The organism is Telmatospirillum siberiense (genome assembly GCF_002845745.1).
Taxonomy (GTDB): domain Bacteria; phylum Pseudomonadota; class Alphaproteobacteria; order Rhodospirillales; family Magnetospirillaceae; genus Telmatospirillum; species Telmatospirillum siberiense.
The window spans coordinates 1-115,343 of the sequence record NZ_PIUM01000016.1 but is presented as its reverse complement, the minus strand read 5'-3'; the positions used below and the strand labels follow the sequence as shown (position 1 = coordinate 115,343).

Sequence of the window (115,343 nt, the reverse complement as noted above, 5' to 3'; positions counted from 1 at the left end):
TAAGCGCCCAGGCTGTGGCCCAGCACCACGGCCGGACGGATCCCGAAGCCGCGCCACAGGGCGGCGAGCGCCAATTCAACCGCGCAGAGGGCCGGCTGCAGGAAGGCCAGGCTGTCGAGTTTCTCAGGATCGGTGAGGATTTCGCGCAAGCCCGGCGCTTTCGGGGCTGCCTCCGCGATGGTCGCCGCGCAGGATTCCAGGGCCGCCCGGAACAGAGGGAAGCGGTCGGCGAGGTCCAGGCCCATGCCGACGAATTGGGCTCCCTGGCCGCTGAACAGGAAGGCGACCTTGGGAACGCCGGAGATCGTCGCGGCGGCGGGCAGGCGGGACAATGCCCCGTCCAGTTCCGCCAGAGAGGACGCCGTGATCGCGGCGCGGCGGGGGAAGTGGCTGCGCCGGGCGCCCAGGGTATGGGCGACGGCGCGAAGCGCCGGTCGTTCGGTCGCCAGATGGCGGCGCAACTCGGCGGCAAGATCCGCCAGGGCTTCCGGATCGCGGGCCGACAGGGGAATGAGGTACGGTGCGCCGTCATTGTATGGTTCCGGTGCCGGGTCTCCCTGCTCGACCACCATGTGGGCAAGCGCGCCGCCGAAGCCAAACGAACTCAGCGCCGCCACTCTGGGCTTGCCATCTCCGCTCGGCCAGGGTTGTGCCTCCGTGGGGATGTCCAGGCGGGTCCCCTTGACCACCACCAGGGGATTGCATTCCTTGAAATGGATCTGCGGCGGTATCACGCCCCGGTTGAGCACCCCCACCACCCTGATCAGGCTGGCGATTCCGGCGGCGGCTTCCAGGTGGCCGGTGTTGGCCTTTACCGAAACCACGGAGCAATGGCCACCGGCGACCCGGCCATAGACCTGGGCGATGACTCCGAACTCCGCCGGATCGCCGGCTATGGTTCCAGTGCCGTGGGCTTCGATCAGGCCGACCTCGTGGGGCCGGGTGCCGGCATTCGCCAGGGCCGCTTCCAGCAATGCCTTCTGGGCTTCGGGGTTGGGGGCGGTGATGCCCGCGGAACGGCCGTCCTGGGCCAGCGCTCCGCCGCGGATCACCGCCCAGACCCGGTCGCCGTCGCGGCGGGCGTCCGACAGCTTCTTGAGCACCACGAAGCCGCATCCTTCCGAGCGTACGTAGCCGTCCGCGGCCAGGTCGAATACCTTGCACCGCCCGTCGCCGGACATCATGTGGAACTGGGACAGCGCGATGGTGGTGCCCGGCGACAGGATCAGGCTCACCCCTCCGGCCAAGGCGTGATCGCAGGCGCCCCGCCGCAGACTGTCCACCGCCAGTTGGACGGTGGTGAGGGAGGACGAGCAGGCCGTGTCCACGGCCATGCTGGGGCCGCGCAAGTCCAGGAGATACGAGATCCGGTTGGCGGCGATGCTGCCGGCGCTGCCGAGCCCCGACCAGGCATTGTATTGTTCGAGTCCGCCCCGCTGGCGGATCTGGAGGTGCATGTAGTCCTGGGTCGACAAACCGACGAAAACTCCGGTGGCCGAGCCGGCGAGGGTGTCGCGGCCCAGTCCCGCCTGCTCGAAGGCGCGCCAGCCGGTCTCCAGGGCCAAGCGCTGCTGCGGGTCCATCTCGGCCGCTTCCGGGGCGGAAATTCCGAAGAACCCGGCATCGAACAGGTCGATCCCATCAATGAAGCCGCCCCAGCGGGTGTTCATCTTGCCCGGCATGGCGGGCCGTGGGTCGTAGTAGGCGTCCACGTCCCAACGATCCGGCGGCACCTCGCGGATCAGGTCGCGGCCTTGCTCCAAGGCCTGCCAGAAACTTTCCGGATCGTCGGCACCCGGAAAGCGGCAGGCCATGCCGATCACCGCCACCGGTTCCGAACCGGTGACGGTGGCGACCGGCGACCTTCGCGGCGGACCGGCCGCCGTCTCAAGGCGTCCCTCGCGCAGCTCCTTCGCGGCCATGTGGCGGACCAGCTTGCCGCTGGTGGTTCGGGGAAGGGTCCCGGGGGTAAGGAACAGGACCCGGGTGTGGATACCGTCGCCGGCCGCCGAGACCGCCCGGGCCGCCGCCTGAGCCAGCGCGTCACGCTCCGCCGAGGAGCCCGCGCCTTGGTGCGGACGCCGTTCGATGAGCAGGGCCACGCCCTCCCCATCGGGGCCGGCAGCCGGCACCGCCGCCATGGTGGCGGCGGCGAGCCGCGGATCGGCGGCCCGGGCGGCGGCCTCCAGGTCCGTCGCATGCAGATTGGCGCCCCGGTGGATGATCACGTCCTTCAGGCGGCCGTGCGGGATCAGGCCGTCGGGGGTCAGGACGCCCTGGTCCCCGGTTCGCAGCCAGCGCCGTCCGTCGCGGTGGACGAAGGTCGCGGCGCTGGCCTCCGGATCGTCCAGGTATCCGCTGGCCAGGCTTTCTCCGGCCAGCCAGATTTCGCCCTCCCGGCCGGGGGGAAGTTCCGCGCCCCCGACCGGCTCGGCGACCCGCGCTTCGATGCCCGAGGGCAGGGGGTAGCGCAATGGTCCGCCGTTCCATTTGGAACCGGCGGCAAACAGGGAGATCTCGGCGAGGCCGTAGCAGGGCAGCGGAACGCCGGGGGCCAATCCCAGGGGAGCGCAAAGCCGGGTGAAGCGGCGCAGCAGATCCTCGCCCACGGGTTCGGCGCCCATGTAGAGGACCCGCAGGCGGGACAGGTCGGCCACGTCCGCGCGGGCGTCGGGGGAAAGGGTCTCCAGGGCGCGGGCGGCGCGGGCGAAGGCAAACGGCGGGGCGCCGCTGACACCGATCTTCCAGTGGTCCATGGCGCGCAGCCAGTCCAAAGGGTCGCCGGCGAACACCCCCGGATCGGCGAGCAGGCTCTGGCCGCCCAGATAGACGGGCTGCAACAGGTGGCCGACCAGCCCCATGTCGTGGTGCAAGGGGAGCCAGGACAGGGTGCGCAGGGGCCGCTCGGGATCGAATACCTTGGCGATGACTTCCAGATTGGCCAGCAGGGCACGGTGGCTGAGCATGACCCCGCGCGGAGCGGCGGTGCTGCCCGATGTGAATTGGACATAGGCCAAGTCGTCCGGGGCGGCGGGAGGGGAGGCAAAAGCCGTGCCGCCCGCCAGAAAAGTGCCGGCTTCGTGAGCGGCGGCGATGGCTTCGGCGAGAGCCGGACGGTCCGAGGCGGACTCCGAAAGGGCCTGGCGTCCTCCATCGGGCACCACCAGATGGCAGCGCCGGTCGAGGGACGTCAGCACCCCTTCCAGTCGGTCAAGGGCTCGCCGGTCCCGGCGGTGGCGCGGCAGCGGCAGCAGTGTCGCCGGTCGGCCCGCCAGGATGCTTCCAAAAACGCCGCAGACGGCCTCCGGTCCGGTGGGCAGCAGCAGGATCACAAGATCGTCCGCGCCGGTGGTGGCGGTCATCCAGGCCGCCGCCGCGCCAGACCGTCGTACCAGTTCGGCATAGCTGAGCCGGGTGGGAGCGGGATCGAAGGGGCTCGACAGGAAACAGAAGGCCGGGGCGTCCTCCAACTCGGCCCCTCGGGCCAAAAGCAGGTCGGACAGGGTGGATGGCCGAGGGTCGGATACCAGGCCTGCGTCGATGTAAGCGTTAGGCATCGGTGTCAGTCCTCTGCACCGCCTTTTGTGTCGGTCATCACCAGGGTGCTGCTCAGGATGCCGCCCTCGGAACGCGTACCGGTCAGGATAAAGGCGGTTGGCCCCGGATCCACCGCCATGGACCCTTCGTCCTTCTTGTCATCGGGGATCTTGTAGCCGCCCGGATCGATGGTCAGGTTGGTCAGATTGCGGGTGATCCAGTTCAGGGCCACCTTGCCGTCCTTGGGGGCGTCGGCGGCGAAATAGCGGATCTGCGGCTTGGATGTCTCGCCGCTGTTCAGGTAATAGGCGGTCTCCGCTCCACCCGGCTGGAAGAGATGGAGGGTGTTCATCTCTACGGTGTAGGAGGCTTGGATACCGCCCCAGCCGTGGGGATCGGTGTCGAAGGCCGGATCCGACAGGGTGCCGTCCTTGGCCTTGGTCAGATATTTGAAATAGAGCAGCCCGACCGGCCCGAGCTGGAAGATGCGGCGCGCGCTGGCCGGCGGCTCGAAGCCCTGGCCCTGCAGTTCATAGACCGTCTGGGCGGGAATCGCCGACAAGTTGCCTTGGGCGGCGGCAACGGCATCGGCACCCGGCGTGATGGTCCTGGGCTCGAGCGGCTCGGTGGGCACCGGGCGTGGCTGGCCCTGCGGCCCGGTCAGGTAGGCGTTGGCCGCGTAGAGCATGGACCAGACAAGGTCCACGGATTTGTTCACGGGTAATGGCGAAGGCTGCTGTTCCGTGGTTTTGAAGTAGCTGATGTAGGGTGCGCCCGGCGACAGGGTGACCGCTGTCTGCTCGTGCCTGCCGTCGTTGGTCTCGACGACCAGGGTGAAGGTGTTCTGGGCATTTTTCAGCAGACTGACCGCGTACTTGCCGGGGTAGGGCGGATCGCCGCTGACCTTGAACTCCTTGTAGCCGATGCCCGGCAATCCGTAGAGCGTCACTTTGGTGCCGCCGAAGGACTGCCAGCGCAGGAGGCTGTATTGGCCGAGGCCGACCGTATAGTCGGTCAGCCAGCCGATGACCTTCAGTTCCTGGGGGACCTTGCTGACACCGAGGCTGGTGCGGCCAGCGCCGCTGCCGATGTACTCGTCGATGCCCACCGTCGTCGCGCCGACGGTCGCGTTGATGGCGAGCTGGGAAAAGACCACGGTGATGGCGTGACCCGGCTGCAGGGTCACCTGCTGATCGGCGGGGCGGATGACATAGACGTTGCTGCCCGTGGTCTGCGGGCCCACCAGCAGCAGTCCCTCCGGGTTCTCGGCCGAGAACCCGGCGCTGTCGATCAGGGCGTTCGCCGGAGGTGATCCGGGTGGCATGGGGAAGGTGACCAGGATCTCGTCGGCCCGCATGCCCGGCTGCAGAGTCACGGGTGTCGTCTGCGACGGATTGGTGATGGTCAGCGTCAGGTCGGTCTGCAAGGCCACAAAGACGTTGGATGGCTGCAGGCTATAGGTGAGTTTCGTGTCGGACATGGGGCGGGCTCCGTTTCTGGACCGGATTTAAGTCGTGGACTTGAGTGCGTTCCTGAGCACCAGCCAGCCCTCGGACAACAGACGCGCCGAAGGCTCGAGGTTTGCCTTGGCGTCCTGGGCGGTGACGGAGGCCTCTGGCGCCCATCCGGTGATGTCGCTCCGCGCGGCGAAGGACCAGGCGCCCTGCACCTCCGCCGGCAGGGGCATCTGGACCTGCTGCGGATCGACCAGCAGTGGACCGACGCGGAAGGCGGCGACCATCTGGGACAGGGCTGTCGAGATCGGTCCCGCCGGCAGACCCTGGGTGCCCAACGGCTGCCAGCCGGAAACCACCGGCATGGCACCCCGCGGATCGACCAGCAGGGTCAGCAGGGCCTTGGTGCCGTCCGGCGGCAGGGTGAACTGGTGGTCGGTCACCACATAGCTGCCGCCCGGATCCAGCTTGAGCAGCGCCACCTCGGCCGGCGCGGCCGGCACCATGCCACGGAGGGATCCCCGGCGGCGGACGCCGGAGGCCAGTGCGCGGCGCAGCAGGCCGGTCTGCGGCCCGGCACCGTAGACGGCGTGGAAGCGATCGTAGGCGTCGTTGAGGAAATAGCCCATGATGCCGTTCGATATCAGGCCCGTGTCGCCGACGCGGACCGGCAAGGGGACCGACATCACCGGTGTCGGCCTTGGGTCGTAGCGGTCGCCCGGCCCGACGAAATAGGCACCGGTGTCGATCCAGGACTGGTTGTAGGCCGGATATCCGTCCAGGGTCGCGGTGATCCGGGCGCGCACGACCGCCAGCGTCGGGCCCAGGAGAGCCGCGTTGCCTTGGCCGCTGGGGCCCAGGTGGCCCAGGGGCCAAAGGGCGCTGTCGATATGGTCGAGCAGCGCATCCAGCACCCCGCCGCCCTTTACCATGCTCTGGGCCAGCAGCTCGATAATGAAGCTTTGCAGGTGCGCGTTGGCCAGGTGTGGTGGCGCGCCCAGCGGGGCATCCGAGCCCGGGGGCGCGTCCCAGCGCAGGCCGCTGTTGCCCGGCTTATGTTCCGAAGGGTCCAGATAGACCTTGATCACCGAGCCCTGAATGGCGCCCGCCGCGTCGTAAACCATCAGCGACGTGTCCAGGTGATTGGGGATCACGTAGCCGCAGATGGGGCTGGTCCTGTCGGACGAATTGCTGAAGACGCTGTCTGAGGCGGCGTCGAGGGTGTCGAAGTTCAGTCGCGCGGTCTGGGACAGGCGCGGGACGAGTTGCACATAGCTCTCGTTGCCGCCGCCCTTGGTAACCACCGTCTGGGCGCGGACCAGGTCGGGGATCGGAGCCATGGCGCCGAGCGCGGGGTCCTTGCCGCGCAGGATCTGGCCATAGACGTCGACGACCCACAGATCGATCACCTGCAAATGTCCGGCGCGCAACGGAAAAAAGGGTTCCGAATTGGTGTAGGTGGTGCCCGCCAGGGGACGGTAGTCGGTCGGTGCGTCGCCCAGGTACTTTTCCGTCTCGGGGCTGGCGTTGTTTTGGTTGGGGGCGATCATCCGCGTCAGAAGCTGCTGCGTCAGCCCGGCCATGGACTGGGTGAAGATATCGGCGCGTGCCAGCAGGCCCGACATTTCCTCCAGGGCCTTGCGGATGTTCTTGTCCAGCTTGTCGTAATCGGGGCTGTCCTGGAAATGGGCCAGACGCGCCGCGATGTCCTGGGCGGTGCGCGGGTTGAAGACCGCGCGGCCCTCGTGAATCAGCGGGGTGGCGGGCTTCGGGATGCCGGTGCCGGTCCATTCGAAATCGGTGGGGCCGAGCACCCAGTCGGTCAGTTCTCCTGACGGTTCCATGGAACTCGGATACCAGACCACGCGCCAGTCCATGAAGACCGGCGTCCACGGCTGGCCGGTGCGGTAGGAGACCGCCACCTTGGACGGCAATACTCCCACCAGGCCGCCAGCCTCGCCCGCCGCCTGGACGGCCATCCCGAAGACCCGAAGGCCGTCCCAGGGGGCCATCTGCTGCTGCCGGACGATTTCGGTCAGGGCGTCCATCTGTGCCTGTGAGGGGGCGATGCCGCGCCGGGCAAAATAGATCCTGGCCAGGTATGGGGCGGCTCCGGTATCCAGGAACATCAGTTCCATCCAAAGATCCTGCGCCTCCTTGGGAATCGGCTGGCCAACCGGCAGCGTCAGGGTTCCCGGGCCGTCACCGCCGGCCAAGAGGTCTTTCGCCGTGAGGGTGATCGGGTCGTCGTTGCCGCCGACGTCATAGCGGATGGTGATGCCGCTGACCGTCTGGCCGGTTCCGCGGCAATAGAGAAAATCGTCGTCGTCGTAAGCGCCGGGAGCGGCAAACTTGGTGTCGCCCTGGGCGCGGGCCACCATCAGGACCGGGTCGTTGGGACTGTAGGAGGCCGGTAGGCTGACCTGCTTGACCACATAGGCGTCGCCCAGCATCTGCCGGAGGGTCTCGAGCGCCGCGTCGACCGCCGACATCGCGCTGGCCTTCCGTTGCCGGCTGGCGGTGATGGCGGATTCGATGGCGGTGATGGCGGAGGCGATCTTGTTGGCGATGGACTGGGGCGCCGAGCGGGGCAGATGCATCTGCTTGTAGATCAGGCCAAACATCTCGGCCTGTTGGGAGACCAGATTCTCCTGCGTCTGTTCCAACTCGTCCTGGGCGGCGTTCAAGACGATCAGGGCCTGCGTCTGCACCGGATCGAGGGGGACGGTCATCTGGCCGGCGTTGTCGTTGTTGGCCTCGGTGACCTCGGGCAACACCACGATCCAATCCCGCTTGTTGCCGACGGCGGCGAACTCCGCGGCATGCAGTTTTGCCTCGGTGCCGGCGGGATCGGTGGCGAGATCCAGCAGGATGCCCTTCTGGAAGGCCTCGATGGCCTGTTCGATCACCGGGATGGTGGACGGGTCCCCGTGGTCGTATTCCACGGTCTTCTTGGCCAGCCAGGCCGCTATGGCTTCGGTCGCCGTATTGCCGGCGGCTACGTCGGGATAGCCGCTGCCGCCCCCCGGCGCGCCGGTGCCGTAGCTCTCGTCCGCTCCCTTCCAATCCACCTGGGCGACGAAACCCTGGCAGACCATCTGCCGGGGCAGGCCGGGCGGATCGATGGCAATTCCGTGGGCCTGCCACCAGGCGCCGTAGGCCTTGATGGCGTTGGCAAGCTGCGGGGGCAGGTTGACCTTGGCGGGATCGAAGTTGGAGCCGTCGAAGCCGTGACAGGCGGCCCAGTCCCTCCAGGTCTGCTGGAGTGCCGCGATGGCCTGGGCGTCCTCGCCCACCGACCAGCCGAAGAGTTTCGACAGGGCGGAGCGCCAGTCATCCGGGGTTTCCGTCGGCAGTTTCTGCGTCGGGTCGGTGGTGGGATCGGCATACCAGCCGAGCACCAGGAAGCTGTAGGTTCCCGCCGCGCCCTCCATGGGATCGTGGACGGAGAAGACGTTGCGCACGTTGTCGTAGCTCGCCGACCAGGTGAGGCAGCCCGGCGCGTTGGCGGACAGGAAGGGCTGCGCCGGGCCGGCGGAGCCTGTCCAGTCCGCCAACGCGGTGGCGCCGCCGATGCGCCGGGTCGTGGTGGACCGCGCCGGGTCCGGGTACTGGCTGACGGTGATTGGGATCACGCCGCCGGCATCGGTCAACAGATCGGACTGCAGCACCGTGCCGGAGAGGCTTGGCGTGCCGCCCGCGGCGTCGTAGAAGGCCCGCAGGACCAGCCAGCGGTTGGGCACCAGGGGAAACGTCACCCCGTTGCCGTCGCTGATGCCGTGACGCAGGGCATAGGGCAGGGTCCACAGCAGGTGGGCGCCGGTGGCCGGGGCGTCGGCGGCGGATTTCACGGTGAAAGGCGTCGGTTCGTCGTTGGGCAGGCCGGAGGCCAGGTTCTGGTAGTTGAAGGCCATTTGTGCCCAGGTGCTTCCGACGCGATCTGGTTTGCCCACCAGCAGGCAGTCGATGATCACCGGGACCAGGAGCCTTGGGCCAGGCCAGACAGGCGCCAAATCCACAGTATCCTGTTGGTTGGCCGGGGAGTCGGTCATCGTTCGTTCCCTTCGTCGCTGGGGCACGTCTTATCGGTGGAGACGCTGTAATCCTGGCGGCCCGCGGTGCGCAGGTACTGGAGGGCGAAGCCGCCGGAGGTGATCTTGCCACCATCGCCCAGCGCGCCGGACGGCATCGCGGCCTCGATGGAGGCAACCCCGGCAGCCACGTCGATCACTCCCGCCGGCTGGCCCTCTCCGGTTCGCAGTGGCACGGCGGCGGTCAGGAACTCGGAGCCTTGTTTGATCTGGACGCCGGCCGCGTATCCGCCGAAACCGAGACCGCGCAGGGACACCACGTACCGTCCTTGGTGCTTCGGGTCGTCGAGCAGGCCGAAATGCAGGCCCTCGCTGGGCTCGATCACCGCCACCGCATCCGGGACCTCGGCGAATATGGCGATCATCACGTCCTTGGAGAGGCGGTCCATCCGCAGGATGGTCACCGGGTTCCCGGCCTTGGTCGGCATCAACTCCAGGCCCGGCCAGGCCGCGACAACGACGGAACGGAACAACAACCCGGCCAGGGGGGTACCCAGCGTGCCGTTCTCGGGGAGCGGCTTGTCGCGCAGATTGGGACGCAAGGACAGTTGGGCCGCTTCCACTTCCTCGTAGATCCTTTGGAACATGGCCTCGGTGAAAATGGCGTCCGCGGTTGTCAGCATGCCGACGCTGAGCGCTCCGTCCACCAGACGGTCGGTCCAGTTGCGGTCGATATAGAAGAACCGCAGGGACTCCTTGGGCAACATGGACGGTTCCGGCACCAGATAATCGAAGGGCACGCCGTAGAGCAGGGTCAGTTGCGCCAACCATTGCAGCATGGCCTGCGATACCTGCGGATCGGGCGCGTCGGCCGCCTTGAGCCCGGCGCTGACCATGCCGGTGGCGTCGCGGGAACGCCAGGACCGGCCGGCCGCCGGGTCGAACGGGGAGGGGGCGGAGTCGGTCATGTCAGGGGGCTCCCTTGATGCGCCGGTGCAGGGCGGTCAGCGGATCGACGGACCCGTCGTCGGCATTATCGGGCTTCGCGCCGGGCAGGCCGCCGCGCGCCGGTTCCATGCCGCGTGGGGTCATCACCGGCAGAATTGAGGGATTGAGCCGTTGGCCGAAATAAGCGCGCATGGCCGCTTCCAGGGGCGGGGCGGCGTCGAGTTTTCCCCAGCTGTCGGCGGCGGAAGCCGCCAGCGCCCGGGTGATGGACCCGGTGACGGTCTGCCGGGCTTGGGTTGCCTGAAGGCCCGAGGCGAACTGGCGCCGCCATTGCTGGACATCCCGGGTGAAGGTGCCGCTGGACAGGGCAAGCAGGCGCCCGACCTGCCATCCGGCCGCGTAGGCGTGGTTGAAGAATCCATAGTCGGGGTCGTAGAGGACCGCATGGTCCGAAACCAGGTAGGGGCCGTAGTCCCTGTCTTCCTCCGTCGGCTGAGGCACCAATGGGCCCCGGTAGAGGGAGGTGGTCACCTCGCCATCGCGCAGATCGTTCTGCAAGGCCACGTAGCCGATGGCCAGCGCCTCCTTGACCATGGGGTCGACCGGTGCCTCGCGGTCGGCGGGCGGGGCGGCCGGATCCACCGTATCGATGGCCTTCAGCAGGCGCACGCCACCACGGCCCAGGCTGCAAAGCTGTTCCATCAGAGACAGGAAGCTGCCTGGCATCTGGTTGGCCAGGAACTGCCAGCGGCCCAGGACCGCCAGCCGGATCTTGGTGTAGCCGGAGACATCGCCACCCCCGGGCAGATGGTTCTGGTGTCCCTCGAGGGACACCAGCAGGACCGTGTTGGTGCCCCCTTCGCCGGGCATGCGGTTGCCGGTCACCAGCGAGAAGCAGCCGTCGAGATCCATGCCCAGCAGCGTCTTGCCGTCGGTGTTTACGCCGCGGGCGTGAGCCAGGTACGGAAGATCGGCCAGGGTCGGAGCGATTTGACGGAAAAAGGCCAGATTCATGTCGCAGGCCAGTACCTGCTGCGGATCGTCGGCGGCGATGCCGGGCAGTGCCGGCGGCAGCACGGATGTGTTCTCCGGATGGGTGAGCTTGCCGGCGGTGATGGTTGCCGGGAATGTCAGTTTAGGGTCCGCGCCGGAAGGTGCCGACATGCCCGGAGTGGGCGCCATTTCCGCCTCGTGCAGGGTCAGCAGCGCCATCCATGGCGGGCCGTCGGGATTCTCGCCGCCGTTCGGATCGATGCTGCGCATCCAGGGAAGGGCGAAGTTCTTGAACACGATGGACGGCACCACGTCATGATAGGCGCCGGCCTGGTTCGCGGGCGGGTAGACCATCTGGATGAGGGCAGGGTCGACCTGGAAGCGGGGCGCATCCACCCGGAATGCCTGGGTGACGTCGTAGGGGGCCACCGGGCCGTGGTTGAGACCCGTCACGTTCTGCCGGGCGGTCAGGGTATAGGACCCGGCGCTCAAGGGCGGCGTGATGCGGTCGTAGAACGCGATCTCGCCGGGGGCGATGCTGCCTGGGGTGGAGGTGATCTTTGCGCTCATCAGACGGCTCCGCTGCGGGTTCTGGAAACGCCGGCGGTCCGTATTAGCGCCGTGGCGTCGGGATGGCCGGCCGCAGCCACCGGGGTCAACCGGGCCGGGCTGTCGCCAGCCGCCGGCGCGCCGGCGGGGGCCTTGGGATCCGTGGCCGCTGGAGCCAGGCCCACAGCCGTCTCGTTCAGCCCGATGCCGGTTTCCCGTCCCGCATGCACGGCCAGCAGGCGCACGCCGTCGCCGGAGGGCTGGACCACCGTGGTCAGGTAGGCGCCGTCGTTCTTGTCGGCCAAGTCGTAGACCAACACCCAAAGCGCGCCGTCCCGGCGTATATGGTCGGGGACGAGGCGGTCGGCTCCCGGCACCGCGGGGATGTCGTCATAACGGGCGGTGACCCGCACGCCCGCTTCCGCCGCGGTTTCGTCGTCGGGGCCGGACAGGCGTACCTCCAGGCGGTCGCAGTCGCCTGGAAAGACCGTCTGTACCCAGCCCGGAGCCAGTCCGCCGTCGGGGCGGCGGACCTGATTGCCGGTCAGCATGGCCTGGCCGTCCAGCAATTGGCGGGACTGCACCCGGCCGTGGCGGCGTTTGCAGGTCAGGTGGGCGGGACGCACGACGCAGCCTTCGCCGACCAGAGCGTGGGTCGAGACCTGCAGCAGCGGACTGTCGATCTGCCAGCCGAGCCGCGTCCCATAGTCGTTGCCTTCCAGTCCCTGGGCGAGGACCAGACGGGTCCCTTCCGGCAGCTTGTAGACATCGGCTACGGCGGCGACGTCGGCCAGCGGCACTTGACGGTCGTCGAAGCAGACCAGACGCACCGGCCGGTCGCCGTCCAAATGCAGCACATGGCCGTCATCCACCGCCCACAGGACATGGGTACCCGGATGCAGGGCCGGTGAATCTCCGCCGCCCAGCAGGCGGTGGCTGGCCGTCGACGAGGCGGCGAGGCGGCCGCCGTCGACCAGCCGGTCGGTGGTGGCGTACCGAGCCGGCGACAGGCCCTCGACCAGGGTCAGAGGAGCCCCGGCGGCGCGGTACCGGTGCAGTACCGCCAGCAGCCTCGGCGCGGTGGCGGCGCGCGGTGCGGTGGGTGCCGCCTTGGCCGGAGTGGAAAGAGTCACCACCTTGGTCGAGCCGGCGGTGGACAGCGGAGCCTGGAACACGCCCGGCCGGGCCAGCAGCGGCGGGGCCACCAGCACCTGATCGGCGCTGGTGGCCATCACCGAGAGGGATGGATTGGCCGGTGCGGCGATGCCGAAGGCGCGCAGGGTGGTCAGGGCCGCATTGCGTGCCCCAATGGCCTCGGGGGCCATGATGGTGCTCATCAGGACGCGCATCGCCCTGTCCTGCATGTCCTGCGGATAACGTGCCGCCGGCCCGTAGACGGCCTTGATGGCGAATGGGAGCTGGCGTGGGGTGCCCAGTTCATATTTCAGGTTCTCGATGGGGAACGGCGGAACCGTGTCGGTCAGGATGTACTGGTTCGCATCCAGGGTGACCGCCGCCAGCGCCCCGTCGATGGTCATCCCGGTGCCCGGTGGCGCATAGTTGGTATCGAGCGGTTTTTGCGACCAGATTGCCGCCGGTGCGCCCTTGACGCCCTTGTTCAGTGCGATCCGCCTGCTCGCCAGATCGACGATCTTGCCCGTCGCGTCGACGATGCTCACGGTGACCGGGGTGTCGGCGTTGGGTTCGGACATCGGCCGAATGCCCAGCTTCGGCCCGTCGATGTCGGGAGGCGCCGGCCTGCCCTCGGGTGCAGGGAAGGTGAAGCTGGTCGCCGGCAGGGCGGTGTTGACGCGGAGCGAGAACGGCACCGCCTGAAGGATCCATTCCTTGTCCTGTCCGCCTTCGTTGGATCCGCCCAGACGACCGCGTTCCACGGCCACGTTCAGGGGCTGGTAGATGGTCTCGCCGTTTCCGGCGCCGGCTCGGGGGAGCATTCCACCCTGCTCGGATTTCGACGCCGTGGGCACGAAGCTTTGTTCGAAGGCGCTCCAGTCCAAAGGTTCGTCGGTGGTGGCCGTTTTGGCGGTGCCGATGGGGATGGTGAACGAGACGATCGTCCAGTCGATCTTCACGTGGCCGTGGGTCGGCGGCCCCTCCAGGAGCAGGCTGGCGCCCAGTTCGGCGGACAGGGTGATGGAGATGCCGGCGACGGTGGTTTTGAAGGCGACGCCGACCGTCACCCCGATGTCCACCTGGAACCAGAAGGGCTGCCATTGAATGATGAAGTTGGCCGCGGCGTCGAGCCAGGCGTGGATCGGGCCGGCCTGGAAGGAGACGTTCAGATAGCCGCCAGCCATCACCGCGCTCGGCACCAGGGCGAAGTAGGCGCCGCCGGTGATGCCCACCTTGCCCACCGAGACGTCGATCTGCCATTGCAGGCCGAGGCGCGGCACCTGCGGGTAGTAGGTCGGCGGCGCGAAGGCCGGGTTGTAGCCGCCAAGCGTGACGACGAAGTCGCCCGCGGGGATCGTCGAACCGTCCTTTTGCGGCAGGTTCTTGAGCCAGAGATAGAAGGCGAAGCCGCCGGTCAGCTTGACGTCCTTGTAGAGGACGAAGGAATTGGGGGTGAGCTGTGCCTCAACCGAGATGATGCCGGTTTCCGGTGCGATCACCGCCTTGATTCCCAGCTCCACATAGGCCAGCGCCGCTTCCGGGCCGACGGTGGTCGGCAGGCCGGCGGCGGCCGTTCCCAGCAGATCGATTTCGAAGGTACGGCCGAACTGCACCACCGCCAGGGCCAGCCCCTCGAACAGCTGGTAGGTGTTGAACTTGAAGCCGGCGGCAAGCCAATACTGGCCCACCGACGGCGCGACGATGCTGGCCAGCTTGCGCAACGCCTCCGACGGGGTCTCGTCGGCGGGGAAGCCGCCACTCTTCATGATCGAGATCAGCGGATAGGAGGCGACCTCGCCGACGGATGGCAGGGTCAGGGAGCGGTTGTAGGCGAAGCCACCGGCCAGTCCGGTGATGAAGAATGCCGGGTCGGGACCAAGGGGCGCGTTCAGGGAGGCGAAGATGAACAGGCTGGGCGCCGAGGGGCCTTTGGGATCCTCGGTGGTCGCCATCATGGCGTAGGAGCCGAGCGCCGACAGCCCGAACTTGGCCGCCACCACCGAGGCGATGCCCGTATAGGCGAGGCTTGGGTCGGTGGTCTTGTCGAAGCCGCCGGAAATGGTCACCGCGGCGGAGGAAAACTGGATTCCCAGACCTTGCAGATCCAATCGGTACTGGTCCAGGTCGGTCAGGGTCTTGACCGGGATGCCCACGGTCAGGCTCTCCACCGAGGCGTTGAACCCGGCCAGCGACAAGCCGCCGGAGACCATCAGGTCCAGCAGATAGTCCGACTGTTCCCAGCCGATGCCGATGTTTTGCAACCGGATGGGGCCGAAGTTGCGCTGCACCGGGATGATGATCGGGTTGGCCGAGCCGTCGTCGTTGGAGAGTTGCACGAACAGGTTCTCGGAGTAGGCCGCCAGCGCCGTGAAGGTGGGATTGGTGGCCGACGAGGTCTTATCCGTTTGCTCCTCGGAATCCTTCGACGTGCCGCCGGTGCCCAGCAGGTTCGCCGCCACCGGATTGCCGCCCTTGGGCAGGCCAGTGGGCGACAGGGACAGGCCGAGGCCGGTGGCCCTGGCCGCGACGCCGAAACCGATGTCGGGGGCGTTCGATCCGTTCAGGGTCAGGGACATGAACCCGCGCGGGCCGATGCCTCCCATGGTGAAGCGGGTGAAGTCGACCAAAGGCTTGCGGTCGCGGCCCACGAAATCGAGCCCCACATTGAGAACCGCCAGCCGCAGGTTGCCGAAATCGGGTACCAGGCCGCCGCCTGCCTCGTCCTTCAGCGGCACGTAGGCGGCGATGCCGGGCGAAAGGTCGCCGACCTTGCCACCGGACCCCTTGATCCAGGCGTCGTCTTCGTCCCCCAGACGCAGGACCACGTTGGGCAGGCCTGGAACCGGCATGCTGGGAATCACCACCCGGGCGCCGAATGCGGTCTTGTCGTTGGGATCGGGCTCCACCCAGATGGCGCCGCTGCCGTTTGGGCCAAAGCTCAAGACCTTCAGCTTGGTCTTGAGCAGTTCGCGCAGGAATTTGGCGACGAAGTCCTCGGGCGACATGGTGAGCAGGGTCTGGAACGGCACCAGGGCATAGGAGTCCTGCTCGGTGCGTCGCAGAACCGAACTCCCCACCAGGATATTGCCCGGGGTCGGTCCCCCCGACCCGCCGAACAGGGCCGCATCCAGCCATTGGGTGACGTTCTCCTGATTGAGAACGACTGCCGCCGCGTAACGCGGCACCACCTGGGTGACGACGTCGATCAGCCATTCCTGGAACCGTACCGCGGGCCCTTCGCTGCTGTCCGTGACAGGAAAAAAGCTTGGCAAAAGTTGGCGCTGCAGCTCCGAGCCGCTTCCGGTGACGGCCGAGCCGACCGGGTCGATGTCGACCACCAGACTTGGCCGGCCGGCGGTGTCGAGGACGAAGTTCATGCCCAGTGTCGGGCCGGTATCGTCTTCGAAGGCCAGGGTTATGCCGGCGCCGAAGGTGAAGGTCGGCGACGGATCGCCCGTCAGGGCCACGCCCAGGCCGGTGCGCCGCACCCGCGGACGCACCCGGCCCACGTCGGGAAGCTGGAGCTCGGCCCACACGCCCAGAATGGGCGGGCCGGCGACGTCGTCCATGCCCGTCAGCAGGGTCAGGGGCAACTTGTCCGAGGGGGTGTAGGTGACGAGCCCCCCCCTGCTGCCGATGGTGCCGGGAATGAACCCGTCGAGCAATGCCACCACCGCCTCGGCGGTGGCCGGCGCGTTGGTCTGGTTGAGCCGGTCGCGCAGCCAAGTCAGGGCCTTGGCCTCGACGTTGGCCAGGGTGAGCGGGTCGAGGGTGGAAAGTTGGGTGATCAGGCCTGCCACGTCGAGCTTCTTGCCGGCCGTGCGCATCCTGGCGACGAAATCCCCGGCTCCCGCCTTGTCCAGCCCGTCAAGCAGGGCCGGAACCACTTGATTGATCACCACGGCCGGTAGTTGCCGCGCCAATTGTTCGAGCAGCGAGCCCAGTCCCCGATAGGGCAGGAGGTCCAGGGAAATGGCCGCCGTGCCGCCACTTTGCTGGCCGATGCTGAGCGAAAATCCTCTGTTGTACCCCGCCTTGACGAAGAACGGATCGGACGATCCCACCGCCTTCGACAGATGCGCCGTGCCGACGAAGCCGGGCGCCGCCAGTGGGCCGAGTTGCACGCCAAGGGAAAGCGTGTCGAGCATGGCGGCGCCGCTGGAGATCTTCTGGTTCTCGGTTTTCAGGGCGATCACCGCCAGGTCGTCCCCGCCGGTCAGCGAGAAGCCGATGCCGTAGGGCATGCCGCTGACCGTCACCCCATCGGCGACCGGCACCACCTTGAGCCCGTAGGGGCCGTCGATCTGCGGCAAGCCGGACAGCCAGCGGGCGAAGCCGGCGACGTCGAATTGTCCATTCTTGCCCAGAACCCCCTCCGACATCAGCCAGCCGAGCGGATCCTTGAGCAGTCCCGGCAGGGCCGGCATGCGCCACTGGCCGTCGATCTCTCTGGCCAGGCCGAGGCCGGCGAAGACCTGCCGCACCAGGGGGTAACGGTTGAGCAGTTCCCCTTCGACGACGATGTTGGTCAGTACCGAAAGTGCGTAGACCGGCACGGTCGTCGAAAGCTGGTCCACGAGCTGGGTGGACTCGAAGGGATAGAGCTCGACCGGCGCCGGCGCCGGGACCTGGCCGTCGCCAAAGGCCACCGCGAGGCGGGGCCTCGGTTCCAGCAGGTTTGCCGCGCCGAAGGTCAGGCTCGCCAGTGGGCCCAGGCCCAGCATGGGAATGTAGCCGCGCAGCTCGGCCGTCAGGGACGGTGTGTCGAGGTCCAGCCTCACCGCGCCCATCACCCGCATGACACCGGCCAGGATCGGGGCGTTCTCCGGCTTGATCTCCAGGGTCAGGGTGCTGCCGTTGACGGCGGTGAAGGTGAAAGCGCCGAAGTCCGGCGGCGCCAGCGTTCCCTTGAGCTGGGTCTTCAGGGCGGCCAGCCTGTCCGCATCGGCGAGCAGCGCGCGCACCTTGTCCGTCAGCGTGGCGAACGGCGCCTGCACATAGGCCAGCATTCCGGCGGGCCGCAGCGGATAGCCCTGATCCGCCGGACCCAGAATGTCGAGGGCGGCCAGCAGGTCGAGCACCGGTTGGGGAATCTTCGGCAGAGAGATGCCCAATCGCGCCTGCAGAAAATCGAACAGAGCCCGGCGCTTCGGCGGATCGATCAGCAACAGCGAAAACTGGGTGGTCGAGAAGCGCGACGGGTCCGACACCAGGCCGAGCCAGCCGCCCGGATTGACGCCGAAGGTCCCGGCGCCCTTGTCGAAGTCGTAGGGCAGGGCGATGCCCAGGTCGGCCAGCAGGGTATAGGACTGCTGGAAGGTCCGGTCGGCGACCGCAGACCGGCAAAGGGAAGCGATGCCCGCGTTGACCAGGGCCAGGGCGGCGCTCAGAAGCCGGTCGCCGAAGGCTGGCGCCAGCATTTGCGCCAGGGTCAGTTCGTCGGAAGGCCGCTCGCCCGGCAGGGTCACGTCGTAAAGGGTCAGCACCGGCGCCACGTCCACTTGGCCATCGGAGCGGATCAGTACGGTCAGGCCCATCTGGACGCTGCCCAGTTCGGCCTCGGCCGTGGTCGGAACCAGAGGGCCGGCGGCGCGCGAAACGGTGGTCAGCACCCCGGTTTTGGGCGCCTGTTCACCCCAAATCGGCTTGCCGGTGTTCAGGTCGAACTCCAGCGCATCGAGACGGAAGTCGGTGACCGTGTCGATGGGCCCCAGGGACCCCGCCGCATCGAAGCGGGCGGTCAGGCGGCGGCACAGGCCGATGCCGGCGATGGTGCTGTTCTCCCGGGTCCAGACTTGCAGATCGAAGGGGCAGTGCTTCATCGCCAGCCGGTAGGGATCGTCCGGCGTACCGGCGCCCGGCACCATCGGAGCCTCGGTCAAGGAATCGTCGAGAGTCCAGCCCAGAAGGGACAGTACCGCGCCCGCCGTCTCGGGCGTGGCGAGGTCGCGGGCGATCTGCCGGCGGATCGCCGGCCAGGGGTTGGAGAAGGTGTCCAACTGCAGGACATCGATGTCCGGCCATTTGAGGTTCGAGGGGAATCCTTCGGCGCTCGCGATGTCCTTGAGCAGCCCGAAGATGCCCGCCACCGCGATGCCGGCCCGGTTGTCCATGCGCAGCAAGGCCACGCCGAGAAGACCGCTGATCATGTCGAGGAAGGCGGCGACCTCGTTGCGCACCAGGTCCTGAAGTGCCGTCGGATCGGCGAAGTCGAGGCTCTGTCCGAGGGCGATGCGCTGGCCGTCCACCTCAAGCACGGGGTCGCTTACCAGCAGCGAGACGGCCCAGCCGTCGGTACGGCTCCAGCGGCCCGACAGCTTGCTCGGGCCCACGGAGAACACGGCGCCGCCAATCCGCGAACTGGTGAACCCGTCCGGCAGGCTGAGCACGGACGCCAGCAGCGGCGCCCACAGTCCGGCCAGGGGCGCCTTGCTGCCCGGCGCCGGCAGGTCGATGCTGATCAGGTCGAACAGCAGCGACGGGTTGATCCTGGTGCCGTTGAATTCCAGCTGCGGCTCCAGGGCCAGGCCGATGACAAGTTCGCTGACCTCGCCTCCCGGCCGCGTGCCCGGACGGGTGTAGCCGGTCAGCTGTGCCGGCAGCTTGGTGCCGGCGACGGTCAGCGAGGCCCCCCAGGGATCGTCCGGGGTGCCGTTGCCGGTTACCGCGATGGTCGCGCCGCCCGCGTCGGCCAATGCGATCAGGCCGGCCAGTTCCTCCACCAGCCAGACGAAGGCCTGGCGTCCGGCCACCTGTTTCTTGGTGGTCAGAACATTGTAATAGTAGGTGCCCAGCGCCGATAAGGGGTCGGCGATGGTGGTCATGATCCGGGGTGCCGAGAACGGCGGCGGCAGGTCGTCGGACGGCCAGGTGCCGCCTGCGGGCAACACCGGCGGCACGACGCCGATCAGGGCGGCCACGTTGCTGGCATAGGGCACCGGCGTCCCGCCATAGGTGATACCGAGCAGCTTTTCGAGCTGCTGCTGCACCATGGCCGGCAACAACTGCTCTGCCGCTGCCGCCAGTTCGCCCGGATTGAGCAGATCGATCGTGGCGTAAGGCCCCGTGGGTGTCACCACATTGTCCAGGGTTAACCTGGGCACCGGCACCGGGTCGCCCACCGACAGACCGATGCCGGCAGACAGGGAGTCCGCGCTGAAGCCGTTGTATTCCGCGAGTTTCTTGCCGGAGTCCCGGTCGGTCAGCGAAATGCCCATGGTGAAGCTCAACGCCGTCGGCGTGCCAAAGCCGGCGCTGCCGCTGATCACCTTGAACTGGGCCAGATCCAGCGCCGCCTCGGCACGGATCACCGCGGACGAGGAACCGAGCGCCCGGGGAACGGCGTCGAAACCCAGGCCCGGATAGATCAGCCGGATGCCGTCGTCGGTGACCGTGGACCCCATGGTGAAGGCCAGGGTGCCTACCGCCGGGGTCGATTGGCTGAGGTCCAGCAGCACCACGGCGAAGGGATCTGCGCGGGTGCCGCCGCCGCGCACCGTGGTCGAGGATCCGACGGCACCGCCGATGGCGGCCATCCAGGCCGCGAGCTGCGGGGGATTCGAAGTCAGCGTGCCGAACCAGTTCTTGAACGGCAGGCTGAGATCGCCGCCCTTGATGGCCAGGGACAGGAACTGGTCCCAGCGCATCTGCGGCACCGGGATGTCGACGCCCGGAACCTGGCTCTTGATACCCAGCACAGGCAGCAGGTAGCGGGCCTCGTTCGCCGCAGTCTCCGAAATCTGCGACAAGGCGCCGATGAACAGGCCGGCGATGGTATCCTGGATCTGGGTTCCGCTCAGCGCCAACAGTTCGGTCAGGGAGCGGTCGGAGGCTTCCTTGTCGCCGGGCAGCTTCAGGCGCAGGGCGACCACCGAGACATCGACCGAGGGCTTTGCCAGGTCGAGGCTCGCCGTCACCTTGACGCCGTCGAAGGAGATCCCCTCCATGTCGAACAGGGGCTTGCCGGCCACCCCCTCGACCGCCATGCCCACGGTGAGCGGGTAGCCGCTCTCGGAGACGACGGGTTGCACGGTGCCCTTGCCGACCCGCAGCATTGGCACGGTGCCCCAGACGTCGATGGACAGCAGCGGCTGGGAACTCGGCACATCCCACCGGCCGAGCACGCCGAGGCCGAAGATCTGATGCTCGTCTTTCGTCTGGCTGACCAAATAGAAGCCGTGGGCTTTGCCCGCCACCGGCTGTACCAGTGGATACCAGGTGCCGAGCAGGGCCGCGTCCTTGATGGGCACGCCCAGCGCCTGGCCGGTGGCCGCGCCCAGCAGTTGGGACATCAGGGCCGCCAGTTGGTCACTGTTTTCGTTGAACGATGTTTGCAGATTGGCCAGCGGAGTCTGGAACCACTCGGGCACCAGGACGTAGACCGGGGCTTGGGGATCGACGCCGTTCGCTCCGGCATCGGAAGTCTTGTCCTCGCGCAGCAGGCCGATCAGCAGGCCGAGGGTGCCGAGCGCCGGTTCGATGCCCTGGAACTTGATCTCCCCATTGTCGGCGGAGGCCACGACCGGGGTCGGCATGGAGCGTCCGGACGGCAGCAGCAGGGGACGGTGCAGCGCCTCCTTGCCTCGGCCCGCTTGCCGGGCGCGGCGGCGGGCCATGATGGTGCGGTTGTCTCGCTGGGCATCGAACGGCGCCATGGCGCTTCACCTTATTCTTGGGTGGGAGAACCGGTGCCTTGACTGCGGGAGGCCAGCACCATGGCCGGCGCCATGTAATTGGCCGACGACCAGGGGCTGAGCAGCTCCATGTAGCCGGTCAAGGCATGGTTCGTCGGTTCGTCGTTCTTCGGAACCCCGGTCAGGCTGAGAGCAGGGGCGATAGGGCTGTAGCCCTGGAACAGGGTCGCCGTGGGCATGAAGTCGCCGGGTCGGGCGATGGGGTAGTAGCCCTTGTCGAGCTTGGCTTGCGCCTCGGTGACGAAGTCCGAGTTGCCGGTCATCAGCCCGCCATAGATATAGAAGGCCGGAGCCTTGATCAGATTGCCCGCGTCGAGCTGGTCCATGGCGGCGATGGTGGCCACCGCGGCGCCCAATCCGTGGGCGGCGAAAAAGAGATTGGGATGATCCTGGCGCAACTTCGGCAGCAGGGTCGCCATCTGCGTCTTGACGGAGGCGTCGCCGCCGTCCTGATACATGGTCAGGGCGCCTGAATGGATCAGCCCCGTCGAGGGGGACGGGAAGGGTGGCGGCACCAGATTGCTGTCGAGGGTGTACTGGCCCCATTCGTACCAGTCGACACTGCCCCGGAAACAGATGACGGCCCTGTCGTCCCACACCATGACCGTGGCCAGCGTCTTGTCGGCGTACTTGATCTGCGAGTGGTAGCTGTAGGGCGAGAAATCGGTGGGGCTTTTCAGTCCCGGATGCTGGCGCATCAGATAGGGCAGCGACAGCAACTGGGCGAAGGCCGCGGCGTTATTGGCGCTGAATCCCTGGGGAATGGGCGACAGATTGCCAGGCTGCTCCGGCGGTCCCGGCGGCGGGACCTGGCCCAGGCTGGTGATATAGGCGCTCGCGCTCCGCTCCATCCATGGGTCGTCGATGGGGTCCGAAATCGCCGCAGGCAATACCATCTGGAGACCGGCATCGATGTTCTCGGCCGGGATGGAGACGGGAAAGAAGTCGATCATCTCGCCGAGATGCCGGCGCGACAGGGTCCAGGCCTGCGACACCAGGGAGGCGACATCGACAGCCACGTCGGCGTCCCCCGGACCGGGGGAGGAGAATGAGACGCAGGAGGCCACCCGGACCGGTGATTTTGTACCGTCCGGCCCCGTATTGTCGGGTCTCAGATCGACCGCGGCGATCTGCGCCGCCGGTCCGCCCAGATAGAGGCCGGTGATGTGAAGAGGGCGGTTCCCCGCGCTTTTGACCGCGTTCCAGAGCTTGCCACGCAGGGCCATGTAGGCGGTGGCGATGCCGGTTACCACCACCCCGTTCCGCGGCAGGATGTTGGCCAGGGGCAGCTTGATCAAACTGGTCTGCGGGGCGAGCGCGGTGCCCAGCGCGGTGCCCCAAGGCACCCCCAAGGCCAGCACGGCGACGGGGGTGGAGGGGTCGCCGGGCAGGCTGCCCAGGGCCAGCAGACCCTGGCCGGCGCCGTCCCAGGGGTCGGCGATGAAGCTTCGGGCAAGGGACCAGCCCGTCGGCAGGACGGGGCCGTCATCGAAATTACTCATCGCCGCGGCGGCGAGTTGCGCCAGTATCGCCGCGTCACGGGGATCGAGAGGGTCGGAGGTATCGGACATGACCTGAACCTTTCCTGGCGGAGAAGGGGATTTCCGTCACGGCGCCGGATCCCTCCGGGTGGATCCGGCGCCGTGACGCTCCGGCTCTGTCTTGCGCGTCAGGGGGTGATGCGGGTGATACTCACATGGCCGGGGGCGCCGACCTCGCCGCCGCCGGCATCCCCACCGTCGGCGCCGTTGGTCCCCGGATCGCCCCGGGTGTCGTCCATATTGAGGCCCGACTGGCCACCCAGCCCGCCGCGGCCGCCGGCCCCCGCGAGGCCGGCGTCGCCCCCGGGGACCTGGACCTGGATGGCCGGTGGCGAGCTGTTGCCGTAGGTGATGGTGACCGTGGCGCCGACACTTCCGTCCCCTCCCTTGCCGCCATTGCCGGCGTCGTCCCCGTTGCCGCCCCGCCCGCCGAAGGTGAAGGAACAGCAGCCTTTTTCCTTGCAGGAGGAGGTGTTTTTTCCCGCGTTGCCGCCTTTGTCGCCGTTGCCGCCGTCGCCACCGTTGCCGCCCTTGCCGCCGTTGCCGCCCTTGCCCAAGATGTAGAGCACGCCACGAAAGTCATAACTGCGCAAAAGGAACGGCAAGGCCGCGACGCCCGGCTTGCCCGGATCGCCGTTGGCGCCGGCCGTGACCGCGTTGGCCCCGTTGTTGCCGCTGGTGGCGCAGACGCATTTTTTGCAGCCGCTCCAGGAGCTGTAGCTGCCCGATCCGTCCTTGCCGTTGTCTCCGATGGGGGGAACATTGACGCCGTTGACGCCATGCTTGCCGTCGGTGCCAGCCGGTCCGTCGGTGCCGAGAATGACGATGTGCGGGGTTCCGTGGTCCCCAGTGACGGTCACAGTCATGATGATCTCCCGAAATCTCTCGATGGGGCGCCTAGAACTGGTACAGGTTGACCTGTCCCGCCTTGCCGTTGATGCCGTCGGCGCCGATCTCACCGCCGCCCAGGTTGCCGCCGCCGCCGACACCGGTTCCCGGAGTTCCGGGATCGCCGCCGGCGCCGCCCTTGCCCGCGAACCCGTAGGCATGCTGAGGATTGAGGGAGGCGCCAGATTGGATCTCGTGATAGTAGATGTTCACCGTGCCACTATTGCCGCCGTTGCCGCCGGCGCCACCCTTGCCGCCCCTGCCACCGGCGCCCGCCGCGCCCTGGGAGGCCGCCGTGCAGCACCCCGATGGGCTGCCGGAGGTTGGCGTCTTATCCGTGCAATTGTTGACCGCGACGATGCTGCCGGCATTGCCGCCATTGCCGCCGTTGCCGCCCTGTCCGCCCTTGGTGCCGTTGCCACCGTTGCCGCCGCCGATCAGAATGTCGAGCCTGCCCGTGACGGTGGTGATTTTCAGAGTGGTCGGGGGGCTATCGAGACCGTTGCCGCCGTTCTGGCCCACATTTCCTTGGCCGCCGCTATCGCCCGTCAAGCCGTTGCCCGGATTGGTACAGCAGTGCCAATTGCCGTTCTTGTCCGCGTAGGCGGTGCCGTTTGTGCCTGCGGACGCCTGCCCGCGGTCGGCTCCCTTGCTGCCCGGGTATTTGCCGTCGGTGCCGTTCGCGCCGGTGATAGTGATCGGGGGCGTATCGCTGTTGCTCATGGTCCCTATACCCTTTTCCGGCTGACGCCTATTGAGCGTTGAAGATCTGCGACGTGACGTCGGCCTTCGCCAGAACCTGGATCTGGCCGCCGCTTTCCACCGTGATGGTCTGGTAGTTGAGCACTACCGGATCCAGCGGGTGGGCGGGATCGGGGACGATTTTGAAAACGTCGCCGGATTTCACCACCAGGTTTTCGCCGCTGAACACGGCCATCCTGCCCGGCATGAAGGCGGCGTTGAGCAGGGGCTCCCACTCCTTGACCTTCGCCGAGTGGCCCATCAGGTAGGCCTGGGCCACGTCTTGGAGTGTTTTGTATTCCGCCGGCTCCAGGTGGTAGTCGAGGTCACAGATGTTTTTGGTGTTGTTCAGAAAGGCCATCCGGCTTGCGGTGAAGGGCTTGGGATATTTGACGAAGGCGTCGCTCATCCGGCCCGACGCGAAGGCTTCGTCCGGGATGCCGCGCATGGCCTTCAGCTCGGCGAAGTCGGCGTAAGAAACGATGATCGGCGGGACGGTGGATAGCTTCGAATTGGGGCTCAGCACGACGACGCCGCCGTGGTCGCTGGTGCTCAGTGTCCCCTTGTGACAGAGTTGATCGTGGCCCAGGCCCATGCGCGCCTGCTCGGCCTTGAACCGTTCTATGTGGTCATCCGTCAGCTGTACTGCGCTCGCCATGTCGCATCCTCACAATTTATACGCGTGTAATTAAGTTTTATTCAATTATCACGATAAAAATATCCGAACATACATATCTTTGGTTGTCAATTATGGCACCCGTCAAATTTTCGTGACTAAGAGAGTTGTCATATGGCGCAAGGAATACGCTTAATTCTTTTCAGGGGCGGGTGGTGACGAAGGCCTAGATCAGCCTGCCGTCATGATGATTGGCATGAGTCCTGGTTGGCCGATGCCAGATCAATTCAGGCGGCAGTTTTCTTGGTCGTGTCTGTCCGACCGCACGGATGATCGCTGCAGGTTGCCGGCTTGACCGCAAGACTAAAGCATGTCGTCCGTTACCGTTTTTTCGGTATTTTTATTTCGCGATTCAACCAAAAGACGTGATTACCGGATCAAGTCCGGCAATGACGGGTTTGGGTTGTGATCACCCCTCGAATACGGGCGACGCACAAACTGTGTCGGACAGCCACCGACCGATGGTGAACGCGCTCGTCCGACCGGCCCCAGGGTTGCGGTTCCGGGATGCGGATGCTAACGTCCGGCCTTTACTGGGAAACACCGCTAAAATGGCAGCCGGCGGCGCGCCGGCCAGCCGATGACGCGGGCCGATATCTGGTTGGAGTTCATCATCCTATGTCCTTGGACAAAGACACCGTCAGGAAAATCGCCAATCTGGCGCGCCTGGAAGTTCGCGACGACGAACTGAACCATTTGGCCGGCGAGCTCTCGAACATTCTGCAATTCGTCGAGCAATTGGCCGAGGTGAATACCGACGGCGTCGCCCCGATGACCAGCGTCGCCCATATGGAACTGCCGCGCCGCGCCGACGAAGTCACCGACGGGGGCTATCCGGACAAGGTGCTGGCCAACGCGCCCGAGCGCAACGACGGCTTTTTCCTGGTTCCCAAGGTGGTGGAATGACGGCCATGAGCGATTTGACCAAACTGACCCTGGCCGCCGCCCGCGACGGCCTCAAAGCGAAGAGCTTCAGCGCCGTCGAACTGACCCGTGCGCATATCGATGCCATGGACAGGAACCGCGCGCTCAACGCTTTCGTCACCGAGACCCCTGATCTGGCCCTGGAGCGGGCGGCTCTGTCCGACGCCAAACTGGGCAAGGGCGAGGCCGGCGCCATGGAAGGTCTGCCGATCGGCATGAAGGACCTGTTCTGCACCGAGGGCGTGCGGACCACCGCCTGTTCGCGCATTCTGGAAAACTTCGTTCCCCCTTACGAATCGACCGTTTCGGCCAATCTCAAGAAGGCCGGCGCGGTGGTTCTCGGCAAGACGGCGCTCGACGAGTTCGCCATGGGATCCTCCAACATGACATCGGCCTTCGGTCCGGTGATCAATCCCTGGAAGCGGAAGTCCGATCCCTCCGCCAGGCTGGTGCCCGGCGGTTCGTCGGGCGGTTCGGCGACGGCGGTGGCGGCGCGCATGGCCCTGGCGGCCACCGGCACCGATACCGGCGGCTCGATCCGTCAGCCGGCGGCCTTCTGCGGGCTGGTCGGCATCAAGCCGACCTACGGCCGTTGTTCCCGCTGGGGGGTCGTCGCCTTCGCCTCGTCCCTGGATCAGGCCGGCCCGATGACCAGGACGGTGCGCGACGCCGCCATCATGCTGGGCTCGATGGTCGGCCACGATCCCAAGGATTCGACCTCGGCCCCGGTCGCCGTGCCCGATTTCGAAGCGGCTTTGAGCGGCGACATCCGTGGGCTCAAGGTGGGTATTCCCAAGGAATACCGGCCGGATGGCCTGTCGGATGAGATCTCCAAACTGTGGGAGGCCGGCGTCGACATGCTGAAGGCCGCCGGGGCCACCCCGGTGGAGATCAGCCTGCCGCACACCAAATACGCTCTGCCCACCTATTACATCGTGGCGCCGGCCGAGTGTTCCTCGAATCTGGCGCGCTACGACGGCGTGCGTTACGGGTTGCGCGTCGAGGGCTCCACGCTGGACGAGATGTATGCCAAGACGCGGGCGGCGGGTTTCGGCGAGGAGGTTCGCCGGCGCATCCTGATCGGCACCTATGTTCTGTCGGCCGGTTATTACGATGCCTATTACATCAAGGCGCAGAAGGTTCGCCGGCTGATCGCCGACGATTTCGCCAAGGCGTTCGAGACGGTCGACGTCATCCTGACGCCGACGGCGCCTTCGGCGGCGTTCGGCCTGGGGGAAACCGACGACAATCCGGTGACCATGTGGCTCAACGACGTCTTCACCATTCCCACCAGCCTGGCGGGTCTGCCCGGCCTGTCGCTGCCGGCCGGTCTGTCGGCCGACGGTTTGCCGCTGGGTCTGCAACTGATCGGCCGTCCCTTCGACGAGGAGACGGTCTTGAGGGTTGCCGATGTGATGGAGCGGTCCGCCGGCTTTTCCGCCATGCCGGCCGGCGTTTGAGGGATTAAAAGACGATGAGCTACGTTATTCAGGGCGAGACCGGCGATTGGGAATTGGTCATCGGACTTGAGGTCCATGCCCAGATCACCAGCAAGTCCAAGCTGTTCTCCGGATCGGCGACCGATTTCGGGGCCGAACCCAATACCCAGGTCTCGCTGGTCGATGCCGCCATGCCGGGCATGTTGCCGGTGATCAACGAGCATTGCATCGAGCAGGCGGTGCGCACCGGCCTGGGGTTGAAGGCGAAGATCAATCTGACCTCGGTGTTCGCCCGGAAGAATTATTTCTACGCCGACCTGCCGCAGGGCTATCAGATCAGCCAGTACGAATATCCGGTGGTCGGCGAAGGCGAGGTGATTCTCGACATGCCCGACGGGTCGACGCGGACCGTCGGCATCGAGCGGCTGCATATGGAGCAGGACGCCGGCAAGAGCCTGCACGACCAGCATCCGAGCAAGTCCTTCATCGATTTGAACCGTTCGGGCGTCGCCTTGATGGAGATCGTCTCCAAGCCCGACATGCGCAGTCCCGAGGAAGCCGCCGCCTATGTGACCAAGCTGCGCTCGATTCTGCGCTACCTGGGAACCTGTGACGGCAACATGGCCGAAGGGTCGATGCGCTGCGACGTCAATGTCTCGGTCCGCAAGGCGGGCGAGCCCTACCGGACGCGGGCCGAGATCAAGAACGTCAATTCGATCCGCTTCGTGAGCCAGGCCATCGACTATGAGGCGCGTCGCCAGATCGACGTTTACGAAGAGGGCGGGGAGGTGGTGCAGGAGACCCGCCTGTTCGATGCCGCCAAGGGCGAGACCCGCTCGATGCGGAGCAAGGAGCATGCCCACGACTACCGCTATTTCCCCGATCCGGATCTTCTGCCACTCAATCTGACGCAGGACTATGTCGAGGCGATCAAGGCCGGCCTGCCGGAACTGCCCGACGAAAAGAAGGCCCGTTTCATCGGCGACTATCAGCTTTCCCCCTATGACGCCGGCCTCCTGGTGGCCGAGCAGGCGACCGCCGACTTCTTCGAAACGGTCGCCAAGGGGCGCGATCCCAAGCTGGCTTGCAATTGGGTGATGGGCGATTTTGCGGCGGCGATGAACCGGCTCGGTCGCACCATCGAGGATCCGCCGGTCAGCGCGGCCAATCTCGGCGGCCTGATCGATCTGATCGCCGACAACACCATTTCCGGCCGTATTGCCAAGGAAGTGTTCGAGCTGATGGTGGAAACCGGCAAGGCGCCGGCCGACATCGTGGCCGAGAAGGGCTTGAAGCAGGTCACCGATACCGGCGCCATCGAGTCCTCGATCGATGCCGTGCTGGCGGCCAATGCCGATAAGGTGGCGGAATATCGCGGCGGCAAGGACAAGCTGTTCGGCTTCTTCGTCGGACAGGTGATGAAGGCCACCGCCGGCAAAGCCAATCCGGCGATGCTGAACGATATTTTGAAGAAAAAGCTGAGCTGACCCGCTCGGCCCTCCCGGTAGAGTTTACGGTTTTTCTCCCCCATTTCCGCTTAAGCGGGGATGGGGGATTTTCTTGTGTGCCGATCATCGATAACGCCGTTCCTGCCCGTTCGCCTGACGGAAAGGCAGGACTTCCGTCAGGCACGGAATAGGACGTCATGATGATTGTGAATCTCGTAAAACAATTCTACTAAAAGCAGTATTTTTGGTGTGTGGCGCCAAGCCGCCGGCGATGGGCGCCGCGCTCCCGCACGAGGAGAGCTGCTTTCATGAAAAAGATCGAAAATCTGGTGTTCAAGGGCGGTGGAGTTCTTGGCGCCGCCTATGTCGGGGCATTTCAGGCGTTGCAGGAGGCCAGGCTGGCCGGAAGCAGTCAGGGCAAGGCGCTGGGCAATGTCAGCCGCGTCGCCGGAACCTCGGCGGGCTCCATCTTCGGCGCCCTGGTCAGTCTCGGCTTCAGCGCCGAGAAAATCGCCTCCATTCTGGCCGAGCTGCAATTTTCTCAATTCGTGCCGCTCTCCACCTTGACGCCGAAAGGCTTCAGCGGAGCACCGTTTCTTGATTGGATGGGCGAGCAGGTGAAGGAAGGGCTTGGTTCACCGACGGCCACCTTTGCCGAACTCCGGGAAAAAGCGGCCAGTGACGATACCTTCAAGGATCTGCACGTGTTTTCCATGCAGGTACCGAAAAGCGGGATTATCGAGTTTTCCGCCGAGACGACTCCCGATGTGCCGATCGCGCAGGCGGTACGGGCATCGATGTCGATTCCTTTCTTCTTCGTTCCCTGGCAGTTCAGTGGCGATCTGGCGATGAAATATCCCGGTCCCTTCATCGACGGCGGCGTCGCATTCAATTATCCGATTCCCACCTTCGACGATCTGGAGCAGGTGGCGAACACCTTGGGATTGTTCCTGGTCGATATGAGCGCCACCCAGCAGGGGATTATTCTGACGATCCTGCACTTGATCGAGAGTGCGCTGGGGCTCAGCCAGACCGTCCGCCTGATCATCGAGCGCCTGTATCAATTGCTGATCGATCTGGAGAGCCAAGGGCAGACCGTTTCCGATTCCCAGCTGGGCGATCTGATCGCCTCCTCCAGGGGTGGCGCGGTTTTGGAGAGTGGACAAGCCGACAAGGCGGCGGCGGTCCTCAGGGCCAGGCTGGTCGGTTATCGCGCCGACGGCAAGGGATCCGCGGCCGATATCGTGAAGGCCATCAGGGATGGCGAACCGGCGTTGCAAGGCATCATTGACGATCTCGAAGGGATCATCGAGCTGCTTCTCAGCTACGCCGACATTATCGGAGCGACGGTCAATCCGCCGGCGAACATGGTCTTCCGAAGGGACGCCAGCCGCACCATCATGGTGAATTCACTGGGTTTTTCCTTCGTGGACATGTGGATGCCCGACTGTAACAAGACCAGTCTGACGCAAGCCGGCTACAACTGCGCCCAGCAGTATCTGAAGCTGATCATGTATACCTGAGACGGAGTATGGGCCCGGAATGGATCACGCCGTCGGGGGAGGCAACGGCGTGATCGTCATCCGCAGGCTTTGAGCATTCGGGCGGCGGCTCGCGGTCCGTCCGAGAAGCATCCAGGGAGAAGCCTGGCTCAGTAACCGAGGGGGCCGGTGCTCTTCCTGGGGCCGCAGGGGTCGACTTGCGTCGTGACGCCGGGCAACGCCTTGGCTTGCGTGGAGATGAGGGTCGACAGGTTGGCACTTTCGCTGCCGTAGGCCGAGGCCAGCGAGCTGGCGACGAGGATGGCGGCCGTTCCGATCAGGGTGCGGATGGATTTTGTTGCGTTGGTCATCGGTGTTCTCCTGGTGCTGGTGAGGCGTATTCGATGAGCCAACATACGCAGGTTGATTGATCGAGTAAAATTGGTAATTATCGTATTAAAAATCGATTTAATCGATTAACGAGATGGCCATGCGGGGCAATCGGTCGAGGCGATTGCCCCGCATGGCCACAGTAATTTTATTGACTTTTTCCGGCCTCTGCTCCACCGTTTCACATGCTGGATTGTATATCCACGACCGTTTCGTGAAGAGCAAAATGAGATAGCACGGACGGGTGACTGAGTACCGCAAGTGAGAAGAGTGTCTTGGCTCCGTAAGGGAGGCCCAGACGTGATTCCGGTCGGTTTTCGGCGGTCGCCCTGATCATTTGGCTCAAAGACGAAGTTTCATCATCAAGGCATCTTCGCAGACCATCGGAAACAACTCCTGACGTCCCGGATGTTCCGGGACAAAAGGGGCGTCCCTCCCGGGCCGCCCGGAAAATTTCTCGCCCGCGGCAAGGCCGGATTCGCCCGGCCGGGCGCGATGATTACCGCCTCTCGTCACCCGCTCCTGCGCGCGCGGGTTCGACTTTTGTCCGGCTGGGATGATCGGGACGGCACGATCCTTAAGCGTGACTGTTCTTGATCCCCCGCAGAGAGGGGCGTCATGGAATCGACACAAGTCATCATCGTCGGCGGAGGGGCGACCGGAGCCGGCATATTGTGGGATCTCTCGCTGCGAGGTATTCCCGCCGTTTTGCTGGAAAAGAAGGATCTGGCCAATGGCGCGACCGGGCGATGCCACGGGCTGCTGCACTCCGGCGGCCGCTATGTGGTGAAGGATCCCGAGGCCGCCAGGGAATGCGCGGTGGAAAGCGCGATCATCAAGAAAATCGCGCCGCATTGCGTTCATGATACCGGCGGGCTTTTCGTTCGATATCCGCAGGACGATCCGACGTTCTTCGATCGGTGGGAAAGCGCCTGCCGGGGAGCCGGGATCGCCAGCGAGGAGGTGTCGGCCGACGACGCTTTGGGGTTGGAGCCCAATCTTCCGAAAAATATCCTCGGCGCCTATACCTGTCCGGACGCCCATGTCGACGTTTTCCAACTGACCAGGTCGAATATCGCCGCCGCCGTGGCGCGTGGCGCCGGGTTCCGTGCCTATTGCGAAGTCACGGCGATCAATATCGAGGATGGCCGGGTGCGTTCGGTCGATTATCGCGACAGCCGTACCGGCGAGGAAGGCCGCATTGCCTGCGAGGTCGTCATCAACGCCGGGGGCGGCTGGGCGCAGAAGGTGGCGGCGATGGCCGGTGTCGATGTGCCGGTGAGGTGCGACAAGGGCTCTCTGCTTGTGCTCAACCACAACCTCGTCACGCGGGTGGTGAATCGTTGCCGCATGCCGGGAGACGCCGATATCCTCGTTCCGGCCGGTCCCGTCTGCATCCTGGGAACCAGCTCGATGACGGTTCCCGGACCCGAGGGGCTGACGGCCGCCGCCGAGGAGGTGCAGCATCTGCTGGATCTCGGCATCGAATTGATTCCGACGATGGCCGAAGCCCGCGTCTTGCGGATCTTCTCCGGCGCCCGTCCGCTCTACACTCCGAAAAACGCCGGCGGAGCCGGGGGGCGCGAGATCAGCCGAGGGTACGCCCTGCTCGATCATGCCGCCCTCGATCAGGTCGAGGGATTCGTTTCGATCGTCGGGGGGAAGATGACCACTTATCGGCTGATGGCCGAGGTCACTTGCGATCTGATCGCTTCCAAGCTGGGTGTCGATCGGTCCTGCGAGACGAGCGAGGAGCCGCTCCGTCTTCCGGTCGATCCGCGGATCGCCGTCAAGGCCCGCCAGATTCTGCCCGCGCAGGCCGCCGCCATCGCCGAGCGCCGGCTCGGGCCGGATCTGGTCCATATCGTCAATGCCATCGACGAGCGCCCCGAATTGGCTGAAATCATCTGCGAATGCGAACAGGTGACCCGGGCCGAGGTCGAGTTCGTCCTGGGGGATCAGGCATCGGTTCCCGTGCATACCATCAGCGACATCGGCCGCCGGACCCGTCTCGGTTTCGGGCCATGTCAGGGGACGTTCTGCGGATACAAGGCGATGCTCTCCGGTTATCGGAGCCGGCGGTGGTCGGCGGCGCAGGCCTCCGATGAGTTCGAGCGTTTTCTGGACGAGCGATGGAAAGGTCAATCCTTCGTCCCGCAGGGAAAGCAGGTCGAACAGCTCTATCTGAGCCACGATCTTTTTGGCGTGACCTACAATTTTCATGATCGGAAGGAGGGCTGACGGCCATGGAAAGCTATCGTTTCGATCTGGTCGTCGTCGGGGCCGGCATCGCCGGCCTGACCGCGGCGGCGGCGGCGGCGGCCCGTGGTTTGCGGGTCGGCGTGGTCAATGCGGGCTTCGGTTTGTTCGTCTTCGGCGCCGGATGCGTCGAAAGCCGTCAACTGCTGCCCAACGAGGCTCCCGAAAAACTGGGCGAGGCCATCGAGTTCTTTTGTGATCTGACGCGGCGGGCGGGATGTCCGTTCCGTGGCGGGCTGGACGAACGGCGTCACCTGCCCACCATCATGGGCAGTTTCCAGACCATAGCGCTGGCTCCCTTTTACCTGTGGAACGGTGACGCCGCCGCCCAAGTGCGGGCGGCGGTGGTCGGCATCAAGGGATTGTCCTCCTTCGACGCGCAGTTCGCCACGGAACGGCTGAACCACAATGCGCGTCGCCAGGATCTCAACACCTCCTATGTCGCCCGCGAGATCGAGCTTTCGTGGATGCCGGGCACCACGGCGACCACCCTGCAATTGGCCAACCGCTTCGACCGCGACGCCGATTTCCGCCGCGAGTTGCAACAGGCGCTTGAGCCCATTACGCGGGATACGGACCTGATCATTCTTCCGGGTATGCTGGGACTTCGTTCCGGATTGAACGAAATCTCCGATTTCGAGCGGGCTCTCGATTGTCCCTTGTGCGAGTTGCCGACCCTTCCACCGTCGGTGCCGGGGGTACGACTGTCCAACGCCATCGAGAGGTATCTGCGGAAAAGCGGAGTCGAGTTTTTCAGTGGATTTCCCGTGAGGAAGATCGATCTGGACGGCGGCCGTTGCCAGGCCGTCCAGATCGATGCTCCCGCCCGTCCGCTGCGGCTTGTCGGGGATGAGGTTATTCTGGCGAGCGGTCAGTTTTCCGCTCCCCTGCTGGGGGCGGAGTTTTTCGGCGTCGACGGATGGTTGCGTCCGATCACCCGGTCAGGCGCCGTGATTGCCGAAAATCTTCACGTCGCCGGGGCCTTGCTGCGAAGCACGGGCGGTCATGGCGGCAACGAGCGGGCGATATTGACCGGCTATCGCGCCGGCATGTCGGTCGCCGGGCAGGGAGGTCGTCATGCGGCGGAATGACATCAGTCTCGACAATTGCCTGAAATGCTCCGATTGCGTCACGGTTTGCCCGGTGGTGACCGCCCATCCCGCTTATCCGGGGCCGAAGCATCTTGGGCCGGAATTGGAGCGCTTGCGCCGCGAGGGCCTGCCTTGCGACACCGAGTGGGTGGAATATTGTCTGGGATGCCATCGTTGCGATTTGGCCTGTCCCAACCAGGTCGATGTGTCGGGCCTGATCGCTGCGGCCAAGGCGCGGCATCAAAAGCCCTTCCTGAGGAAAATGCGTGATTTCTGGTTCGCCCGTCCGGGCCTCCTGGGATCGCTTCTGACCATCGCGCCGCGATTGACCAATCTTCTGCTGGGGCTGAAGCCGGTTCGTCTGCTGATGTCCCGGTTTTTGAAGATTTCGGCGAAGCGCCGCTTTCCGGCCTATGTGGCACCCGATCTGGGCCCGTCCCAGGCCGCCGAGGCGGGAGCCGCCTCCGTGCTGTTCTTCCCCGGATGCGCCATTCGCTATAACCAGCCGGATCTGGGCCGGAAGGTCGTCCAACTGCTGCAAAGAAACGGTGTGCGGACGACCATCGCGACCTCGGGCTGTTGCGGATTGCCGGCATTGGCCAATGGCGATGAGGCCGAGGCCAAATTGCGCGCCAGGGCCGGGATAGAATCGCTGATCGAGGCGGTTTCGTCGGGTACGCGCATCGTCACCGCCTGCACCAGTTGCGGCCATATGCTGAAGACCGGTTTCGCCGACCTGCTGGGAGACGAGGGCGAGCTGGCGGAAAAGTCCCGCAAAATCGCCGAAAGCACCTTCGACCTTGGTGAATTCCTGATGGGGCGGGCGGATCAGGGACTGCTCAACGAGGCTTTTCAGCCGAGCAGTCTGCGTCTCGCCTACCATGCGCCCTGCCATCAGACGTCCCAGGGCATCGGCCGGCCCTGGTTCCATCTGTTGCGGCGAGTTCCCGGCCTGCGGATCGAGGATCTGGACGCCGGCTGCTGCGGCATGTCGGGCACCTTCGGTTTCAAGGAGGAGAAATATCCCGTTTCGATGGCGGTCGGGCAACGCCTGTTCGAGGGGATCCGCGACGCCGATCCGCAAATGGTCGTCACCGAATGCGCGACCTGCCGCATGCAGATCGAGCATGGATCGCGGGTCAAGGCGATCCATCCGGCGGAATTGCTGCTTGCAGCCTATTCGGAGCAAGGTCAGAGTTGACGCCGACAGAACATGCGCCCCGAAAGGGATACAAGTGGCAACGGTGATGAAAAACAAGCAACCGCTCCGTCCTCTGCTTCAGGACGCCGGAATCATTCCGGCCATCCGCAAGCCGGAGCTGTTGGACAGGGCGCTCGCCGCTCATGGAAAACTCATTTATCTACTGTGCGGCGACCCCGAGAACATCGGAGATCTTCTCCGGCGCACCCTTGAGGTCGGCAAGTTGCCGATCGTCAATATCGATCTGGTCAGCGGGTTGTCGCGCGATCAGCATGCCTTGAGCTATGTCGAGAAACGCGGAGCCAAGGGGATCATCTCGACGCACGGCGAGACCTTGCGACAGGCCCAATCGCTGGGTCTTTACATCATTCAGCGGACCTTCCTGCTCGATAGCGGGGCGATGGAGAACATCTGTCATCAGATGAAGAACAGCCCCGCCGACGCGCTGGAGGTGCTGCCGGCGGTCGCCGCGCCGAAACTCGTCCATCGGATCAGTTCGATCGCGTCGGACATCGCGCTCGTCGGCGGCGGTCTGATTTCATCGATGCGGGAGGTCGAGGATCTTCTGGCGCAAGGGTTGACGGCTGTTTCCATAAGCGATCCTCAGCTTTGGATTGCCTGACGGTATTCGAAATGGGAACCGGCCGGGAAACCTAACAAAAGGGGTATTGTATTTCCAAAAGCGTTCTGTTAGCGTTTTGTTTACTAATGCGGCAGAGATCTTAGAGAAGCCGCCTCTTGAATACGGGATTGCTGTATTCAAGAGGCGGCTTTTTTATTGATCTATAAGAAGTCTAAAGAAACCGTCTAAAACGGTTGATAAAAAGATAATGGGAGACGGCGTTCATGTTGATTGGCAACTTTGTGTTGTCAAAGCCTGCCCGAAATCGAGCGGACAGCGTCGCTTTCCAAGACATCGCCTGTTCATTTTTGATCCGGTATTCCCGGATGCATGGTCTGTTTTCGAACCGCGCCCGGTCATCGGCCATCGGGTGACGGCAATAAAACCAATGGGAGAGAAGCATGGCAACTTACATCGGTGCTATCGATCAAGGGACGACGAGTTCACGGTTTATTGTCTTTGATCGTACGGGACGTATCGTCAGCGTTGCCCAGAAGGAACATGAACAGATCTTTCCGAAACCCGGCTGGGTCGAGCACGATCCCGCGGAAATCTGGCGGCGTCTTGAGGAAGTGATCACGGAAGCCATGGCGGCCAAGGGCCTGAAGCCCAGCGATCTGGCGGCTATCGGCATCACCAATCAGCGTGAAACCACCGTGGTCTGGAACAAGAAAACCGGTCAGGCGGTCTACAACGCCATCGTCTGGCAGGATACCCGGGTGGGCGATACCGTCGCCGAGTTCACCGCCAAGGGTGGACAGGACCGCTATCGCGAGAAGACGGGTCTGCCGCTGGCGACCTATTTCAGCGGCCTGAAGATCCGCTGGATTCTCAACAATGTCGAAGGGGCGCGGGCGGCGGCCGAGGCCGGCGACCTGCTGTTCGGCAATATCGATACGTTCGTCATCTGGAATCTGACCGGCGGCGTCAATGGCGGCGTGCATGTCACCGACGTGACCAACGCCAGCCGGACCCAGCTGATGGATCTGAAGACGCTGCAATGGGACGAACAGATACTGGCCGATTTCGGCATCCCCAGGAAGATGCTGCCGCAAATCCGGTCGAGCGCCGAAGTCTACGGAAAGGCCACCTTCGGTCCGGTCAAGGACGTGGCGATCGCCGGCGATCTCGGCGACCAGCAGGCCGCTCTTTTCGGTCAGGCCTGCTTCAAGCCCGGCGAGGCGAAGAACACTTACGGCACCGGCTGCTTCATGCTGATGAACACCGGCGAGAAGATCGTACCCTCCAAATGCGGTCTGCTCACCACGCTCGGCTACAAGATCGACGGCAAGCCGGCCGTCTATGCGCTGGAAGGCTCCATCGCCATCACCGGCGCCCTGGTTCAGTGGTTGCGCGACAATCTGAACATCATCGAGAAAAGCACCGACATCGAGCCGCTGGCCCGCACCGTCAACGATAATGGCGGCGTCTATTTCGTGCCGGCCTTTTCGGGTCTCTATGCGCCTTATTGGAAAGACAGCGCGCGCGGCGTCATCGCCGGGCTGACCCGGTTCGTCAACAAGGGACATATCGCCCGGGCCGTTCTCGAGGCGACGGCCTTCCAGGTGCGTGAGGTGCTGGACGCGATGGAGACGGATTCCGGTATCGAACTGGCCAATTTGCGGACGGACGGCGGCATGGTGGTCAACCATCTGCTCATGCAGTTCCAGTCGAATATCCTGAACAAACCCGTGGTCCGTCCCGTCGTGCAGGAAACCACGGCGCTCGGCGCGGCTTACGCCGCCGGTCTCGCCGTCGGATTCTTCAAGGATACCGATGAATTGGTCGCCAATTGGGCGGAAGACCATCGTTGGAAGCCCTCGATGGAAAAAGAAAAGCGGGATCAGCTCTATCATTTCTGGAAGAAGGCCGTGACAAGGACCTTTGATTGGACCGAGTGAAAATATAACGAACTTAAAAAAGAAGGGGGTGCGGCCATGCACGGACCAATATTTGGTGAATTCCTTGGAACACTGATCTTGATTCTCCTTGGCGATGGAGTCGTCGCCAATGTTCTTCTCAAGAAATCAAAGGGTGAAAACAGCGGCTGGATCGTTATTACCACAGGGTGGGGGTTGGCGGTTCTTTGCGGAATTATCGCCAGCCTCGGGGTGGGCGGCGTCGCCCATCTCAATCCGGCGGTGACCATCGCCCTGGCCGTCGCCAACGGCGCCTATGACACGCTCGTTCCTTATATCGCCGCTCAGATGGTCGGGGCTTTCTGCGCCGGTGTCCTGGTTTGGTTGATCTATCTGCCCCATTGGGCCGAGACACCCGATCAGGGCGCAAAACTGGGTATCTTCTGCACCGGACCGGGCATTCGCAACATCCCGGCGAATGCCCTGTGCGAATTTCTGGTGACCATCGTCCTGGTGCTGGTCGGCTTCGCCATCGGTTCCAAGGGGGTTGCCGCCAACGGTCTTCCCGCCGGCTTCGGCCCCTATCTCTGGGGCATGCTGGTCTGGGCGCTGGGCCTGTCGCTCGGCGGGCCGACCGGTTACGCCATCAATCCGGCGCGAGATCTCGGCCCCCGCATCGCTCACGCGGTGTTGCCGATCGCCGGCAAGGGCGGCTCCGATTGGGGTTATGCCCTGGTTCCGGTGCTCGCCCCGTCGGTTGGCGGAATTGTCGGCGCCGTTCTCTGCAAAATGACCGGTATTTTATAAAGGCGTCGCTTGCGGTGCCCTTCGGGGCACCACAAGCGGTCCGACGAAACTGAAACATTCGGATGAGTCAATGCACTGAACCTGAGCGGCGTTTGAGCCCCGCCGAAGCCGGAGGCGCAGGCGTCATTTTTGCTATTCGGAGGGATGTTCCATGAAAAAGCTGATCAATTCCCCGGAAAACGTCGTTCGTGAGGAACTCGAAGGCATCGCCCTGGCGCATGCCGACCGTCTGCGCGTCTGTTTCGATCCTTTCTACATCGCCCGCAAGGATGCGCCCACCAAAGGCAAGGTCGGACTGATTTCCGGCGGTGGCAGCGGCCATGAACCCTTGCATGGCGGCTTCGTCGGTCTCGGCATGCTCGATGCCGCCTGTCCCGGCCATGTCTTCACCAGTCCGACGCCGGACCAGATGTTCGAGGCCGCGAAGGCGGTGAACGGCGGCGCGGGTATCTTGCAGATCGTCAAGAACTATACCGGCGACGTGATGAACTTCGATCTCGCCGCCGACATGCTGCGCGAGGAAAGCATCGAGGTCGCCACCGTTCTGACCGATGACGACGTGGCGGTGCAGGACAGTCTTTACACGGCGGGGCGCCGCGGTGTCGGCCTGACCGTCCTGATGGAAAAAATTCTCGGGGCCGCCGCCGAAAAGGGGATGAGCCTGGGTCAGATCAAGGACCTGGGCGAAGCCATCCGCGCGTCGGGACGGAGCATGGGCATGGCATTGACCCCCTGCACGGTGCCCCATCTCGGCAAGCCGTCTTTCGAATTGAAGGAAGACGAGATAGAGGTCGGCATCGGCATCCATGGCGAACCGGGGCGACGGCGTGCGGCTCTGGCCTCCGCCGACGAGATCACCGCCATGCTGATGGAACCCATCCTGACCGATTTGCCGTTCAAAAGCGGCGAGAGCATCATTTTGTTCGTCAACGGCATGGGCGGAACCCCGCTCATCGAGCTTTACATCGTTTTCCGAAAAGCGGTGCAGATCGCCGAGAAGCATGGCCTCAAGGTGGTGCGCAATCTGGTCGGAAGCTACATCACCAGTCTCGAAATGGCCGGAACGTCGATCACCGCCCTGCGTGCCGACGACACCGTGGTCGGTCTTTGGGATGCCCCGGTCAATACGCCCGGTCTTCGCTGGGGCGTGTAGGGGGTCACTGGAATCTTTAGAGCGATTTGCGACCACGTTAGGTCACTTACCCTTTCGTCATTGCCGGGCTTGACCCGGCAATCCATGGGCCCCCGGATCAAGTCCGGGGGTGACGGAAAAAACGATGATCCAATACGATCGCAAACCGCTCTAGGGCTGGACGTCTTTTTGATTGAATTGCGAAACAAGGCTAGTGTTCTGGCGCCAACGGAAAGCACCCCCATCCGTCATTCCCGCTTTCGCGGGAATGACGAGGGAAACAAGTGTTGGCGTCAGAACACTACCGTAAGTGCGGTGACCGACGACGGACGCCAAGGCCATGGTCGCACGGCAAACGAAGGAGAGGGCAGGCGATGCAGGAATTAACCCAGGCTGAAATGCGGGTGTGGATTTGGGAGGCCGCCGCCGTCATCGATAAGAACTCGGCCCTTCTTTGCGATCTCGACGCGGCCATCGGCGATGGCGACCATGGCGCCAATATGACGCGGGGATTCGCCGCGGTGTTGAAGAAGCTGGAGGGCGGGGCGGTGGCCGGCGACCTCGGCGCCTTCTTCAAAACCATCGGGATGACCTTGCTGTCGACGGTCGGCGGTGCCGCCGGCCCGCTTTACGGCGGCTTCTTTCTTGAACTCGGCAAGCAGAGCGCCGGCCGGACGTCGCTGGACGGTCCGTCTCTGGCGGTGCTCATCGAAGCCGGCCTCGCCGATATCAAGCGCCGGGGCAAGGCCGAACCGGGAGACAAGACGATGGTCGACGCCCTGGTGCCCGCTGTCGAGGCCATGAAGGCGGCGGGCGGCGATCTTGCCGCCGTGACGCGCGCCGGGGCCGAGGCCGCGCGCCTCGCCGCGACCAACACGGCGCCGCTGCAGGCCCGCAAGGGCCGCGCCAGCTATCTGGGCGAACGCAGTATCGGCCATCAGGACCCGGGTGCCAATTCCGCCGCTCTGCTGCTGGAATCGCTGGCTCGTATTTGTTCCGCTTAAAAAAAACGGAGAGGACACTCATGATCGGCATCGTTCTGGTTTCGCACAGCAGGAAACTGGCCTTGGCGATCCAGGAGATGGTCCTCCAGATGGTCGGGCCGGACTTTCCGATCGCCGTCGCCGCCGGCGTCGGTGACGAGCATGAGGAGCTTGGAACCGACGCGGTGCATATTTCCGAAGTCCTCCTGCCTTTTTGCCAGGGCGACGGCGCGGTCGTGCTGATGGATCTGGGCAGCGCCGTATTGAGTGCCCAGACCGCCCTCGAACTTCTCGATCCCGATCTGGTTCCCGACCCCGCCCTCAAACTGCGTCTCTGTCCGGCCCCCATCGTCGAAGCGTCGGTCGCCGCCGCCGTCGCCGCCAGCGTCGGCGGGGATCTCGATACGGTGGCGGACGAAGCGCGGGTGGCGCTCGCTCCGAAGGAGGCGCAACTGGAGGAGGCCGGTGTTTCCGCCTCGCCGCCGCCGGCGGCCGAACCGGTGCGAAGCGCCGGTGACACCCGCGAGGTGGATGTCGTCGTCGACAATCCGCATGGATTGCATGCGCGGCCGGCGGCGACGCTGGTGCAACTGGTCAACCGCTTTCAGTCCGACGTGCAATTAATCAATCGCAGCGCCAATCGAGGGCCGTCTTCGGCCCGGAGCCTGACCAGCGTGGCCCTGCTGCAAATCCGCAAGGGCGACGAGATCCGCTTTTCCATCAGCGGGGAAGACGCCCGGTCGGCCGCCGACGCCATCAGGGCGCTCGCCGACGATCGTTTCGGCGAATCGGGCGAGGGACCGACGCCGCGGCCGCAGATGCCGGTCCGCGCCGGCAAGGAGGAGGGCGGGGGCATTCCCATTTCGGAAGGCATCGCCATCGGCCGGCCGCTGGCTTTGAACGCGGTTCTGCCCGATTTCGGCGACGATGTGGCCGGCACGCCGGAACGGGAAAAGGAAAAATTGGACGAAGCCCTCCGGCAGGTCGCCGGGGATCTGCGGCGGCCGGACCTTCCCAATGGCGTGGCGACCGAGATATTGGCGGCGCAGGCGCTGGTTCTGGGCGATCCCGTTCTGCTGGCGGCGGTGGGCTCGCGGCTCGCGGCGGGCCAATGTTCCGCCGCCGCGGCATGGCGGGCCGAAACCGAGGCCCTGGCTGCCTCCTACGCCGCGCTGGAGGACGATTATCTGCGGGCCCGCGCGGCCGATCTGCGCGATATCGCCGCCCGCGTTCTGCGGGTCCTCGCCGGTGGCGGCAAGGCTTTGCGCATTCAGCCGGACCCGCCGGCGATTCTGCTGGCCGGCGAACTGCTGCCCAGCGAGGCGATGGCCTGCGACCCGTCGCGCGTTCTGGGCGTCGTGGCCAATGCCGGCAGCCCGAGCGCCCATGCGGCGATCATTATCCGATCCCTGGGAATTCCCATGGTCGTCGACGGTTCCGTGGATTTCGCCGCGTTCGCTCCCGATGTCTTGCTGGCGATCGACGGGGGTTCCGGCGAGGTCTGGGTGGATCCCGACCCCGTCCGGCTGGCGGCCATCGAGGCGCGGCGTCAGGAAATCCTGGCGATGCGGGCCGCCGTCGACAGCGTTAAAACGGCGCCGGCGGTGACTTCCGATGGCCAATCCATCGAAATCCTGGCCAATGTCGGTAGCGCCGACGATGCCGCGCGCGCCCGGGACAATGGCGCGGAAGGCGTGGGGCTTCTGCGGACGGAATTTCTCTATCTCGGCCTGAAGGACATGCCCGACGAGGAGAAACAGGCGCAATCCCTGGCCGCGATCCTGGCCAACCTCGGTGCCGGGCCGGTGGTCATCCGCACCCCGGACATCGGTGCCGACAAGCCGCTGGCCTTCATGCCCACCGCCTTCGAGCACAATCCGTTCCTCGGCGTTCGCGGTTTGCGGCTGTCCTTGCGCCACCCCGACTTCTTCGCCTCCAACCTCAGGGCCATCTTGAGGGCCGGCGTCGAGCGGGACGTCTGGATCATGTTTCCGATGGTCACCGCGCCGGACGAAATGCGCCAGGCGCGCGCCTTCGCCGAGGCCGCGCATCGCGATCTGGAAAAGGCCGGCGTCGACCATCGCTGGCCGGTGAAGCTCGGCATGATGGTCGAGGTTCCGGCGGCGGCGATGATGATCGAACGGTTCGCCGGGCTGGCCGATTTTCTCAGTATCGGCACCAACGACCTGACCCAATACCTCCTTGCCGCCGAACGGGGCAACGGCGATCTCGACGCCTTGCAGGATGCCGCCCATCCGGCCGTGCTGCGGGCCATCCACGAGATCTGCGGGAAGGCCGGGGAGGCGGGGTGCCATGTTTCCGTCTGCGGCGACGGGGCGTCCGATCCGCTGGTCTCCGCCCTGATGATCGGCGCCGGTGTCCGTTCGCTCAGCGTGCGTCCCAATCAGCTCGCTCTCATCAAGGCGCAGGTGCGCGCGGTTTCCATCGAGGCCCTGCGCGCGCTTACGCGGGATGCCATGCGCTGCGACAGCGCGGCCGAGGCCCGCGAGATCGCCAAAAAGGAACTGGGCTCTCTCTCATCCCCCGGATAGAGTGGGGGGAGCCGAAGTATCCGGAAGAAAGCAGAAATGGCCGAAAAATTGCCGGTTGCCGCGACGATTGCCGCGGCTTTCGCCGCCTTCCGGGCGTTGGCGCCCGCCATAGCGCGGGTCGGCTGGCTGATGCTGGTGGTGATGACGGCGCAGTTCCTGCTTCTCGATACCGCCGCCGTCGTCGAGGATGACCCGCCGCGTCCCGGTCCGTTGATCGCGAAACTTCTCATCACCATCGCCCTGGGCGTCGCCAATCTGCCGGTGCTGACCAGCGTTCATCGTCTGGTGTTGCAGGGATCCTCGGCGAGGATGGGATTTTTCCTGCGGCGCGAGGAATGGCTGTTCTTCTGGTCTGGTTTTCGCATGCTGCCGATCCTTGTTCTGGTGGCGCTGCCGGTCAGCCTGGTCCTGGGATTTTTGTCCACCCTGCTGGTCGCCGCCGGACAGGACGGGGATCTGGCGCTGGAGGCCTTGCTGCTCCTGTCGAGGATCCTGGCCGCCATCGCCATCGTGGTTTTCGCCTGTCGGTATCTGTTGATCTTTCCCGCCGCCGCCATCGGATGGAAGCTTCCGCTGCGTGACGCCGCCGCGCTGCTCAAAGGAAATCTGCCGAGGTTCTGCCTGATCCTGTTTCCCATCTGGTTTGCCGGTTGGTTGCCGCAATTCCTGCTGAGCTTCCTAGGCGGACGTCTTCCGCTGACCTCGGCCTTGCTGGGCGCCTGTTGCAGCACTATCTCGACCTTGTTGTTCTCAGTCACCCTCGCCTTGATTTTTCGCCGTCTGGCGGACGAGAGGCGGGCCTCGAGCGGCACCTGAGCCGAAGTGTCCGTGGATGCGGAAATTCAACGCCGTTGCCCCCGAATCCGAGAAAAGAGGGATGGGATGATAGATCTTTATACCTGGGCTACTCCGAACGGCCGCAAGGTCTCCATCATGCTGGAGGAGGTCGGCCTGCCTTACCGCGTGCATGCCGTCGATATCGGCAAGAACGAACAATTCGCCCCCGACTTCCTGGCCATCAGTCCCAATAACAAGATCCCGGCCATCGTCGACCCCCGGGGACCCACGGGCAAACCGTTCCCCTTGTTCGAGTCCGGGGCGATCCTGATCTATCTGGCCGAAAAGACCGGCAAGCTTCTGCCCAAGGATCCGGCGGGACGTTTCGAGGTTCTGGAGTGGCTGATGTGGCAGATGGGCGGTTTCGGTCCGATGCTGGGCCAGGCCCATCATTTCCGCAAATTCGCTCCCGAACAGATCCCTTACGCCGTCAAGCGCTATACCGCCGAGGCCCAACGGCTTTATGGCGTGCTGGACCGCCAGTTGGAGAAGACGGGTTACGTCGCGGGAGATTATTCCATCGCCGACATCGCCATCTATCCCTGGACGCAGCGCTACGAATGGCAGGGGATCGATCTGGACTCCTTCCCCAATGTCATCCGTTGGCGGAAGGTTCTCGGCGAGCGCCCGGCGGTGGTCAAGGGAATGTCGATACCCGCCTGAAGCCGATCTTGAGTGGCATTGGAAGCGGCGGCCGGTCCCCGTCGCCGCTTTGACCTGCGGGCGGACGTCTTCCTCGCCGCACCATGTCGTCGAATATTGTTATATCCGTTCGCCCGCTAGTCGATGGCTGAGCATCTCGATGAACAGCCGGGTTCGTGCGGGCGCTCCCGCGCTCGCCGGCCAGACGGCGCTCACCGCGATCGGCGGCGGCTCGAATTCCGGCAGCAGCAGTTCAAGGCGACCGGCGTCAATGTCGTGCCGAACCTGCCAAAGGGGCGCCAGGCCGATGCCGGCCCCGTGCAGCACCGCGGCGTTGGCTGCCGCCGCATCATTGCATCGCAACGCCCCCTTTACGGGAACCCGGGCTATCTCGGCGCCTTGCGTCAGCGGCCAGATGTCCCCTTCAGGTCCAAAGGTCCGGACGACACACAGATGCGTGGAGAGATCCGATGGCGCCTTCGGATACCCTCGACGCGTCAGGTAGGACGGCGCCGCGACGACGACGCGGCGGAGTTGCGCGATCTTCTTCGATCGCAGGCTGGCGGCACCAAGATCGCCGATCCGGATCGCCACATCGAGGCGATCTTCGATAAGGTCGGCAAGCGCGTCGTTCAAGACCAGCTCGATCTCGACCTCCGGGAAGCGCTGCAGAAAGGCCGTGGCGGTGGGAACGACATGGTTCGGGGCAAATAGGACGGAGGCGCCAATTCTAAGGACACCGCTCACGCGATCCGCGTCCCGCCCGGCCTCCGCCCGCGCGTTCTCGATGTCTTTGAGGGCGGTCCTAAGCTTTTCGAAAAGCATGAAACCGGCGGGCGTCGGATGCAGGCGCCGCGTCGTCCTGCGCACAAGCTCAACACCGAGTTCATCCTCAAGTGCCGCAAGCGCCCGGCTGATCGATTGCAGGGACCGGTTCAGACGCTTGGCGGCCCCGGTCAAGCTGCCGCGCTCGATCGTTTGCACGAAGGCTTCATAGTGCTCAAGACTTGCCATTATCACTTTTACCGGAAGAGTTAGTTAATTTTATCGACGATTATCACGTTATATGCGGGAATATACAATGGGGATCTCGCGTCGCTCGAAGACGCCCAAAGCCGCCCGGAGAACCTCCCCATGCCATTAGCCTTCGAGAAAAAGCCTGTCTCGGCGACCACCGTACCGCCGGATAAACTATCCGCCGGACTTATGGCGCTGTTCGCCTTCTCGGTCGGAGTGACCGTGCTCAGCCTCTACGCTTCGCAGCCGTTAATCGGATTGATCCAAGCCGATTTTGGTCTGACAACGTCGAAAGCCGGTCTTGTAACCACATTCACGCTGCTGGGCTATGCGAGCGGATTGCTTCTGTTGGTGCCGCTGACGGATCTGGTGGAGAACCGGACGCTGATCGTCGCAACGCTCGGTGTCGACGCGGTTGCGCTGGCCAGCGTCGCCTATGCGCCGAACCTGCCGTTGTTCTTTGCCGCCTGTTACCTGTCCGGCGTGACGGCGAGCGCCATCCAAATGCTGGTCCCCGTCGCCGCGCAACTGAGCGCGGACGCGCAGCGCGGTCGTGTCGTCGGTAACGTCATGAGCGGGCTCATGCTGGGCATTCTGCTGTCGCGTCCAATCGCCAGCCTGTTCGCCGAAATCGCCGGCTGGCGGTCGTTCTACATCACGCTCGCGGGCGTCATCGCCGTGCTGGCGGTCCTCCTGGCCCGCGTTCTGCCGCGGCGGCGACCGTACGCGTCGCGTGGATATGGCGTCCTCATCGCCTCAATGCTGACGATCTTGCGCGAAGAGCCTGTTCTCAGACATCGTGCGGCCTATCAGGCGCTTTGCATGGGGGCATTCGGGGTATTCTGGACATCGGTCGCCTTGCGTCTGTCCCAACCCCCGTTTTCCCTCAACCAATCAGGTATTGCGCTTTTTGCGCTCACGGGGGCCGCCGGGGCGTTCATCGCTCCAATCGCCGGTCGCATAGGTGATCGAGGGTGGACTCGTGGAGGGACCTTCGCCGCCCACGCCAGTATCATCATCGCGATGGTTCTTGCCGAGTTGGGCGGCGACGCCGTGTTTCGGGCCATCCCCGGCGTGCCGGCCGGCGCGGCCTTGGTCATATTGAGCGGCGCCGCCGTTTTGCTTGATCTCGGCGTCATTGGCGATCAGACGCTCGGACGGCGCGCCATCAACCTCGTCCGGCCGGAAGCGCGAGGCCGCATGAATGGCTTGTTCACCGGCTTGTTCTTCTTTGGAGCGGCGGCTGGTTCGGGTTTGTCGGGAATCGCCTGGGCGCATGCGGGATGGTTGGGCGTATGCGGTGTCGGAACGGCTTTCGGAATCGCCGCTTTGCTCGCGTCCGGCACCGCTTTCAAGGCCACGGTTGCAACCTGATCCGGCGGTTATCCGGCTGGTGCGGACAGATACTCGAACAGGCTTCTTGTGGGTGATGTCAGTTCCGCCTCGCTTCGGACACAGACGGAAAGCCGGCGCGTGGCCCAGTCGTCCTGAAGCCGGGCGATGGCGATTCGCGCCGACCGCTTCGAGCGCCGCGCGGCTGATTCCGGAACGATGCCGATACCGACGCCTTCGCCGGCCATCCGGCAGATGCCGTCGAAATTGCGAAGCGCCACACGGACCTTGAGCTTTGCGCCAAGGTTCTCCGCCTGCATATCGATGTGGCGCTGCAAGGCGCCGCCCGTCAGGCCAATGAAATGCTGGTCCAACAGATCGGCGAATCGAACCTCGGCCTTTGCCGCCAACGGGTGATTGCGCGACGCCACCATGACCAGCCTGTCGAGCGCAAAAGGGCGCAACGTCAGTCCGGTGGCGACGGCCGCACTGGACAGGATGCCGATCTCGGCGAAACCTGCGGCAATGGCTTTGGCGATCTCGACGCTCTGCCGCTCCTTCAGCTCGACATCGGCCTGAGGGTGCGCAGCCATCCATGGTGCAAGTCGCCTGGGCAGAAACTCGGTGACGGCCGCAGTGTTGGCGAGGATACGGATCATCGTGCGCAGGCCCTTCGCATAATGCCCGAGTTCGCCACGCATTTGCGCCATCTGATGCAGGATCGCGCGCGCGTGATGGGCGAGCGCCTCGCCGGCCTCGGTGGGGACCACGCCACGCCGGCCACGAGTCAGCAGCACGACTTCGCCCGTGGCCTCCATGTCGCGTAACCGTTCACTGGCCGCCGCAAGAGACAGCCCGGCGTCGGCCGCTCCATGGGTGATGCTTCCGGCATCCACGACGGCAAGGAAAAGGCGAAGATCGGTCAGGTCGAAGCGCATGAGGCAAGACTACCCGATCATCAGCCTTCGGGATAGCCGAAGCCAGATATCGGCACATCCTCATTGTTGATGGATCTGAAGCCGATAATCATGAGGCATGTTTGATCTCTCGATAGCTCCGCTCTCCGTCGTCTTCGCAACCTTCTTCGTTGCCGGCCTCGTCAAAGGCGTCACCGGAATGGGCCTTCCCACCGTGGCAATGGGGGTGCTCGGCGCGCTCATCTCGCCACTGGGGGCCGCAAGCCTGCTGATTGTCCCGTCTTTCGTCACCAATATCTGGCAACTTTTGGCCGGCCCGAGCTTCGGTTCGCTTCTGCGAAGGCTGTGGCCGATGATGCTGGCCGTCGCGGCGGGAACCGTGTCGGGATCGGCATGGATCGCCAGCGGGGACATTGGCTTGACGACGACCATGCTCGGCATCGCACTCGTGATTTATTCCGGTTACACGCTTTTCGCCCGCCAGCTCGGCATCCCGCGGCATGTCGAACCTTGGCTGTCGCCTGTCATCGGAGCGATCACGGGCATCGTCACGGGCGGAACCGGCGTATTCGTCATTCCGGCCGTGCCCTACCTTCAGGCGCTCGAACTCTCAAAGGACGATTTGGTGCAGGCACTTGGCCTGTCGTTCACCGTGTCGACGATCGCGCTGGCGGTTGGGCTTGGAACACACGGGTCCTTCCATCCGGAAGGTCTGCTTTTGTCCGCCTTGGCCGTTGCGCCGGCACTTGGGGGCATGTGGGCGGGGCAGCTCGTTCGCAACAGGATCAGCCCGGCTGTTTTCCGTCGCGGATTCCTGATCGGCCTTCTGCTGCTTGGATGCGAGATGGCGCTCAGGCCTCTTCCGTGATCAACCGAACCAAGGTGCGTTCTTCCGAAGAAGAGGCTTCCGGATTACATGTAGCTCTCGTTTCGTAAGCAACTATGCGAACAACGGAGAGCACCCGATGCCGAATCCCGAATACGCCGCCTACCAGCCCGCCGCACCTTATTTCGATCTCGTCCGGGAGGCACTCGGCGATCTCGTCGACGGTGAGCACTTCTTCGACGTCATCACCGGCGAGACTGTCTATGAGGTTCGCTACGATGTGCCAGGCTGGCCGCGCATCATCACCGGGCGTGTCGATCTGATGGCCGCGTTCAGGGGCTATGTCGATGGCATCGCGCTGCGGTCCGCCGACAAGCTGGTCGTTCACAAGACGGACGATGGCACCGTCGTCGTCATCGAATACGAGGTGCACGGGACGATCCTCGCGACCGGCGTGAAATACGATAACCGATTCTGCTCGATCGTCAGGATCGAGAACCGCAAGATCGCGCATTGGCGGGACTATATGGACTCGCTTGCGGCATGGAACGCCCTGACGGCGCAGGCACGGGGGTGAATGCCATGAAGCGGATTCTCATGATCGAAATCAGCCCGAGAAAGCGGGATTGAACGTGGCCGCCGGCCTTTCCGACCGATTGACCGAAGAACGTCCAATCCGACCTGAGCAGCGCTCAAAAGAAGGCCATGGCTCGGATCGTTGAAACCATCATCGCGAGGTATGGGAAATGACCCAACGCAACATCGGTGACGAAATCATCCAAGGTCTTGAAGGCGCCTTGCAGTACCTTGACGGGAACCCCAAAGGGACGGTAGCCCATACCGTGCAGGTGCCGGCCACCGTTGATGTCAAGTCCATTCGCGAGCGTTCCGGACTGTCACAAGACAAATTCGCCGCCCGCTACGGATTCGCGGTCTCCGCATTGCGGGACTGGGAGCAAGGGCGGCGTTCACCCGATCGGACCGCACGGTTTCTGCTGACCGTGATCGCCAAGAATCCCCGGGCAGTGGAAGAGGCATTGGCGGACTGAAATGGCGGGCCGTGTCCGACGAAGATGAGCACTATGTTTACGCTGTACCCCTCTGAGTTCGAACCGGACGCGGTAGCGGTCGCTACAGCATGTTGCTTTTCCCCAAGTTGCACGGCTCACAAAGCGTCTGAAGGTTATCGTCGACCGTTTCACCGCCGAGACTCCACGCGACAATGTGATCAACATGTAGCGTCAGCCCTGGCTTCAATGCCGGGCTCGCTCCACATACTCGACACGAAAAATTGTCCCGCTTCATCACGCGGAACCTGAGTCTGAGAGACGGATCACGGCCAGTTTTGTGACCCTTTGGGATTTCGACAGGATCTGGCGGTCGAGTGTCCTGCGCGTTCGCATAGGCGACGAACTGGGTAAGAGCATCAGTCCATGAATGAAACCGACGTAGGTAGGCCGACTGAGAAATCACGGACGGAGGCTTGGCCAGTTCTGCTCGCCGCGGCTGACGTCCAAAGTGCTGCCACAATAGCATTATGTTTTCGAACAGGCGCTCATCAGTGAAGTTGATCTCGTTGGCAATTTTCAGTCCTGCGGCATCGTCTGGAGAGAGGTGCCTTGCCTGTCTGCAAGCAGGACTGGATTAGGGACTAACCATCGAGGGAGGTCATGCATTGCAGGTAGTACCCTCGACCCGGCAAAGGGCTTGCATTAATTCCCTTTAAGGAATAGTATTCCTTCATGTCGTGGCCGGTCGAATATACGGACGAATTTGGAGGCTGGTGGGACACGCTCACCGAGGCCGAACAGATCAGTATCGATGCGTATGTCCGCAAGCTGGAAAGCCGAGGCCCCAATCTGCCGTTCCCCTATTCGAGCGGCGTCAACGGCTCGCGTCACGCCCATATGCGGGAGTTGCGCGTGCAGAGCGGCGGCAAGCCTTTGAGGGTGTTCTACGCCTTTGATCCGCGCCGCGCGGCAATCCTGCTGATCGGCGGGGACAAGACCGGCGACAAACGTTTCTACGAACGGATGATCCCCATCGCCGATGCCCTTTACGACGAGCATCTGGTCGAACTGGAAAAGGAGAAAGACGATGGCCGGTAGGCGTTCTTTCGCAGAGCTTCGTGCCCGCATGAGCCCGGAGGCGCAGACCCAGGCAACAGTCGAGGCACAACGGCTCGGTGAGGAGATGGACCTTGCCGAGATGCGCCGGGCTTTGAAGTTGTCCCAGGAGGAGATCGGTCAGGCGCTCCAGATCAACCAGGGTTCGGTCGCCAAAATCGAGAGGCGCGCCGACATGTATGTCAGCACGCTTCGCCGTTTTGTCGAGGCGATGGGAGGAGAGTTGGAGATTGTTGCCCGCTTTGCTGATCATTCGGTCAAGATCAGAAACTTCTCAGATCTGTCGGAAAAGGCGCAAGGCTGAGAGGACATGAACGCCGCCTTTCTTACGCGTTGCCCGCCCGTTTTCGCCAATCTGGACGACCCGGCATTGAAGGACCGCATTTGCCGGCCTGAAGGCTATCCGCGACCAAGCCCAGGCGGATGCCGAACGGGCTCAGACCATGTTGGAAGGTTCAGGCCAGCAGGCAGTCACACCGGAGATGGCTCGCAGGTTTGTGGAGACGGCACGCATGCGCGTGGCCGGCGGGCGGCTACCGCCGCGACCATCTGCGGGTCTAGGCCCAGCGCGCCGAGGTTACGGACCACGAAGTCCGCATCATGGGATCTAAAGATGACCTTCTCAGAACCTTAACCGCCACCTCGGGCGTGACATCGGTTACGTCCGGAGTTCGCATTCTATGAAATGGCGGAAGGGGGGGGATTCGAACCCCCGGTAGAACTTGACATTCTACGACGGTTTAGCAAACCGCTGGTTTAAGCCACTCACCCACCCTTCCGCGGGAGGAACGGACGCCCAGGGGCGCACCGTCGTGCTCGGATGGCCGGTTCTACAGAATAGCGTGGGAACCGTCAAGCGCTGGCAGAAAGCGTTTGGCCATATTCCATCACGATGGCCTTTCAAAGGCCATGTTTCGGCCGTGAACATTTCAAATCAGGCGGCGCTTTCTAGTGGGCGGGCGAGGATGGGCGCGGCGGCGGCGCCACGATATGTCTTTTAGGGGATATGAAATTAATCCTGATCGGATTTCCATGATGTCCCTGGGGTTCTGGGGCCGCGTTGATCGTGGGGATCAATCCTTCGGGGCGGACATGGCAATAGGAACGTCTCTGGCAATTTGCGTGGTCGCGCTTTTCGTGCCGGCCATGGGATGGGCTGATTCATCTCCGGGCGGTATTTGAGGATCGATACGAACGAACTCGCCGCCCATGTCGGCGCTCACGTGTAAAAGAGGGAAGGGGAAAGAGTATGCGTTTGATTATTGCTCTGATTCTGCCGTGGCTGACATTCTTTACTATCGGGAGACCTATTGCCGGAGTGATCTGCCTGCTTTTGCAAATCACGCTGATCGGCTGGTTGCCCGCGACAATTTGGGCCGTATATGCCCTGAGCCAGTACAAGACCGATAAGAAGATCGAGAAGGCGCTTGGCCAAAGGGCGTGAGGGAGCGCCGGGCGATCCTGTTCCACCTGACTCGATGCATTGAACAATTCTGTCTTTTCAATGTAGTAAAACGAAATGCTCGCGCATCGCCGCAATAAAAACGCGCAGCTTGGGCGGTGCATCCGGCAGGGCGCGGAGGATATGGATCGGTTCGGCCGCGTCCTTCGGCTCATCGAAGAGATGAATGAGATGTCCGCCGGCGATGTCGTCGCCGACGACCCAGTTCGGCAACATGGCCAGACCGAGACCGGCGCGCGCGGCAAGTCTTTGCGCCTCGAACTCGTCGCAGCGGAAAACCCGGGCCTTGTCCTCCAGTCCGGTGATCGGCAGCCGGCTCCAGCCGAGGCCGGGCAACTCGCGCGCCTTTCCGATGCGCCGGTGGCGGGCGACGTCTTCGAGATGCGCGGGGCGCCCATGCCGGTCGAGATAATCGGGTGACGCGCAGACGATCCAGCGCTGCGCGCCGATGCGCGTGGCGATCAACCCGCTGTCCGGTTGCGCGCCGATCCGGATCGCCGCGTCGCAACGCTCGGTCGCCGGGTCGCTCAACCGTTCGGTGAGGTCGAGTTCAATGGCCAGGCCCGGCCATGTTTCGAGCAGTTGGGCGACCACCGGAAGAACATGAAGGCGTCCGAAGGTCGGCAGGCAACTCAGCCGCAATACTCCGCCGGGCGTCTCGTCGAGCGCGCCGATTTCGGAACGGACGTCGATCAGGCGGTCGATGACATCCCGGGCGCGGACGAGTAGCCGTTCGCCGGCATCGGTCAGCGTCAGGGCGCGCGTCGAGCGGACGAAGAGCCGTGTTTGCAGATCGGCTTCCAGCGCGTCGATCCGCCGGACGATGGAGGAGACGGCAACCCCGCGTCGCCGGGCGGCGGCCGCAAAGCTGCCAAGGCGGGTAACCTCGACGAAGGTTTCCAGATGGGTGGCGTAACGCGCGAAATCCATCTTTGCATAATACGCAAAGATATTAAGCGACAAAGAGCAATTATCATCCGGCGCGTTTCGGCTCAGCCTGCGGCCCGAACCCGAACCCGAACCCAGGACCGCGCCATGACCCTCCTTTCATTTCCAGGGGGGCGGGCGGCCAATCCGCTTTCCCCGGTCACCGTCTGCCTGATGGCGACCGCCTGCGCTTTCGCCGTCTCGACCCTCTATTACAATCAGCCGCTTCTGCCCGAAATGGGCGCAAGTTTCGGTCGCTCCGCAACCGACGCCGGGCTGATCGCGACGCTGACGCAGCTGGGCTATGCGGGCGGACTGTTTCTCTTCGTGCCGCTGGGCGATCGGCTTGACCGCAAGATGCTGATCCTAGCCCTGCTTATGCTTAACATGGCGAGCCTTTTGGCGGTCGCCGTCTCGACCAGTTTTCCAATGCTCGCCGTTGCGAGCATCGCGGTGGGGCTGACGGCGGTGACGGCACAGGTGGTCATTCCCGCCATTTCGGGGCTGGCGCCGCCGGAGACGCGCGGCCGGATCGTCGGCGCTTTGCTCAGCGGATTGTCGGCGGGCCTGCTGTTCGCCCGGACCTTGAGCGGATTCGTCGGCGCTCATGCCGGTTGGCGCACGATGTTCCTCATCGCGGTCGGCATCGACGCGGCGCTGATGGCGATCATCGTCCTGCGTCTGCCCCGGCTTTCGCGCACCGGTTCGGTGTCCGCCTATCCGGCACTCCTGGCTTCGCTCTGGACGCTGGTCCGCGAGCAGCCGGTTCTGCGCGCCGCCTGCATCACCGGCTTCCTGATGTTCGCCGCTTTTTCCGCTCTCTGGGGCACGCTCGCCGCGCTGGTGGCCCGCCCCCCCTATGGTTTCGGCCCGGATGCAGCCGGGGCTTTCGGCTTCGCCGGCATCGCCGGTCTCGTGGCGTCGCCCTTCATCGGCCGGGCGGTGGATCGCTTCGGCCCGCGTCCCATATTGGCGGCGGGTGGTGTCGCCGTGCTCGCGGCCTTCCTCGGCGTTGCCGGGGCCGAGTGGCACATCCTTCCGCTTCTGCTGGCCATGGTGCTGCTCGATATCGGCAATCGCGCAGGGCTGGTTTCCAACCAAAGCCGCATCTACGCCTTGTCGGCGGAGGCGCGCAGCCGGCTCAATACCGTCTTCATGACCTGCTATTTCCTCGGCGGGGCGAGCGGCGCCGGGGTTGCTGCGTGGATGGTCGAACGCTTCGGCTGGCAGGGGCTTGCCGTAACCGGGGCGGGGTTCGCCGTCGCGGCCCTTTTGTCCCATGCCGCCCTTGGGCGACGTGGCCAAGCATGATGGACGCGACACAGCCCAGCCGTTCGGACGGGCGCCGGTCGAGGAGAGGAAATGTGACCGGGATCCGACACCAACGCCGGTAAAGGCTCCCCGGGGCCGGGCTTCAGCCGGTAAGGCGCGACAGCAGGCGATCCATCATGGCGTCGCAGGCCGCCAACTGGGATTCGTCGATATATTCGTCGGGCTTGTGGGCCTGGACGATGGAGCCCGGGCCGCAGACGACGGTGGGGACGCCCAGCCGCCGGGTGTAAAGCCCGCCTTCGGTTCCGAAGGAAATCTTGCCGGTGCTGTTGCCGCCGGTAAGGCTTTTGACGAAGGCGACCACTTCGGCGTCGGCCGGGGTATCCAGGGGCGGATAGCTCGACAGCGGTTTCAGCAGAACATCGGCCTGGGGGAAATTCTTGCGGGCGTCGTCGCGGATTTGTCCGGCGATGGTCCGTACGGCGGCCATCAGGCCGTCGATGTCGTCCTGGGGAAGATGGCGTATCTCGAAATCCAGCCAGCACAGGTTGGGCACGATGTTGAGCGCCGTTCCCCCCTGGATGCGCCCGACATGGACGGTGGTATGCGGCACTTCATAGCCGTCGTCGCGATGGCCGTCGCGCAGGATATCGGCTTGCAGCCGACGCAGGCCGCCGACCATGTCGCAGGCCAGGTGAATGGCGTTCAATCCGTTTCCCGGCAGGCTGGAATGGGCTTCCACCCCCCGGCATTCGATGCGGGCGGCGGTCTTGCCCTTGTGGGCGCTGATCACCTGCAGCGAGGTCGGTTCGCCGACGATGCAGAAGCGGGGCCGGACCGGCATGCTCTCCATCATGTCCAGCAGCCGCCGGACTCCCAGGCAACCCACTTCCTCGTCATAGGATAAGGCGACCACAAGGGGCACCTTCAGGGACTTGTCCCTGGTCTTGCCGGCCAGGGCCAGGACGCAGGCGATGAAGCCTTTCATATCGGCCGTTCCGCGTCCGAACAGCCGTCCGTCCCCGGCCCGCAGGGTGAAGGGATCATGGCTCCAGGTCTGGCCGTCCACCGGCACCACGTCGGTATGACCCGACAGCATGACGCCGGGACGGTCCTCCGGCCCGATCACGGCATGCAGATTGGCCTTGCATCCGTCTTCGGACTGGACGCGAAGGATTTTGGCGCCGCAATCGGCCAGGACTTTCTCGGCATAGGCGATCAGATCCAGATTGCCGTCGCGGCTGACCGTGGGAAAGGCTATCAGATCGCGCAGGATGGCGATGCTGTCGCGGTGCATGGGGGGCTTATCCTCGACTATGGCTTTCGGAGCCGGGAATGTTTTCGGGGTTCAAGGCCGGCGCCGGACAGGATATCGCCTTCGTTCCCGGACTTCAAAGATGCCGATGGCGCCGCTTTCTGATAAGGACAAGGGCCATGACCATTATGAAAGCCTCGTTCCTGTCCGCCGTGCTCGTCCTGCTGGCGATCCTCGCGGCGCCGATGGGGGAAAGTGCCGCGCAGACGGATGGGGCCGGCGAATGCGAGCAGCTGGTCTCCGCGACCGATCTCGCCTATGGCAACGGGGATCTCGCCGGCACTGCCCGGTTCGCCGCGACCTTGTTCTCGCGCTGCCAGATCGCGGACGAGGATTGGGCCAGGCTTTCCTTCCGCTACGCCGCGGCTCTCAGCCATGCCGGCCGCAAGGAGGAGGCGCTGGGCGTTCTGGGCCGCTGTATCACCCGGCAGCCGAAAGCCGCCCTCTGCTATTCGGGGAAGGCCGCCGTTCTCAGCCGGCTGGGACGGCAGGAGGAGGCGGGCCAAGCGCGGATGTTGGCGCAAACCCTCGGCGCCCTTCCGAGGGAAGGCGGCGGGACGCCGTCGGGAAAGGCCGTGCCGCCGCCGTCGGCGCAGCCCGGTCCGGCCGGCATGCCGGCGCCCCGCGCCGAGACTCAGGCCGGCCGGTCCCGGGGAGAGGGGGCGGTCAAGGCGGGGACCGGTTTCTTCATCGATGATCGCGGTCATCTGGTGACCAATGCGCATGTGGTGTCGGGCTGCGGGCGCCTTGAAACCGCAGGCAAGGCGCCGCTCAAGCTCATCGGTGTCGACGGCGGGGTGGATCTGGCCGTTTTACAGATGTCGGCCCCGCCGGCCGCGAACGGCAAGCTGCGTCTCGATCCGCCGCTTCGCGTCGGCGAGGATGTGCTGGCTTTCGGGTTTCCCTTGCCCGGCCTTCTGTCGTCGGAGGGCAATGTCACGGTGGGGATCTTGAGCGCCACCCGCGGCGTCGCCGACGATCCGCATGTGCTGCAGATGACCGCGCCGGTGCAAAGCGGCAATTCCGGCGGCCCGTTGCTCGATGGCGCCGGCAATGTGATCGGCGTCGTCGTCTCCAAGCTCGACGCCGCCAATGTGCTGCGCCAGACCGGGGATCTGCCGCAGAATGTCAATTTCGCCATCAAGGCTTCGGAATTGGCGCTCTTCCTCGACCGGCTGAAGATCCCCTATGGGCGGGCAACGGCGACGGTTCGCCAGAACACGGCCGATCTGGCGGAGGCGGCGACGAAAATGTCCGTGCAGATCATCTGTTCAGGGCGGTGAACAACGATCAGCATGCGGCCTTCAAGGCGAAGGAGCGCGGCCGCATTTCCTCGGCCCGGCGCAGGAAATAGCGGAGCAGGCAGCGATAAAGCTCATCGCCGATCACCGCGTCCTCCATGCCGATGTCGATATTGGGATTGTCGTTGACCTCCATGACGAAGACGCCGTTCGCGGTCTCTTTCAAGTCGACGCCGTAAAGACCGCGTCCGACCAGCCGCGCCGCCCGCAAGGCGACATCAAGGACCTTGGGTGGAACATCGGCGAGGGCGATGGCCTGGGTCGCCCCTTCGGCATGCGTTCCGTCGGCGTCATGTTTCAGGATCTGCCAGTGATGCTTGCACATGAAATAGCGCGCGGCGAACAGGGGCTGGCCATCGAGAACGCCGATGCGCCAATCGAATTCGGTCGCGATGAAATCCTGCAGCAGGATGATTTCCGAATGTTTGAGCATGCGCTCGGCGATGTCGTGCAATTGTCGCCGGTCGCCGGCTTTTTCGACGCCGATGCTGAAGGCCCCGTCGGGAATCTTGACGACGACGGGGAAGGCGCAGGCGTCCTCGATTCCCTCGCGGCTGCGGCGGGTCAGAAACCGCGTGTTGGGCGTGGGCACGCCATGACCGCGCAGCAGCTCTTCAAGATAGACCTTGTTGGTGCAGCGGATGATCGAGGTCGGATCGTCGATCACCGGCATGCCCTCCCGTTCCGCCTTGCGGGCGAAACGGAAGCTATGATGCGGAACGGCGGTGGTTTCGCGAATGAAGAGGGCATCGAACTGCGTCAGCCGCCGATAGTCCTTGCGGTCGATCTCGACGACATTCACATCCATCGCGCGGCCGACCTCGGCCAGCCGCCGCAGCGTCTCCGGTTTCGAGGGCGGCAGGGGATCGTTGGGGTCGCGCAGCACCGCCAGATCGAAATGCGACGTCGAGGTCATTTTCGGACGTTGCCAGCGCCGCTGGACATAGACATCGAGGCAGTGCAGGAAAAAATCATCCTGCTCGGCCGGCACGTCGCGCAGATCGAGCGTATGGACATCGACGACCCGCCAGCCGTCGGTTCGCTCGAGATCGATCCGCAGCAGCGGGCATCGCAACCGCTTGAAGGCCCGTTGCGCCAACTCATGGAAGCGCTGGTCCTCCACCTCGCCGAAATACACATGCAGACTGACGGCGTTTTCCAGGCACGACAGATCCGGCATATGGGCCAGGGGCCGGTCGAACATGTCGTGATCCGTATGGACCTCGCGCCGGTACATGCCCGCCATGGCGGCGATATCGGGAACGGCCCGGTCGCCGCGCGCCTCGGCGAGCAGCGAGACGTAATAGCCGGTGCTCAAATATCCGTAACCCCGGCACAGGTTGATGATCCGGCTGTGCGGGAGCGTTTTCGATTGGGCCAGATAATCATTGGCCGTCACGATGCGTCCACCCGGATCCGGCCAGCGGAAATCCTTGCGTTTATCGACGACGATGAGATGGGAGGGCATGATGGGGCTTTGCTCCGGATCGAGCGGGGAAGGGGAAAATGATGATGGGGCGGCCGGTCACAGCGAGCGTTCGAGCCTGAGGCCGCCCATGCCGTCGGCGTAGTAGCCCGGCAAGCGGGTGATCGCGTGGAAGCCTTCGCTTTCGTAGAGGTGGCGGGCGGGGGCGTTATCGAGTCTGACCTCCAGATGCATCATCCGCCGTCCCCGGTCGAGCGCCGCCGTCTCGGCGGCATGCAAAAGACGGCGTCCCATGCCGCCGCTGCGGACGCTGGGCGCGATGGCCAGGGAATAGAGACGGGCAATGCCGCTGTTTCGGTGAAACAGAAGCACCGCCGCGCCAAGCGGGATGCCATTTTGTTCGGCGATCAGCACGGTTGCGTGCCCTCGCGTCAGCAGCCCGTGATAGCTGCGTCGTGAAAGCCTGTTCGAGGTGAAGCAGGCATTCTCCAGCGCCACCAGCGCATCCAGGTCATGGTCCGAGGCACGGCGGATGACGGGACGGTCGATTCGCGTGAAAGGAAAGGCGTCGCCGACGTCGAACGCCGGCAACGACCTCATCGCCAGGGCACGGCTCATCTGGCCGGCTCGGAACCGGTGGCGGACGATGGACCTTTACCGGGTGTCACGGCAACGACGGGGCTGCGGGGGAATTGATTGCGATCCATTCTTCGAAAGTCGGTGGACGTGGGCCGCCCTTGTCGGGGGAAGGGTGTCGCGACTGCGACGAAGCGTAGGTTCCGGTCACTCTGTGGCAAAATTTTGGTCCCGCTACCGCCCCGGGCCGACGTCATGCCGGCGCGGATTGGAAAGCCCCGCAGTTTAGCGCCATGTCGGAAAGACAGGTCCCACTTATGCGGGAGGCAGCCATGAAGACTTGGCGGGACGGTCCGGAAGTCTGTGGGAAATCGATGGCGGATCATCGCTTGCGCCGGCGGTCACGCCGGGATTGCCGGCTCCAGCGAGCGGATGAGATTGACCCGGCTGTTGGAGAGATGCTCGCCCATGGCCCGGGTGGCGGCGGCCAGATCCTGGTCGGCCAGGGCTTCGAGGATGACGAGATGTTCCCTGATGGCCGCCGTGTTGAAGAACTGCTCGTCGTCGACGTTCCACTTGTAATGGTAATAGAAGACGAAGGAGACGATATCCATGAAGTCCATGGCGAATCTGTTTTGCAGATGAGACAGGATCCAGCCATGGAATTCGCGGTCGAGAAGGCGGAAATCCTTGTAGCGATGCGTCATCTGACCGGCCAGCGTCCGATGCCTGAGCAATAGCGTGTGGGCCGTGCGGTGCCAGGCGTCGTCGGCCGCCGGTCCCAGCCGTTTCATCGCCTCCAATTCCAGCATCTGTCGCATGTCGGCAACCTCGGCGGCAAATTCGATTTCCAGTCCCAGCAGCTTCCAGCCGCCGCGCGGACGTTTCTCGACCAGGTGGAAACGCGAGAAACCGATCAGGAATTCGCGGACCGACGCCGTGCTGACGCCGCTGCTGCGCGCCAGATCGGTTTCGGAGAATTCCCGCCCCGGTCCCCAGTCGCCATGCCGCATGCGTTCCATCAGGACCTGTTCGATCCGTTCCTGCGGGCTGATGATCTGGGTTTCGTTGAAATAATCGTCCGCCTTTGGCGGATGGGCGAGGTGGATCCGCCGCTCGCCGCGGATGATGGCCCCTTGTTTTTCCAAATTTCCGAGAGCGGCGTGGATCGTGGTGCGGCTGACGTCGAGGAGGCGGGCCAGTTCGCTTTCCGAGGCATGACCATGGGACACCGGACCCTTGGAAAACAGATCGAGAAGGGCGTTCATCGTTCGCTTCTGGATGAAACTCGTCTTGGCCATGCGACAATTCCGGGGACCGTTCCGACGTCCGCCAGCTTAGCATGAATGGGCTCTTACCGATAAAAATCACTTACTATTTGACATGACATTCGAGCCGCCTAGTATCGATAAAAAGCGGTTATCGCCTTTCGGTCCTGTGCGTTTTGCAACTCCTGAAGGTCTTTTCAGGAACTGCCGGCAGCGCCGTCAAAAAAATCAAGGAGGAGGAAATGGAAGAGTTCGATGGCGTAAGGTGCCGTGGAGAAGCGGTCGAAAGCTTCGTCAAATCCCTGGTTGCCGGGGCCGGCGCATCCGAAGAGAGCGCCGCCGCCGTGGCCCGCGCGCTGACCGATGCCTCGATGCGGGCTGTCGATACCCACGGCGTGCGGCTGACCCCCCATTATCTGAGGGGGTTGAAGGCCGGGCGGATCAAACCGAACCCGACGGTGCGGATCGAGCGACTGTCCCCGGCGGTCGTTCATGTCGACGCCGACGACGGGCTCGGCCATCTCGCCAGCTATCGCGGCATCGAGGCCGGAATCGAGGTGGCGCGTGAAAACGGCATCGCCGCCGTCGCCATCGGCCGTTCCACCCACCACGGCGCCACCGGAGTTTACACGTTGACCGCCGCCCGCCAGGGATTCGCCGCTCTCGGCATGACCAACGCCGACGCCATCGTCGCTCCTCACGATGGCGTGAAGGCCTTTTTCGGAACCAATCCGATTACCTTCGCCGTTCCGGCCGAGAGCGGCAATCCGCTGCTCCTCGACATGGCGACCAGTAGCATTCCATTGAACCGCGTGCTGCTGAGACGCGATACGGGGACGGATCTGCCGCCGGAAGTGGCGATCGACGGCAAGGGGGAGATGACCGTCGATCCTTTCGCCGCCGCCGCCCTGGTGCCGCTGGGCGGCGCCAATTACGGCTACAAGGGGGCCGGGCTGGCGGTGATGGTCGATATGCTGTGTTCCGCTTTCACCGGCATGTTGCATGGCGCCCGTTTGCCGTCTTTCGCCGGGGACGACGTCACATGGCCGGCCCGCCTTGGGCATTTCTTCATTATCTTCGATACCGGCGCCTTCCAGCCACGGCAGGCCTTCGCCAACCGGGTGGCCGAGTTCCTGGCCGACCTGCGTGGCCAGCCGGCCCGCCCCGGCGAAAGCGTCAAGGCCCCCGGCGATCCGGAATGGGCGGCGCTCGCCGAGCGGACGGCGAACGGCCTGCCGATCGACGCCGCGACGTGGAAAACCCTGGGTGAGTTCGCCCAAAGCTATGGATGCGCCGTTCCCGACGTGATCGCCACCACCTCGGCCCATTGATCTGGATATCGGGGATCGCCCCGGAACTTGCCGCTTGAACGACGCGTCAGGTTCCGGGACTGGTTTCAGTGCATGGCCGCGTTCAGATAGGCCTGCCATTTTCCGCTGGCCAGGGCGTCGGCCATCCAGGCGTCGACGGCCCGCTTGAAAGCCGGATCGCGGCGCAGCAGATAGGCCTTGTCGAAATGGGTGAAGGGTTCGGCCACCGAGGCCGGACAGAGGACGCCCGGATGGCGGACGGCCTGCAGGCCGACTTCGATGCCGTCGGTCACCATGACGTCGGCCTCTCCCTCGGCGATGCGCTCGAAGATCGTCCGGTTGTCCGGCCAGACGGCCAGTCGCGCCTGGGAAAGATGTTCGCGGGCGAAACGTTCGTTGGTGCCGCCGGGATTGACCACCACGCGCACGGTCGGCTGATCGATGGCGCTCAGTGTGGCGAATTTGTCCTTGTCGGCGCAGCGCACGATCGGCCGTTTGCCGTCATGGTCGTGGGATATGGAGAAGTCGCCGGCTTCGGCGCGTTCGGGCGTGACGGTGACGCCGCCGACAAGCACATCGAATTTTCCCGCCTTGAAATCGTCGAGCAGGGTTTTCCAGGTGGTCGGCACGAATTCCGCCCGAACCCCGAGGGCGGCGGCCAGATCCTTCCCCATCTCGACGTCGGCGCCGGACAGCCGTCCCTCGGCATCGCGGAAGCTGTAGGGAAGATAATCGCCGGTGGCGCCGATGCGGATGACACCTTCCTTGCGGATGGCATCGAGCGCACCGTCTTCGGCCCGGAGCGGCGTGGCGACCCAAATGGACAGCAGGGTCATCGTCAGGAAAATCGAGCGGAACGCGTTCATGCTAACTCCCCGGTGGGTCTGCCCGCCGACTCGTTGAATTGCATTCGGGCGGCGGTCGGTCAATCCTTGTCTGTTTCCTCCGTAGCCACAATTCAATCCTTTGTCCGAACGGGTGATTTTCCCCACAATATTGATCGGACCAGACCTCCTGCCGGGAGAGACCATGCCATCCTTCATGCGTCCCTTGCTTCTCGCCTTGTCATTGCTGGTCTCGGCTTGCGTGACGGTGCCATCCGGAGGGCAGGGGGAGGGCGTACCGCCGCCCCGCCGGGCGCCCCTGATCCTGGTTTCCCTGGATGGTTTCCGCGCCGATTACCTCGGCCGGGGCCGGTCCCCCGTTTTGTCGGCCCTGGCCGCATCCGGCGTGACGGCCGATGCCATGCGTCCGGCCTTCCCGTCGGTGACCGAGCCCAATCATTACACCTTGGTCACCGGCCTTTATCCGGATCATCACGGCATCGTCTACAATGTGATGGAAGACCCTAATCTGGCGCCCAACGGCTTCTTCAACCATACCGACCATCGCTCCATCGCCGACGAGCGCTGGTGGAATGCCGCGACGCCGCTTTGGGTCGGCGCCGAACGGCGGGGTCTGCGGACGGCCGCCATGTTCTGGCCGGGAAGCGATGTCGCCATTCATGGTGTCCGCCCGTCGTTATGGAAGCCCTACGACGGGACGGTGGCGCCCGAACGGCGCGTCGACGGCGTGCTGGAATGGCTGGATCTGCCGGAAGGGCAAAGGCCGGATTTCATCACGCTCTATTTCGAGCAGGCCGATGAGGCCGGTCATGCCGGGGGCCCCGACTCCATGGCCGTCGATGAAGCCCTGGGGCGGATCGACGGCGCCTTGGGCCGCCTGTTCGACGGTCTGCGGCGGCGCAATCTGTTCGAAAGGGTCAATCTGCTGATCGTTTCCGATCACGGCATGGCGGCGACCGCCGCGGAGCGCGTGGTGTTCCTGGACGACCTGGCCGATCCCGCCGACGTCCATGTGCTGACCACCGGCGCGGTGACCGAACTTCGTGCCCTGCCTGGACGGGAGGCGGCGGTGGAAAGCCGCCTTCTGATGCCGCGCGAGCATGTCGCCTGCTGGCGCAAGGCCGACATTCCCGTCGCCCTGCATTACGGCGCCAATTCCCGGGTGCCGCCGTTCGTCTGTCTGGCCGAACCGGGATGGCTGGTGACGAGCCGGCGGGCGATGGCCGAGATGCAAGCGAAGGGCCGGGCCTTTGGCGCCGGAGCGCATGGCTATGATCCCGCCGATCCCGCGATGGCCGCCCTGTTCGTCGCCCATGGTCCGGCTTTCCGCAGCGGGGTCCGGCAGCCCGCTTTCGACAATGTCGAGCTTTATTCCCTTTTGTGCCGTTTGCTGAACGTGCCGCCCGAACCGAACGATGGGCAGGCCGATCGGCTTCTGGGAATTCTGCGGACGGATTGACGGTACTTAACGGGAGTGATCTGGCGGCCGACTCAAGCATTGCAGAGGCGCCAGGATCCGCGCCGATTTTGTCAAAGGCTGAGGAGGGAACCGCGAGGTTCCCTCCTCTCGATGGGTGTTCGTCAGAAACGACGATGGCAGCTATCGCATTTGTCGAAGGCGAGTTTGTCGTTGTGACAGGCGAAGCAGCTTTGATCGGTGTCGTGCGTGGGCCGATCGATCAGACTTCGTTTTTGCGTCTGGAACAACTGCTTGCCGGTGCCGGCAAAGTCGGTGTGGCAGTCACGGCAGACATATCCCTTGGACGCGTGCATGCGGTGATCGAACTCCACCGTTCCCCGGCCGCCACCACGATAGGTGAACGCCTCGGGGGCGGCGGCGATGGCTCTGTCCGCCAGGGCGAACAGAAATGCCGCCATGACGAAGGCCAGTCCCGCTACCCTTGCAAATCGGGTCATGACAGGCCTCATCAAGCAAGAACGGTGCGATTGATGCTCCGTACGTTCGCCGCTCCGACCATGACCATGGCGGCCTCGAATTCACTGCGCATGGTGTCCATGAACAGCGCCACGCCCTGCCGTCCGCCACCGAAGGCGGCACGGACGAGATGGCGTCCGACCAGCACGCCGCTGGCACCGAGCGCCATATATTTGAGCACGTCGACGCCGTAATGGACGCAGCCGTCGACCAGGATCGGCACCTTGCCGTTCACCTTGGCGGCGATGGCCGGCAGGACGTCGGCCGTGCCCGGCGTATGATCGAGCACCCGTCCACCGTGGTTGGAGACGACGATTCCGGCGGCGCCCGCTTCGACGGCGGCAAGTGCGTCCTCGGGGGTCATGATTCCTTTGACCAGGAAGGGAATCTTGGTGGCGTGAACCAGTTGACGGAGTTCCGCCACGGTTTTCGGTCCCACCTGCGTGCGCTTGTTGGGCTGGTTGCCGTAGCGTCCGGCCGAATCGATGTCGATGGTGATCAGCGCGGCATTGACCGATTCGGCCAGGCGGATCATCTCGATGAAGTTGGTCTGCGGGCGCGGCTTGATGCCGGCGATCGCCCGGCCGCCGTTGTGTCCGATCACATCGAAGCGGGCTTTCAGCACCTCCTCGGGATCGGCCGGGGAGTCGCCTACCGACCCCAGGGTACCGGCGTCGGCACATCCGCCGATGATCGCCTCGAAATAATCGACATCGGAGATCTTGCCGCCGAAGTTGGCGGCAACGCCGCCGATCGGCGCCGCCATGGCGGGGAAGGAAAGCTTCTGGCCGAGCAGCACGGTCGAAGTGTCGGGCCGCTTCTCGACGTTCAAGACACCGTTCAGGGCCCGCATCTTCAGACGGACATGCTGAAGATCCTTGAAATTGTTCTGGAAGCTGATCCCCGAACCGAGACCGCCGAAGCCCGGATATTCCCCGGCACAGGCGACGCCGTCGCATTGGGGGCAGACCCGGCAGCGGGGATAGAGAACCTCGCGGGCCTTTTGATAAACTTGGCCGACTGCACCTTTGACGCCGGCAGGTCCGAATTGCGTCGTCGGTGCGGCGGCGGAAGCGGCCGGTGCGGGGCTTTTCTCGTCGCTCGGCAATTCCACCGATTTCGGCTGAGCATCCTCGGCATGCGCGGACGAAACCAGTTGGCTGGCGACGATGCCGGCGCCGAACAAGGCACTTCCGCAGAGGAATTCACGTCTGTCGGCTGATCCTGTCAGAGTTTCAGCCGTTTTGTCATCATTCGAGGCGACCATGGCTACTCCAATTCGTTATGTGGGGAATTTCCCATCCCCAGACGGTTTCCAACCCTTTGATGACAAACAGGATGACACGAAATAAATTCCTATAAAAGAAAAGACATAATCTTTTTATGGTTAATTCGGGAAGGATTCCCCGGGGCGTGATTATTCCCGCCAAGGTCAATCATCCCCAGCTATCCTTCTCGCGTGAGAGGGAGTTCTGCTTATCCCGAGCCATTTCGTCTTTCGAGGAATAAATTGTAATTTCTCCCTCATTGATATCCTTTTGGTTGAAATGCGATTTGAGCAACATTGGTCGGACGGACGAACGGAGCGAAGCGGGGAATGACGATTCCGGTTCCTGACGCCTGGTCGTGGCATCGCCGCGTCTTGAAACTGGCGGTACCGATTATCGCCGCCAATCTGACGCAGCCGATGTTGTCGACCGTGGACACGGCGATTGCCGGCCATTTGTCCGGGGCCGCTTCGTTGGGCGGTGCTGCGCTCGGTGGCCTGTTCTTCAATATCGTTTTCTGGGGATTAGGCTTCCTTCGGATGTCCACCACCGGACTGGTGGCGACCGCCTATGGAGCACAGGACCAGACGGCGTTGCGCGATCATCTGCTCCGGGCCCTGATCCTGGCGGTTTGCGCCGGAGCGGTGCTTCTCGCCGTCAAGGGCCCGCTGACCGCGACGGCGGTCCGCCTTTTCGGGGGCGGCGCGGTCGTCAGCGAGGCCGCGTCGGGCTACATCGCCGCGCGCTTATGGTCGGTCCCCTTGACGCTCGCCAATTTCGTCATTCTTGGTTATTTGCTGGGATGCCAGCGAACCGGACTGGCCCTGCTGGTGCAGGGGGTGATCAATGCGGTCAACGTCATCTTGGCGGTCGGCTTGGTCTATGGTCTCAATCTCGATCTTGTCGGCCTGGGAAGTGCTACTGCGTTGGCCGACACGGCCGGATTCGTCGCCGGCGTCGCCATCTTGTGGCGATTGCGTGCGGAAAACCTCCCGACGCTCCGTTGGCGGCGGTTGCTTGCGTTTAGCGCCTTGCGGCGGTTGATGGCGGCGAATGCCGATATTTTTCTGCGCACGTTGTGTCTGATCGTCTGCTTTACTTGGTTCACCCACGCCGGTTCCCGGCAGGGCGATGTCATCCTGGCGGCCAATGCCGTGCTTTTGACGCTGCAGACGGTGATGGCCTATCTTCTGGATGGTTTCGCCCAGGCGGGTGAAGCCCTGGTGGGGGCCGCGATCGGAGCGGGGGAGCGGACCTCCTATCGGCGGGTGATTCGTGTTTCGACGCAATGGGCGGTGTTGACCGCCGGTCTGTTCTCTCTGGTCTATGCGCTGGCTGGATCTCTCATCGTGCGGGGACTGACCGACAACGCGCCCGTTCGTCAGGCCGCCATTGCCTTTCTGCCCTGGGCGGTGGCGTCTCCGCTGGTATCGGTGTGGAGTTTTCAGCTCGACGGCTTTTTTATCGGGGCGACGCGGACACGCGACATGCGCAACGGCATGATGTTCGCCATGCTGTCCTTTTTGCTCGCCGCGAGCAGCCTGCCGGAAATGTTCGGCAATCATGGCCTGTGGGCGTCATTCCTGATTTTCATGGTGGCGCGCGCGGCGGCCTTGTGGCTGTTCCTGCCCCATATCGAACGGGATGGATTCCTGGCGGCCGAATAGAAAAGGCGGTTCTTCCCGATCAGCGGCTTTCCCGGGAAATCAGGGCGTAGCCCATGCCTCGGACGGTGACGATCGGCAACTCGGCCGAGGTGACGCCGCGCATCTTGCGCCGCAGACGGGCGATCAGCGTGTCGACCGTGTGGTCGCTGACATCCCGGGGATCGCGGTTGCTGATGACGTCGAGCAGATAATCGCGGTCGACAGGCTGCGGCCGGGATGCCGCGAGCGCTGCCAGAATATTGAACTCGCCCGATGTCAGAGGCATCAGATTGCCGTCGGGCGTGAAAAACTCGCGACGGATCAGATCGAGAATCCAGCCGTCGAAGGTCAGCACGGTTTCGCGCGTGCGGCGGAGTACGCTGCGAATGCGGGCGTGAAGCGCCGGCAGGCTAAGCGGCTTCGTCACGTAATCGTCGCCGCCGGCGTCCAGCCCGGCAATGATGTCCTCGGAGGTGTCCCGACTGGTGATGAAGATCAGTCCGCATCGCTCGCCCAGACTGAGCCGTTTGGCCTGCAAAATGCCGTCGCCGTCGGGAAGGTTGACGTCGAGCAGGATGACGCCGGGCGTAACGGAACTCAAGCGGCGCTCCATCTCGGCGATGCTGGCGGCGGGCCAGACTTGCAGACCTTCTCCTTGGAGATAGTCCGTAATCATGCACAAAAGTTCCGGGGAATCCTCGACGACAAGAACGCTTGGCATGAGCTGTTTAATGTTGTTTTTGAAGAATTCCAGATTAGGCTGCTTTCCTGCGCGGAGCAATGCTCAGGAGAGGGGGAGGATTAAATTTATGAGTACTATCCTCATTTGCGGCTACTTGTTCGCCAATTTCAATCTGTGATCAATATCATTTATTGATATTTCTATTTCAAGGCGAAGTTTCCCTGCCAACTCGACGATCAGTTGCGGATCTTCGGAAAAACGCATGGCATCCCTGGCGACGCTGCCCAAGGCCGCATAGCCGAAATTGGCCGCGCTGCCTTTCAATCGATGTGCGATATCGGCCAGATGTTCCGGCCGGAAAACGGCGGGGTCGAGCGCGGCGCGTTGCTGGCGCAACGTTTCACCCAGCAGACGCAGAAGATTGTGTCCCGTCATCGTCTCGGGCAGAGCCACACCGACACAAGGGTCGTTCGCCTCGACGTCTGCCGGGGAACTCAGTCCCGCCAGCCATTCGATGATCGCCTCGGTGTCGAGGGCGCGATCGGCTCCCGCGGCCAGCGCCAGTTCCGAACCATGTTCCGAGCTATCGCAAACGACCAACGGTGTCACGGCGGCGGTGGCGCCGATGCCGCCACGCAGCCGGACCACCGCGTCGGTGGTGCCCATGTCGGCAGGCTCGCCGGCCAGAAGGATGACGTCGAAGGCGCGCACGTTAAGCATGGCGACGGCCGCTTCCGTGCGGGAGACGGGGAAAACGCGATAATGCCGCTGGCGCAGCCCGGCGGCCATGTCTTCACAGGCGGTTCCCAGCAGCAAAATGTCGAGAGTGTCCCGGGTTGCCATGGCTTTTCCCGCGAAATGTCGATTCGGACAGCATAGGGGACGAAGACCCTCCATCCCATCAACAACAGTTGATCCTGGGAATTACGCCAATGGAGGGAAAATGAAGGGCTGCGGGTAAGCGGTACCGGCAGGCCAAGCTCGACGAGCGGCGCGAAGGCGAAGCGGTCGTCGCGGATATGGGCGAGCGTGTCTAGATCTCGCATCAGGCCACGAGGGCGCCAATTCGCTCGCCGCACCCGCCATCACCTCACATTCGCGCCTGCCGCTTCATCCACGCCGATGACCAGACCGGCGGCTGGCCTCAGGCGGCACGGACCCCTTGCAAGAAGTCACTCACCGTCGTCTTCAACTGATTGGAGCCCTGCGATAGGGTTTCCGATGATGACAAGACCAATTCGGCTGCCGTTCCGGTTTCCGCCGCCGCATGCTTCACGTTGCCGATGGTCGAAGAGACCTCTTGCGTGCCCGAGGCTGCTTGCTGAACATTGCGGGCGATCTCCGCCGTTGCTGCCGATTGTTCCTCGACGGCTGAGGCAATGGCGGCGGAGATCTGATTGATCTCTTGAATACGTTTGACGATGCCGCCGATGGCCGTCACCGCCTGCTGGGTGGCGCCTTGTACGGCATCGATCTGCGCGCTGATTTCCTCGGTCGCTCGCGCCGTTTGATTGGCCAGGCTTTTGACCTCACCTGCGACGACGGCGAATCCCTTGCCGGCATCGCCGGCGCGCGCCGCTTCGATGGTGGCGTTCAAGGCCAGCAGATTGGTTTGGCTGGCAATATCATTGATCAGTTTCACCACATCACCGATGCGCGTCGAGGTTTCCGCCAGCCCCTTGACCACGTCGTTGGTGTGATCGGCTTCGTCCGACGCGGCCTGAGAAACGCGACTGGACTGCTCGACCTGGCGTGCGATCTCGGCGATCGACGAGGACAGTTCCTCGGCCGCCGAAGCCACCGTCTGCACGCTGGCTGATGCCGCTTCCGACGCCGCCGCAACGCTGGTCGCCTGGTGGGTGGTCTGCAGAGAATTCGCCGACATCGTCTGCGCCGTTCTGTCGAGATCGTTCAAGGCATTTCCCACCGTATCCAGAACGTCTGAGACACTGTGATCGAATTGGCGCGCCAGATCTTCCAGTGTCTTGGCTCGGGCCTCGCGGGCTGCCTGCTCTTTGTCCCTGTCGGCCGCCAAGCGGTCAGCCCTGAGCGAATTGTCACGGAAGACCTGCAAGGCGCTCGCCATGGCGCCTATTTCGTCGCTTCGCGAAAGGCCGGGGATTTCCACATCCAATTCGTGGTCGGCCAACCGCCCCATCACGATGGTCAATCGTGCCAATTGATTAATGACCTGATGCGACAGATAGATGATGCTTCCTCCCGACATCAAACACGCAAGAGCCAAGATGGCGAGAGAAATGGACAGGCGAAACCAGGCGTTGCGGATGGCCAGATCGTTCATGTCTTTGGCGGTTTCGAGGGCCGCATCCCGCAGGACAAACAAGTTGTTCAGCATGGGCGTCGTCCAATTCGGCCAGACGGACTGGTCGACCGGCGAGTCCCGACCATTTCGGGCCGCATCAAGAACCGCCGCGTAGCGCGTCTCCCCCTCGGTCATCACCGAGTTCTGCACATGTGCCATGGCGTTGGCGAGTTTTACGGGGTTCCCAAGATTTTGAACGGCCTTGCCGATGTTCTGCCACAGCAACGCCACTTTGCCGGTCAGCTCTGTGCTGGTCACGATGCGTTCGGGCGAGAACGGCTGCCTGCGTACGAAAATCCCTAGATTGGCCGAGCGGGCACCATCGACATTTCGCATGTCTTGGGCCATCAGGGCCAGCTCAATCGTCTTGCCCAAGTCGGGAGCCCTGGCCAGAATGGCGCGATAAGAAGAGGTGGTCGCCTTTTCCGTCGATGCCACAACCCGTTCAAAACCGTCCACCGAATCCGCCAAGGCATTGGCAGGCCGTTCAGCCTTGGGTCTGACCATTGCTTCTTTGGCTTCGGAGCGGACGCGCGTCAAGATCGCGGCGGCAGCCTCCAAATCCGCAGTTGGCAGACCGGCCTCTTTGGCTGCCATAATGGCTTCACTCAATTTCTTATCGGTGACAGCGACCGCTTTTTCCACAGCGGTCTGGGCCTCCGTCGTGGCTGGCGTCGGCGTAATCAGCGGTGTCGACCACGCATTACGTTCAGTGAGCAAAAGACCGGCCAGATGCAAAGTTGGTTCGAACGCCCGTATGGAATTGGCCGCTGCCGTCTGCCGAGACAGATCGGAAACCGCTGTCCAGGCAATGAAGCCGGAAAGAACGATGCCGAGCGCTCCGGTGGATATGTTGGCGATCATTATTTTCGTGCGCAGTTTCATTGCGTTTTCCATTTTTAGATGGAGTGGCAGCCCAAAATCTAAGGACGCAAATGCATATTCTTGAGCATATAGTTGCTGCGGACGGCTGGGAGTCCCCGTTTGAGGACACTGCGACAAGATTATAGGGGTATGACATCTTGATCAAAGGGCTTCTTCCTCTCCGCTGTTGGTGGGATCAGGCGCCGTTCGGCCCTTCGCCGACATTGCGAAGCAGGACGGCCGTCAGCCGGGCCGGGCTGAACGGTTTCGCCAGGTAATCGTCCATCCCGGCGTTGCGGCAGGCCTCTTCGTCCTCGCGCAGGGCGTTGGCCGTCAGGGCGATGACGGGAACCTTGCCCGTTTCGCCGGGCAGGGCGCGAATCCGCCGGCAGGCTTCCAGGCCGTCAACGACCGGCATGCGCATATCCATGAGCACAAGGTCGAAGGAGCGTTCCCGGATGGCTGCGACCGCCTCGGCTCCATCGGGAACCACCTCGACCGTATGTCCTCCACGATCGAGCAGGACGCTGATCAGCTTGCGGTTGGTCGGGTCATCCTCGGCAACCAGGATTTTCAATGGGCGGATGGAGGCGGTGACGCGGGCCGGCTGGACGAAGGCGCCTTCGCCGGCCGCCATCGGAATTTCGACGATGAAGCGGCTGCCTTTTCCCGCCTCGCTCTCCACCGTGATGGTTCCCTCCATCAGTTCCACAAGCTTCCGGCAGATGGCCAGTCCGAGCCCGGTGCCGCCGAATCGCCGGGAAATGGAGGAATCCGCCTGGGTGAATTCGGTGAAGAGCCTTTGCCGGGCGGTGTCGTCGATGCCGATGCCGGTGTCGGACACCAGGAAACGGATTCGCTTCCGCTCCGGTGTGTCCGACACGACGCCAAGCGTGAGACTGACACCGCCCTCCAGGGTGAATTTGATGGCGTTCCCAATGAGATTGAGCAGAACCTGGCGAATGCGCAGAGGGTCGGTTCTGACCAGGCTCGGCACGTCCGGGTTGATGACCAGTCTCAGATAAAGTCCTTTTTGCCGTGCCCCGGCGGTCATCAGGTCGATGACGCCGGAGACGAGGTGCGCCAGATCGCAGTCCGAAATGTCGAGGTCCAGCCGTTCGGCATCGAGTTTGGAAAAATCAAGAATGCTGTCCAGCACGTCGAGCAGGGTCTCGGAGGATTGGGCGATGGTATCCGCATATTCCCGGGCCTCGTCGTCGAGAGGACAACCCCTGAGCAGGCCAGCCATCCCCAGAATTCCGTTCATCGGCGTGCGGATCTCATGGCTCATCATGGCCAGGAACGACGCCTTGGCCCGGGCTCCGGCCTCGGCGGCCTCCTTCGCTTCCTGCAGGGTCTGGTTGATTTGCCGCTCCCGCTCGATATGCCGGTATTCCTCGTGGCGCATGCGATTGGATTGGGCCCGGGCGATCGCGCCCACCACATATGTGACGAGGGTCAGCGAGACGACGATGGAGATGTCGAGGAGGCTTTCCGAAACCGGCCGCAATGTCTCCCAGCACAGCAGGCTGATGGCCACCGCGTAGCCGGTCAGCAGGGCGACGGCCCGGAACGATCCGGGCAGGCACATCCACAGCGACAGGGCGATCATCGGAAACATCATGCCGCCGTACCGGTTCAATACCGGGTGGGCGAAGACCATGGCGTTGAACAGGAAGAAAACATATTGATGGAGGTGGGTGACGATGGTGACGCCCCGGTCGGTCCGGGCGCGCGACATCGCGATCATCGCCAGCAGGCCCGCCACACCGATAAAAAGCCGATCGATCAGAAAGAACAGGATTTGCCGCTCGCCCTGCAGCATGAGGAAATCGAGGGGAATGAAGCCCAGGCAGGTCACCGTCGTGCCAAGGATGCAAAGGCGCGCGCCCGCCGCCGTCCGCAATCCGGCTTTCGCCTGATACAGGGATTCCGCGGCGGGGTCTTGGAATTCGCCGGTCCAGGAGATATCGGGGCCGCGGGTGCTCATGTCGCTCTCATTATGGTGACGTCGCCGCCGGGATCAAGCGGCGGGACCGGGCCTTAGGGCTTGTCGCGAAATAATCGCGTCCTTCCCTAAGGTTCTATATGACGCTTCCGCTCCGCTTAAGCGGGCTCAAATGCCGCTCAGGCTCAAGGGCCTGTCGATTTGATAATTTATCAACAGGCATTTAAATAGCGTTCGATGTCGACCGTATCGTTTTGTTCGGCGGAAAGGAATTTTTCCGCGTACCGCCGATGGATGCCGCTTTCCAGAAACAGACGGAACAGATCCTGATCGATGTGTTTCCTCTGGGCGAATTGGCTCAGGATTTCCACCGCTTCGGACAATGTCTTGGGTTTCTTGTAAGGGCGGTCGGACGCCGTCAATGCCTCGAAAATATCGGCGATCACCATGACACGGGCCGGGATCGACAATTGTTCGCCGGTCAGTTGCCGCGGATAGCCCGTACCGATCAGCGTTTCATGGTGGGTGCCGGCATATTCGGGAACGCGCTTCAGATGTTTCGGAAATTCCAGGCTGTCCAGCATGATGATGGTGTGGACGATATGTTCGTTGATCTTGAAGCGCTCCTCGGGGGTCAGGGTGCCCCGGCTGATCGACAGATTGTAGATCTCCCCCAGATTGTAGAGATGCTCGGGAACGGCCATCTTGAAGCCGAAGCGGGCATCGAAGGTTCCCTCCGAGCCCATGCGGGCGAAGATGTGTTCGGGCTTGTCGGACAGCAGCGTTTCTCCGGCGGGAACCGGCAGCGGGGGCGTCGAGGCCAGGCGGGACAGCTCGCCATGCGACAGGCCCAACCGGTCGTCGAAATGGCGTATCCAGGGCTGTCGGGCGACAGCTTTCAGCCGTTCGATTTTCTGCGGATCCATGAATTCGCCACCGATGTTGCAGGCGGCGACGAAAGCGAAATCGTCCACCAGCGATTGGCGCCGCTCCTCCAAACGGCGCGCCGTCGCCTCGGCATCGCCTCCGTCCAGCCTTGTCTGCAGTGCGGTGATCTCGGCGTCGCGCCACAGGACTTCGAAGCGCGTGCGGATTTCATGAATACGGTTGTGGATGGTTTCCAGCTTGGTGGCCTTGTCGATCACATATTCAGGCGTGGTGACCTTGCCGCAGTCGTGGAGCCAGGCTCCGATGCGGAATTCGTCCCATTGCTCCTCGGTGTCGAAACGGAAATGGGCGAGGGGTCCGCTTGTCGTTTCGCAGGCTTCCTTGGCCAGCATGAAGGCGAGTTCGGGGACCCGTTCGCAATGGGCCCCGGTGTAGGGGCTTTTCGCGTCGATGGCGCCGGCCAGGATCCTGATCAGGGAATTCACCAGGTTCCGTTGCGAATCGAGCAGGGTACGGTTGTAGAGGGCGGTGGCGGCGAGCGCCGACAAGGCTTGCACGAAACGCTCGATTTCGGGGGAAAATGCCGTGATCTCGCCGGTGGCGGGGTCGATGGCATTGATCAGTTGCAGGGCGCCCAGCGGTTCTCCGCCGCGTGGCATCAGGGGAACGGTGAGCAGGGACATGGTGCGGTAACCGTGGTCCCGATCGAACTGCCGGGTCCCGGAAAACTCCTGATCCGCTGCGTCGTAGGCGTCGGCGATATTGGTCGATTTCCGCAAATGCACCGAGAGGCTGACCACGTTGCGGTGATTTTCCGAGCCGTCCCGGTCGAACAAGGGGACATGGGGGAAGCCGGGAGAGCGGCTATCGGCGCCGTAATCGATGCCGAGGCTGTCGTTCTTCATGATGCGGAACGCCATGCATTCATCATCGTCGCGGATATAGACGGTCCCTCCGTCGGCCCTCGCCAGATCCTTGGCGCCGCTCAGAATCATCTCCATCAACCGGTTGCTATCCTTTTCCGCCGAGAGGGCGATGGCCAGATCGACCAGTTTTTTCAACGATTCCTGGGTTTTCTCAAGCTTGCGCGTCCGTTCGATCAGGCTTTGTTTCATCTGGACGAAAGCCCGGGCCAGCGAATCGATTTCCAAAATGACGGAGCCCGTCGGCGTTATGCCGGAGAAGTCCCAGCCGCGAATCCTTTCCGCGTCGACGGCGAGCAGATCGACCGGATGGGCCAGTCTTCTGGCGGACCAGGAGACGACGGGCAGGACGATCAACAGCAATATGCCGTTGATGATCAGGATGTGCCTGCGCATGACGTCGATATGGCCGGTGAAGTCGCGTTCGGGCGCGAACATGGCGAGGTGGACGGGGGTGGCGGTGTCCGCGCCCCAGCGTGCCCGATAGACGATGAGCGGATGCCCGTCGTCCTCGCGCAGGCTCGTGCCATCCGGGTCGGCCCCCATGACCTGGGCGAACGGATAGCGGCCGGAGAGGGCCGCCAGGTCGGTCATCGGTGCCGGCCGCTCGGCACGTTCCGGTATTTTGCCGGAGAAGGCCATGATCCTCGATTGGTCGTCGAGCAGCATGACGCCGCCATGCGCCGAGACCTCGAACGCATCGAGAAAGGATTGGAGCCCGCTCAATGTCAGGTCGACCCCGACGACGCCGTCGGCGGTGTCCAGGCGGTGGGCGGCGGTTATGCCCGGCGCTTTCAGCGAATCGAAGAGGTAGGGAGGCGAGAGGGTGGCGATCGATCGGGCCATCGCGATGCGGAACCAGATGCGCTCGCGGGGATCGTAGGAAAAAGTTCCGTCATCGGTCTGGCCGAGAATTCGATCGTCTTCGCCCAAATAGCTCCAGCGCTGCCGACGGCCGCCGTCGGCCGTCGGGGTAATGGCGCGAACGATCAGAACCGTGCCAGGCGGCGCTTTGTGGGCATCGAGGATGCGCTCGTCGCCCCGGGTGGCAATCACTTGCAGGAAACTGCCGTCGTCATGGGCGAAATAGGCCGAGTAAAAGACCTGCTTGTTCTTGAGAAGAGCCGACAGCAAGCTGAAGCTCGGGTGGCTCGGTCCATCCTCGATGGGAACGCCGAGCACCGGTTGCCGGGCGAGGATGGCGGTTTCCTCTCTGAGCTCGCCGACCAGGGAGGCCAGACGGTCCTGCACGCGTTCGGAGATCTGGCGGAATTGATGTTCGGCGGTTTTTTTGGCGGTCCGCGCGCTCTCGCCGACCACCGTGAGCAGGGAGAGGCCCGCCGTCGCCAGAACCAGAAGAAGCACCAACGCTGAAATGCTCACATGAAAATGGATGTGGCGAGGCAACAGGCGCATTGCTCTTTCCTTTTCCGGCTGGGCTTCGGTGGGTCGGCGTACAGGAATTTTTGAAAAAACAGCGCTTCTTTGAAAAACTATGCACCACGCCGGAGTCATGCGCATCAAGTAAAGAGGGGGACTTGCCGAGACACCGTCTTCAGCGGATCATGACGGTCGAAGTAATATGGACTGGTTCATATGAGGCATAGCAACGATCGACGACGGCGCATTCTCGATCTGGTTTCGACAGGTGAGGAGGACGTTGACGCCCTGGCCCGGCGTTTCGGCGTTTCGGCATCGACCATTCGCCGCGATTTGGCGGGATTGTCGCGATCCGGCGCGATTACCCGGACTTACGGAGGGGCGGTTCTGGCTCATCGGGCGCCGGAACAGACGCTACCGGATCGCGAACGCATTCAAAGCTCCGCCAAGGAGGCCATCGCCCGTGCGGCGGCCGGCGTCATTCAGGACGGCGATAGCGTCCTGCTCGATTCAGGTTCGACGGTGGGGGCCCTCGGCCATTGCCTGGCCAACGCCACGGTTCGGGTGGTCACCGGCAACCTTCCCCTGGTTCCGGTTCTTGTCCAGCGGGGTTTCCAGGTCACTATTCTGGGTGGCGACGTGCGTTCGATCAGCATGGGGGTCGTCGGGTCCCTGGCGGAACTGGTGCTCCGGCGCCTGACTGTGGACAAAGTGTTCCTCGGCGCCGATGGCGTGATTGCCGGCCGGGGCTTGTGCGAAGCCAGTCCGGAGCAATGCGCTCTCAAGGAACTGATGATGGCTCAGGCGGGCTCGGTCTTCGTTTTGGCCGATTCCAGCAAACTGGGACAGGCCACGCAGCAATGCTGGGCGCCGATTTCAAAGCCGTGGACTTTGATCACCGACGCCAAGGCGAGCGAGGCGCAGTTGCAGCCCTTCCTCTCCCGTCCGGAAATCACCGTTCTAAGGGCCCGTTGATAAATTATCGAATCACGTGTCGTGGAAATGGGTCAGCCGGCAATTTTCTTTGCCGTTGCCGTTCTCGAGTTGAATGGTGGCATGATCTATGCCGAATTTATCTTGCAGCACCTTGCCGACGCGATGCAGAACGTCGTCGTCCACCAGGGCGTTTGGTTTTACCAGGTGAGCCGTCAGGGCGACCGAGGTCGTGCTCAACGGCCAGATATGTAGATCGTGGATGGCGACGACACCTGGCACTTCCATCAGGAAATCCTCCACCGCTTCGCGGTCGATATGGGTGGGGACGGCATCGAGCGCCAGATTGAGCGACTCCCGGAACAGGCCCCAGGTGCCGACGGCAATGACCACGACGATGGCGAGGCTGACGACGGGATCGAGCCATAGCCAGCCGGTCCGGCTCATGATGAAGGCCGCCACGACGACGCCGAGAGACACGGCGGCATCGGCCGCCATATGCAGGAATGCGCCCCGGATGTTGAGGTCACCCTTGCTGCCGGCCATGAACATGGCCGCTGTTCCGGCGTTGACGGCGATTCCCAGGGCCGCCACCCACATCACCGTTTCCCCGGCCACCGGCTGGGGATGGCCCAATCGCAGGACAGCCTCCCAGGCGATGCCGCCGACGCCGATCAGCAGGATGACCGCATTGACCAGCGATGCCATGATGGTGGTCCGTCCCAGACCGTAGGTGCGCCGCTTCGACGCCCGTTTCTTGGTCAGCCATGCCGCCGCCCAGGCGATCAGAAGGCCTGCCACGTCACTGAGGTTGTGCCCGGCATCCGCGAGGAGCGCCAGGGAGTCCACGGCGAAGCCGTAGAACGCCTCCATTCCGACAAAGCCGAGGTTGAGCGCGATGCCGATGGCAAAGGCCCGGTCGTAACTTGCGGGACCGTGGTGGTGGCCATGGCCATGGTCGAGGGAACATCCGCCGTGGCCATGTTCGCCGTGGCTTTCTAGGTGCTGGTGTTCATGGTCGTGAGCCATGTCGGTCGTCCTGATCATCCGTGTGGCAAAAGGCATGGGGCCGTTCATGCGATGCCTGAAGACTGATGACTGCACCGCCGAACGGATGGCAGGATGCACCCTGTAGCGACTATAGGGTCAATGGGCCAGATGCTGGTCGAAGATTGAGTCTCACGCCGATGCTCGTGGCATGGTCAGCAACTGGGCGGTGATGCTGCGGGCGATTTCCCGTTCGCCCATGATCACCTGATCGGCGCCCTGCGAGGTCAAATGCTCGACCTCGGCGTCGGAATGGGCGCGGGCGATGATGTGCAGCCCCGGGTTGGCGTTGCGCGCCTGGGCGATCACTTGCCCGGCTTCGAAGGCGTTGGGGATGGCCACCACCAGATGGCGCGCGGCCGGAAGGTTGGCTCCTTTCAGGACGTCGGGATTGGCGGCGTTGCCGGCGACCGCCTCCAGCCCGGCTTGTCTGATGAGTTTGATGGCCTTGTCCGAGTCCTCAATGACCAGCAGTTGCAAGCCTTCGGCCAGAAGGGCCGTGCCGACCAGGCTTCCGACCCGTCCATAGCCCACCAGGACGACGTGGTCGACCAGCGATGTGACCAGAATGTCGGCGGGGAATTTCTCGGCGGGGGGATGGGCTGCTGTATCGGAGGGAACGACGGTTTTTGCCGATTTGCCGAAGCGGCTTTCGAGGCGGAGCGTCATCCATCCGACCGCGGCGAACATCAGGGGATTGATCAGGATCGAGAGGATCGCGCCGGCCAGAATGAAGGAGCGTCCTTGTTCCGGCAGCAGGCCAAGCTTCACCCCCAATTCCGCGAGGATGAACGAGAACTCGCCGATCTGGGCGAGACTGGCGGAAATGGTGAGCGCCGTGCCGACCGGCAGGCGGAAGGCCAGGACGATCAGGAAGGAGGCCAGTGATTTGCCGAATATGATGATCAGCAGAACCGCCAGGACCGGGATCGGATCCCGCAGCAGGATTCCCGGATCGAACAGCATGCCGACCGAGACGAAGAACAGGACGGAAAAGGCGTCGCGCAGCGGCAGCGAGTCCTGGGCCGCCTGATGGCTGAGTTCCGACTCGCTCATGACCATTCCGGCGAAGAATCCGCCCAGAGCCAGGGAGACGCCGAAAAGCTGGGCCGCTCCGTAGGCGACGCAAAGGGCGATGGCCAGAACCGCCAGGCGGAACAATTCACGCGACCCGCGATGGGCGATGCTGTGCAGGATCCAGGGAATGAGGCGCCGGCCGACGATCATCATCATGACGATGAAGGCAACCACCTTGGCCATGGTCAGGGTCAGGATGCCGGTCAATCCCAGGTGAAGGCCCTGTACGATCCAGTCCTGGGTCTGATCCGTACCGCCCCGCGTTCCGGCCAGCGCGGGGAGCAGCACCAACACCAGAACCATCGCCAGGTCCTCGACGATCAGCCAGCCGACGGCGATGCGTCCGCGTTCCGTATCCAGCAGCCGATGGTCCTGTAGCGCCCGCAGCAACACGACGGTGCTGGCGACGGACAAGGCCAATCCAAAGACGAGACCGGCCGCGATCGGCCAGCCGAGGCCGAGAGCCATGCCGAAACCGAGAAGGGTCGCCATGGCGATTTGCACCAATGCGCCAGGGATCGCCACTTTTCCGACGGACAGCAGATCCTTGACCGAAAAATGCAGACCGACACCGAACATCAGGAGGATGATGCCGATTTCCGCGAGTTCCGGGGCCAGCGTCTGGTCGGCCACATAGCCGGGGGTGAATGGGCCGACGGCGATGCCGGCCAGAAGGTAGCCGACAAGGGGGGGAATGCGCAGGCGATTGGCCAGGGCGCCGAACAGAAAGGCGAGCCCGATGCCGGCGACGATAGTGGTGACGAGCGGCGAGTCGTGCAGCATGACGGGAACCGGAGGGGCTGGAGAACGGTGGGGGCGCCATTGTGGAGTCCCTGCGCCATCCGGGCAAGGGCAAGTACCTTTCAAAAGGTAATTTTTCCTTATTAATGGATGAGGGAGCTGCCCTGATATCCGGGACCCATCCCCAGTGCGGCCCGGGTCGTCTCCAATCTGTCGCGTCCCTGGTTCTTGGCGGCGTAGAGGGCGATATCGGCGGCTTCCAGGACTTCCGCCGGTGTCGTCTTGCCCGACAGATCCTCGCAGGCGGCGACGCCGATACTGACGGTGACCACGCCGCGTTCGGTGGCGAAATCATGGGGAATGGCCATGGCCCGGATGGCGTCAAGGACGCGGCTTGCCTGCAGGACGGCCTCGTCGAAACCGGTGTCGCCCAGGATGACGCAGAATTCCTCGCCGCCGAAGCGGGCTGCGAGGTCGGAAGGCCTGTTGGCGAAGCGCTGAAGGATTCCGGCGATCTGGCGCAGCACCTCGTCACCCTTCTGATGGCCGTAAGTGTCATTATACTTCTTGAAGTAATCGACATCGAGGAGGAGGACGGCCAACGGTCGCAGGGAGCGGCTGATCCGGCGCAACTCGCGCTCAAGATGCTCATCGAGACGGCGGCGGTTGGCGATGCCGGTCAGGCCGTCGATTCCGACCAGGGATTCCAAACGGCGGTTGGCTTCGAAGAGACGGGTCGACAAGAGGACGAGATCATGCTGATAGGCGGCCAGAACGAATCCCGAAGCCAGGATGGAATTGAACTTGGAGAGATACCAGCCGACGCTGAATCTCTGGCCGCCGCGCATGGTGACGAGAATATCGAGAACGTTGGCGAACATCGCCAGCACCAGGGCCATTTCGATGGTGGTCCGGCCGCGCGTCTGCCAATAGACGCGGGCCATTGCGCCCGTGGCGACGATGAGAACGAAAACCCAGGGCGCCGCGCCCGGATCGAAATTGTAGGAAACGCCCACCACGATGTCCGGAAGCCACGGTGCGGCGCAAAAAGCGATTGCGATGGCCAGCGTGGCACCGCCCAGACTCAGCGGCAGGATCCGTCCACCATAGCCCGGAACGCGCAAACGCCCGGAATCGATGGCTAGGTAAAGCAGCACCAGGCAAGGAAAACCGCCATGCCAGAACATCCAGAGCCAGGCGGCTGTTTGCGGTCCGCTGCCGGGAAAAGGATCGCCACCGAAAATGCCGGGAAGGGTCAATACGAACCCGAACCCGGTAATCCCTGAAAATAGATAAGCGCCGGACAGTCCGGCGATGCTGCTTTGGCCCGGCAGGCGCGATTGGCCATAAAGGAGGTAGGCGGTCGTGCAACTCATGATCAGAATTGCCGATCCGAAGCATCCGATGAAGGCGGGAACGAGGGGGGCGGCGACATTGCCGTAAACTAGGCCGCAGGCCGAAACCACCGTCAAGGCGATGGCGGTTGCCCATGCCCGGCGCTTTTCTTTTCGGGAAATTTTGAACGCTTCCATGCCCCCTCCGGCCTGTTGGCGATCGGCGCCCCTCGAACAGAGTGTCGCTTTACGTGTCGTCTGGCAAATCAACACAACGGCTCGGGGCGGTTTATCTCTCCAGGTTGAGAAACATGGTTTGGAAACACGTGTTACCAACATGACGCAATGGCGAAATATTCCAGCAACCGGACGGAGCTAGGCTTTTTATCGGACCGCATTGCGACTCGATTGAAATGCGCTCGATCAGTCCCGGCGGCTTGAAACCGGACACGCCATTCCGGCTTGAAAAAGCGGGAGGTCATGTTTGGAGGGAAGAATGAATTTCGTATTGAGCGAAACGGCGAAAGCCGCTTCCGAGTTGGTGCAGCGTCACGGCCTCGATGTCGCCAAAGACATTATCCATCAGCGGGCGTCGCGCCTTGAGCGGCAAGGCAGCTGGCCGGAATACGATCTGGCTCTTCTTTTGCTGAACGCGCTCGAGGATATGCCGGAAAAGAAGGCGGGCTGACGCCCGGCAATCGGCTTTTCCGGCCCGTCAGGAAGCGATGATGGCGTCGATGATGGCGTCCGCCTTGGCCGACCAATCCCAGTCCCGCATGGCGGTGGCGCAGGCCTGTCCACGGGTCCGGGCCTCATCGCGCCGGGTGTAGATGTCCTCCAGGAGGGCCGTCACTTCCTCGACCGAGGATTCTCCCCAATCGGACATGTCCCATTTCGACAGTGTGGGATCGACGGCCGCCTGCCGACGCAAGGGATAGGCGTCGAAGGCGGCGACAAGGTCCCGCTGTCCGGTGTTGTCGGCCAGGATGGTGGGAAGACCCGTGGCCAGACATTCCATGGCCAGAAGATTGGTGCCGCCTTCTCCCCGATTGGGAAAGACCGCGGCATCGGTCGATCGTAGAAGATCGCCCAGGGCATGGTTGGGAACCACACCCAGGTCGATGAAGGCGTCCGCCGGCAGCCCCTGCTCAACGACCCAGGGTACCAGATTGAGCCGGTCGTTGCGCAACGCGGGTACTGACTTGAGGTGGGGGGAGCGGGTCAGGCTGGCGGCCGTCGCCGGCCAGGGCGAATGCCAGGCGCTCACCAGAAGTGAATCTGGGTGCCTGCGATGAAAGGCGGCGAAGGCGGCGATGACGATGTCCTGCCCCTTGCGCAGATGAAGCTGGCCACCGGAAAAGACGACGAATCGGTCGGCGCCGAAGCGGTCCCCGCGCGGTCCCGGGTAGAAGACGCGCCCGTCCACGCCTTGATGACACATCGCCACGTCGGGCAATCCCAGCGACCGGAGCACCTCGGCGTTCCAGTGGCTGCCCGCGATGATCCGGCGGAATCGCCGTGCCCGTTCCAGGCCTTCCGGTGTGAAGCCGCGGCTTTCGAAGAAAATGGAGCCGACGTCCTGCGGGCCGATGTCGATGACCGAGGGGGAAAGGGCGAAATCGTTGAACAAGGCATGGAGTACGGGAAAGGGCGCCGACATCGTCTTGTTCTGCGCCGACATTTGGGCGAGCACCGGCAGGATCGCCTGATGATAGTGGCTGATGGCGGCCTGCACCGCCGCCGCCGCCTCGGGTCCGAGATCGGGCGGGGCCTCGCAGAACAGGACTGGCGTCATGCCGCGTTCCAGAAGTCTCCTGGTCAGGTGATAGGCATAGAGGCCCCAGCCATGATGCTGGGTGAGCTGAGGTTTGACGCCGACGAGCTGATTGCTGTTCACGTTGTTTTTCCCGTCCGTCCGCCCTGGCGCGGCGGTATGAAAATGCCGTCCCTCATACCATGGCCGTCGGGAACCTCCAAATCGCGCGCGTTCAACCGATTGCCCGGCGATCGACGCCTCATCCCCGGATTGCCCGAAATCCGTCGCCTGATATGCTGGCGGCGCCAAGGCGGAAGGGGCGAAAAGTTATGGATCGAACAGTGCGGGCGGCCATCATATCGGCCATTTCATCCGGGGATCTGCCACGGGCGGTGCGTACCGCCCATGGCATCCTCGAATCGGAAGGGCATTACGAGGGCTATTTCGCTCTGGTGACGGCTCTTCTCGATGGCGGACATCCCGAAATGGCGGTCCAATATTTCGCCGTTCTGCGGGACGCCCTGCCAGGCCATTCGCAGGTCGCCTACGGTTATGGCCTCGCCCTGCAAAGGACCGGACGGCTGGAGGAGGCGATCGCTCAATGGCGGCAGGCCGTGGCTCTCTCTCCCGATTTTGTCGACGCCTGTCGCAACCTCGCCATGGGGTTGATCGATACCGGGCGGGACGGCGAGGCCGAGTTTTTTTTGCAAAAGTTGCTCGGGGTTTCCCCACGGGACGCCGAAGCGCTTCTGCATCTGGGCAATATCGCCTTTCGCCGGGGCGCGATGGCCGACGCGCGCGCCCGGTACCAGGACGCATTACGGATCACGCCGCATCTGGCCGACGCCTGGACCAATCTCGGCGAGGCCGAACGGAGTCTGGGGCGTCTTGCGGAAGCCGAGATCTGTCTGCGCGAGGCCCTTAACCAATCGCCCGAATCGCGGCAGGCACATTTCAATCTCGCCGCTTTGCTGTTGGAGCAGGGCCGTTGGGGCGAAGGGTTCGAGCATTTTCAATGGCGTGCCAACTTAAGCCGAATTCCCGGCTCTCTTGCCGAACTGCCCTTGTGGTCGGCCGACCACAAGGGAGCCGGGCGGGTTGCGCTGTGGAACGATCAGGGACTGGGCGACGCCATACTTTTCCTGCGATACGCCGCCCGTTTGAAAGCCCGGGGCGTTCATGTCACAGCCGTCTTGCAGCCGTCCCTGACGCGCCTGGCGGCGACGGTGAGCGGGGTGGACGATGTCTGTTCGCCAGATGGGGCTTTGCCCTCTTTCGATTGCCAGGCGCCGCTGGCCAGTCTTCCCCATCTGCTGGGCGAGCCCGATCCCGGGATGACGGCGCCCTACTTGCCCGTCGGGCCCTCGAAAGGGCGCGCGGGGACGTCCCGATCGATCGGTCTGGTCTGGGCTGCCGGCGCGGACAGCCCCAACGGCCGCGAACGCAGCCTGTCCCTTGACGATTTGGCGCCCCTGTCCATTCTGCCGGATATCGTCTGGCACAGTCTTCAGATGGGAGTGGCCCGGGAGACCATCGCGGCTTCGGCCTGGAGCGGTATCTTGGGCGATTCGACCTCCGAGATCCGGGACTTCGCCGATACCGCGGCCCTCATTGAGGAACTCGATCTGGTGATCAGCGTCGATACCTCGGTGGCGCATCTGGCCGGTGCCATGGGCAAGCCCGTCTGGATTCCCCTCTCCCATCCCAGCGATTGGAAATGGGGGAGGGACGGGGAGGTTTCGGCCTGCTATCCCTCCGCGGTGCTGTTCCGTCAGAACGATGCAGGCGATTGGCGTCCCGTCGTTTCCCGGATGGCCGCCGCTCTCGAACGCGGCACCTGACCGTTGAAAGCTCAACCGGGGTCCGTCAGCCCCGCATCGGCCAGCCGGCGAAGGTCCGTCGCGGCGCGGTGGACCTCGGCGCAGCGCAGCAGCAAGACCTCGTAGGCCTCGGCTCCGGCATCGGCGATCCGCTCGTCGACGGGAAGGTCGGGAGGCAAGGCGACGGCCGGATCGAGGACGGGCTGCAGATCGCGCCGGGTGTCGTCGAGCAGCCGGGCGCAGCGGGCGGGATCAAGCTCGGCTCTTCGGTTGCGGATCAGGAGACGGATCGTGACGATTTGTGCCGCGGTCGTATAGGAGGCGGCCAGCAAACGGCCGTAATGCGGCCACATGGTGCGGACGACCTCGGGTTCGCCCTTCATGCGGGCCGCCGATTCGCTCAAGGCGCCCAACGATTCGATCAGATCCTTGCGGGCCAGTCGGTAGGATTGCTGCGAGGTGCCCCATTGCAGGCATTGGTCGGCATAACGCGCCGTACTGCGCAGCAGGGCCGCGATCATTTGCGGTGCGTCCTGATGTTCCCAGCGGGGCAGGATGCGACTGAACAGATAGGCGATCGACGTGCCGATGACGGTGTCGAGCAAACGGGCCAGGACGGGCGGTGCCTCGACCGGATCGAGCAGATGCAGGGACAGAATCGCCATGACGCAGGCGGCGGTCGAGGTAACCCGGTACTGGACGCGGCCGAAGGCGTGAGCGGTGCCGACCGCCAGCAGCATCACGGTGAGCAGCACCGGCGCCGGCGCGCTCCACAACAGAATTCCCGCGATGACGCAACCGATGGCGGTGCCGATCAGGCGGTCGTTTCGTCTCTGGCGCGTTACACTGTAGCTGGCCCGCAGAATCACGGCGATGGTCAGCAGGATCCAGTTGCCGTGTCGCAGGTCCGGGACCAGGGCGATCAGGGCGTAACCGGTTCCCAGGGACATGGCAAGGCGCAGCGCGTGGCGGAATACCGGAGCCGCCAGATGGAAATGGCGCCGGAGAATGGCGGGCGACAGACTTTGCGGTTGCACGAAGGCATTCAGGTCGACGTCGTCGAGGATGGCGTCGGCTGCCTTCCTGGAGGCCAGAACGGAGGGCAGGCGGGCAAGATGATTGGCCACCCAGGCAAACCGCGAGCGGGTCATGCGGACCGCGCGCAGGGTGCGACGATCCAATCCACCCGACTGGTTCAACCGGGTGGTTTCCTCGGCGATGGCGAACAGAACATCCTGACGATCGGGCAGGGAAAGCCCCTCCTGCCCAGCCAGGAGATCGAGCGCCAATCGGTCGAGATCGGAAGCGAGCAGCCGGGCCAGCGCGGCTACCCTGAGGGCGACCGGCGCGGCCTTGGCGATCAATCGGGAGGGCGCGTGATCGGCGTTCGAGGAAACGATGGCGTCAAGGCTGTCGAGCAGAACGATGAGGGCCGCCGCCAGGCGCATCACCACATCGCTGCGGTGCCCGCTGAACACCAGGATCCGGGCTGTCTGGAGATGGTCGGACAAGGCTGCCTGCTGTTCGACGACACGGACATAGACGGTGGCGGGGTCGCCGTCGCCATCGTAAAGGCCGGCGACGGCGCGCAGGTAGGCCGCGAATTCCCGCATGCATTCACCGACGGCGAGGCGGCGACCGCTGGCCCCCAGCAAATGGGTCACCGCCAGGGCGACGATCACGTAACCGGCGCCTCCCGCCGCGAACAAGGTTTCATAACGGAGCGCTTCGGCCAGGTCGGCGATGGGGGCGCCCAGCGTGAAGACGATGGACAGCATGGTGAGAATACTGAGAGGAATTGCCCAGCGTCCCCAGCCCAGCAGCATGCCGGCGACAAAGCCGAAAAAGACGACCGTCATTCCTTCCGCCCAGGGCAGGTGGGCGGTCACGGCGGCCGCGAACGACGCGAGCACCGCCACGGTCCAGGCGACGGTCATGGTTTTCGCCTTGACCGCCAAGGGGTTGGGCTGGTCGCCGATACTGACGCAGATGGCCCCCGATCCGGCGACCATGGCCGGTTCGAACCCGAACCAGAAGGCCACCATCGCGCTGACGATGCCGACGCCGGTCGAGACGGCGAGACCACTCAGGATGTGCTGGCCGAACAGATATTTGAGAAGCCGCGGATGCAAGGTGCCAAAAGAGGGAGATGCTTCGGTCTTTCCCTGATCCGACGCCTCACTGCGATTATCGAGCATGCCGGGCCTCGTCCACATGCTCGCCCACGGCGACGACGGTGCGGTTGCGGCCGCCATCCTTGGCCTGATACAGAGCGAGGTCGGCTTTCGCCAAAAGATGATCGAGCGTCGTCTGGTTGTCGTCGGTGCCGGCGACACCGAAACTGGCCGTGATTTGAAAAGTCTGACCGCCACTGGAAACCCAGGTCGCCGCGAGGGCCAGCCTGATGCGTTCGGCCAGTCGCTCCGCATTGTCGATGGTGGTCTCGGGAAGCAGGACGGAAAATTCCTCGCCGCCCAGCCGGGCAGCCACGTCGGATTGGCGTAACGATGCCTTGAGATTGGCGGCGAACCAGCGCAACGCGTCGTCACCAGCGGCGTGACCGAAGCGATCGTTGATCTTTTTGAAATGGTCGAGATCGATCGCCAATGCGGAAAGCGGGCGATCATAACGGGTGATGCGTGAAATTTCCCGGGCGCCGAGAATCCAGAACTGGCGTCGGTTGAACAATCCCGTCAACGGATCCGTCTGAGCCATCTGCTCCAGTTCGTCGCGGGTGACCGACAGTTCCCGGATCCGCAGGATCAGATGATGGGCAAGCAGAAGGACCACGGCGGTCAATAGCGCCCCGATCTTGACGACGACGCCCAGAAATTTATGCCATTGAACCAGAATATCTTCGAGGGGCGCGGTGACCATCACCACCAGCGGAAAATCCTGGAAGGCGATGAACGCGGTCAATCTGGGTTTTCCATCAATCAACGATTGCTCGATTTCCAGCACGCCCTGAAGATCCTTTTTCAGTCCGATTTTCCATACGCTACTTTGAATGAGGGAGCTACCTGGCACAAACGGCTGAGCGGGGACGCGGAGCAGGAGCGTTCCGTCACGGTGGGCGAGAAGGATGGAGCCGTTGGGTCTCGGACGGCCCGCTTCATAATGTCTTTCGAGAGACAGGCTGTCGATATCGGCTGATAACAGGAGGATATCTCCGGGCGAGCCGGAGAGCGGGTAGGACATGGGGAGAACCCAATGGCCGTCGATCCGGCTGGCCGTCGGTTTTCCAATGTAAAGCCCCCGGGTTTCCGGATCCCGCTGCGCCTGGACATAGTCCCGGTCGGCGACATTGGTGAGCGGAGCGGTTTCGTCGCCGCCAGCCGCATAAAGGTCTCCCTTGGTGGTGACCAGATGGATATCGACGGGGACTTTTGAAATGCTGTCCAATTGTCGGACGAACAGATTCAATTCGGGGTCATGCCGTGGATCGATTCCCTTATGTTGTTGGTAGTAGATGTTGGCAAGAGACAGAAAAAGCTGAATTTTCGTCAGTTCGTTGCGCGTCTGTTCCTCTGCCACCCGCGCCAACCGTTCGAGGTCGTTCTTGTGGTCTCGGATGGCGGTGCTTCTCGTCTGATGAAGCGCCACGGCGGCGATCACCCAGATGACGATGATCGCCATGCCCGTGGAAAGCAGAACCATCCCGGCGGCGCGACGTTCGCCTGGCCGGTCGATTTGACGCAAAAGCCCGAAAGGCGTCATCTGGAGAAGGCGGAAGCGCGCCAGGCGGACCAAGCGTCCGATCATGGTGCCTCCCGGCTCCGTGGGCCAAGGTTGCGGCCGATCTTGCCCGCAGCGAGGACAGGCCGGTCGTTATTGGACAATCCCACCAACACCGAAGACTCTCCTTGTGTATCGATATCTTCGGTAGAATAGCGTTGATTATTACTTTCGGAAAGGGTTGGTCCCTCCGGTGGGTACGAATCGCTTCACGGGCGCTTTGGCATATGCCGTGACGGATTGCCGTCGGCGTCTTTCCAGGGGAAAAGACCCGCCTTGAAGCTTTCGGTCATATGCCTGGCCTTGGCGATTGCCAACGGGGCCGCCTGCTGCGGCAACACCTCTTCCGCCGTCATGGTGAATAGGGCTAGCCACCGGCCGAAATGCTCAAGTTCGATGGGGAGGCGCATATGGGGGCCGAATGGCGTGCCGCGATAGCGGGCGGTGCCGAGAAGGGCATGGGACCAGAAGTCCTCGACGATCTTGAAATGCCCCTCCCAGTCGTCGATAGCCGCGGCGAACATCGGTCCCAAAAGATCGTCCGCTCGGGCCCGGGCGTAAAAGCCCCGCACCAGATCGGAAATATGCTGTTCCGTGAGGATCGGATCGCTCATGACATCTGTTTCCCGCGCATGGTGTCCAGGAAGACTTCACGGAACCTGGCCAGCAAATCCTGATCGATCTGGCCGGCCATATCATTGGTCATCGTCTTCAGTACGGCTTCCGCCGTCATTTTCGGCTTATAGATGCGGTGGTCCGTCATCGAGCTGAAGATGTCGACGATGGCCGACATGCGGGCCAGTTCATTGAGTTGTCCGGACGCCAAGCCGCGAGGGTAGCCCGAACCGTCCAATCGTTCATGATGCTGGGCCGCGATGGTGACGACGCCTTTCGGCATTTCGGGGCTGGAGCGCAGGAAGTTGACCGCTGCGGGAACGTGGCTTCGGATGATCTCCCATTCCTCTTCGGTGAGGTTCTCGACCTTGTTGAGGATGGAATGGCGGATCGAGATCTTTCCCACGTCGTGGAGCAGCCCTCCACTCGCCAGCAGAATTTGCTGGGCGCGGGGCAGGCCGATGGAATGGCCGAACAGGGCCAGCAGCGTCGCCACGGTCAATGAATGGGCGTAGGTGATGTAGTCATGCTCGCGCACGCCGGCAAGAATACCGGAAAACTGATTGGTGGTGACGGCGTCGACCAGGGCGGAACAGCTTTCCGCCACGGCGCCGTATTGGATCGGCAGCGACTGGTCGTAGATATCGGCAATGCTGTTGTAGAAGGTCAGGGTATCTTGCAAGGCATTGCGCGCGACGAGCGGCAGTTCCTTCCAGGAGCGTTCCACCTTGGTATTGAGTTGGGCCGAGATGGTCTTGACCATGGCGCTGCGCCGGTAGGGCTTGATGATGCAGTCGTTGGCCCCGGCCGCCAGCGCCCCGGCAAGCACGTCGGGATCGCCGTTGTCGGAGACGAACACCACCGGCGTGTGGCCAAGTTCCCGTTCGCAACGCATCGCCCGAAGAAAATTGATCCCGCTCGACGGCGGGACATACTCCCCGATTAGCACCAGGCCGGGCCGGGTCACGCCCAAACCCATCAGGGCGTTGGTGCTGTCGGCATAGGAATGGACCGTATAGAAAGACAGCAGCGCGTCGGAAAGCTGCTCCCGATGGCGCTGATTTCCATCGACGATGGCAACACTTCGCTGCTCGGGTTTATTTGCGCGATGGCCAATCACAATTTTCGACACGCGATATCTGGAATTGGAACAGCCGGACGCGATGGATACGCGTTCCGGGACGGGGTGGAAAGGCGCTCGGACAGGACGAGCGCGGTGCTGGCGCAGATTAATGTCTCGAACACGGTAAAGCGATCCATCAGCCTTCGCACCCGCCCCTTTGAGCAAGCGCGTCGTCTTGATCGGGGAGAGGGGCGAGAATTGGACGCTACAGCCCCAAGCCTATCAATGGCAACGCGTTTCTTTTTTTTACAAGATAGTACATTTTTTTCACATAAGAAACAGTTCTGTAGTTTTCGCGACACCGACCACAGTTGCCTATCAATGTAAAAGCTTATGGATTGCCTGGTAAAGCCAAAGCGAAGCGGCGAGGGTGGCATATCGGGCGCATGTTCTTCATAATGCGATCTCTCGAACGATTTGGATTGGCGCATGTCGATCATTCCCGTTACGGTTGAGGCTCGGGTTCGGGCTGAAAGATTGCATGTTTTAGCCCGCAATCTGCCTTTCACCGCGGCCACCGGGACCCTCGTCGCGCTTCTGGCGACCTGCGGTGCAGCTCAGGTGCATGGGACAAGGGTCTGGCAATGGATGTTCGCCTTCGTTGCCGTCGCTTTGCTGAGAATGGCGATGCTGCCCGTCTATTGGCGTTCTCCGTCCCGGGACATCAAACTCGGCGCGTGGGAGGCGGCGTTGACCGCCAATACCTTTCTGTCCGGATTGATGTGGCTGATCTTCGGATTGCTGACCTTCGTACCCCATGACCCGACCTATGGTTTTTTTCTTGCCATCATCCAGACGGGACTGACCGCGGCATCGGTTGCCAGTCTCTCCGCCAGCCCATTGGCACAACTGTCCTTCGCCATCCCGACGATGGGCGGTCTGATCCTGCCTTTCGCTCTCTCGGGCGAGAGATCGCTGCAGCTTTTGGCCTGCATGGCGGCGGTGTTTTTGCTCGTCATGCTGCTTTCCGGGCGCAGCGCCGAACGGGCGCTGACCCAAACCATCATCCTGAGGTTTGAAAACGAACGGCTGATCGACGAATTGCGGCGGGCATCCCTGAAGGCCGAGTCGGCCAGTTTTGCCAAATCGGAATTTCTTACCACGATGAGTCACGAAATCCGTACGCCGATGAACGGGTTGATCGGAATGACGCAGCTCGTGCTCGATACACAACTTGATGAACAGCAGCGGTCCTATGTGGAAACCATCGGGCAATCAAGCCGCGGCCTTCTGTCCCTGGTCGACGACATTCTTGATTTTTCCAAGTTGGAATCGGGACGGATAGAGCTCGAGACGGTGAGCTTCGACCTGTTCGAGGTCGTACGCTCCGTTCTGGCTCTCATGTCGGCGCGTGCCGAGGAAAAACATCTGCAACTCGTCTATGAGGCCGCCACCGACGTGCCTCGCAATGTGATGGGGGATCCGGCGAAGCTGCGCCAGATTCTGCTCAATCTGATTGGGAATGCCATCAAATTCACCGACAGGGGACGGGTCCGCGTGACGGTGGAGGTGGCCCGGCCGGACGATCCCATATTGTTACGTTTCCAGGTGAGCGACACGGGCATCGGCATGTCCGAGGAAATCCAGCAACGTTTGTTCCAATCTTTCAGTCAGGCCGATTCCTCCATTAGCCGCCGGTATGGCGGTAGTGGTCTTGGATTGGCGATCTGCCGTCGTCTGGTCGAATTGCATCACGGCGAGATCGGTTGCGACAGCCATCCCGGTATCGGCAGCCGCTTCTGGTTCGTTCTGCCTTACAAATCAGGGGGCTCGACCGAAGAGGCGGCTCCGGCGCGGATCAAGGCCGAGGTGGACGACGAATTGGGTTCGCTGCATATCCTTCTGGCCGAGGACAATGTGGTCAACCGCCAGGTGGCGACGGCTTTGCTGGAAAAATGGGGGCACCGGGTGTTCTGTGTCGAAGACGGTCGTCAGGCGCTTGAGGCCGTCACCATCCAATCCTTCGATCTTATTCTGATGGATCTGCAGATGCCGGAAATGGGAGGGCTGGAGGCGACGGAGCGGATCCGCCGGCTTCCCGGTCCAGCGTCGGCCATTCCCATCGTTGCCGTGACGGCCAATGCTTATGACCGTGACCGCCAGCGCTGTTTCGATGCGGGAATGAACGGCTATGTGATCAAGCCGTTCGACTTCACAACCTTGAAGACGGTCATCAGTGCCGCATTGGGCAAGGAGGCGGACGTTTGAATAAGGTCCGGAATACTCTGCCTGACGCCTTTTCTTCCGGCTGCTGCCGGCTCGGCCGGGTTCCCTCGCCCGGAACGGATTTCTTGTCGTTCCGGGCGAGGGTGGTGTTTCAGGGGGTGTCGTCGAGGCCGACGGTCCGGCCGGGAAAGCCCGCCGCGTCGAAATAGCGGGTATTGCCGACCTGCTGATAACGCAAGACGGTCCGATAGCCGTCGGGGCTGGGGGGAGAGCTGATCTCCTTGGCCACGTGGGACGGTTCATGGCCACCGGGCAACGCTTCCGAGATCACCCGGCCGATCAGCTTGCCATGGTTGGGAATGTCGAGTTGAAGAAGGGCTGCCAACGTCTTGCCGACATCGGCGTTGCTGACCGGTGCCGGATCGACGTAGCCGGCCTTGAAGTCGGGACCGATCGCGGCGGTGAAATTATGAGTATCGCCTCGGCTGAAGCTGCCGTGCATGCCTTGGCCCTGTTGCAACCCCGTGTCGGAAACCTCGGCGGTGCAGAGTTCGGGATGTGCGCAACCGGTCGAGACGCTTTTGAAATTGACCGAAATCGCCGGCAGCGGAGTGATGGCCGTTCCTTTCAGATTGACTGAGCTCAACGGCAGGGTGCCGGGGAATTTTCCAAGGGAGTCGTCGACGAACAGGCCGCTGACGTAATCCTGATCCATCAGGGCCTTGACGACCTTCGCGGCCAGGCGCCGATCGACCGGCGGGGGCAGGTAGACGAGATCGGAACCGCCGTTTGCCGCAACCACAACCGCCGGTTTCTTCGGGTCGGTTCCGATCAGGCCGTTGGAAAATTTGGAATGCTTGCCGACGTCGATCTGCGCATTGTCCTGGTCCGGGTCCCACAGGGGAAGATCAAGGGCATTGGCCAAGTCGATGGCGAGAAATCCCGGTGGCAGGAAGCCGCTTGGAACATCCGCGTAGCTCGCTTGCGCCGCGCTGCTGGTCCGGCTTTGCTTGGAAATGGTCGAGAACCCATGATCCGCGCTGACCACGATATCGGTGGTCTGGTCCAGACCTTGTTCTTTCAGGCTTTGGCGGATGGCCGCGAGATTGGCGTCGGCATTGCGGATGGCGGCCATCGAGGTCGGGCCGTTGATGCCGGGCGTCAACTGATTGAGGCTGTCGCCCTGATTGTGTTGCGTGCCATCCGGGTCGCGCGACCAATAGACGACGACGAAAGGTTTGGCCTCCTGCTTGAATTTCGGCAGAACCACCTTGGTCAGGACATCGACGAAATATTTTTGCTGATCGACGTTGGCCGTCGTCGTTCCGGCGGTTGTCGCGTTGCCGGCTTTGCCGTTATCGCCACGGGTCGGGGAAGCGACGGGCAAACCGGCGGCGGTCAGTTTCTCGGTCAGCCAGGATGAAAGGGGAATGCCTTTCGGCGTTCCTGTCTGGTCGTCGATCACCACGGTTTTCTCGCCGCTGCGTTCGGTATGATCGAAAATCAGCGCCGGCCCCAGCTTTCCGATGGTGGCGGTGTTGTAGCCCTTGTTTCGCGCCGCCTTCAAAAGCGTGGTCTCGTTCAGATAATCGCCCGAGAAATGCTCGTCGACGTCACCGAGGACGGGATCGCTCTCAAGGAAAGGGGTCACCGAATTGCCGGCTCCGGGAACCGGATAGCCCGTATAGATGGTGTTGCTGAAATCCCCGGTGTCGCCCAGATAGTGGCCGGTCGCCATGGCCGAGGCGTTGGGCGTGGTGAACGTCGGGAACAGCGAATGGCTGTTGGGAAACGCGACGCCTTGATCGCGGAGCGCCGCCAAGGCTGGCGCCGTTTCCGGCGTCACGATCAGGGAACGCAATCCGTCTGGAACGAAAAGGATGACGTTGTGAGGCGGGGCCGCGAGGACGGGCGTCGCCGACAAGGCCAACCCAACGGCAGCGGTGGCGAAAAGACGTATCATGATGTTGAAATCCCCAGTGAAACTGGAAGATCGTAGAGGCGGACCTCCGGCCGGTGAAGCGAAGGTTCTGTGACAGAAAGTCTTCAAGGGAAAAACCGGCGGCAACCCTCCGATACGTTGCCGCCGGTCCCGCTTCAACCCCTTTTCAGCATGCCCTTGAGGTCGTCGCGGTTAGGATTGGATCAGCTTCAGCAATTCCGACGGCAACTGGGCGGCCTGGGTCAGGGCGGCGACGGAAGCCTGGGTCTTCACGTCGACCGAGGACAACTGCGACTTCACCGAGGCGACGTCGGCGTCGAGAACCACCGAGGCGGCCGCTGAGATGTTCTGCGTGTTGGTGGCGATGACCTGGCTGCTGAAGGAAAACTGCGATTCATAAGCACCGATCTTGGCACGGTCCTTGGTGATCGTATTGATCGCCGAGTTGATTTTGTTGATCGCGCCCAATGCCGTGGCTGCCGTGCTTACCGTCGAACCGCTGGAACCCAGCAGACCCGCGACGGAAACCGAGGCTACCGAAATGGTGATGAAGTTGGACGACAGGGTGCCGACGAGGAATTTCACGTTGCTGAGGAAGGAGCCGGAGAGCAGAGTCTTGCCGGCATAAGTGGTGCTGCTGACGATGCTGCTGATCTCGCTCTTGAGTTGCACATATTCCGTATTGATGTCTTCGGAGCGCTGACTGTTGGTAACCTGACCGGACGCGGCCTCGGTGGCCAGCGCCATCATGCGCTGGAGGACGTTGCTGATCTGCGCCAGGGCGCCGTCGGCCGACTGCAGGATGGCGGTGCCTTGGCTGACGTTGGTCGCATCCTGGTTATAAACGGTGACGCTGGCTTGCAACTGGGTGCCGATGGCGAGGCCGGCGGCGTCGTCGGACGCCTGCACGATGCGCCCGCCGCTGGCCAACTGGGACAGAAGATTGGTCTCTTTGGACGAGTTGTTGTTCAGATAATTTAACGAAGCGTTGGCGGCGTTATTCGTGGATATGACGGGCATGCTTCCCTCCGCTGGCGATACGCCAAAAAAAAAGTTCGTTCGATCCGATGACGAAGCACTTCATGTTGTTAGTACGGATAAGGATAAAAAATCAGGCAAATTTTATGAAAAAAAATAAATCTAGGGTTGTGGTTTTTCACGCAACCAATGGATGTGTAATTAAATCATATATTTATCGTTAATGGCGTCGCGCCTGTCGTCGGACGGCTGGGGGCCTTTTCGGTCCGGAAGGGAGAGTGTCGACGAAATCCGTCTGCGGTGGTTCACTGTCGCAAGATGAAGGGTCTGTGAAAATCAACGGGAGGTTCGTCATGGCCGATTCGGCGGTTTGGCTGATCAGCGGGTGTTCGAGTGGATTCGGGCGGGAACTGGCGGCTGCGGTACTGCGGCGAGGTCAACGGGTGGTGGTTACCGCCCGCAGCCTTGAGACCGTAAAGGATTTCGCCCGCGACTATCCGAAGCTGGCGCTGGTGACGGCCCTCGACGTGACGCGCGCCGACCAGGTCGCGGCGGTCGTCCGGCAGGCCGAGGAAAAATTCGGTCGAATCGACGTGCTGGTGAACAATGCCGGTTACGGTTATCTGGCGGCGCTTGAGGAAGGCGAGGACGCCGAGGTTCGCGCCATGTTCGAGGCCAACGTCTTCGGGCTGATCGCCTTGACCAAGGCGGTGCTGCCGGGGATGCGCAAGCGGCGCAAGGGACATGTCGTCAATATCTCCTCGGTCGGTGGCCTGATTGGTTTTCCCGGGATCGGCTATTACAATGCCACCAAATTTGCCGTCGAGGGGCTGTCGGAGGCTTTGGCCAAGGAGGCGCAACCGCTCGGCATCCGGGTGACCATCGTCGAACCGGGGCCGTTCCGTACCGAATGGGCCGGTCGCAATTTGCGGACGCCCAAGGTGGTCATCGGCGACTATGCCGAGACCGCCGGTGCCCGCCGAGAAATGATCAGCGGCTACAGCGGAAAGCAGCCCGGCGATCCGGCTCGTGCCGCCGAGGCGATCATCGTCGCCGTCGAGACACCCAATTCACCTTTGCATCTCGTGCTGGGGCGTCCGGCCTTCGACGCGGTGAAAAGCAAGATCTCGGAATTTTCCACCGAGTTGGAGAAATGGCGGAGCACCAGCCTGGGCACCGATTTTCCCCGGGAGGACTGACCGCGGTGCCCTCTCACTGGCCACTTCCGGAGCATCCGAGCGTCAGATTTGACGCTCGGATGCTCTATTTGCGTCCCGACATCTGATGGGCGAATTCCCGTCCGGTTTGCCGCAACGAACCGTCTTCCTCGAACAGGGATAGCGTTGAAGGGGTATCGATGCTGAACCAGATTGCCGGGCGGACGCCGGCGGCAAAGGCGGCGCGCAGCAAGGGGCGGACATTGAGCGGGTCGGCGTCCCAGCGCCATTGGCCGAGTTCGTTGCTCATCACCGGTTTACCGCTGGCATGCGCGACCACATCGGCGATGTTGGCGAGAACGGCGGCGTCGCGGCCAAACCAGTGCAGATTGACCATGTCGATGGGAGCCGCCTTGTAGAAGGCGAGCATTTGCTCGCCGTCACGCAGAAGGGCCGTTTTGACGTCGGCCGGCACGTCGGCCGACGTGCGATATTGACACAGGGTTTCGGCGGTTGGTCCGCCATTGGTCCCTGAAAAGGCCCGTTTGGCGAATCCGCACGCCGTTTCGGATGCTCCGCGTTCCAGCATGGTGAACCAGGTGACTGCCGATGCGGCCTCGCTTGACAAACCTCCATTGGTGCAGGCGATGCCCTGGGCGTGGGCGACGGAGCAGGCCGTTGTCAGTTCGCGTCCATAAGCAGCCAGATTTTCGCTCGGCGTCGCCCCGGCGCGATAAAACTGTGGGTTGTTTTCCTCGTTTTCCACGACCAGTATCTTGGGCTTCCACGCATTCAGGATCGAGGTCAGGGTCTGCTTATAGGCCTCCATGTCGGTCGGGGCCGTGGACGGGCGGCGCGGCGTGTAATCCCAACCGCCATTACGCACCGTCAATGCCACGTCGAGCCCGGCGCGGGCGGGTTCGGAACAGATCGGGCAGGAGCTTCCGCTTTGCCAGCGGTCGATGAACACGGCGGGGGGCCGCAGCCAGCCCACCCCGAGACCTTTCGCCCTGGCGGCGACCAGCGACAGGTCATCGCTCCCCTTCGGCCAGAGCATGACTCCGAACGGATTGTCGGCCAGGGCGGGCCCGACGCCGAGCATCACCACCGAAAGAACGGCCGAAACGAAACGTGCGACGAAAGACACCGAAAGCTCCTAGGTTATGACTGTGTTCGCATGGCGTTGATAACCGTCGATAGCTGCAAGTAAACACTATTGCTCCCTGGGTTGGGAGTGCCGCATTCGATGATCTCCCCTGCATGGAAAGAAACGTGAAAGCCGGATGAAACTGGCGGAAAAACGCACTAGCATCGGTTCGGCGCCTCGTCGAAGGCGCTGTTTTTCCCGTCATGCGGATCGATGAGCGGCATGTCAAAGACCTCCGCTCCGACGAATGGCGCCGCCCGGCGCGGTTTTGCGACCGGATCGAGGAGTGTCGATAGTGGAAACGGTGATATTGCCCGGCCGCGAGGCCCTTAGCGGCGACAGGCTCGATCCGACGATCGATCTGTATGGTGAAATCGAGCGTTTGCGCCGGCAACGCAAAGCCGTGATTCTCGCCCATTATTACCAGGATGGCGAAATCCAGGATCTGGCCGATTTTGTCGGTGATTCACTTGATCTGTCGCGCAAGGCGGCGGCCACGGACGCCGAGGTGATCGTCTTTTGCGGTGTTCGTTTCATGGGGGAGGTGGCGAAAATCGTCAGTCCCGGCAAAACAGTGTTGATTCCCGACGCCGAAGCCGGCTGTTCGCTTGAGGACTCCTGCAAGCCCGAGGCATTCCGCCGGTTTCGAGAGCTGCATCCCGATCACTTGGCGCTGACTTACATCAATTGCTCGGCCGAAGTGAAGGCTTTGTCCGACATCATCGTCACCTCGTCGAATGCCGAGGCCATTCTCGCGCAGTTGCCGGCCGATCAGCCGATAGTGTTCGCTCCGGACCGGCATTTGGGGGCTTACCTGGCCAAGAAAAGCGGCCGAAAGATGACGTTGTGGCCGGGAAGCTGCATCATCCACGAACAATTTTCCGAGCGGGAACTGGTAAAGTTGCGCGCGCGCCATCCCCAAGCGCTTGTCGCCGCCCATCCCGAATGTCCGGAAGGCATCCTGCGCCACGCCGATCACGTCGGCTCGACCCGCGCTATTCTCGATTTCGTTCTGGCTAGCGCGGCGAAGGAGTTCATTATCGCAACCGAACCGCACATCATCCATCAGATGCAGAAGGCGGCGCCAGACAAGACCTTCATCGCCGCCGTCGGCATGGATGGCAGTTGCGATTGCGCCCGTTGTCCCTTCATGGCCAGAAACACTCTGGAAAAAATTTATCTCTGCCTGCTCAACGACGCGCCCCGTATCGAGCTTCCCGAGGATCTCCGTCAGGCCGCCTTGAAACCTTTGCAGCGCATGCTCGACATGTCGGTGAACGTGAATGCCCCCGCGCAATCAGCCTGATCTGCACTCTGCGATTTCGCAGGTGATCGATGCCGCCCTGGCCGAGGATATCGGGCCCGGTGACGTCACGAGTTCGTCGGTCATTCCCGCCGATCTGTCTTTTGCCGGTGTGATGGCCGCGCGCGAACCGATGGTGGTCGCCGGCCTGCCTTTCGCCGCCGAGGTTTTCCATCGCGTCGTGCCGAAGGCCAGTTTCACCATGGAGGCGGTCGATGGCGAATATGTGCTCGCCGGAACGGTGCTGGCCAGGATGGCCGGCCCGGCTCGCGGGCTGCTGACCGCCGAGCGCACGGCGCTCAATCTGCTCCAACATCTTTCCGGGATCGCCACGCTGACGCGGCGATATGTCGATGCCATCGCCGGCACGGGAGCGGTGTTGCTCGATACCCGCAAGACCATTCCGGGCCTGCGCCAGGCGGCCAAATACGCCACCCGGATGGGCGGCGCCAGGAATCATCGGATGGGACTCTATGACGGGGTTCTCATCAAGGACAATCATATCGCTGTTTGCGGATCGGTGGCCGAGGCGGTTCGCCGCGCCAAAACCGCCGCGACCGGCAACATCGAGGTGGAGTGCGATACCTTGGAACAAGTGAGTGAAGCGGTGCTTGCAGGCGCCGACATCATTCTGCTCGACAACATGCCTCCCGACATGCTGCGGCGGGCGGTTGGAATCATCGGCGGCAGGGCCAGGACGGAAGCCTCGGGCGGGGTCACCTTCGAGACCATCCGCTCCATCGCCGAAAGCGGTGTGGATTTCATTTCGGTCGGCCGGCTGACCCAATCGGCGCCGGCGGTCGACATCGGTCTCGATTGGGAGGACGCCGAATGAGCGGTCCCATCGTCGATTGTGATGTTCTGGTCATCGGCAGCGGCGCCGGCGGTCTGACAACGGCCCTGCAACTGGCTCCCGACGTGCGTGTCGCTCTTTTGTCGAAGGGCGAATTGGCGGAAGGCAGCACCTACTACGCCCAGGGCGGCATCGCCGCCGTGCTCGATACCGCCGATTCGACCGAACTGCATATCTCGGACACCCTGGTGGCCGGCGACGGCCTATGCGATCCGGTGGCGGTACGTTTCGTCGTGGAAAATGCCAGGAAAGCCATCGAAAAACTGATCGGTTATGGGGTCGAGTTCACCCGGGCCGAGCCCGGTGGCGACGGAAATCTGCCCTACCATCTGACGCGCGAGGGCGGGCATTCCCGGCGGCGTATCATCCATGCCGCCGATGCCACCGGCCGGGCGGTCGAGACGACGCTGGAGAAGCGGATCCGGGGCAGCTCCAACGTCGCCATCTACGATTTTCATCTGGCCATCGATCTGGTTCGCGAGAAGCTGGACGACGGCAGGTTCGGACGCTGCGTCGGCGCCTATGCGCTGGACCGTCGGAGCGGGGTCGTCACCTTGTTTCGCGCCCGCGTCGTGGTGCTGGCCACCGGCGGGGCCAGCAAGGTTTATCTTTATTCCTCGAATCCAGACGCCTGCACGGGCGACGGGATCGCCATGGCATGGCGGGCGGGCTGCCGCGTGGCCAATCTGGAATTCATGCAGTTCCATCCGACCTGCCTATACCATCCGCAAGCCAAGTCCTTTCTGATTTCCGAGGCGGTGCGCGGCGAGGGGGGGCGTCTGCTGCTGCCCAACGGCGAGCGTTTCATGCCGCGTTTCGACGAGCGGGCCGAACTGGCCCCGCGCGATGTGGTGGCCCGGGCCATCGATCACGAGATCAAGCGTCTCGGGATCGAATGCGTCCATCTCGACATCAGCCATCAGCCGGCCGATTTCATCATCGCTCATTTCCCGACCATCCACGCCAAATGTCTGGAATTGGGCATCGATATCACGCGTCAGCCGATGCCCGTGGTGCCGGCCGCCCACTATACCTGTGGCGGGGTGATGATCGACGAGCACGGCCGGACGGACGTTCCCGGTCTTTACGCGGTCGGCGAGGTCTCCTTCACCGGGTTGCACGGGGCCAACCGCATGGCCAGCAATTCGCTTCTCGAATGCCTGGTGTACGGGGCCTCGGCCGCGGCCGACATTACGGGTCGGCTGCCCTCGCTGCCGGTTCCGTCGGACGTGCCTGCCTGGGACGAAAGCTGGGTCACGGATTCCGACGACGAGGTGGTCGTCGCCCACAACTGGGACGAATTGCGGCGTTTCATGTGGGATTACGTGGGGATTGTCCGTTCCGGAAAACGGCTGGAACGGGCCCGTCATCGCGTCGACATGCTGCGGGCCGAGATCGCCGAATATTACGGTAAATTCCGCGTCGGCAACGACCTTCTCGAACTCCGCAACCTGGCCTTGGTGGCCGAACTGATCATCCGTTCGGCCATGGCCCGCCGGGAAAGCCGGGGGTTGCACTATACCCTCGACTATCCGCATGCCGATCCGGTGGCGGCGCCGCAGAACACCATCCTGGTTCCCGAGGGCTTCCGTCTGCCGTCGTTCGATTAGGGCGTGCGGATCGGAAGGGAGGGGGCGTTGGAGTATCCGTATTGTTTAGATTGAATCGCGCTCGTCAGCCCGAGCGGGTAAGAGGGGCAAAAGCGGCGATCTTCACCGCCATATCCCTCGCCCACGCAGTGCTACCGGATTCACACATCTCAAATTTCGTAGTTTTATCAGTGCATTGCCAGCCTTGGATAAAACAGTGGCACCGGCGTCCCTGCCCATAGGCGCTAGCTTAAGCCCTCTCCCGCGTGAAAGCGGGAGAGGGCGGCGCCCGCGTCAGCGGGAGGGCGGGCAAGATCCGAAGCGAAAACCAGAGGGAGAACACTGTCTCCCAACGCCTTTCCAGAGAAACACAGATGAACGGGATGAACACAGATAAGCACAGATGAGCTTTTTCTTTATCTGTGCCCATCTGTGTTCATCTTGTTCATCTGTGTTCCCGATAATGGCGCCACGGATCCAGCAAGATGCGGGATGCGCCCCCCTCTCTCCCGCTTGTCCGCGGGAGAGAGGAGATTTTTCTTATGCTAGCGCATATGGGCAGGGACGCCGGTGCCACTCGCAGGATTGCTTCGTCTTTGGCTCGCGGACGACAGATTTTTCTCCATCAAAAAAAAGATGGGTGAATGCTGTAGCCCACGAAGTGGGAGAGGGTGGGGCCGCTATTGCGGGAGGGTGAGGGGGAAAGTTGCACGAAGCCCGAGAGTTTTCTTCCGCCTGTCGGCGGGATGCCCCATCCCAACCCTTCTCCCACGAGGGGAGAAGGGCTTTTGCCTAATTACCTGAGTGGCGTTTGAGCAATTGAAAAAACGGAGTTTTTTCAGCGTCACCCAAGCCTAGGCGGCCCGCACCCCATCCAGGAAGCCGGCCACTTCGCTTTTCAGGTCCGTCGACTGGTGATGCATGCTGTCGGCCGCGGCGCGTACCTCGTCGGCGACCGAGCGCGATTGCGAAACGGCGTCGCTGACGTCTCCCATCAGTTGGGTGATGCGGCCGGCGGCTTCCGCCACTTCGTGAACATTGCGGGCGATTTCGCCGGTGGCCGCGCCTTGTTCCTCGATCGCCGCGGCGATGCCGGTGGTGATGCCGCCCATTTCCCGGATGACCTCCGACATGGCCTGAACACCACCGACGGCCTCTTCGGTCATGCTTTGAATCTGGGCGATCTGCTGGGATATCTCCTCGGTGGCCCTGGCCGTCTGGGTGGCCAGAGACTTCACCTCCGAGGCCACGACGGCGAAGCCTTTGCCGGCCTCTCCGGCGCGGGCCGCCTCGATGGTGGCGTTCAAGGCCAGCAGGTTGGTCTGGCTGGCGATATCGTGAATCAAAGTGATGATCTCACCGATTTTCTGGCTCGCCGTGGACAGGCCGGAAATCGACTGGTCGGTCGTCGCGGCCTTGACGATGGCCTGGTTGGAAATTTCGGTCGACTGAGCCATTTGCCGGCTGATTTCGGCGACCGATGATGACAGTTCCTCGGTGGCGGCGGCGACGGTGTTGACGCTGGTCGACGCCTCATGGGCGGCTGCGGCCACCGAAGCCGACGTCTCGCTGGAATGCTCCGCCGTATCGGCCATCACCTTGGCGGAATGCACCAATTGAACGACGGCCTGTTCGACGGCCGAGAGATTGCCGCCGACGCGGTTGTCGAACTGCCGACAGAGGGTATCGAGGGCGGCGGCGCGCTGGGCCTGCTGGCGTTGTTCCTCGGCGCGGGCCTTTTCCTCGGCTTTGGCGCGCTGGCCATTTTCCCGCAGGACGATCAGCGCCTGCGTCATCCGTCCGATTTCGTCGCCGCGCGTTCCCGAGGGAATGTCGACCGAATAGTCCTGTTCGGCCAGGCGGCCGATCAACGTGGTCAGGGAAAGGATGGGGCTGCTCACTCGCCGCGTGACGATAAGAAAACCGAAAGCCGAGAGGAACAGCGCCGCAGCCATCAGAAGGACGCCGATGATGAGATTGCGCAGGGTCAGGCCGGCCTGGCCATCCGCCCGAGCCACCATCTGGTCCAAGGCCAGATTGACCACATCGACCACCAGGCCATTGGCCTCGGTGTCGCCTTTTCGCAGATCGTTGATGGCGATCCCGGGGGCCTCGCCGGCGATCAGTTTTTGCGCCAAAGCCACTTGTCCGTCGTAAAAAGATCCCGAGAAATTCAGTTCAGCCTTGCCGACACCGGTTGCCAACGCTTTCGGCGTATCGGCCCGCGCCGCGGCCTCCTTGACCAGTTGCCAGGAAAGCAATGCGCGGGCGCGGTCTTCCCGCCAACCGATCATGTCGGATTGTGTCCAGGCTTTCCCGCCGGCCACCGCGGTTTGCGTGCGGACCGATGCCGAACCCAGGTAAAGCCGTGTCGTCCATGCCGCTCTTTTCACGGACAGGAACTGGTCGACCAGTGGATCGGTCAATTTCATCGACGCCTCGAGAAGATCGCTGGTGGCGATCACCGCATCGAGAAGGTTCTGGGTGATTTTCGGATAATCCTGGATCAGAGCGGCATCCCGCGCGGCTTTGCCCTGGCGCACGGCGGCATCGGCTTTCGGGCGGAGCGTGGCGACGGTATCATGGGTGGAGCGCAGCGCCGAAACCACCGCCGGCAAGCCGGTGATCTCGATGGACTGCAGGGCCGCGACGCTTTCGGCGTATCCTTCTTCCGCCGTACGGCGATAGATCATCAGGTCGGTTTCCGAGGCGGTGTCGATCGTCGCCTCGGCGGCCAGGCTTCCCGTTTCCACACCCCGCTCCAAACGGACCGCCATCAGTGTCTTGAAAAGGCTGCGGCTCGCCGAGGCGAGCCGGGCGACACGGTGCGCATCGGCATTTCTGCCGACCGAATCGATCAGCGTGACAGAAGTTTGCAACAGCAAAAGCAGGCCCATGGTTCCAAGAACCAGGCCGAGGATGGTGCGGATAGACAAGTGACGCTTGGGCATGGGGGATTCCTGCATTTCTCTCGTAAAAAGAGAGGTAATGTCTTTAAATTCAATCTAAAATAGATGGCGTGTGATGAAACCATACGTTTCATACTAGCGCTTCGATAATTTATCATTAAAATTTATTATACAATAAATTTATGTATTTTCTGGAGCAGCGCTCTGCGTGTGATGCGTTTTGCCACGAAATTCCTCCGTTCCGGTTATGGCCGCGCGGTCTACCTCACCCGATAGCCGAGCCGAAAACCTCCCCAATGCCGGCCCTTGACCAGGATCGGAGCTGAGAGATCCTTCATCAGGACGAACTGGTTGCCCCCCATGTCGCGGCGATAGGTCTGCAGGAGAAACGGTTGCGTGTTGCGGCCGGCGCGCAGGCCGGTGCGATCGTTGAACATCCGGCGGTTGCGACAGTTGGCGTTGTTCCACACCGGATCCTTGCCCTGCGGACGGGAGAACTTGAGATTGTGGGTGGGCAGATAGCCGTTGCGGTCGACGGCGGCGCAGAAGGCGACGCGGGCGTCGAAGTCCAGCAGCGGTTCCTGAAGGGCGGGCAGTGTCGCGTCGGTGAAACTGGTGAAGCGGGTGGTCATCTGTTGTGGATCGCTGCCGGGAACCGGGCGGTAGTCCTCATCGAACAGATCGTTGATGCCGAGTCGCCCCGAATCGATCGCCTGCTCGAACAGGGTCCCGATCTTCGTCGCGGTTTCGACGACTTTTTGGATGAAGGCGCTGTCCCCGGTGGATAGACCGGCACCAGCGACCAGATTCATCAGTTGTTCGCCGTGTTCAAGGGCCGCCCGCACCCGATCGTCGGCCCGCTTCAGTGTTTCCGTCGTCGTCTTGACGCCGGCGAAAAAACTGTCGATTTCCCCCAGCACCTCCTGGCAGTGGCTCAGGCTGTCCGACGCCGCCCCCGAAATGCGGTCGACCTTGGAGCCGACCGTTCCCATGGCGACATTGAACCCCTCCAGGGCGCCATTGATGACTCCGACGCCCTGATTGACCGATCCGGCAATGCCGATGGTGGCATTGCTGCTGTGGATGAGCTGCCCGATATTGTCGGACAGTTCGCCAACGGTGCCGTCGATGCCCGTCGTCGCGGTATCCGTCTGCCGGGCCAGCGTCTTCACCTCCGTGGCGACCACGGAAAAGCCTTTTCCCGCCTCACCGGCGCGGGCCGCCTCGATGGTGGCGTTCAAGGCCAGCAGATTGGTTTGGCGGGCGATGCCTTGGATATGGCGCGACATGCCGCGCACCGCGGTCAGCGAACTCTCAAGCGACCCCAAACGCTCTTCGATTCCCTGAACCGAGGCGACCAGTTGTTGGATGTCGTTCAGCGAGGCGGCGACGGCGGAGAGGGATTGCGATGATTGGACGGCGGCCTCTCCCGTCACCTGACTGGTTTCCCGGCCGGCCATGTCGATCTGGCCGATGGAGTCGCGCAGGCCGTGGGTCAATTCCCGCAGATGGGCGAACAGCGTTTCCTGGTGCGCGACGAAATGCGTGACGCTTTCGATGGTGCCCGAAATTTCAGCGACTTCCAGGCTGAGGCTTTCCACCTTTTCCAGCATGGCGGCGACGAAGGCCGAAAGGTCGCGTTCGCCGGCCGTCAACTCCTGCGTCATACCCTATCCCTTTCCTCTTAGGCGTCACCGCCGCCGTCGTCTCTATTTTTTTGAGACGTTGATAAGGCGAGACTAACTCATTCATAGGTTGTCTGGCAGTCCCTAAGTGGGGATCTTCCGGGATAGGCGGAAGGGTAGGGTATCGTTCGATTTAACGGATGTTGAGCGAGGTCTCCACCGCACGCGCGGCGATTTTGCCCGAACGGATGGCTCCTTCCAGCGTGCAGGGAAGACCGGTGGCGATCCAATCGCCGGCCAGGAAGAGATTGTCGCCGGCAAGAGTCGCCGGCCGCAACGCTTCCGTCGCCGGTGAATGGAAAATCGTCGCGCGCTTTTCCTTGATGACCCGCGAGGCGATAGGAGTTTCCTTTATTTCCAGGGTCTTGGAAACGTCTTCCCAGAGCAGCTGGCGCAGCTCATCGACCGATCGTTCGGCTACCGCTCCGGCGGCCGATACCGTCACCGATACCACATGGCCGCGCAGGAACAGCCATTGCGCGGTGCCGCCCAGCACGCCGACAAATCCGCCGGAAGGCAGTGTTCGTGGCGGCGCCGGGAGACGAAAGTGGGCGTTGACGATCGGGCTGGCCGGCAGGGTCGGCAATCCCGGAAGCAGTCCTGCGGCGACGGCCCAGGGCACGGCGACGACCACGCGGTCGGCCCGGCCCAGATGCACGGTCTGGTCGTCGAAGTGCAGTTCGGTGGCGAGGCCGTTTTCACGGACCAGCCGGCGGAGCGGATGACCGAGGCGGACGGTGGCTCCCGCCAAGGTCAGCGTGGTCAGGGCCGGCGTGACGAAGGTGTCTGAAAGCGAGTCGCGGACGACGAACGGGCGGCTTGCCCTCTGGCCCCGCCACAGGGTCCGGGCGAGGACCCGGCGGAAGACCGCGGCGGACGCCTCTTCGGCCGGCGTGTTCATCACGGCCAGCGCGATCGGTTCCCAGAAGCGGCGATAATCGCGCGTATGGGCCAGGCAGTCTCCGATGGTGGCGTCTGGAGATCCTTTCATCCGCCAGGTCGAGGCGATCAAGGATGGCAGCAATCTCCAGGGCGTCGCCGTCCAACGGGTACCATCGTCCAGATCGATCATCGGAAAAGCGGTAGGCGCGCCGACGAGACGGTCGGCGGCGCCGATTCGGCGAAGATAGGCGAAGAGGGCATTGTTGCCGCCCACCACCATATGAGTGCCATTGTCGATGATCTCGCCGATCGAGGGTTCCACCCATGAGCGGCAGCGGCCGCCGGCTTGTCCGGCGGATTCATGCAGCACCACATCGATGCCGGAATCGATGGCCGACAGGGCGCAAGACAGTCCGGCCAAACCGGCGCCGATCACGTGCAAAGTCATGGAAAGAGGTTTCTCCCGAAGATCTCTTTGGTGCGAATTCGGGCAAAACAACACCGAGAGGCCGGGAGAGCGCAAGCGAAAGGTGGCCTGCGGGTCGGTTTGTTCCTATCTTTTCGTTGTCGAGATGTCGTCTTCACGACTTTCCCCCATTTCCGAGACGGGTTTGAATGTCCGCTTCCGCCCAGCTTTCCGCTCTTGCAGAACAGGTCAGACGCCTGGATCGTGATCGGTTCGGGACCGTCCTGTTCGCACCGCCCGAGCGGCGCGAGGATTTGTTCGCACTGTATGCCTTCAATAGCGAGGTGTCGCGAATCCGTGAACTGGTGCATGAACCTTTGCTGGGACGAATCCGGTTGCAATGGTGGCGCGATACATTGGACGAGGCGCGATCGGGCGGGAAGCCGGCCCATCCGACCGCCGTGGTCCTGGGCGAGGCCGCTCTCCGTCATTCCTTGTCGGCGGAGCCCTTCGAGCAACTGCTGGCCGCCCGGGAGCGCGATATGGAAGCTGAGCCCCCGAAGGACGCGACGGAGCTTCTGGCCTATGTCGAGGGTGCGGCCGGCGCGCTGAACGTCATCGCCCTGGAGATACTGGGTATCCGTGATCCCGAACCTTTGTCCGCCGCTCGGTCTGTCGGCATCGCCTGGGGTTTGACCGGTCTATTGCGGGCCGTTCCCTTCCATGCCGGGGCAGGGCGGTCCTATCTTCCGACGGATCTTCTGGCTGAGCGGGGGCTTGTCTCGGGGGATGTTCTGGCCGGCCGCCGGTCACCCGGTCTGTCCGGGGTGGCCGAGGTCCTCGCCGACATGGCCCGCCGCCATCTGGCGGAAGCCCGCCGCCGGACCGTTCCCCGGGCGGCGCTCCCTGGACTGTTGACGGCAACGCTTGCCGAGAGCTATCTGCGGGCTTTGGCGAAGTCCGGATTCGATCTTTTCGAGGGGACTTGGTCGACGCCCAGGCCGCAGCCCTTGCGGCTCGGCTGGGCGGTCGCGCGGGGGCGTTTCTAGGTGTGGATCCCCAGCCAGTCCGCCAGATCCCGCCTGGCCCGGAGGGCGTAAAGCTTCTTGCGTTCGCGTCCCTTGATCCGACGCCCGCGTTCGTCACGGTCGTCGGTGGGTTCGGGGAATAGGCCGAAATTTACGTTCATCGGCTGGAAGGTTTCGGCCTGGGCGCCGCCGGTGATGTGGTTGAGAAGAGCCCCCAGCGCGGTTGTCGCAGGGGGGAGGGACGGCGTCCGTTCCGTCCGTTCGGCGGCGGCGAAGCGGCCGGCCAGCAGACCGACGGCGGCGCTTTCCACATAGCCTTCGCAACCGGTGATCTGGCCGGCGAAACGCAAGGCGGGCCGGACTTTGAGGCGCAGGGTGGAATCCAACAGGCGGGGGCTGTTCAGGAAGGTATTCCGATGCATGCCGCCGAGGCGGGCGAATTCCGCGCTCTCCAGACCCGGAATTTGGCGGAAGATGCGAACCTGTTCGGCATGCTTGAGCTTGGTTTGGAAGCCGACCAGATTGTAGAGCGTGCCCAGAGCGTTGTCCTGGCGCAACTGGACGATGGCGTGCGGCTTGATCGTCGGCTCGTGCGGATTGGTGAGTCCGACCGGCTTCATCGGGCCATAGGCCAGGGTTTCGCGGCCGCGCTCGGCCATCACCTCGATGGGCAGGCAGCCTTCGAAATAGGGCGTGCCCTCCCAATCCTTGGGCATGTGCTTTTCGCCGGCAAGAAGTTGGTCGATGAAGTCTTCGTAGAGCGCCTTCGTCATCGGCAGATTGATGTAATCCGTCCCGGTTCCCTTGTCGTAGCGCGACTGGAACCACGCCTTGGAGAAATCGATGCTGTCCTTGAAGACGATGGGGGCGATGGCGTCGAAGAAGCTGAGCGAGGCCTCCCCGGTCAGGGTCCTGACGGCGTCGGCCAGCGGCGGGGAGGTAAGAGGGCCGGTGGCGACGATGACCTGATCCCAGTCCTCGGGGGGCAGGCCGGCGATTTCCTCGCGCAGGATGGTGACCAGGGGATGCCCTGCCAATTCCGCCTCGACGGCCTTGGCGAAGCCCTCGCGGTCGACGGCCAACGCACCGCCGGCCGGCACCTTGTGGCGATCGGCGGTGGCCAGTATCAGCGAGCCGGCTTTCCGCATTTCCTCATGCAGCAGGCCGACGGCATTGTAATCGGCGTCGTCCGAGCGCAGCGAATTGGAACAGACCAGCTCCGCCAGATCTCCGGTCGCATGGGCTTCCGTCGAGCGATGCGGACGCATCTCGTGAAGGACGACGGGAACTCCCGAGACGGCCAGTTGCCAGGCGGCCTCGCTGCCGGCGAGACCGCCGCCGATGACATGGACATGTTTCATGGCCGCTCACTTAAGTCGAAATGCGCCGGATGTCCAGATCCGGTCGATTGTCCGCCCCTGAGCCTTGGCGTATAAGCGTGGGTGAGAGCCGGCTTGGTTAGCCCGTTGAGGGCTCGGTGATCGGTTACGATCACCGAGAGTTGGTATTAAGGGCGAGGGGAATGCAGTCGATGGACATTCGCAATTATTACGTGGTCGGCGGCGAATATGCCGACACCAATTTCGAGACCCTCGCGCCCGGCGCGACCGAAGAGCGTTACGGTCCTTTCAGTGAAAAGGAGGCGCATGACACCTGGAGGTCGCTGACCGGCAAGACGGTCGACAACGCTCTGGTCCGCTATCGCATCAAGCCGGGGGACGCGGTTTCAGACGCCGTGTGGTTTGTGGTCGGCGGCGAATATGCCGATGTCGATTTCGCCAGGATCGCCACCGGCCAGAAACTTGAAACCTATGGACCGTTCAGCCGTCCCGAGGCCCTGGCGGTATGGCGTTCGATTACGGCCAAGACGGTCGACAGCGCGTTGACCCGTTACGACATCGTCACCGTCGAGGAACTCGATGTGATCAAGAAGACGGCGTAACGGGCCGGCTCTCACAGGTTCTCAGGCTGTCCGGACCTCGGCCAGGAAAGCTTCCACCTCGCTTCGCAGTTGTGCCGCGTCGCGCGAGAGCGATGCCGCCGAATTGAGAAGCGTGGTGGCGATCGAGCCGGTTTGCGACACGGCTTTATGGGCGGCGGTCACGTTTCCCGAAACCTGCCTTGTGCCTTCTGCCGCCAGATCCACGCTGTTGGCGATCTCGCGGGTGGCCGCGCCTTGCTCCTCGACGGCGGCGGCCACCGTCGCGGTGATCTCGTTCATTCCGGTTACGGTTTTGCGGATTCCTTGAATGGCCGCAACAGCCGCTTCGGTCATCGTCTGAATTTCCATCACCTTGGCCTGGATTTCATCCGTCGCCTGGCCTGTCTGGGTGGCCAGGTGCTTGACCTCTCCGGCGACAACGGCAAAGCCCTTGCCGGCATCGCCGGCCCGGGCCGCCTCGATGGTGGCGTTCAGCGCCAGCAGGTTGGTCTGGCTGGCGATGCCGCTAATCAGGGCGACGATGTCGCCGACGCGTTTCGCCGAGTCGGCCAAGGCCACCATCGCGTCGTTGGTACGATTGGCCTCGGCGGCGGCCCCTTCGGCTATCTGGGAGGATTCAGTGACCTGCCGCGAGATTTCGCCGATCGAGGAGGACAGTTCTTCAGTGGCGGCCGCGACGGTTCCGACATTGACGCTGGTCTTGGAAGCGGCGGCGGCGGCGGCTTCGGTCTGCTGGTCGGCTTCGGCGGCGGAGGCCGAAACGGCATTGGCCGACGTTTCCAATTCTCCTGCCTGCAGGGCCATGCCGTCGACGACCTTTTTGACGGAGGATTCAAAGCTGTCGGCCAGCTTGTGCATGGCCTCCTGCCGCTCGCGGGCCGAGGAGGCCTTCAGGCGGTCCTGCTCGGTACGCAAGGATTCGGCCTCGATCGACCGGGCTTTCAAGATGTCGACGGCCTGGGCCAGGCTGCCGATCTCGTCACGCCGGTCGAGCGCGGGAATATCGACCGACAATTCACCCTCGGCGATCTGCTTGGTGACCCGGGTCAGCGTCAGGATCGGTCCGGTGATGCGCCGGCCCAGCCACCAGGCGAGGCCGAAAGTGAGCAGCGCCAGGGTTCCAATGACGCCGACGGTACGCCAGGCGTTGGTCAGATAGGCCTCGTCGACGTCGTCGAGATAGATTCCCGAGCTGACTGCCCATTTCCACGCCGCCGTCTGTTTGGAGTAGGTGACTTTGCGGACCGGCGGCGTATTGGGCGTCTTCGGCCACAGATAATAGCTGAACCCGCCCCCGGCCTCGGCCTGTTGCATCTGATTTCGCGCGTAATAGGTGCCATTGGAATCCCGGTTGTCCATCGGCCGGGTGCCTTCCAGGGCTTTGTTCATGCCATGAGCGACGACCGTGCCCGTCTTGTCATAGGCGCTGACATATTGGTCGTTGTCATAGCGGATCGCGCGAAGGGCTTCCTTGGCGGCGTCTTGCCCGGCAGCCTCGGCGATTTCGCCTTTCGCCACCTTGTTTTCGAAAGACTCGACGATCTTGACGGCGGCCTCGGTGATCACTCTGGCCCTGGCCTGCCGTTCCGCCAGGGTGATGCCGTTGTTGCTGCGCACGGAAACAAAACCCACCGCCGCCAGGGCGATGACGGCGAGCAGGGGGATGATCAGGATGCGACCGTTGAGACCTTTGATGGCGGCAAACACGATTTTATGGCTCCTGCGTCCATGTCGCGGCGGATGGATTTGTGAAGGTTGATTACCTACGCGTCATTAGAAAACTTAAAGTAATTTAGGTCAAGGTGTTGCAATTATTATCGCAATTCTATCGAGGCGATTATGCGGATGTGTCTATAGTCGGTTTGTGGGGCATGTGGCGTATGATATGTGGTCTCGTCGCATATCGCGGGTGGTGCCGTCGGTGCGTTGTTTTTGACAGATGAAAATACATGCGACAAGACTATCCTCGCGATGATGCATTTTCTGGTAAAATAGGCTATTTTATATATAATTAAAGTCATATATTTGTTGCTACAGGCCATGTTAATAGATTTACATTCTAATGAAATTATTTATATATTTTTAGTTGAGTCTTTAAAGAATAGAAATTCGTAAAATAATGATCCTGAATCAGGGTGGAGTCGTATCATGGGATTTCTCGGAAAGCTGTCCATCCGTGCTGTGCTTGGTCTTTTAGTCGGTCTCATGGGGCTGTTGTTGGTAGCGGTAAGCACCGTTACCTTGTTTGAGGCCATGCATGATTGGTCAAATACGAACCGTATAACGGATGCGACCATATCCAGTCGGTTTTTGTTCAAGACTATTATGGCGACGCGAGTCGAACGCGGAGCCGAAATGACGGCGACCGCCGCCGAAGCCGCGGCCGACACGGCGACGGAATCCCGGATCGCCAGTTTCCGCAAAATCTCCGAGGAGGGATACGCCGAAAGCGTCTCCGCTTTGGCCAAGCTCGACGTCGCCGGCTTGCCGGCGGTGGTCGGACGCCTGAAATCGGCGCATGAGGCGATGGCCGCGTTGCGGCCGAGAATCGATGGCGGGATCCCGAAGGGCAAGGCCGATCGGGATCCCGCCTTGGTGGGGGACGTGACGAAGGTCGCCGGTGCCTATCTCGACACGCTTTATGAAACCAGCGATCTGATCGAGGCGTCCCTGAAATTGGTCGATCCGATGGTTGATCAGCTTCTGACGGTAAAGCGCAATGGTTGGGCCATTCGTAATTTCGGCGGCCTGGTGGCGGTCCGCATCGAAGCGGCCGCGGCACGCGGTATCGGATGGAAACCGGAAGATGTGACCAGTGCGGCCGGAGACGCGGGCCGTGCCGCCTATGCCTGGTTGCTGGTCGGCGAGGTCGCGGCCCGTCCCGACGCTCCTAAAAGTCTGGTCGACGTCGTGGAAAAGGCCAAAGGTTATTTTGTCGGTCCCATGGCCGACGAACGCAAAAAATTGATCGATACGCTGAGTGCCGGCACGCCTATCAGCATGGCCATGATCGATCTTCAAAAGCGTGATACGGCGGAACTCAATCTGATCGTCGACGTGGTCAATGCGGCCTTGGACGAAATGGTGGCGCGGGCCGGAGAGCGGCATGGGCAGGCGAGCCTCTCCCTGTTGCTGGCCGGATTGTTGCTGGCCGTTGCCGTGTTCCTGACGGTCAGCGGCTTCCTGGTGGTCACCCGGCATGTCAGCCTGCCCATTCAGAGCATGACCGGCGCCATGCGGCGCCTGGCCGACCATGATTTGCAGGTTGATATCCCCGGAGTGGGCCGGGCCGACGAGATCGGAGCGATGGCCGGGGCCGTGCAGGTCTTCAAGGAGAACGCCTTGCGCGCCGACCGCCTGGCGGCCGAACAGGCGGCCGAACAGACGGCGCGCGAAGCGCGGGGCAAGCGGCTGGAGGAACTGGCGCACCGTTTCGATCAGGGTGTTTCCGTCGTTCTGGAGAGCTTCGACGGCGCCTTGGGCGACCTTGAGAAGACGGCGCAGGCGATGGCTTCCAATTCCCAGGAAACCACGCAGCAGGCGACGACGGTGGCGGCGGCCTCGGAGGAAGCGTCGACCAGCGTGCAGACGGTGGCGGCGGCGGCCGAGGAATTGTCGTCCTCGATCGCCGAGATCGCCCGGCAGGTCGAACAGTCCAGCCGGGTGTCGCAGGCCGCGTCGGACGAGGCCAGTCATACCGACGAGATGGTGCGGGGGCTGGCCGAGACGTCGACGCGGATCGGCGACGTGGTGAAACTGATCACCGACATCGCCGGGCAGACCAATCTCCTGGCGTTGAACGCCACCATCGAGGCGGCCCGCGCCGGGGACGCCGGCAAGGGTTTCGCCGTAGTGGCGGGCGAGGTGAAGAACCTGGCCAACCAGACGGCCCGGGCGACCGATGAGATCAGCACGCAAATCGGCGCGGTGCAGGCGGCGACGCAGCAGGCGGTGACGGCCATCGGTGGTATCGTCTCGCGGATCCAGGAGATCAACGAGATCGCCGCCGCCATCGCTTCCGCCGTCGAGGAGCAATCGGCCGCCACCGCCGAGATCGCCCGTAACGTACAGCAGGCGGCCTCGGGAACCCATGAAGTCTCGGCGACCATCGGCAGCGTGACCCGCTCGGCGGCGGAAACCGGAACCGCCGCCGAAATGGTCCTGGCCTCGTCCGAGACCCTGTCGTCGGGAGCCGGCCAACTGAAGAGCACGGTCGGCGACTTCCTCAAGGGGGTCCGCAGCGTCTGATGCCATGGGGTTCCGATCGATCCACGGATAAGGATGCGGTCGGAACCCCCGTTCTTTCCGGGGCTCCGCGGGGAGGGGACGACAGGGCAATCGGGTGAACCCGCTTGCCTTGGTTTAAATTGTTGCCCCTCAGGCGCCGGGCGGCGGACATCCGTCCGCCTCGGGCTTCCTCCGCTAAAGCTCCGGCGATCGCGGTAGGGACGCTCATTGCTGAGCGCCCCCCGCACAGATCCGTACGTGCGGCTTTCCCGCATACGGCTCCCACCTCGGGTATTTGACGGCGAACCTCTGGTTCGG

General features: G+C 63.3%; 81 protein-coding genes and 1 tRNA gene (1 of these 82 running past the window's edge). 38 read left to right on the top strand and 44 right to left on the bottom strand.

The window, feature by feature from the left end; all coding sequences use genetic code 11:
• From CWS72_RS14585 to CWS72_RS14535, 10 genes are all read right to left on the bottom strand, one after another.
• On the bottom strand, nucleotides 1-3,557 hold part of the coding region annotated (locus tag CWS72_RS14585; RefSeq protein WP_146002759.1) for a type I polyketide synthase (this coding region is incomplete at its 3' end). Its footprint begins 3,123 nt before the window's first position; 3,557 of 6,680 annotated nt are visible.
• A 5-nt stretch (nucleotides 3,558-3,562) separates the two neighbouring features.
• Entirely contained in the window at nucleotides 3,563-5,017 is a 1,455-nt protein-coding gene (locus CWS72_RS14580; protein ID WP_101251354.1) for a hypothetical protein, read from the bottom strand.
• A gap of 27 nt (nucleotides 5,018-5,044) precedes the next feature.
• Entirely contained in the window at nucleotides 5,045-9,043 is a 3,999-nt protein-coding gene (locus CWS72_RS14575; RefSeq protein WP_146002758.1) for a hypothetical protein, read from the bottom strand.
• On the bottom strand, nucleotides 9,040-9,990 hold the full coding sequence (locus CWS72_RS14570) for a hypothetical protein (RefSeq protein WP_101251352.1): 951 nt from the start codon (nucleotides 9,988-9,990) through the stop codon (nucleotides 9,040-9,042). The genes CWS72_RS14575 and CWS72_RS14570 overlap by 4 nt, the downstream gene beginning before the upstream one ends.
• 1 nt (nucleotide 9,991) lies before the next feature.
• A complete protein-coding gene (locus CWS72_RS14565; protein WP_158240664.1) occupies nucleotides 9,992-11,533 on the bottom strand; it encodes a hypothetical protein in 1,542 nt (513 codons plus the stop codon).
• Entirely contained in the window at nucleotides 11,533-21,300 is a 9,768-nt protein-coding gene (locus tag CWS72_RS14555; RefSeq protein WP_101251350.1) for a DUF6603 domain-containing protein, read from the bottom strand. The genes CWS72_RS14565 and CWS72_RS14555 overlap by 1 nt, the downstream gene beginning before the upstream one ends.
• An 11-nt stretch (nucleotides 21,301-21,311) precedes the next feature.
• On the bottom strand, nucleotides 21,312-22,910 hold the full coding sequence (locus tag CWS72_RS14550) for a lipase family protein (protein ID WP_101251349.1): 1,599 nt from the start codon (nucleotides 22,908-22,910) through the stop codon (nucleotides 21,312-21,314).
• Nucleotides 22,911-23,008: 98 nt separating this feature from the next.
• Nucleotides 23,009-23,746: a hypothetical protein gene (locus tag CWS72_RS28620; RefSeq protein ID WP_146002756.1), complete on the bottom strand. Its 738-nt coding sequence runs from the start codon at nucleotides 23,744-23,746 to the stop codon at nucleotides 23,009-23,011.
• A 31-nt stretch (nucleotides 23,747-23,777) separates the two neighbouring features.
• A complete protein-coding gene (locus tag CWS72_RS28210) occupies nucleotides 23,778-24,491 on the bottom strand; it encodes a hypothetical protein (RefSeq protein ID WP_101251348.1) in 714 nt (237 codons plus the stop codon).
• A gap of 28 nt (nucleotides 24,492-24,519) precedes the next feature.
• Complete coding sequence (locus CWS72_RS14535) at nucleotides 24,520-25,167, bottom strand: hypothetical protein (protein WP_101251347.1); 648 nt, start codon at nucleotides 25,165-25,167, stop codon at nucleotides 24,520-24,522.
• Between the two features lie 636 nt (nucleotides 25,168-25,803).
• Between CWS72_RS14535 and gatC the strand changes: the two genes are divergently transcribed.
• The 4 genes from gatC to CWS72_RS14515 all read left to right on the top strand — a co-directional run bounded on the left by gatC (nucleotide 25,804) and on the right by CWS72_RS14515 (nucleotide 30,519).
• Nucleotides 25,804-26,091, top strand: coding sequence for an Asp-tRNA(Asn)/Glu-tRNA(Gln) amidotransferase subunit GatC (gatC, locus tag CWS72_RS14530; RefSeq protein ID WP_101251346.1), 288 nt, complete (start codon nucleotides 25,804-25,806; stop codon nucleotides 26,089-26,091).
• Nucleotides 26,088-27,569, top strand: a complete 1,482-nt coding sequence (gene gatA, locus CWS72_RS14525; protein WP_199175691.1) for an Asp-tRNA(Asn)/Glu-tRNA(Gln) amidotransferase subunit GatA — start codon at nucleotides 26,088-26,090, stop codon at nucleotides 27,567-27,569. The genes gatC and gatA overlap by 4 nt, the downstream gene beginning before the upstream one ends.
• A gap of 14 nt (nucleotides 27,570-27,583) precedes the next feature.
• Nucleotides 27,584-29,035 carry an Asp-tRNA(Asn)/Glu-tRNA(Gln) amidotransferase subunit GatB gene (gene gatB, locus CWS72_RS14520; protein WP_101251345.1) on the top strand — a complete coding sequence of 484 codons (1,452 nt, stop codon included), beginning with the start codon at nucleotides 27,584-27,586 and terminating at the stop codon, nucleotides 29,033-29,035.
• A 269-nt stretch (nucleotides 29,036-29,304) separates the two neighbouring features.
• Nucleotides 29,305-30,519 carry a patatin-like phospholipase family protein gene (locus tag CWS72_RS14515; protein ID WP_101251344.1) on the top strand — a complete coding sequence of 405 codons (1,215 nt, stop codon included), beginning with the start codon at nucleotides 29,305-29,307 and terminating at the stop codon, nucleotides 30,517-30,519.
• Nucleotides 30,520-30,647: 128 nt separating this feature from the next.
• On the opposite strand, the gene CWS72_RS14510 is transcribed toward CWS72_RS14515, so the two are convergent.
• Entirely contained in the window at nucleotides 30,648-30,848 is a 201-nt protein-coding gene (locus CWS72_RS14510; protein ID WP_101251343.1) for a hypothetical protein, read from the bottom strand.
• A 637-nt stretch (nucleotides 30,849-31,485) separates the two neighbouring features.
• Here CWS72_RS14510 and glpA point away from each other — a divergent pair.
• The 11 genes from glpA to CWS72_RS14455 all read left to right on the top strand — a co-directional run bounded on the left by glpA (nucleotide 31,486) and on the right by CWS72_RS14455 (nucleotide 44,873).
• A complete protein-coding gene (gene glpA / locus CWS72_RS14505; protein ID WP_101251342.1) occupies nucleotides 31,486-33,108 on the top strand; it encodes an anaerobic glycerol-3-phosphate dehydrogenase subunit GlpA in 1,623 nt (540 codons plus the stop codon).
• Between the two features lie 5 nt (nucleotides 33,109-33,113).
• Entirely contained in the window at nucleotides 33,114-34,217 is a 1,104-nt protein-coding gene (locus CWS72_RS14500) for an FAD-dependent oxidoreductase (protein ID WP_101251341.1), read from the top strand.
• The gene (locus tag CWS72_RS14495) at nucleotides 34,204-35,418 is read left to right on the top strand and encodes an anaerobic glycerol-3-phosphate dehydrogenase subunit C (protein ID WP_101251340.1); all 1,215 of its coding nucleotides are present in this window, start codon (nucleotides 34,204-34,206) and stop codon (nucleotides 35,416-35,418) included. The genes CWS72_RS14500 and CWS72_RS14495 overlap by 14 nt, the downstream gene beginning before the upstream one ends.
• Before the next feature lie 46 nt (nucleotides 35,419-35,464).
• Complete coding sequence (locus CWS72_RS14490) at nucleotides 35,465-36,040, top strand: glycerol-3-phosphate responsive antiterminator (RefSeq protein WP_158240663.1); 576 nt, start codon at nucleotides 35,465-35,467, stop codon at nucleotides 36,038-36,040.
• 401 nt (nucleotides 36,041-36,441) lie between these two features.
• On the top strand, nucleotides 36,442-37,941 hold the full coding sequence (gene glpK / locus CWS72_RS14485; RefSeq protein WP_101251338.1) for a glycerol kinase GlpK: 1,500 nt from the start codon (nucleotides 36,442-36,444) through the stop codon (nucleotides 37,939-37,941).
• Between the two features lie 36 nt (nucleotides 37,942-37,977).
• The gene (locus CWS72_RS14480) at nucleotides 37,978-38,706 is read left to right on the top strand and encodes an MIP/aquaporin family protein (RefSeq protein ID WP_101251337.1); all 729 of its coding nucleotides are present in this window, start codon (nucleotides 37,978-37,980) and stop codon (nucleotides 38,704-38,706) included.
• Nucleotides 38,707-38,857: 151 nt separating this feature from the next.
• Nucleotides 38,858-39,859: a dihydroxyacetone kinase subunit DhaK gene (dhaK, locus tag CWS72_RS14475; protein ID WP_101251336.1), complete on the top strand. Its 1,002-nt coding sequence runs from the start codon at nucleotides 38,858-38,860 to the stop codon at nucleotides 39,857-39,859.
• Between the two features lie 353 nt (nucleotides 39,860-40,212).
• Complete coding sequence (dhaL, locus tag CWS72_RS14470) at nucleotides 40,213-40,842, top strand: dihydroxyacetone kinase subunit DhaL (protein WP_101251335.1); 630 nt, start codon at nucleotides 40,213-40,215, stop codon at nucleotides 40,840-40,842.
• A gap of 20 nt (nucleotides 40,843-40,862) precedes the next feature.
• Complete coding sequence (ptsP, locus tag CWS72_RS14465) at nucleotides 40,863-43,373, top strand: phosphoenolpyruvate--protein phosphotransferase (protein WP_101251334.1); 2,511 nt, start codon at nucleotides 40,863-40,865, stop codon at nucleotides 43,371-43,373.
• Nucleotides 43,374-43,409: 36 nt separating this feature from the next.
• Nucleotides 43,410-44,189, top strand: a complete 780-nt coding sequence (locus tag CWS72_RS14460) for a hypothetical protein (protein ID WP_101251333.1) — start codon at nucleotides 43,410-43,412, stop codon at nucleotides 44,187-44,189.
• 66 nt (nucleotides 44,190-44,255) lie between these two features.
• Nucleotides 44,256-44,873 carry a glutathione S-transferase N-terminal domain-containing protein gene (locus CWS72_RS14455; protein ID WP_101251332.1) on the top strand — a complete coding sequence of 206 codons (618 nt, stop codon included), beginning with the start codon at nucleotides 44,256-44,258 and terminating at the stop codon, nucleotides 44,871-44,873.
• Between the two features lie 99 nt (nucleotides 44,874-44,972).
• On the opposite strand, the gene CWS72_RS14450 is transcribed toward CWS72_RS14455, so the two are convergent.
• On the bottom strand, nucleotides 44,973-45,866 hold the full coding sequence (locus tag CWS72_RS14450) for a LysR family transcriptional regulator (protein WP_101251331.1): 894 nt from the start codon (nucleotides 45,864-45,866) through the stop codon (nucleotides 44,973-44,975).
• Between the two features lie 120 nt (nucleotides 45,867-45,986).
• Between CWS72_RS14450 and CWS72_RS14445 the strand changes: the two genes are divergently transcribed.
• A complete protein-coding gene (locus tag CWS72_RS14445) occupies nucleotides 45,987-47,243 on the top strand; it encodes an MFS transporter (RefSeq protein ID WP_101251330.1) in 1,257 nt (418 codons plus the stop codon).
• An 8-nt stretch (nucleotides 47,244-47,251) separates the two neighbouring features.
• Here the strand turns inward: CWS72_RS14445 and CWS72_RS14440 are convergent, their stop codons facing one another.
• Nucleotides 47,252-48,139, bottom strand: coding sequence for a LysR family transcriptional regulator (locus CWS72_RS14440; protein ID WP_101251329.1), 888 nt, complete (start codon nucleotides 48,137-48,139; stop codon nucleotides 47,252-47,254).
• Between the two features lie 97 nt (nucleotides 48,140-48,236).
• On the opposite strand from CWS72_RS14440, the gene CWS72_RS14435 reads away from it, so the two are divergent.
• The 3 genes from CWS72_RS14435 to CWS72_RS14425 all read left to right on the top strand — a co-directional run bounded on the left by CWS72_RS14435 (nucleotide 48,237) and on the right by CWS72_RS14425 (nucleotide 49,993).
• Entirely contained in the window at nucleotides 48,237-48,986 is a 750-nt protein-coding gene (locus CWS72_RS14435; RefSeq protein ID WP_101251328.1) for a sulfite exporter TauE/SafE family protein, read from the top strand.
• A 97-nt stretch (nucleotides 48,987-49,083) separates the two neighbouring features.
• Nucleotides 49,084-49,521 (top strand): nuclear transport factor 2 family protein, encoded by a 438-nt coding sequence (locus CWS72_RS14430; RefSeq protein ID WP_101251327.1) that lies wholly within the window; start codon nucleotides 49,084-49,086, stop codon nucleotides 49,519-49,521.
• A 169-nt stretch (nucleotides 49,522-49,690) separates the two neighbouring features.
• Complete coding sequence (locus tag CWS72_RS14425; RefSeq protein ID WP_101251326.1) at nucleotides 49,691-49,993, top strand: helix-turn-helix domain-containing protein; 303 nt, start codon at nucleotides 49,691-49,693, stop codon at nucleotides 49,991-49,993.
• Between the two features lie 82 nt (nucleotides 49,994-50,075).
• On the opposite strand, the gene CWS72_RS28805 is transcribed toward CWS72_RS14425, so the two are convergent.
• Entirely contained in the window at nucleotides 50,076-50,495 is a 420-nt protein-coding gene (locus CWS72_RS28805) for an HNH endonuclease (RefSeq protein WP_420824067.1), read from the bottom strand.
• A 191-nt stretch (nucleotides 50,496-50,686) separates the two neighbouring features.
• Here CWS72_RS28805 and CWS72_RS14415 point away from each other — a divergent pair, with 191 nt between their 5' ends.
• Nucleotides 50,687-51,052, top strand: coding sequence for a type II toxin-antitoxin system RelE/ParE family toxin (locus CWS72_RS14415; protein WP_101251324.1), 366 nt, complete (start codon nucleotides 50,687-50,689; stop codon nucleotides 51,050-51,052).
• Nucleotides 51,042-51,374: an XRE family transcriptional regulator gene (locus CWS72_RS14410; RefSeq protein ID WP_101251323.1), complete on the top strand. Its 333-nt coding sequence runs from the start codon at nucleotides 51,042-51,044 to the stop codon at nucleotides 51,372-51,374. The genes CWS72_RS14415 and CWS72_RS14410 overlap by 11 nt, the downstream gene beginning before the upstream one ends.
• Nucleotides 51,375-51,756: 382 nt before the next feature.
• Here CWS72_RS14410 and CWS72_RS14405 read toward each other — a convergent pair.
• A tRNA-Ser gene (locus tag CWS72_RS14405) sits at nucleotides 51,757-51,849 on the bottom strand.
• 470 nt (nucleotides 51,850-52,319) lie between these two features.
• Between CWS72_RS14405 and CWS72_RS14400 the strand changes: the two genes are divergently transcribed.
• Nucleotides 52,320-52,514 (top strand): YqaE/Pmp3 family membrane protein, encoded by a 195-nt coding sequence (locus CWS72_RS14400; protein WP_101251322.1) that lies wholly within the window; start codon nucleotides 52,320-52,322, stop codon nucleotides 52,512-52,514.
• 57 nt (nucleotides 52,515-52,571) lie between these two features.
• Here the strand turns inward: CWS72_RS14400 and CWS72_RS14395 are convergent, their stop codons facing one another.
• Nucleotides 52,572-53,462, bottom strand: coding sequence for a LysR family transcriptional regulator (locus CWS72_RS14395; protein WP_101251321.1), 891 nt, complete (start codon nucleotides 53,460-53,462; stop codon nucleotides 52,572-52,574).
• A 105-nt stretch (nucleotides 53,463-53,567) separates the two neighbouring features.
• Here CWS72_RS14395 and CWS72_RS14390 point away from each other — a divergent pair, with 105 nt between their 5' ends.
• A complete protein-coding gene (locus tag CWS72_RS14390; RefSeq protein WP_158240661.1) occupies nucleotides 53,568-54,770 on the top strand; it encodes an MFS transporter in 1,203 nt (400 codons plus the stop codon).
• 103 nt (nucleotides 54,771-54,873) lie between these two features.
• Here the strand turns inward: CWS72_RS14390 and argE are convergent, their stop codons facing one another.
• Nucleotides 54,874-56,028: an acetylornithine deacetylase gene (gene argE, locus CWS72_RS14385; RefSeq protein ID WP_101251319.1), complete on the bottom strand. Its 1,155-nt coding sequence runs from the start codon at nucleotides 56,026-56,028 to the stop codon at nucleotides 54,874-54,876.
• Nucleotides 56,029-56,165: 137 nt separating this feature from the next.
• Between argE and CWS72_RS14380 the strand changes: the two genes are divergently transcribed.
• On the top strand, nucleotides 56,166-57,329 hold the full coding sequence (locus tag CWS72_RS14380; RefSeq protein ID WP_158240660.1) for a S1 family peptidase: 1,164 nt from the start codon (nucleotides 56,166-56,168) through the stop codon (nucleotides 57,327-57,329).
• Between the two features lie 7 nt (nucleotides 57,330-57,336).
• On the opposite strand, the gene CWS72_RS14375 is transcribed toward CWS72_RS14380, so the two are convergent.
• From CWS72_RS14375 to CWS72_RS14365, 3 genes are all read right to left on the bottom strand, one after another.
• On the bottom strand, nucleotides 57,337-58,815 hold the full coding sequence (locus CWS72_RS14375) for a RimK family protein (RefSeq protein ID WP_101251317.1): 1,479 nt from the start codon (nucleotides 58,813-58,815) through the stop codon (nucleotides 57,337-57,339).
• Nucleotides 58,816-58,872: 57 nt separating this feature from the next.
• On the bottom strand, nucleotides 58,873-59,391 hold the full coding sequence (locus CWS72_RS14370; protein ID WP_101251316.1) for a GNAT family N-acetyltransferase: 519 nt from the start codon (nucleotides 59,389-59,391) through the stop codon (nucleotides 58,873-58,875).
• Between the two features lie 359 nt (nucleotides 59,392-59,750).
• On the bottom strand, nucleotides 59,751-60,650 hold the full coding sequence (locus CWS72_RS14365) for a GntR family transcriptional regulator (protein ID WP_101251315.1): 900 nt from the start codon (nucleotides 60,648-60,650) through the stop codon (nucleotides 59,751-59,753).
• Nucleotides 60,651-60,859: 209 nt separating this feature from the next.
• Here CWS72_RS14365 and CWS72_RS14360 point away from each other — a divergent pair, with 209 nt between their 5' ends.
• Entirely contained in the window at nucleotides 60,860-61,948 is a 1,089-nt protein-coding gene (locus tag CWS72_RS14360) for an Ldh family oxidoreductase (protein WP_146002755.1), read from the top strand.
• Nucleotides 61,949-62,013: 65 nt separating this feature from the next.
• Here CWS72_RS14360 and CWS72_RS14355 read toward each other — a convergent pair whose 3' ends face one another.
• The gene (locus CWS72_RS14355) at nucleotides 62,014-62,793 is read right to left on the bottom strand and encodes a transporter substrate-binding domain-containing protein (RefSeq protein ID WP_101251313.1); all 780 of its coding nucleotides are present in this window, start codon (nucleotides 62,791-62,793) and stop codon (nucleotides 62,014-62,016) included.
• A 163-nt stretch (nucleotides 62,794-62,956) separates the two neighbouring features.
• On the opposite strand from CWS72_RS14355, the gene CWS72_RS14350 reads away from it, so the two are divergent.
• Nucleotides 62,957-64,231, top strand: coding sequence for an alkaline phosphatase family protein (locus CWS72_RS14350; protein ID WP_101251312.1), 1,275 nt, complete (start codon nucleotides 62,957-62,959; stop codon nucleotides 64,229-64,231).
• 122 nt (nucleotides 64,232-64,353) lie between these two features.
• On the opposite strand, the gene CWS72_RS14345 is transcribed toward CWS72_RS14350, so the two are convergent.
• Together CWS72_RS14345 and CWS72_RS14340 are read right to left on the bottom strand one after the other, a co-directional pair.
• Nucleotides 64,354-64,689 (bottom strand): c(7)-type cytochrome triheme domain-containing protein, encoded by a 336-nt coding sequence (locus CWS72_RS14345; RefSeq protein ID WP_158240659.1) that lies wholly within the window; start codon nucleotides 64,687-64,689, stop codon nucleotides 64,354-64,356.
• Nucleotides 64,690-64,700: 11 nt separating this feature from the next.
• On the bottom strand, nucleotides 64,701-65,975 hold the full coding sequence (locus CWS72_RS14340) for an alpha-hydroxy-acid oxidizing protein (RefSeq protein WP_101251310.1): 1,275 nt from the start codon (nucleotides 65,973-65,975) through the stop codon (nucleotides 64,701-64,703).
• Nucleotides 65,976-66,305: 330 nt separating this feature from the next.
• On the opposite strand from CWS72_RS14340, the gene CWS72_RS14335 reads away from it, so the two are divergent.
• Nucleotides 66,306-67,643 carry an MATE family efflux transporter gene (locus CWS72_RS14335; RefSeq protein ID WP_101251309.1) on the top strand — a complete coding sequence of 446 codons (1,338 nt, stop codon included), beginning with the start codon at nucleotides 66,306-66,308 and terminating at the stop codon, nucleotides 67,641-67,643.
• 19 nt (nucleotides 67,644-67,662) lie between these two features.
• Here CWS72_RS14335 and CWS72_RS14330 read toward each other — a convergent pair whose 3' ends face one another.
• From CWS72_RS14330 to CWS72_RS14310, 5 genes are all read right to left on the bottom strand, one after another.
• Nucleotides 67,663-68,343: a response regulator transcription factor gene (locus tag CWS72_RS14330; protein ID WP_101251308.1), complete on the bottom strand. Its 681-nt coding sequence runs from the start codon at nucleotides 68,341-68,343 to the stop codon at nucleotides 67,663-67,665.
• Between the two features lie 111 nt (nucleotides 68,344-68,454).
• A complete protein-coding gene (locus tag CWS72_RS14325; RefSeq protein ID WP_158240658.1) occupies nucleotides 68,455-69,147 on the bottom strand; it encodes an Hpt domain-containing protein in 693 nt (230 codons plus the stop codon).
• Between the two features lie 301 nt (nucleotides 69,148-69,448).
• Nucleotides 69,449-71,629 carry a methyl-accepting chemotaxis protein gene (locus tag CWS72_RS14320; RefSeq protein WP_241911732.1) on the bottom strand — a complete coding sequence of 727 codons (2,181 nt, stop codon included), beginning with the start codon at nucleotides 71,627-71,629 and terminating at the stop codon, nucleotides 69,449-69,451.
• Nucleotides 71,630-71,687: 58 nt separating this feature from the next.
• Nucleotides 71,688-73,481 carry an ATP-binding protein gene (locus tag CWS72_RS14315; RefSeq protein WP_101251306.1) on the bottom strand — a complete coding sequence of 598 codons (1,794 nt, stop codon included), beginning with the start codon at nucleotides 73,479-73,481 and terminating at the stop codon, nucleotides 71,688-71,690.
• 170 nt (nucleotides 73,482-73,651) lie between these two features.
• Nucleotides 73,652-76,666, bottom strand: a complete 3,015-nt coding sequence (locus CWS72_RS14310) for an HD domain-containing phosphohydrolase (RefSeq protein ID WP_241911731.1) — start codon at nucleotides 76,664-76,666, stop codon at nucleotides 73,652-73,654.
• Nucleotides 76,667-76,846: 180 nt separating this feature from the next.
• On the opposite strand from CWS72_RS14310, the gene CWS72_RS14305 reads away from it, so the two are divergent.
• Nucleotides 76,847-77,605: a DeoR/GlpR family DNA-binding transcription regulator gene (locus CWS72_RS14305; protein WP_101251305.1), complete on the top strand. Its 759-nt coding sequence runs from the start codon at nucleotides 76,847-76,849 to the stop codon at nucleotides 77,603-77,605.
• Between the two features lie 12 nt (nucleotides 77,606-77,617).
• Here CWS72_RS14305 and CWS72_RS14300 read toward each other — a convergent pair whose 3' ends face one another.
• The 3 genes from CWS72_RS14300 to CWS72_RS14290 form a co-directional block, all read right to left on the bottom strand.
• Nucleotides 77,618-78,592, bottom strand: a complete 975-nt coding sequence (locus CWS72_RS14300; RefSeq protein WP_199175690.1) for a cation diffusion facilitator family transporter — start codon at nucleotides 78,590-78,592, stop codon at nucleotides 77,618-77,620.
• 150 nt (nucleotides 78,593-78,742) lie between these two features.
• The gene (ybaL, locus tag CWS72_RS14295) at nucleotides 78,743-80,470 is read right to left on the bottom strand and encodes a YbaL family putative K(+) efflux transporter (protein ID WP_101251303.1); all 1,728 of its coding nucleotides are present in this window, start codon (nucleotides 80,468-80,470) and stop codon (nucleotides 78,743-78,745) included.
• A 101-nt stretch (nucleotides 80,471-80,571) separates the two neighbouring features.
• Nucleotides 80,572-81,960 (bottom strand): sensor domain-containing diguanylate cyclase, encoded by a 1,389-nt coding sequence (locus CWS72_RS14290; protein ID WP_158240657.1) that lies wholly within the window; start codon nucleotides 81,958-81,960, stop codon nucleotides 80,572-80,574.
• Between the two features lie 298 nt (nucleotides 81,961-82,258).
• Here CWS72_RS14290 and CWS72_RS14285 point away from each other — a divergent pair, with 298 nt between their 5' ends.
• The gene (locus tag CWS72_RS14285) at nucleotides 82,259-82,450 is read left to right on the top strand and encodes a hypothetical protein (protein WP_101251301.1); all 192 of its coding nucleotides are present in this window, start codon (nucleotides 82,259-82,261) and stop codon (nucleotides 82,448-82,450) included.
• Between the two features lie 27 nt (nucleotides 82,451-82,477).
• Here the strand turns inward: CWS72_RS14285 and CWS72_RS27805 are convergent, their stop codons facing one another.
• A complete protein-coding gene (locus tag CWS72_RS27805) occupies nucleotides 82,478-83,659 on the bottom strand; it encodes a glycosyltransferase family 4 protein (protein WP_158240656.1) in 1,182 nt (393 codons plus the stop codon).
• Nucleotides 83,660-83,847: 188 nt separating this feature from the next.
• Between CWS72_RS27805 and CWS72_RS14275 the strand changes: the two genes are divergently transcribed.
• Complete coding sequence (locus tag CWS72_RS14275; RefSeq protein ID WP_158240655.1) at nucleotides 83,848-85,359, top strand: tetratricopeptide repeat protein; 1,512 nt, start codon at nucleotides 83,848-83,850, stop codon at nucleotides 85,357-85,359.
• A gap of 11 nt (nucleotides 85,360-85,370) precedes the next feature.
• Here CWS72_RS14275 and CWS72_RS14270 read toward each other — a convergent pair whose 3' ends face one another.
• The 4 genes from CWS72_RS14270 to CWS72_RS14255 all read right to left on the bottom strand — a co-directional run bounded on the left by CWS72_RS14270 (nucleotide 85,371) and on the right by CWS72_RS14255 (nucleotide 90,820).
• Nucleotides 85,371-87,536 carry an FUSC family protein gene (locus tag CWS72_RS14270; RefSeq protein ID WP_158240654.1) on the bottom strand — a complete coding sequence of 722 codons (2,166 nt, stop codon included), beginning with the start codon at nucleotides 87,534-87,536 and terminating at the stop codon, nucleotides 85,371-85,373.
• On the bottom strand, nucleotides 87,526-89,100 hold the full coding sequence (locus CWS72_RS14265; protein WP_101251298.1) for a sensor domain-containing diguanylate cyclase: 1,575 nt from the start codon (nucleotides 89,098-89,100) through the stop codon (nucleotides 87,526-87,528). Before CWS72_RS14265 ends, CWS72_RS14270 begins: the two co-directional genes overlap by 11 nt.
• A 182-nt stretch (nucleotides 89,101-89,282) precedes the next feature.
• Entirely contained in the window at nucleotides 89,283-89,687 is a 405-nt protein-coding gene (locus CWS72_RS14260; protein WP_101251297.1) for a group III truncated hemoglobin, read from the bottom strand.
• Nucleotides 89,684-90,820: a response regulator gene (locus CWS72_RS14255; protein WP_146002754.1), complete on the bottom strand. Its 1,137-nt coding sequence runs from the start codon at nucleotides 90,818-90,820 to the stop codon at nucleotides 89,684-89,686. Before CWS72_RS14255 ends, CWS72_RS14260 begins: the two co-directional genes overlap by 4 nt.
• Before the next feature lie 420 nt (nucleotides 90,821-91,240).
• Here CWS72_RS14255 and CWS72_RS14250 point away from each other — a divergent pair, with 420 nt between their 5' ends.
• A complete protein-coding gene (locus tag CWS72_RS14250; protein WP_101251295.1) occupies nucleotides 91,241-93,019 on the top strand; it encodes an ATP-binding protein in 1,779 nt (592 codons plus the stop codon).
• Nucleotides 93,020-93,128: 109 nt separating this feature from the next.
• Here the strand turns inward: CWS72_RS14250 and CWS72_RS14245 are convergent, their stop codons facing one another.
• A complete protein-coding gene (locus tag CWS72_RS14245) occupies nucleotides 93,129-94,940 on the bottom strand; it encodes an alkaline phosphatase family protein (protein ID WP_101251294.1) in 1,812 nt (603 codons plus the stop codon).
• 171 nt (nucleotides 94,941-95,111) lie between these two features.
• Nucleotides 95,112-95,939 carry a flagellin gene (locus tag CWS72_RS14240; protein WP_101251293.1) on the bottom strand — a complete coding sequence of 276 codons (828 nt, stop codon included), beginning with the start codon at nucleotides 95,937-95,939 and terminating at the stop codon, nucleotides 95,112-95,114.
• Between the two features lie 311 nt (nucleotides 95,940-96,250).
• On the opposite strand from CWS72_RS14240, the gene CWS72_RS14235 reads away from it, so the two are divergent.
• Entirely contained in the window at nucleotides 96,251-97,096 is an 846-nt protein-coding gene (locus tag CWS72_RS14235) for an oxidoreductase (RefSeq protein WP_101251292.1), read from the top strand.
• 64 nt (nucleotides 97,097-97,160) lie between these two features.
• Here the strand turns inward: CWS72_RS14235 and CWS72_RS14230 are convergent, their stop codons facing one another.
• Nucleotides 97,161-98,201: a hypothetical protein gene (locus CWS72_RS14230; RefSeq protein WP_101251291.1), complete on the bottom strand. Its 1,041-nt coding sequence runs from the start codon at nucleotides 98,199-98,201 to the stop codon at nucleotides 97,161-97,163.
• A gap of 295 nt (nucleotides 98,202-98,496) precedes the next feature.
• Between CWS72_RS14230 and nadA the strand changes: the two genes are divergently transcribed.
• The 3 genes from nadA to nadB are packed head-to-tail and all read left to right on the top strand — an operon-like array spanning nucleotide 98,497 to nucleotide 101,967.
• Nucleotides 98,497-99,507: a quinolinate synthase NadA gene (gene nadA, locus CWS72_RS14225; RefSeq protein WP_241911730.1), complete on the top strand. Its 1,011-nt coding sequence runs from the start codon at nucleotides 98,497-98,499 to the stop codon at nucleotides 99,505-99,507.
• Nucleotides 99,485-100,339: a carboxylating nicotinate-nucleotide diphosphorylase gene (nadC, locus tag CWS72_RS14220; protein ID WP_101251289.1), complete on the top strand. Its 855-nt coding sequence runs from the start codon at nucleotides 99,485-99,487 to the stop codon at nucleotides 100,337-100,339. The genes nadA and nadC overlap by 23 nt, the downstream gene beginning before the upstream one ends.
• Nucleotides 100,336-101,967 carry an L-aspartate oxidase gene (gene nadB, locus CWS72_RS14215; protein WP_101251288.1) on the top strand — a complete coding sequence of 544 codons (1,632 nt, stop codon included), beginning with the start codon at nucleotides 100,336-100,338 and terminating at the stop codon, nucleotides 101,965-101,967. The genes nadC and nadB overlap by 4 nt, the downstream gene beginning before the upstream one ends.
• An 833-nt stretch (nucleotides 101,968-102,800) precedes the next feature.
• Here nadB and CWS72_RS14210 read toward each other — a convergent pair.
• The 3 genes from CWS72_RS14210 to CWS72_RS14200 all read right to left on the bottom strand — a co-directional run bounded on the left by CWS72_RS14210 (nucleotide 102,801) and on the right by CWS72_RS14200 (nucleotide 107,870).
• Nucleotides 102,801-104,897: a methyl-accepting chemotaxis protein gene (locus tag CWS72_RS14210; RefSeq protein WP_158240653.1), complete on the bottom strand. Its 2,097-nt coding sequence runs from the start codon at nucleotides 104,895-104,897 to the stop codon at nucleotides 102,801-102,803.
• Between the two features lie 218 nt (nucleotides 104,898-105,115).
• Nucleotides 105,116-106,522, bottom strand: coding sequence for a methyl-accepting chemotaxis protein (locus CWS72_RS14205; RefSeq protein WP_101251286.1), 1,407 nt, complete (start codon nucleotides 106,520-106,522; stop codon nucleotides 105,116-105,118).
• A 151-nt stretch (nucleotides 106,523-106,673) separates the two neighbouring features.
• Nucleotides 106,674-107,870, bottom strand: coding sequence for a hydroxysqualene dehydroxylase (locus CWS72_RS14200; RefSeq protein WP_101251285.1), 1,197 nt, complete (start codon nucleotides 107,868-107,870; stop codon nucleotides 106,674-106,676).
• Between the two features lie 167 nt (nucleotides 107,871-108,037).
• Here CWS72_RS14200 and CWS72_RS14195 point away from each other — a divergent pair, with 167 nt between their 5' ends.
• Nucleotides 108,038-108,877 (top strand): phytoene/squalene synthase family protein, encoded by an 840-nt coding sequence (locus CWS72_RS14195; RefSeq protein WP_101251284.1) that lies wholly within the window; start codon nucleotides 108,038-108,040, stop codon nucleotides 108,875-108,877.
• Here CWS72_RS14195 and trmFO read toward each other — a convergent pair.
• Nucleotides 108,874-110,217, bottom strand: a complete 1,344-nt coding sequence (gene trmFO / locus CWS72_RS14190) for a methylenetetrahydrofolate--tRNA-(uracil(54)-C(5))-methyltransferase (FADH(2)-oxidizing) TrmFO (protein ID WP_101251283.1) — start codon at nucleotides 110,215-110,217, stop codon at nucleotides 108,874-108,876. The genes CWS72_RS14195 and trmFO overlap by 4 nt on opposite strands.
• 170 nt (nucleotides 110,218-110,387) lie before the next feature.
• Between trmFO and CWS72_RS14185 the strand changes: the two genes are divergently transcribed.
• Nucleotides 110,388-110,798 (top strand): DUF4170 domain-containing protein, encoded by a 411-nt coding sequence (locus tag CWS72_RS14185; protein ID WP_101251356.1) that lies wholly within the window; start codon nucleotides 110,388-110,390, stop codon nucleotides 110,796-110,798.
• Nucleotides 110,799-110,819: 21 nt separating this feature from the next.
• Here CWS72_RS14185 and CWS72_RS14180 read toward each other — a convergent pair whose 3' ends face one another.
• Nucleotides 110,820-112,505 carry a methyl-accepting chemotaxis protein gene (locus CWS72_RS14180; protein WP_101251282.1) on the bottom strand — a complete coding sequence of 562 codons (1,686 nt, stop codon included), beginning with the start codon at nucleotides 112,503-112,505 and terminating at the stop codon, nucleotides 110,820-110,822.
• A 648-nt stretch (nucleotides 112,506-113,153) separates the two neighbouring features.
• Here CWS72_RS14180 and CWS72_RS14175 point away from each other — a divergent pair.
• Nucleotides 113,154-115,046, top strand: a complete 1,893-nt coding sequence (locus CWS72_RS14175; RefSeq protein WP_158240652.1) for a methyl-accepting chemotaxis protein — start codon at nucleotides 113,154-113,156, stop codon at nucleotides 115,044-115,046.
• The last annotated feature ends 297 nt before the right edge of the window (nucleotides 115,047-115,343 follow it).

Excerpts from the sequence above, each read along its gene's own strand:
- CWS72_RS14580 (WP_101251354.1), bottom strand. The coding sequence starts at position 5,017 with ATGTCCGACACGAAACTCACCTATAGCCTGCAGCCATCCAACGTCTTT.
- CWS72_RS14575 (WP_146002758.1), bottom strand. The coding sequence starts at position 9,043 with ATGACCGACTCCCCGGCCAACCAACAGGATACTGTGGATTTGGCGCCT.
- CWS72_RS14570 (WP_101251352.1), bottom strand. The coding sequence starts at position 9,990 with ATGACCGACTCCGCCCCCTCCCCGTTCGACCCGGCGGCCGGCCGGTCC.
- CWS72_RS14565 (WP_158240664.1), bottom strand. The coding sequence starts at position 11,533 with ATGAGCGCAAAGATCACCTCCACCCCAGGCAGCATCGCCCCCGGCGAG.
- CWS72_RS14555 (WP_101251350.1), bottom strand. The coding sequence starts at position 21,300 with ATGGCGCCGTTCGATGCCCAGCGAGACAACCGCACCATCATGGCCCGC.
- CWS72_RS14550 (WP_101251349.1), bottom strand. The coding sequence starts at position 22,910 with ATGTCCGATACCTCCGACCCTCTCGATCCCCGTGACGCGGCGATACTG.
- CWS72_RS28620 (WP_146002756.1), bottom strand. The coding sequence starts at position 23,746 with ATGACTGTGACCGTCACTGGGGACCACGGAACCCCGCACATCGTCATT.
- CWS72_RS28210 (WP_101251348.1), bottom strand. The coding sequence starts at position 24,491 with ATGAGCAACAGCGATACGCCCCCGATCACTATCACCGGCGCGAACGGC.
- CWS72_RS14535 (WP_101251347.1), bottom strand. The coding sequence starts at position 25,167 with ATGGCGAGCGCAGTACAGCTGACGGATGACCACATAGAACGGTTCAAG.
- gatC (WP_101251346.1), top strand. The coding sequence starts at position 25,804 with ATGTCCTTGGACAAAGACACCGTCAGGAAAATCGCCAATCTGGCGCGC.
- gatA (WP_199175691.1), top strand. The coding sequence starts at position 26,088 with ATGACGGCCATGAGCGATTTGACCAAACTGACCCTGGCCGCCGCCCGC.
- gatB (WP_101251345.1), top strand. The coding sequence starts at position 27,584 with ATGAGCTACGTTATTCAGGGCGAGACCGGCGATTGGGAATTGGTCATC.
- CWS72_RS14515 (WP_101251344.1), top strand. The coding sequence starts at position 29,305 with ATGAAAAAGATCGAAAATCTGGTGTTCAAGGGCGGTGGAGTTCTTGGC.
- CWS72_RS14510 (WP_101251343.1), bottom strand. The coding sequence starts at position 30,848 with ATGACCAACGCAACAAAATCCATCCGCACCCTGATCGGAACGGCCGCC.
- glpA (WP_101251342.1), top strand. The coding sequence starts at position 31,486 with ATGGAATCGACACAAGTCATCATCGTCGGCGGAGGGGCGACCGGAGCC.
- CWS72_RS14500 (WP_101251341.1), top strand. The coding sequence starts at position 33,114 with ATGGAAAGCTATCGTTTCGATCTGGTCGTCGTCGGGGCCGGCATCGCC.
- CWS72_RS14495 (WP_101251340.1), top strand. The coding sequence starts at position 34,204 with ATGCGGCGGAATGACATCAGTCTCGACAATTGCCTGAAATGCTCCGAT.
- CWS72_RS14490 (WP_158240663.1), top strand. The coding sequence starts at position 35,465 with ATGAAAAACAAGCAACCGCTCCGTCCTCTGCTTCAGGACGCCGGAATC.
- glpK (WP_101251338.1), top strand. The coding sequence starts at position 36,442 with ATGGCAACTTACATCGGTGCTATCGATCAAGGGACGACGAGTTCACGG.
- CWS72_RS14480 (WP_101251337.1), top strand. The coding sequence starts at position 37,978 with ATGCACGGACCAATATTTGGTGAATTCCTTGGAACACTGATCTTGATT.
- dhaK (WP_101251336.1), top strand. The coding sequence starts at position 38,858 with ATGAAAAAGCTGATCAATTCCCCGGAAAACGTCGTTCGTGAGGAACTC.
- dhaL (WP_101251335.1), top strand. The coding sequence starts at position 40,213 with ATGCAGGAATTAACCCAGGCTGAAATGCGGGTGTGGATTTGGGAGGCC.
- ptsP (WP_101251334.1), top strand. The coding sequence starts at position 40,863 with ATGATCGGCATCGTTCTGGTTTCGCACAGCAGGAAACTGGCCTTGGCG.
- CWS72_RS14460 (WP_101251333.1), top strand. The coding sequence starts at position 43,410 with ATGGCCGAAAAATTGCCGGTTGCCGCGACGATTGCCGCGGCTTTCGCC.
- CWS72_RS14455 (WP_101251332.1), top strand. The coding sequence starts at position 44,256 with ATGATAGATCTTTATACCTGGGCTACTCCGAACGGCCGCAAGGTCTCC.
- CWS72_RS14450 (WP_101251331.1), bottom strand. The coding sequence starts at position 45,866 with ATGGCAAGTCTTGAGCACTATGAAGCCTTCGTGCAAACGATCGAGCGC.
- CWS72_RS14445 (WP_101251330.1), top strand. The coding sequence starts at position 45,987 with ATGCCATTAGCCTTCGAGAAAAAGCCTGTCTCGGCGACCACCGTACCG.
- CWS72_RS14440 (WP_101251329.1), bottom strand. The coding sequence starts at position 48,139 with ATGCGCTTCGACCTGACCGATCTTCGCCTTTTCCTTGCCGTCGTGGAT.
- CWS72_RS14435 (WP_101251328.1), top strand. The coding sequence starts at position 48,237 with ATGTTTGATCTCTCGATAGCTCCGCTCTCCGTCGTCTTCGCAACCTTC.
- CWS72_RS14430 (WP_101251327.1), top strand. The coding sequence starts at position 49,084 with ATGCCGAATCCCGAATACGCCGCCTACCAGCCCGCCGCACCTTATTTC.
- CWS72_RS14425 (WP_101251326.1), top strand. The coding sequence starts at position 49,691 with ATGACCCAACGCAACATCGGTGACGAAATCATCCAAGGTCTTGAAGGC.
- CWS72_RS14415 (WP_101251324.1), top strand. The coding sequence starts at position 50,687 with ATGTCGTGGCCGGTCGAATATACGGACGAATTTGGAGGCTGGTGGGAC.
- CWS72_RS14410 (WP_101251323.1), top strand. The coding sequence starts at position 51,042 with ATGGCCGGTAGGCGTTCTTTCGCAGAGCTTCGTGCCCGCATGAGCCCG.
- CWS72_RS14400 (WP_101251322.1), top strand. The coding sequence starts at position 52,320 with ATGCGTTTGATTATTGCTCTGATTCTGCCGTGGCTGACATTCTTTACT.
- CWS72_RS14395 (WP_101251321.1), bottom strand. The coding sequence starts at position 53,462 with ATGGATTTCGCGCGTTACGCCACCCATCTGGAAACCTTCGTCGAGGTT.
- CWS72_RS14390 (WP_158240661.1), top strand. The coding sequence starts at position 53,568 with ATGACCCTCCTTTCATTTCCAGGGGGGCGGGCGGCCAATCCGCTTTCC.
- argE (WP_101251319.1), bottom strand. The coding sequence starts at position 56,028 with ATGCACCGCGACAGCATCGCCATCCTGCGCGATCTGATAGCCTTTCCC.
- CWS72_RS14380 (WP_158240660.1), top strand. The coding sequence starts at position 56,166 with ATGACCATTATGAAAGCCTCGTTCCTGTCCGCCGTGCTCGTCCTGCTG.
- CWS72_RS14375 (WP_101251317.1), bottom strand. The coding sequence starts at position 58,815 with ATGCCCTCCCATCTCATCGTCGTCGATAAACGCAAGGATTTCCGCTGG.
- CWS72_RS14370 (WP_101251316.1), bottom strand. The coding sequence starts at position 59,391 with ATGAGCCGTGCCCTGGCGATGAGGTCGTTGCCGGCGTTCGACGTCGGC.
- CWS72_RS14365 (WP_101251315.1), bottom strand. The coding sequence starts at position 60,650 with ATGGCCAAGACGAGTTTCATCCAGAAGCGAACGATGAACGCCCTTCTC.
- CWS72_RS14360 (WP_146002755.1), top strand. The coding sequence starts at position 60,860 with ATGGAAGAGTTCGATGGCGTAAGGTGCCGTGGAGAAGCGGTCGAAAGC.
- CWS72_RS14355 (WP_101251313.1), bottom strand. The coding sequence starts at position 62,793 with ATGAACGCGTTCCGCTCGATTTTCCTGACGATGACCCTGCTGTCCATT.
- CWS72_RS14350 (WP_101251312.1), top strand. The coding sequence starts at position 62,957 with ATGCCATCCTTCATGCGTCCCTTGCTTCTCGCCTTGTCATTGCTGGTC.
- CWS72_RS14345 (WP_158240659.1), bottom strand. The coding sequence starts at position 64,689 with ATGACCCGATTTGCAAGGGTAGCGGGACTGGCCTTCGTCATGGCGGCA.
- CWS72_RS14340 (WP_101251310.1), bottom strand. The coding sequence starts at position 65,975 with ATGGTCGCCTCGAATGATGACAAAACGGCTGAAACTCTGACAGGATCA.
- CWS72_RS14335 (WP_101251309.1), top strand. The coding sequence starts at position 66,306 with ATGACGATTCCGGTTCCTGACGCCTGGTCGTGGCATCGCCGCGTCTTG.
- CWS72_RS14330 (WP_101251308.1), bottom strand. The coding sequence starts at position 68,343 with ATGCCAAGCGTTCTTGTCGTCGAGGATTCCCCGGAACTTTTGTGCATG.
- CWS72_RS14325 (WP_158240658.1), bottom strand. The coding sequence starts at position 69,147 with ATGGCAACCCGGGACACTCTCGACATTTTGCTGCTGGGAACCGCCTGT.
- CWS72_RS14315 (WP_101251306.1), bottom strand. The coding sequence starts at position 73,481 with ATGAGCACCCGCGGCCCCGATATCTCCTGGACCGGCGAATTCCAAGAC.
- CWS72_RS14310 (WP_241911731.1), bottom strand. The coding sequence starts at position 76,666 with ATGCGCCTGTTGCCTCGCCACATCCATTTTCATGTGAGCATTTCAGCG.
- CWS72_RS14305 (WP_101251305.1), top strand. The coding sequence starts at position 76,847 with ATGAGGCATAGCAACGATCGACGACGGCGCATTCTCGATCTGGTTTCG.
- CWS72_RS14300 (WP_199175690.1), bottom strand. The coding sequence starts at position 78,592 with ATGGCTCACGACCATGAACACCAGCACCTAGAAAGCCACGGCGAACAT.
- ybaL (WP_101251303.1), bottom strand. The coding sequence starts at position 80,470 with ATGCTGCACGACTCGCCGCTCGTCACCACTATCGTCGCCGGCATCGGG.
- CWS72_RS14290 (WP_158240657.1), bottom strand. The coding sequence starts at position 81,960 with ATGGAAGCGTTCAAAATTTCCCGAAAAGAAAAGCGCCGGGCATGGGCA.
- CWS72_RS14285 (WP_101251301.1), top strand. The coding sequence starts at position 82,259 with ATGAATTTCGTATTGAGCGAAACGGCGAAAGCCGCTTCCGAGTTGGTG.
- CWS72_RS14275 (WP_158240655.1), top strand. The coding sequence starts at position 83,848 with ATGGATCGAACAGTGCGGGCGGCCATCATATCGGCCATTTCATCCGGG.
- CWS72_RS14270 (WP_158240654.1), bottom strand. The coding sequence starts at position 87,536 with ATGCTCGATAATCGCAGTGAGGCGTCGGATCAGGGAAAGACCGAAGCA.
- CWS72_RS14265 (WP_101251298.1), bottom strand. The coding sequence starts at position 89,100 with ATGATCGGACGCTTGGTCCGCCTGGCGCGCTTCCGCCTTCTCCAGATG.
- CWS72_RS14260 (WP_101251297.1), bottom strand. The coding sequence starts at position 89,687 with ATGAGCGATCCGATCCTCACGGAACAGCATATTTCCGATCTGGTGCGG.
- CWS72_RS14250 (WP_101251295.1), top strand. The coding sequence starts at position 91,241 with ATGTCGATCATTCCCGTTACGGTTGAGGCTCGGGTTCGGGCTGAAAGA.
- CWS72_RS14245 (WP_101251294.1), bottom strand. The coding sequence starts at position 94,940 with ATGATACGTCTTTTCGCCACCGCTGCCGTTGGGTTGGCCTTGTCGGCG.
- CWS72_RS14240 (WP_101251293.1), bottom strand. The coding sequence starts at position 95,939 with ATGCCCGTCATATCCACGAATAACGCCGCCAACGCTTCGTTAAATTAT.
- CWS72_RS14235 (WP_101251292.1), top strand. The coding sequence starts at position 96,251 with ATGGCCGATTCGGCGGTTTGGCTGATCAGCGGGTGTTCGAGTGGATTC.
- nadC (WP_101251289.1), top strand. The coding sequence starts at position 99,485 with ATGCCCCCGCGCAATCAGCCTGATCTGCACTCTGCGATTTCGCAGGTG.
- nadB (WP_101251288.1), top strand. The coding sequence starts at position 100,336 with ATGAGCGGTCCCATCGTCGATTGTGATGTTCTGGTCATCGGCAGCGGC.
- CWS72_RS14210 (WP_158240653.1), bottom strand. The coding sequence starts at position 104,897 with ATGCCCAAGCGTCACTTGTCTATCCGCACCATCCTCGGCCTGGTTCTT.
- CWS72_RS14205 (WP_101251286.1), bottom strand. The coding sequence starts at position 106,522 with ATGACGCAGGAGTTGACGGCCGGCGAACGCGACCTTTCGGCCTTCGTC.
- CWS72_RS14200 (WP_101251285.1), bottom strand. The coding sequence starts at position 107,870 with ATGACTTTGCACGTGATCGGCGCCGGTTTGGCCGGACTGTCTTGCGCC.
- CWS72_RS14195 (WP_101251284.1), top strand. The coding sequence starts at position 108,038 with ATGTCCGCTTCCGCCCAGCTTTCCGCTCTTGCAGAACAGGTCAGACGC.
- trmFO (WP_101251283.1), bottom strand. The coding sequence starts at position 110,217 with ATGAAACATGTCCATGTCATCGGCGGCGGTCTCGCCGGCAGCGAGGCC.
- CWS72_RS14185 (WP_101251356.1), top strand. The coding sequence starts at position 110,388 with ATGGACATTCGCAATTATTACGTGGTCGGCGGCGAATATGCCGACACC.
- CWS72_RS14175 (WP_158240652.1), top strand. The coding sequence starts at position 113,154 with ATGACGGCGACCGCCGCCGAAGCCGCGGCCGACACGGCGACGGAATCC.